General features: G+C 60.3%; 114 protein-coding genes, 1 tRNA gene and 1 pseudogene (1 of these 116 cut by a window edge). 55 read left to right on the top strand and 61 right to left on the bottom strand.

All coding sequences use genetic code 11. The annotated features are described in order from the left end of the window. Positions 1–140: 140 nt before the first annotated feature. On the bottom strand, positions 141–1,874 hold the full coding sequence (locus ATY75_RS09750; protein WP_088937385.1) for a P-loop NTPase fold protein: 1,734 nt from the start codon (positions 1,872–1,874) through the stop codon (positions 141–143). 399 nt (positions 1,875–2,273) lie between these two features. On the opposite strand from ATY75_RS09750, the gene ATY75_RS09755 reads away from it, so the two are divergent. Beyond that, positions 2,274–3,134 (top strand): Abi family protein, encoded by an 861-nt coding sequence (locus ATY75_RS09755; protein ID WP_088937386.1) that lies wholly within the window; start codon positions 2,274–2,276, stop codon positions 3,132–3,134. A gap of 378 nt (positions 3,135–3,512) precedes the next feature. After that, positions 3,513–4,574, top strand: a complete 1,062-nt coding sequence (locus tag ATY75_RS09760; protein WP_143535282.1) for a flagellin — start codon at positions 3,513–3,515, stop codon at positions 4,572–4,574. Here ATY75_RS09760 and ATY75_RS09765 read toward each other — a convergent pair whose 3' ends face one another. Next, a complete protein-coding gene (locus ATY75_RS09765) occupies positions 4,575–5,138 on the bottom strand; it encodes a recombinase family protein (RefSeq protein WP_088937388.1) in 564 nt (187 codons plus the stop codon). A 139-nt stretch (positions 5,139–5,277) separates the two neighbouring features. On the opposite strand from ATY75_RS09765, the gene ATY75_RS09770 reads away from it, so the two are divergent. Continuing rightward, positions 5,278–5,970, top strand: a complete 693-nt coding sequence (locus ATY75_RS09770; RefSeq protein WP_210199551.1) for a LuxR C-terminal-related transcriptional regulator — start codon at positions 5,278–5,280, stop codon at positions 5,968–5,970. A 195-nt stretch (positions 5,971–6,165) separates the two neighbouring features. Beyond that, entirely contained in the window at positions 6,166–6,528 is a 363-nt protein-coding gene (locus ATY75_RS09775) for a hypothetical protein (protein WP_088937390.1), read from the top strand. On the opposite strand, the pseudogene ATY75_RS09780 reads toward ATY75_RS09775, so the two are convergent. The 7 genes and pseudogenes from ATY75_RS09780 to ATY75_RS09810 all read right to left on the bottom strand — a co-directional run bounded on the left by ATY75_RS09780 (position 6,510) and on the right by ATY75_RS09810 (position 12,212). Continuing rightward, positions 6,510–7,786 (bottom strand): annotated as a pseudogene (locus ATY75_RS09780) (adenylate/guanylate cyclase domain-containing protein). The gene ATY75_RS09775 and the pseudogene ATY75_RS09780 overlap by 19 nt on opposite strands. A gap of 65 nt (positions 7,787–7,851) precedes the next feature. Beyond that, positions 7,852–8,136 carry a copper-binding protein gene (locus ATY75_RS09785; RefSeq protein ID WP_088937391.1) on the bottom strand — a complete coding sequence of 95 codons (285 nt, stop codon included), beginning with the start codon at positions 8,134–8,136 and terminating at the stop codon, positions 7,852–7,854. A 21-nt stretch (positions 8,137–8,157) separates the two neighbouring features. Further along, positions 8,158–8,637 (bottom strand): plastocyanin/azurin family copper-binding protein, encoded by a 480-nt coding sequence (locus ATY75_RS09790; RefSeq protein WP_088937469.1) that lies wholly within the window; start codon positions 8,635–8,637, stop codon positions 8,158–8,160. 32 nt (positions 8,638–8,669) lie between these two features. Further along, complete coding sequence (locus tag ATY75_RS09795) at positions 8,670–10,016, bottom strand: copper oxidase (RefSeq protein WP_088937392.1); 1,347 nt, start codon at positions 10,014–10,016, stop codon at positions 8,670–8,672. A gap of 14 nt (positions 10,017–10,030) precedes the next feature. After that, positions 10,031–11,497 carry a TolC family protein gene (locus ATY75_RS09800; RefSeq protein ID WP_245317552.1) on the bottom strand — a complete coding sequence of 489 codons (1,467 nt, stop codon included), beginning with the start codon at positions 11,495–11,497 and terminating at the stop codon, positions 10,031–10,033. Continuing rightward, positions 11,494–11,721 carry a hypothetical protein gene (locus ATY75_RS35020; RefSeq protein WP_088937393.1) on the bottom strand — a complete coding sequence of 76 codons (228 nt, stop codon included), beginning with the start codon at positions 11,719–11,721 and terminating at the stop codon, positions 11,494–11,496. The genes ATY75_RS09800 and ATY75_RS35020 overlap by 4 nt, the downstream gene beginning before the upstream one ends. 86 nt (positions 11,722–11,807) lie before the next feature. Further along, entirely contained in the window at positions 11,808–12,212 is a 405-nt protein-coding gene (locus ATY75_RS09810; RefSeq protein WP_088937394.1) for a hypothetical protein, read from the bottom strand. A 227-nt stretch (positions 12,213–12,439) separates the two neighbouring features. Between ATY75_RS09810 and ATY75_RS33845 the strand changes: the two genes are divergently transcribed. Together ATY75_RS33845 and ATY75_RS09815 are read left to right on the top strand one after the other, a co-directional pair. Next, a complete protein-coding gene (locus ATY75_RS33845; RefSeq protein WP_143535283.1) occupies positions 12,440–12,829 on the top strand; it encodes a hypothetical protein in 390 nt (129 codons plus the stop codon). A gap of 104 nt (positions 12,830–12,933) precedes the next feature. Next, positions 12,934–13,374: a YqaA family protein gene (locus ATY75_RS09815; protein WP_088937471.1), complete on the top strand. Its 441-nt coding sequence runs from the start codon at positions 12,934–12,936 to the stop codon at positions 13,372–13,374. Between the two features lie 2 nt (positions 13,375–13,376). Here the strand turns inward: ATY75_RS09815 and ATY75_RS09820 are convergent, their stop codons facing one another. Further along, the gene (locus tag ATY75_RS09820; protein ID WP_088937395.1) at positions 13,377–13,871 is read right to left on the bottom strand and encodes a cytochrome b/b6 domain-containing protein; all 495 of its coding nucleotides are present in this window, start codon (positions 13,869–13,871) and stop codon (positions 13,377–13,379) included. Between the two features lie 154 nt (positions 13,872–14,025). Here ATY75_RS09820 and ATY75_RS33850 point away from each other — a divergent pair, with 154 nt between their 5' ends. The 3 genes from ATY75_RS33850 to ATY75_RS09830 are packed head-to-tail and all read left to right on the top strand — an operon-like array spanning position 14,026 to position 15,189. Then, on the top strand, positions 14,026–14,352 hold the full coding sequence (locus ATY75_RS33850; RefSeq protein WP_143535284.1) for a hypothetical protein: 327 nt from the start codon (positions 14,026–14,028) through the stop codon (positions 14,350–14,352). 44 nt (positions 14,353–14,396) lie between these two features. Further along, positions 14,397–14,846 carry a DUF305 domain-containing protein gene (locus ATY75_RS09825; RefSeq protein ID WP_088937396.1) on the top strand — a complete coding sequence of 150 codons (450 nt, stop codon included), beginning with the start codon at positions 14,397–14,399 and terminating at the stop codon, positions 14,844–14,846. Positions 14,847–14,856: 10 nt separating this feature from the next. Then, positions 14,857–15,189, top strand: coding sequence for a four-helix bundle copper-binding protein (locus ATY75_RS09830; RefSeq protein ID WP_088937397.1), 333 nt, complete (start codon positions 14,857–14,859; stop codon positions 15,187–15,189). Positions 15,190–15,237: 48 nt separating this feature from the next. Here ATY75_RS09830 and ATY75_RS09835 read toward each other — a convergent pair whose 3' ends face one another. After that, positions 15,238–16,980: an AAA family ATPase gene (locus tag ATY75_RS09835; protein ID WP_088937398.1), complete on the bottom strand. Its 1,743-nt coding sequence runs from the start codon at positions 16,978–16,980 to the stop codon at positions 15,238–15,240. A gap of 465 nt (positions 16,981–17,445) precedes the next feature. Between ATY75_RS09835 and ATY75_RS09840 the strand changes: the two genes are divergently transcribed. Then, positions 17,446–18,024 (top strand): cytochrome c, encoded by a 579-nt coding sequence (locus ATY75_RS09840; RefSeq protein ID WP_245317553.1) that lies wholly within the window; start codon positions 17,446–17,448, stop codon positions 18,022–18,024. A gap of 53 nt (positions 18,025–18,077) precedes the next feature. Here the strand turns inward: ATY75_RS09840 and cueR are convergent, their stop codons facing one another. Continuing rightward, positions 18,078–18,518 carry a Cu(I)-responsive transcriptional regulator gene (gene cueR / locus ATY75_RS09845; protein ID WP_088937399.1) on the bottom strand — a complete coding sequence of 147 codons (441 nt, stop codon included), beginning with the start codon at positions 18,516–18,518 and terminating at the stop codon, positions 18,078–18,080. A 56-nt stretch (positions 18,519–18,574) separates the two neighbouring features. After that, positions 18,575–21,055, bottom strand: coding sequence for a heavy metal translocating P-type ATPase (locus tag ATY75_RS09850; protein ID WP_088937473.1), 2,481 nt, complete (start codon positions 21,053–21,055; stop codon positions 18,575–18,577). 190 nt (positions 21,056–21,245) lie between these two features. Here ATY75_RS09850 and ATY75_RS09855 point away from each other — a divergent pair, with 190 nt between their 5' ends. Beyond that, a complete protein-coding gene (locus tag ATY75_RS09855; protein WP_088937400.1) occupies positions 21,246–21,920 on the top strand; it encodes an adenylate/guanylate cyclase domain-containing protein in 675 nt (224 codons plus the stop codon). 98 nt (positions 21,921–22,018) lie between these two features. On the opposite strand, the gene ATY75_RS09860 is transcribed toward ATY75_RS09855, so the two are convergent. Beyond that, positions 22,019–22,219, bottom strand: a complete 201-nt coding sequence (locus ATY75_RS09860; RefSeq protein ID WP_088937474.1) for a heavy-metal-associated domain-containing protein — start codon at positions 22,217–22,219, stop codon at positions 22,019–22,021. Positions 22,220–22,276: 57 nt separating this feature from the next. Then, entirely contained in the window at positions 22,277–22,639 is a 363-nt protein-coding gene (locus tag ATY75_RS09865) for a hypothetical protein (protein ID WP_088937401.1), read from the bottom strand. A 250-nt stretch (positions 22,640–22,889) separates the two neighbouring features. Between ATY75_RS09865 and ATY75_RS09870 the strand changes: the two genes are divergently transcribed. The 4 genes from ATY75_RS09870 (at position 22,890) to ATY75_RS09890 (ending at position 28,593) form a co-directional block, all read left to right on the top strand. Then, positions 22,890–23,291: a FixH family protein gene (locus tag ATY75_RS09870; protein WP_088937402.1), complete on the top strand. Its 402-nt coding sequence runs from the start codon at positions 22,890–22,892 to the stop codon at positions 23,289–23,291. Beyond that, entirely contained in the window at positions 23,288–24,727 is a 1,440-nt protein-coding gene (locus ATY75_RS09875; RefSeq protein WP_245317554.1) for an efflux RND transporter periplasmic adaptor subunit, read from the top strand. Before ATY75_RS09870 ends, ATY75_RS09875 begins: the two co-directional genes overlap by 4 nt. Further along, entirely contained in the window at positions 24,724–27,900 is a 3,177-nt protein-coding gene (locus ATY75_RS09880; protein WP_088937403.1) for a CusA/CzcA family heavy metal efflux RND transporter, read from the top strand. The genes ATY75_RS09875 and ATY75_RS09880 overlap by 4 nt, the downstream gene beginning before the upstream one ends. A 237-nt stretch (positions 27,901–28,137) precedes the next feature. Continuing rightward, positions 28,138–28,593: a DUF411 domain-containing protein gene (locus ATY75_RS09890; protein WP_088937405.1), complete on the top strand. Its 456-nt coding sequence runs from the start codon at positions 28,138–28,140 to the stop codon at positions 28,591–28,593. A gap of 246 nt (positions 28,594–28,839) precedes the next feature. On the opposite strand, the gene ATY75_RS09895 is transcribed toward ATY75_RS09890, so the two are convergent. Together ATY75_RS09895 and ATY75_RS09900 are read right to left on the bottom strand one after the other, a co-directional pair. Next, a complete protein-coding gene (locus ATY75_RS09895) occupies positions 28,840–29,049 on the bottom strand; it encodes a cold-shock protein (RefSeq protein ID WP_088937476.1) in 210 nt (69 codons plus the stop codon). Positions 29,050–29,302: 253 nt separating this feature from the next. After that, positions 29,303–31,240 carry a multicopper oxidase domain-containing protein gene (locus ATY75_RS09900; RefSeq protein WP_088937406.1) on the bottom strand — a complete coding sequence of 646 codons (1,938 nt, stop codon included), beginning with the start codon at positions 31,238–31,240 and terminating at the stop codon, positions 29,303–29,305. 498 nt (positions 31,241–31,738) lie between these two features. Between ATY75_RS09900 and ATY75_RS09910 the strand changes: the two genes are divergently transcribed. After that, entirely contained in the window at positions 31,739–32,815 is a 1,077-nt protein-coding gene (locus ATY75_RS09910; RefSeq protein ID WP_088937408.1) for a murein L,D-transpeptidase family protein, read from the top strand. Positions 32,816–32,880: 65 nt separating this feature from the next. Further along, on the top strand, positions 32,881–33,213 hold the full coding sequence (locus tag ATY75_RS35025; RefSeq protein ID WP_088937477.1) for a hypothetical protein: 333 nt from the start codon (positions 32,881–32,883) through the stop codon (positions 33,211–33,213). Positions 33,214–33,384: 171 nt separating this feature from the next. Here ATY75_RS35025 and ATY75_RS09920 read toward each other — a convergent pair whose 3' ends face one another. The 3 genes from ATY75_RS09920 to ATY75_RS09930 form a co-directional block, all read right to left on the bottom strand. After that, positions 33,385–34,197: a metallophosphoesterase family protein gene (locus tag ATY75_RS09920; RefSeq protein WP_088937409.1), complete on the bottom strand. Its 813-nt coding sequence runs from the start codon at positions 34,195–34,197 to the stop codon at positions 33,385–33,387. Between the two features lie 277 nt (positions 34,198–34,474). Beyond that, the gene (locus ATY75_RS09925) at positions 34,475–36,463 is read right to left on the bottom strand and encodes an AAA family ATPase (RefSeq protein WP_088937410.1); all 1,989 of its coding nucleotides are present in this window, start codon (positions 36,461–36,463) and stop codon (positions 34,475–34,477) included. A 20-nt stretch (positions 36,464–36,483) separates the two neighbouring features. Further along, positions 36,484–36,783: a hypothetical protein gene (locus ATY75_RS09930; RefSeq protein WP_088937411.1), complete on the bottom strand. Its 300-nt coding sequence runs from the start codon at positions 36,781–36,783 to the stop codon at positions 36,484–36,486. A 228-nt stretch (positions 36,784–37,011) separates the two neighbouring features. On the opposite strand from ATY75_RS09930, the gene ATY75_RS09935 reads away from it, so the two are divergent. Continuing rightward, positions 37,012–37,458, top strand: a complete 447-nt coding sequence (locus tag ATY75_RS09935) for a helix-turn-helix transcriptional regulator (protein ID WP_088937412.1) — start codon at positions 37,012–37,014, stop codon at positions 37,456–37,458. Between the two features lie 462 nt (positions 37,459–37,920). Here the strand turns inward: ATY75_RS09935 and ATY75_RS09940 are convergent, their stop codons facing one another. Further along, positions 37,921–39,084 (bottom strand): M20 aminoacylase family protein, encoded by a 1,164-nt coding sequence (locus ATY75_RS09940; protein ID WP_088937413.1) that lies wholly within the window; start codon positions 39,082–39,084, stop codon positions 37,921–37,923. 187 nt (positions 39,085–39,271) lie between these two features. Here ATY75_RS09940 and ATY75_RS09945 point away from each other — a divergent pair, with 187 nt between their 5' ends. Beyond that, positions 39,272–40,405 carry a D-alanyl-D-alanine carboxypeptidase family protein gene (locus ATY75_RS09945; RefSeq protein ID WP_088937414.1) on the top strand — a complete coding sequence of 378 codons (1,134 nt, stop codon included), beginning with the start codon at positions 39,272–39,274 and terminating at the stop codon, positions 40,403–40,405. 24 nt (positions 40,406–40,429) lie between these two features. Continuing rightward, positions 40,430–41,644 (top strand): GTP-binding protein, encoded by a 1,215-nt coding sequence (locus tag ATY75_RS09950; protein WP_088937415.1) that lies wholly within the window; start codon positions 40,430–40,432, stop codon positions 41,642–41,644. Between the two features lie 34 nt (positions 41,645–41,678). On the opposite strand, the gene ATY75_RS09955 is transcribed toward ATY75_RS09950, so the two are convergent. The 5 genes from ATY75_RS09955 to ATY75_RS34565 all read right to left on the bottom strand — a co-directional run bounded on the left by ATY75_RS09955 (position 41,679) and on the right by ATY75_RS34565 (position 45,646). Beyond that, positions 41,679–41,903 (bottom strand): sulfurtransferase TusA family protein, encoded by a 225-nt coding sequence (locus ATY75_RS09955; protein WP_088937416.1) that lies wholly within the window; start codon positions 41,901–41,903, stop codon positions 41,679–41,681. 5 nt (positions 41,904–41,908) lie between these two features. Continuing rightward, positions 41,909–43,147 carry a murein L,D-transpeptidase family protein gene (locus tag ATY75_RS09960; RefSeq protein ID WP_088937417.1) on the bottom strand — a complete coding sequence of 413 codons (1,239 nt, stop codon included), beginning with the start codon at positions 43,145–43,147 and terminating at the stop codon, positions 41,909–41,911. A gap of 347 nt (positions 43,148–43,494) precedes the next feature. Then, positions 43,495–44,448, bottom strand: coding sequence for an acetyl-CoA carboxylase carboxyltransferase subunit alpha (locus tag ATY75_RS09965; RefSeq protein ID WP_064840918.1), 954 nt, complete (start codon positions 44,446–44,448; stop codon positions 43,495–43,497). 62 nt (positions 44,449–44,510) lie between these two features. Further along, entirely contained in the window at positions 44,511–45,464 is a 954-nt protein-coding gene (gene xerD, locus ATY75_RS09970; protein WP_088937418.1) for a site-specific tyrosine recombinase XerD, read from the bottom strand. 5 nt (positions 45,465–45,469) lie between these two features. Then, complete coding sequence (locus ATY75_RS34565) at positions 45,470–45,646, bottom strand: hypothetical protein (RefSeq protein WP_088937419.1); 177 nt, start codon at positions 45,644–45,646, stop codon at positions 45,470–45,472. A 148-nt stretch (positions 45,647–45,794) separates the two neighbouring features. On the opposite strand from ATY75_RS34565, the gene ATY75_RS09980 reads away from it, so the two are divergent. From ATY75_RS09980 to ATY75_RS09990, 3 genes are read left to right on the top strand one after another with little or no spacing between them, the layout of a single operon-like run. After that, a complete protein-coding gene (locus tag ATY75_RS09980) occupies positions 45,795–46,385 on the top strand; it encodes a shikimate kinase (protein ID WP_088937420.1) in 591 nt (196 codons plus the stop codon). Further along, a complete protein-coding gene (aroB, locus tag ATY75_RS09985; protein ID WP_088937421.1) occupies positions 46,382–47,512 on the top strand; it encodes a 3-dehydroquinate synthase in 1,131 nt (376 codons plus the stop codon). Before ATY75_RS09980 ends, aroB begins: the two co-directional genes overlap by 4 nt. Further along, positions 47,512–48,822 (top strand): HlyC/CorC family transporter, encoded by a 1,311-nt coding sequence (locus ATY75_RS09990; protein ID WP_190241339.1) that lies wholly within the window; start codon positions 47,512–47,514, stop codon positions 48,820–48,822. Before aroB ends, ATY75_RS09990 begins: the two co-directional genes overlap by 1 nt. Before the next feature lie 41 nt (positions 48,823–48,863). Here the strand turns inward: ATY75_RS09990 and ATY75_RS09995 are convergent, their stop codons facing one another. Further along, positions 48,864–49,148 carry a BolA family transcriptional regulator gene (locus tag ATY75_RS09995; RefSeq protein WP_172599233.1) on the bottom strand — a complete coding sequence of 95 codons (285 nt, stop codon included), beginning with the start codon at positions 49,146–49,148 and terminating at the stop codon, positions 48,864–48,866. Positions 49,149–49,250: 102 nt separating this feature from the next. Between ATY75_RS09995 and ATY75_RS10000 the strand changes: the two genes are divergently transcribed. From ATY75_RS10000 to ATY75_RS10020, 5 genes are all read left to right on the top strand, one after another. After that, the gene (locus ATY75_RS10000) at positions 49,251–49,868 is read left to right on the top strand and encodes a J domain-containing protein (RefSeq protein WP_064840913.1); all 618 of its coding nucleotides are present in this window, start codon (positions 49,251–49,253) and stop codon (positions 49,866–49,868) included. 309 nt (positions 49,869–50,177) lie between these two features. Continuing rightward, a complete protein-coding gene (gene cobS, locus ATY75_RS10005) occupies positions 50,178–51,170 on the top strand; it encodes a cobaltochelatase subunit CobS (protein ID WP_064840912.1) in 993 nt (330 codons plus the stop codon). A 12-nt stretch (positions 51,171–51,182) separates the two neighbouring features. Continuing rightward, on the top strand, positions 51,183–53,084 hold the full coding sequence (gene cobT / locus ATY75_RS10010) for a cobaltochelatase subunit CobT (protein WP_088937423.1): 1,902 nt from the start codon (positions 51,183–51,185) through the stop codon (positions 53,082–53,084). A gap of 16 nt (positions 53,085–53,100) precedes the next feature. Next, complete coding sequence (locus tag ATY75_RS10015) at positions 53,101–54,120, top strand: esterase-like activity of phytase family protein (protein ID WP_088937424.1); 1,020 nt, start codon at positions 53,101–53,103, stop codon at positions 54,118–54,120. Between the two features lie 54 nt (positions 54,121–54,174). Then, positions 54,175–54,741 (top strand): adenylate kinase, encoded by a 567-nt coding sequence (locus tag ATY75_RS10020; protein WP_088937425.1) that lies wholly within the window; start codon positions 54,175–54,177, stop codon positions 54,739–54,741. 5 nt (positions 54,742–54,746) lie between these two features. On the opposite strand, the gene ATY75_RS10025 is transcribed toward ATY75_RS10020, so the two are convergent. Both ATY75_RS10025 and rpmB read right to left on the bottom strand, forming a co-directional pair. After that, positions 54,747–55,382 (bottom strand): VUT family protein, encoded by a 636-nt coding sequence (locus tag ATY75_RS10025; protein WP_049732436.1) that lies wholly within the window; start codon positions 55,380–55,382, stop codon positions 54,747–54,749. 110 nt (positions 55,383–55,492) lie between these two features. Further along, the gene (gene rpmB / locus ATY75_RS10030; RefSeq protein WP_003589938.1) at positions 55,493–55,792 is read right to left on the bottom strand and encodes a 50S ribosomal protein L28; all 300 of its coding nucleotides are present in this window, start codon (positions 55,790–55,792) and stop codon (positions 55,493–55,495) included. 242 nt (positions 55,793–56,034) lie between these two features. On the opposite strand from rpmB, the gene ATY75_RS10035 reads away from it, so the two are divergent. Next, positions 56,035–56,814, top strand: a complete 780-nt coding sequence (locus ATY75_RS10035; RefSeq protein WP_088937426.1) for a DUF3108 domain-containing protein — start codon at positions 56,035–56,037, stop codon at positions 56,812–56,814. A gap of 30 nt (positions 56,815–56,844) precedes the next feature. Further along, positions 56,845–57,729, top strand: a complete 885-nt coding sequence (locus ATY75_RS10040; protein ID WP_088937427.1) for an EamA family transporter — start codon at positions 56,845–56,847, stop codon at positions 57,727–57,729. Here ATY75_RS10040 and ATY75_RS10045 read toward each other — a convergent pair whose 3' ends face one another. Together ATY75_RS10045 and gloB are read right to left on the bottom strand one after the other, a co-directional pair. Beyond that, positions 57,730–58,152 carry a cupin domain-containing protein gene (locus ATY75_RS10045; protein WP_088937428.1) on the bottom strand — a complete coding sequence of 141 codons (423 nt, stop codon included), beginning with the start codon at positions 58,150–58,152 and terminating at the stop codon, positions 57,730–57,732. After that, positions 58,152–58,922, bottom strand: a complete 771-nt coding sequence (gene gloB, locus ATY75_RS10050) for a hydroxyacylglutathione hydrolase (RefSeq protein ID WP_088937429.1) — start codon at positions 58,920–58,922, stop codon at positions 58,152–58,154. Before gloB ends, ATY75_RS10045 begins: the two co-directional genes overlap by 1 nt. A 53-nt stretch (positions 58,923–58,975) precedes the next feature. On the opposite strand from gloB, the gene ATY75_RS10055 reads away from it, so the two are divergent. The 4 genes from ATY75_RS10055 (at position 58,976) to ATY75_RS10070 (ending at position 62,292) form a co-directional block, all read left to right on the top strand. After that, positions 58,976–59,752, top strand: coding sequence for a class I SAM-dependent methyltransferase (locus ATY75_RS10055; RefSeq protein WP_028756431.1), 777 nt, complete (start codon positions 58,976–58,978; stop codon positions 59,750–59,752). A 90-nt stretch (positions 59,753–59,842) separates the two neighbouring features. Further along, positions 59,843–60,940 (top strand): histidinol-phosphate transaminase, encoded by a 1,098-nt coding sequence (gene hisC, locus ATY75_RS10060; RefSeq protein WP_190241340.1) that lies wholly within the window; start codon positions 59,843–59,845, stop codon positions 60,938–60,940. Continuing rightward, on the top strand, positions 60,937–61,863 hold the full coding sequence (locus ATY75_RS10065; RefSeq protein WP_088937431.1) for a prephenate/arogenate dehydrogenase family protein: 927 nt from the start codon (positions 60,937–60,939) through the stop codon (positions 61,861–61,863). The genes hisC and ATY75_RS10065 overlap by 4 nt, the downstream gene beginning before the upstream one ends. A gap of 9 nt (positions 61,864–61,872) precedes the next feature. Further along, a complete protein-coding gene (locus tag ATY75_RS10070) occupies positions 61,873–62,292 on the top strand; it encodes a GNAT family N-acetyltransferase (protein WP_088937432.1) in 420 nt (139 codons plus the stop codon). A gap of 12 nt (positions 62,293–62,304) precedes the next feature. Here ATY75_RS10070 and ATY75_RS10075 read toward each other — a convergent pair whose 3' ends face one another. Continuing rightward, complete coding sequence (locus ATY75_RS10075) at positions 62,305–63,321, bottom strand: DUF2125 domain-containing protein (RefSeq protein ID WP_088937433.1); 1,017 nt, start codon at positions 63,319–63,321, stop codon at positions 62,305–62,307. 50 nt (positions 63,322–63,371) lie between these two features. Here ATY75_RS10075 and ATY75_RS10080 point away from each other — a divergent pair, with 50 nt between their 5' ends. Further along, positions 63,372–63,902 carry a gamma-glutamylcyclotransferase gene (locus tag ATY75_RS10080; RefSeq protein ID WP_088937434.1) on the top strand — a complete coding sequence of 177 codons (531 nt, stop codon included), beginning with the start codon at positions 63,372–63,374 and terminating at the stop codon, positions 63,900–63,902. A 1-nt stretch (position 63,903) separates the two neighbouring features. On the opposite strand, the gene ATY75_RS10085 is transcribed toward ATY75_RS10080, so the two are convergent. From ATY75_RS10085 to ftsE, 4 genes are all read right to left on the bottom strand, one after another. Further along, on the bottom strand, positions 63,904–64,701 hold the full coding sequence (locus ATY75_RS10085) for a 1-acyl-sn-glycerol-3-phosphate acyltransferase (protein ID WP_049732446.1): 798 nt from the start codon (positions 64,699–64,701) through the stop codon (positions 63,904–63,906). A gap of 111 nt (positions 64,702–64,812) precedes the next feature. Further along, entirely contained in the window at positions 64,813–65,529 is a 717-nt protein-coding gene (locus ATY75_RS10090; protein ID WP_064840897.1) for a YdcF family protein, read from the bottom strand. A gap of 67 nt (positions 65,530–65,596) precedes the next feature. After that, positions 65,597–66,610, bottom strand: coding sequence for an ABC transporter permease (locus ATY75_RS10095; protein ID WP_064840896.1), 1,014 nt, complete (start codon positions 66,608–66,610; stop codon positions 65,597–65,599). After that, positions 66,603–67,262, bottom strand: coding sequence for a cell division ATP-binding protein FtsE (ftsE, locus tag ATY75_RS10100; RefSeq protein WP_003567051.1), 660 nt, complete (start codon positions 67,260–67,262; stop codon positions 66,603–66,605). Before ftsE ends, ATY75_RS10095 begins: the two co-directional genes overlap by 8 nt. A gap of 205 nt (positions 67,263–67,467) precedes the next feature. On the opposite strand from ftsE, the gene ATY75_RS10105 reads away from it, so the two are divergent. The 3 genes from ATY75_RS10105 (at position 67,468) to ATY75_RS10115 (ending at position 69,293) form a co-directional block, all read left to right on the top strand. Next, the gene (locus tag ATY75_RS10105; protein WP_088937479.1) at positions 67,468–68,115 is read left to right on the top strand and encodes a hypothetical protein; all 648 of its coding nucleotides are present in this window, start codon (positions 67,468–67,470) and stop codon (positions 68,113–68,115) included. Between the two features lie 135 nt (positions 68,116–68,250). After that, a complete protein-coding gene (hpt, locus tag ATY75_RS10110; protein ID WP_064840895.1) occupies positions 68,251–68,793 on the top strand; it encodes a hypoxanthine phosphoribosyltransferase in 543 nt (180 codons plus the stop codon). 140 nt (positions 68,794–68,933) lie between these two features. Continuing rightward, positions 68,934–69,293, top strand: a complete 360-nt coding sequence (locus ATY75_RS10115) for a response regulator (RefSeq protein ID WP_054182490.1) — start codon at positions 68,934–68,936, stop codon at positions 69,291–69,293. 104 nt (positions 69,294–69,397) lie between these two features. On the opposite strand, the gene ATY75_RS10120 is transcribed toward ATY75_RS10115, so the two are convergent. From ATY75_RS10120 to argH, 4 genes are all read right to left on the bottom strand, one after another. Beyond that, complete coding sequence (locus ATY75_RS10120; RefSeq protein WP_088937480.1) at positions 69,398–72,082, bottom strand: TIGR02302 family protein; 2,685 nt, start codon at positions 72,080–72,082, stop codon at positions 69,398–69,400. A 165-nt stretch (positions 72,083–72,247) separates the two neighbouring features. Next, positions 72,248–73,516 (bottom strand): diaminopimelate decarboxylase, encoded by a 1,269-nt coding sequence (gene lysA / locus ATY75_RS10125; protein WP_088937435.1) that lies wholly within the window; start codon positions 73,514–73,516, stop codon positions 72,248–72,250. 11 nt (positions 73,517–73,527) lie between these two features. Then, positions 73,528–73,722: a lipoprotein gene (locus ATY75_RS10130; RefSeq protein WP_004671378.1), complete on the bottom strand. Its 195-nt coding sequence runs from the start codon at positions 73,720–73,722 to the stop codon at positions 73,528–73,530. Positions 73,723–73,853: 131 nt separating this feature from the next. Next, the gene (argH, locus tag ATY75_RS10135; RefSeq protein WP_088937436.1) at positions 73,854–75,257 is read right to left on the bottom strand and encodes an argininosuccinate lyase; all 1,404 of its coding nucleotides are present in this window, start codon (positions 75,255–75,257) and stop codon (positions 73,854–73,856) included. 23 nt (positions 75,258–75,280) lie between these two features. On the opposite strand from argH, the gene ATY75_RS10140 reads away from it, so the two are divergent. Beyond that, positions 75,281–75,943 carry a TlpA disulfide reductase family protein gene (locus tag ATY75_RS10140; protein WP_088937481.1) on the top strand — a complete coding sequence of 221 codons (663 nt, stop codon included), beginning with the start codon at positions 75,281–75,283 and terminating at the stop codon, positions 75,941–75,943. Between the two features lie 182 nt (positions 75,944–76,125). On the opposite strand, the gene ATY75_RS10145 is transcribed toward ATY75_RS10140, so the two are convergent. From ATY75_RS10145 to ATY75_RS10180, 7 genes are all read right to left on the bottom strand, one after another. After that, the gene (locus ATY75_RS10145; protein ID WP_064840892.1) at positions 76,126–77,007 is read right to left on the bottom strand and encodes a 3-hydroxybutyryl-CoA dehydrogenase; all 882 of its coding nucleotides are present in this window, start codon (positions 77,005–77,007) and stop codon (positions 76,126–76,128) included. 208 nt (positions 77,008–77,215) lie between these two features. Beyond that, positions 77,216–78,145, bottom strand: coding sequence for an electron transfer flavoprotein subunit alpha/FixB family protein (locus ATY75_RS10150; RefSeq protein ID WP_088937437.1), 930 nt, complete (start codon positions 78,143–78,145; stop codon positions 77,216–77,218). A 23-nt stretch (positions 78,146–78,168) separates the two neighbouring features. After that, entirely contained in the window at positions 78,169–78,933 is a 765-nt protein-coding gene (locus ATY75_RS10155; protein WP_088937438.1) for an electron transfer flavoprotein subunit beta/FixA family protein, read from the bottom strand. 163 nt (positions 78,934–79,096) lie between these two features. Then, the gene (locus tag ATY75_RS10165) at positions 79,097–79,894 is read right to left on the bottom strand and encodes a rhomboid family intramembrane serine protease (RefSeq protein WP_088937439.1); all 798 of its coding nucleotides are present in this window, start codon (positions 79,892–79,894) and stop codon (positions 79,097–79,099) included. 32 nt (positions 79,895–79,926) lie between these two features. Beyond that, a complete protein-coding gene (locus ATY75_RS10170; RefSeq protein WP_088937440.1) occupies positions 79,927–80,505 on the bottom strand; it encodes a cob(I)yrinic acid a,c-diamide adenosyltransferase in 579 nt (192 codons plus the stop codon). Between the two features lie 592 nt (positions 80,506–81,097). Next, the gene (locus ATY75_RS10175; protein WP_064840887.1) at positions 81,098–81,301 is read right to left on the bottom strand and encodes a twin transmembrane helix small protein; all 204 of its coding nucleotides are present in this window, start codon (positions 81,299–81,301) and stop codon (positions 81,098–81,100) included. Positions 81,302–81,315: 14 nt separating this feature from the next. Beyond that, positions 81,316–82,149: an SDR family oxidoreductase gene (locus ATY75_RS10180; protein WP_088937441.1), complete on the bottom strand. Its 834-nt coding sequence runs from the start codon at positions 82,147–82,149 to the stop codon at positions 81,316–81,318. Between the two features lie 76 nt (positions 82,150–82,225). Between ATY75_RS10180 and ATY75_RS10185 the strand changes: the two genes are divergently transcribed. Continuing rightward, positions 82,226–83,149: a YihY/virulence factor BrkB family protein gene (locus tag ATY75_RS10185; RefSeq protein WP_064840885.1), complete on the top strand. Its 924-nt coding sequence runs from the start codon at positions 82,226–82,228 to the stop codon at positions 83,147–83,149. On the opposite strand, the gene gluQRS is transcribed toward ATY75_RS10185, so the two are convergent. Then, complete coding sequence (gluQRS, locus tag ATY75_RS10190) at positions 83,114–83,995, bottom strand: tRNA glutamyl-Q(34) synthetase GluQRS (protein WP_088937442.1); 882 nt, start codon at positions 83,993–83,995, stop codon at positions 83,114–83,116. The genes ATY75_RS10185 and gluQRS overlap by 36 nt on opposite strands. On the opposite strand from gluQRS, the gene ATY75_RS10195 reads away from it, so the two are divergent. Both ATY75_RS10195 and ATY75_RS10200 read left to right on the top strand, forming a co-directional pair. After that, a complete protein-coding gene (locus ATY75_RS10195) occupies positions 83,994–84,686 on the top strand; it encodes a DNA-3-methyladenine glycosylase (protein ID WP_088937443.1) in 693 nt (230 codons plus the stop codon). The two genes, gluQRS and ATY75_RS10195, sit on opposite strands and share 2 nt — an antisense overlap. 111 nt (positions 84,687–84,797) lie before the next feature. Then, positions 84,798–85,355, top strand: coding sequence for an HNH endonuclease (locus ATY75_RS10200; RefSeq protein ID WP_003567029.1), 558 nt, complete (start codon positions 84,798–84,800; stop codon positions 85,353–85,355). A gap of 5 nt (positions 85,356–85,360) precedes the next feature. Here ATY75_RS10200 and ATY75_RS10205 read toward each other — a convergent pair whose 3' ends face one another. Further along, entirely contained in the window at positions 85,361–85,876 is a 516-nt protein-coding gene (locus ATY75_RS10205; RefSeq protein ID WP_088937444.1) for a disulfide bond formation protein B, read from the bottom strand. Positions 85,877–85,966: 90 nt separating this feature from the next. Next, complete coding sequence (locus ATY75_RS10210; RefSeq protein ID WP_088937445.1) at positions 85,967–86,557, bottom strand: YqaA family protein; 591 nt, start codon at positions 86,555–86,557, stop codon at positions 85,967–85,969. 252 nt (positions 86,558–86,809) lie between these two features. Between ATY75_RS10210 and ATY75_RS10215 the strand changes: the two genes are divergently transcribed. After that, entirely contained in the window at positions 86,810–87,100 is a 291-nt protein-coding gene (locus ATY75_RS10215; RefSeq protein WP_190241342.1) for a hypothetical protein, read from the top strand. Positions 87,101–87,274: 174 nt separating this feature from the next. On the opposite strand, the gene ATY75_RS10220 is transcribed toward ATY75_RS10215, so the two are convergent. Then, the gene (locus ATY75_RS10220) at positions 87,275–89,023 is read right to left on the bottom strand and encodes a cation:proton antiporter (RefSeq protein WP_088937446.1); all 1,749 of its coding nucleotides are present in this window, start codon (positions 89,021–89,023) and stop codon (positions 87,275–87,277) included. Positions 89,024–89,236: 213 nt separating this feature from the next. On the opposite strand from ATY75_RS10220, the gene ATY75_RS10225 reads away from it, so the two are divergent. Next, on the top strand, positions 89,237–89,521 hold the full coding sequence (locus tag ATY75_RS10225) for a hypothetical protein (RefSeq protein WP_064840878.1): 285 nt from the start codon (positions 89,237–89,239) through the stop codon (positions 89,519–89,521). 167 nt (positions 89,522–89,688) lie between these two features. Continuing rightward, positions 89,689–89,976 carry a hypothetical protein gene (locus ATY75_RS10230; protein ID WP_049732769.1) on the top strand — a complete coding sequence of 96 codons (288 nt, stop codon included), beginning with the start codon at positions 89,689–89,691 and terminating at the stop codon, positions 89,974–89,976. 169 nt (positions 89,977–90,145) lie between these two features. Here the strand turns inward: ATY75_RS10230 and ATY75_RS10235 are convergent. Both ATY75_RS10235 and ATY75_RS10240 read right to left on the bottom strand, forming a co-directional pair. Then, a tRNA-Leu gene (locus tag ATY75_RS10235) sits at positions 90,146–90,230 on the bottom strand. A gap of 123 nt (positions 90,231–90,353) precedes the next feature. Next, positions 90,354–91,649 (bottom strand): MFS transporter, encoded by a 1,296-nt coding sequence (locus ATY75_RS10240; RefSeq protein ID WP_088937447.1) that lies wholly within the window; start codon positions 91,647–91,649, stop codon positions 90,354–90,356. A gap of 119 nt (positions 91,650–91,768) precedes the next feature. Between ATY75_RS10240 and ATY75_RS10245 the strand changes: the two genes are divergently transcribed. Continuing rightward, on the top strand, positions 91,769–92,347 hold the full coding sequence (locus ATY75_RS10245; protein WP_088937448.1) for a TetR/AcrR family transcriptional regulator: 579 nt from the start codon (positions 91,769–91,771) through the stop codon (positions 92,345–92,347). A gap of 59 nt (positions 92,348–92,406) precedes the next feature. On the opposite strand, the gene ATY75_RS10250 is transcribed toward ATY75_RS10245, so the two are convergent. Then, positions 92,407–93,387 (bottom strand): aldo/keto reductase, encoded by a 981-nt coding sequence (locus ATY75_RS10250; RefSeq protein WP_088937449.1) that lies wholly within the window; start codon positions 93,385–93,387, stop codon positions 92,407–92,409. A gap of 233 nt (positions 93,388–93,620) precedes the next feature. On the opposite strand from ATY75_RS10250, the gene ATY75_RS10255 reads away from it, so the two are divergent. After that, positions 93,621–95,252 carry an AMP-binding protein gene (locus tag ATY75_RS10255; RefSeq protein ID WP_088937450.1) on the top strand — a complete coding sequence of 544 codons (1,632 nt, stop codon included), beginning with the start codon at positions 93,621–93,623 and terminating at the stop codon, positions 95,250–95,252. Here the strand turns inward: ATY75_RS10255 and ATY75_RS10260 are convergent. From ATY75_RS10260 to secA, 3 genes are all read right to left on the bottom strand, one after another. Further along, positions 95,249–96,529 (bottom strand): GNAT family N-acetyltransferase, encoded by a 1,281-nt coding sequence (locus tag ATY75_RS10260; protein WP_088937451.1) that lies wholly within the window; start codon positions 96,527–96,529, stop codon positions 95,249–95,251. The genes ATY75_RS10255 and ATY75_RS10260 overlap by 4 nt on opposite strands. Continuing rightward, complete coding sequence (locus ATY75_RS10265; protein WP_088937483.1) at positions 96,530–97,945, bottom strand: lipopolysaccharide biosynthesis protein; 1,416 nt, start codon at positions 97,943–97,945, stop codon at positions 96,530–96,532. It abuts the gene before it with no gap. Between the two features lie 178 nt (positions 97,946–98,123). After that, the gene (gene secA, locus ATY75_RS10270) at positions 98,124–100,841 is read right to left on the bottom strand and encodes a preprotein translocase subunit SecA (protein WP_088937452.1); all 2,718 of its coding nucleotides are present in this window, start codon (positions 100,839–100,841) and stop codon (positions 98,124–98,126) included. Positions 100,842–101,086: 245 nt separating this feature from the next. Here secA and ATY75_RS10275 point away from each other — a divergent pair, with 245 nt between their 5' ends. The 4 genes from ATY75_RS10275 (at position 101,087) to mutT (ending at position 104,626) form a co-directional block, all read left to right on the top strand. Further along, positions 101,087–101,968: a peptidylprolyl isomerase gene (locus ATY75_RS10275; protein ID WP_088937453.1), complete on the top strand. Its 882-nt coding sequence runs from the start codon at positions 101,087–101,089 to the stop codon at positions 101,966–101,968. A gap of 219 nt (positions 101,969–102,187) precedes the next feature. Continuing rightward, on the top strand, positions 102,188–103,429 hold the full coding sequence (argJ, locus tag ATY75_RS10280; protein WP_088937484.1) for a bifunctional glutamate N-acetyltransferase/amino-acid acetyltransferase ArgJ: 1,242 nt from the start codon (positions 102,188–102,190) through the stop codon (positions 103,427–103,429). Next, the gene (locus tag ATY75_RS10285; protein WP_088937454.1) at positions 103,410–104,216 is read left to right on the top strand and encodes a GNAT family N-acetyltransferase; all 807 of its coding nucleotides are present in this window, start codon (positions 103,410–103,412) and stop codon (positions 104,214–104,216) included. Before argJ ends, ATY75_RS10285 begins: the two co-directional genes overlap by 20 nt. Beyond that, the gene (mutT, locus tag ATY75_RS10290; protein WP_088937455.1) at positions 104,213–104,626 is read left to right on the top strand and encodes an 8-oxo-dGTP diphosphatase MutT; all 414 of its coding nucleotides are present in this window, start codon (positions 104,213–104,215) and stop codon (positions 104,624–104,626) included. Before ATY75_RS10285 ends, mutT begins: the two co-directional genes overlap by 4 nt. Positions 104,627–104,753: 127 nt before the next feature. On the opposite strand, the gene ATY75_RS10295 is transcribed toward mutT, so the two are convergent. The 3 genes from ATY75_RS10295 to ATY75_RS10310 form a co-directional block, all read right to left on the bottom strand. Continuing rightward, positions 104,754–105,662, bottom strand: coding sequence for an MBL fold metallo-hydrolase (locus tag ATY75_RS10295; RefSeq protein WP_088937456.1), 909 nt, complete (start codon positions 105,660–105,662; stop codon positions 104,754–104,756). A 231-nt stretch (positions 105,663–105,893) separates the two neighbouring features. Beyond that, entirely contained in the window at positions 105,894–106,502 is a 609-nt protein-coding gene (locus tag ATY75_RS10305; RefSeq protein ID WP_088937457.1) for an NAD(P)-dependent oxidoreductase, read from the bottom strand. A 28-nt stretch (positions 106,503–106,530) separates the two neighbouring features. Continuing rightward, positions 106,531–107,199, bottom strand: a complete 669-nt coding sequence (locus ATY75_RS10310) for a DsbA family protein (protein ID WP_088937458.1) — start codon at positions 107,197–107,199, stop codon at positions 106,531–106,533. Between the two features lie 94 nt (positions 107,200–107,293). Between ATY75_RS10310 and ATY75_RS10315 the strand changes: the two genes are divergently transcribed. The 3 genes from ATY75_RS10315 to ATY75_RS10325 all read left to right on the top strand — a co-directional run bounded on the left by ATY75_RS10315 (position 107,294) and on the right by ATY75_RS10325 (position 108,928). Beyond that, positions 107,294–108,175, top strand: a complete 882-nt coding sequence (locus tag ATY75_RS10315) for a LysR family transcriptional regulator (RefSeq protein ID WP_088937459.1) — start codon at positions 107,294–107,296, stop codon at positions 108,173–108,175. Positions 108,176–108,375: 200 nt separating this feature from the next. Beyond that, positions 108,376–108,693 carry a hypothetical protein gene (locus tag ATY75_RS10320; RefSeq protein ID WP_064840860.1) on the top strand — a complete coding sequence of 106 codons (318 nt, stop codon included), beginning with the start codon at positions 108,376–108,378 and terminating at the stop codon, positions 108,691–108,693. 67 nt (positions 108,694–108,760) lie between these two features. Further along, positions 108,761–108,928, top strand: coding sequence for a Flp family type IVb pilin (locus ATY75_RS10325; RefSeq protein WP_088937460.1), 168 nt, complete (start codon positions 108,761–108,763; stop codon positions 108,926–108,928). Between the two features lie 201 nt (positions 108,929–109,129). On the opposite strand, the gene ATY75_RS10330 is transcribed toward ATY75_RS10325, so the two are convergent. Next, complete coding sequence (locus ATY75_RS10330) at positions 109,130–110,014, bottom strand: methyltransferase domain-containing protein (protein WP_088937485.1); 885 nt, start codon at positions 110,012–110,014, stop codon at positions 109,130–109,132. Between the two features lie 77 nt (positions 110,015–110,091). On the opposite strand from ATY75_RS10330, the gene ATY75_RS10335 reads away from it, so the two are divergent. Continuing rightward, positions 110,092–110,575: the 5' portion of a ComF family protein gene (locus ATY75_RS10335; RefSeq protein WP_088937461.1), read on the top strand. 293 nt of this gene lie beyond the right edge of the window; the window shows 484 of its 777 coding nt (coding positions 1–484); it begins with the start codon at positions 110,092–110,094; its stop codon lies beyond the right edge, outside the window.

Genomic DNA, 110,575 nt, shown 5'->3' on the forward strand with positions numbered 1-110,575 from the left:
CACCAGCCTCCTGCTCCTTCAGTACCGCAATAATCTGCTCTTCGGTAAATCTCTGCTTCTTCATTCGTCCGTCCTTTGATGGGCCGGACTCTAATCAATTCTGGAGGAAATTCGCAGTGGCAGGTCACCATCTCTCCCCCTCATTCGTTAAACCCCTTCAACATCTGTTGGAGCCACGGTGCTTTCCCCGGAATTTGATCCAAGAAAGCCGCTAGTACACCAGCACTTTCAGGCCTCTCCTGTGCCAGGATAATTGGTCCCGTGAGGTCAGTCCGCTTGCGGCTCCAATCACTGTTCTGGCGGAGAGCACCAACAAGCTCTTGCATGACATCCAGCGTCTCGTCGGCTGGAATCTTGGAAATCGTGACAAGCGCTGCTTGGGAACTGAGTGTTGGTATTTTCAGGAGTTCGCCCACGGCCTTTCTGGCGTCGGGCGACAGGCTCTTGGACTTGAGCTGCAACGGCAAAGTCTCGCGGGCCAGATAGACGGCCGGTCGCAGATCGACGTCTTTGAGAGACGGTTCAATATCGAGCCATTCATCAACAAAAGTTCGGTGTTTCTCGAATGCCTCAGGCACTTGGGCGGGTGTCTTTTGATTTGGCTCGAACAGCTGCGGCTTGCCATTTGGGGCCGCGTTGATGAGGTCAAGCAGCGCCTTGAACGCGGCCTCGTCGGTGCACCGCTCGAAGAGGGCAAGCTTGGTAATCACCGCCTCGTCTAATTGCATGGACCGCCGCTTTGCGGTTGCGTGTCGCATCCTGATGATGTTCATCATGCGTTTGATGATGCGTGGGTTTCCACCGACAGCCTTGGAATGAGCAAGGATCGGAGCGATGCGGAAGGCCATGTCTATTTGAGCCGCGAGGGCGGCGTTCGCCCCAAGGACATCGACGACATCGTCGCGCTTCAGTTCGACGTCATTCCTCCACGAAGTCTGGATACTTCCGATGAGGTAAGACCTGAGAGCTTCGATCTTCTCCTCGGGCACGCCGGAGCGGTTGGCGATCAACATGCAAAGGAATGATAAAACCTCTCGCATGCCGAGCTTAGGTACATTCACCGGGAATTGGATCAGCTTGTCGAGGTAGTCGACCACATGGCGTGGTGAAGCCCCCTGAAACTGCGCCGACACTGCGTGTCTGATCATGTCCACATCTGCGGCAATGATGAAGGCTGCATTGGGCATGGACAGGAAAAGGCGCATCGCCTCAAGGCTTTTAATCGCATTTTCTGGCAGGCAACGGTCCAGATTGTCGACGAATACGACTAGGCGCTTTGCCATCGCTTGCAGCACCGTGCTGAATTCGGCCTTGAATGCGGTGATTTCCTCTGGCGGCGTTTTGATATCTTTCGGCCGAAACAGTCCTTCAGTTTTTGCTTTGGCTGTTTTTGCGCCGTCTTGGATCGTTTCGAGGTCTTTTTCGTCAGCGGTTCCTTCATATGCGTCTTGTGCTGATCCCAGCATTTTCGAGACAAAGCCGAAGGTTGGCATGCCCATCGCCGCCATACCAAGTTCGGCTCCCAAGCCAAGGAATTTCAACTTATTCGCACGTCGCATCAGATCGAGAGCTTTGTCTTTCGCTGAGTCAGGTGCTTTGGCCAGGAGTTCGGACGCGATGACAGTCATGAGGGCGGTTTTGGCCTCATCAAACCCCTGGTAGAGCCACGCGTCAAACTCAATCACGATGACGTCTGATCTTTTGGACAGTGAGCTTTCAACCAGCTTCAGGACACTGGATTTTCCAGCACCCCAGCCGCCGTAGACCCCGACGGAGAGAGGCAATAGGCTCTCATCGGTGACCATGTCGCAGATCAGTTCCGCGACCTCGATGTAATTTAGGTAATCTATACTTGTTTCATTATCTGACCACATGCCATGACTGTGCCCGTACAAGCAGTTTCGTCAAGCGCCACATTAAGCCTTAAGTTGTCTTCCCCGACTTTTTTTGGTTGTGGATGGCGGGGTTGCACGAAGGCGATGTCAGCCGCGACTGGCGGATGACGGCCGGGCATTGGCTGCGAACGCGGAAGTCGCCGACAGGCAACCAGCGGCAAAGGTCACGATTATCAAAGGCCAGAACAGGGATGCCGACTATCGTTTACCGGAAGTTGATCTTTAGTGCCGTATAGCCACCCTAAATTAATGTGGTGATCCTACAGATTTCTCTTGATTTATAGGGAAGAGATGAGCATAGTCATCTGGCTACGGGTCACCACACGTCCGAAAGGAGTGCAACAGGGTGGCCCTTCTCGTTTTTAGAGTCTGTGATTAATGGCGCACAGACCTTACATCAAGCTTCATCAAACACCGTCTCAATTGGCTCAACATCTTATTGACTGTGGGCTTCCTCTGCCAGGTCGCACACGGGCCTATGCGGAAAAGAAGATAGCTGAAATCGGCTACGAACGGCTACGTATTTATTTCCGCAGCCGACGACAATTAAGCGTTCCCGGCAAGCCTTTCATCCCTGGAACTAAATTCAAAGACATTATCGCGCTCTACGAGTTTGACGAGCGCTTGAGGCTGTTCTGTTTTCTACACACAGGACGGTTCGAAGTAGCATTACGGAATCAGCTATCGGAGATACTGACGCATCGACACGGTGCGCACCCATACTTCGATAACGCCGCATATCTCTCATCTAAGACACGCGCGGCAACTTTAGGTCGCTTGTCGGACATTTTTTACAAAAAGAACGATGAACGGGCGCGTCACTACTTCAATGTGTATAACCCACCTTTGTTGCCGCCGATATGGGTTTTGAAGGAGTTCATGACCTTCGGCAATCTAAGCCATGTCTTAGAGCAAATCTCAACTCCCATCCAAAACGACCTGACGACTGCATTTGGAATGCCGAATTTCAAGATGCTGGAAAACTGGATCAAAGCGCTGATTGATCTACGAAATATCTGCGCCCACCATGACCGGCTTTTTAATCGTCATTTTCAGAAGCAGCCCCAAAAATTCATAAACGCGGGGGTTCCGACAGCCCCACAAAACAAACTGAAGGCGCTGCTACAATGCTTGGAGCACCTGCTGAAGTCTCAGGGCTATAACGATGCAATTGTTACATCGGTCGGAAAAATGATTCAGAAATGCCCCGCCGTCGTGCCCAGCGAGGTTGGCTACTAACTCGGTAGATTAGGAAAGCCCACCTTCTGCATAGGACCGAGCCTTAGGATTGGAACCTGACGGTTGCCGTTTACTAAAAGCACGGTGAGGCCGCCGCCCCAGAAATAGGAACATATTCCGTGGTCTCGATGCTGTTTATTCCTTTCAGTTGTGTGCTGGTTGCAACTGTCCGGCGTTGTTGCGGAATAAGCGCGGTCGCATCTGCATGAAATGGCCGCGTCCATTCGGGTGGTTCGATCCATGATAAGAAGCGAACCCTGCCAGGAGGGTAGTTTCCCCCTTCGATTTGGCCCACTCCGTTAACCAGGTATGGCTGAAAAATAACGCCAGAAGTTGTCGCTTCATGAGGAAGCCATCTCAGCGAAGTGGCGGAATTCCATGACATCCATAAACACGAACGATGGCGCGATGGCTGCTTTGCAGACGTTGCGGGCGGTCAGCGGGAACTTGACGAAGACGCAGCAGCAGGTTTCCTCAGGCCTACGTGTCGCACAGGCGTCGGACAATGCCGCTTACTGGTCCATCGCGACCACGATGCGATCCGACAAGAAGGCGATGTCGGCGGTTTCCGACAGCATCGGCTTTGCGAAGGCCGTGCTCGACACGACTTATGACGGCATGGACAAGGTCCGCGAAGAGTTGGTGACGATCCGCAACCTCGTCATCACCGCGCAGAGCCTTCCGCCGCCAGCCACCGATGGCTATTCCAACTGGACCGATTATCAGCCGGACGCGACCTACGATCAGTCGCAGGTCGCTAAAGTTGACGCCGAAATTTACCAACACTGGCAGCAGATCAGTTCCATCGTGGACTCCGCGAGTTTCGGTGGGGTGAACCTTCTGAGGAACGATGCAAGCGAGCCGGATTTGCCCGGAGCGAAAATCGAGTTTACGACTGGCTACGTAGACGGCCAGGTCCTGACGGTGTCCATCGACACCAAGGACACGACGATGATCAATTACGGTCGTACCGTCGACAACCTCTGGAACCAGCCAGGCTCCGAAAATATGGGCTACGTCGACGGGGTCATCTGGAATGCAAACATCATCTTCCCGATCACCTATGTCGACGGCGGCGGCGTCGTCCAGAAGAATGAAAACATCTACACGCTCCGCAACTCTGAAGTCCGAATTGCAGCCAACGGGCTCGACAGAAACGAATATTACAACGGGATGATCAACCAGTTGGATGAGCGCATCCAAGCTGTGGTCGGTGGGATGTCCGTTGTCGGATCGACCCAAAAGCGCGTCGAGATGCAGGACGAGTTCAATCAGTCGATGATGGATGACGTCGACAAGGGCGTCGGCCGTCTCGTTGATGCTGATATGGAAGAGGCGTCGGCCAGGCTGTCCGCCAACCAAACCCAGCAGCAGCTTGCCGTTCAGGCGCTCAGCATTGCAAACCAGGCCCCGCAGACGATCATGACGCTGTTTCAGTGATTAGGCACCAGCATCCCGCACAAGACATCGCCTGATCGTTCGAGGGTGCACATGGTATCGTTCCGCCAGTTTGCTTAGAGGCTCCGACCGAGAGACCAACAACTCCCTGATTTCGGCGCGTTGCTCAGCACTCAATGATGGGCGTCGACCCAGTTGCTGCCCCTTTGCTCGTGCAGCAGCCAGTCCGGCAGAGATACGGCTCTTGATGAGGCATCTTTCGAACCCGGCGACGGCTCCGAGAACCCACAGGATCATCTCGCCAATTTCAGAGGAAGTGTCGATTGCTTCCGTGATGGACGCGAATCCTATTCCACGCTCCTTCAATCCGGAAGTTATCTTCGCCAGGTGCGGCACCGATCTTGCCAATCTATCGAAGCGCCAAACAACCAATGTGTCGCCCGGCTGTAGGCAGCGCAGTGCCGATTTTAGACCAGGACGGTCTGCTCTTGCGCCCGAGATACCATGATCCTCGAAGATGCGGTCGCATCCGGCTGCATTCAAAGCACGCGTTTGAAGGTCAAGGTTTTGGGCATCAGTCGACACGCGGGCATAGCCAATTTTCATTATCAGATCATTTCCTTGAAGCCGTCTCCGGCTTGACAAAAACTACTGTTTTTGCCGAGCCGCATTGTCGCGCTGGCCATCATTGCAATGTGCAGAGTTTTCCAAGGAATTATGCATCCGACAAACGAGTGCCTTGCTGGTGACAAAAACAGTTATTTTCGCCCAGACACCGACTGGGCTGCCAAGCAACAGACCTGCGGACATTCTGCTGATGAAGCCCCGAAAGGGTTTCGCGCACGCGTCGAGAGAATTGTTGGACGCATGGATTTCCAGCGACGAGGATACCTCGCCGGATCAGATTTACTCGCCTGCGCTGAAGCTGTTCACCGCGAGCATGGTGCTTCTTGTGCAAGGACATGAAACGGTCCGGATCGTTCGCGGATACGAAGTTCAAGCAGGGCGGAATGCTATCGCCGACGAAGTCGCAAGCAAATGGGTGGCGTTCCGCTATCATGAAGCTCAACGACAGGCGCGACCAATTTCTGCAAGGGAACTGATCAAGTCCGTCGACGTGCAAGTCGCTTTCGAAGCGTTGCTGTTGCCACAGAAGAGCGGCCGATGGGTTATGGCCGCCATCGACATTCAGCTCCTGCTTTCGACGCCGGAATCGAGTGTGAACACAGATGACATTGATCAGGCGATCCTGCACCAGTTGTATCAGGGTTTTTCTGCAAAGGAGATCGGGCAGCAACTCCGTTTATCGCACCGAACTGTCGAGCACCGCGTGGAACGGTTGAAGCAAGGTTTCGGGGCACGCACGATGTCACAGCTCGTAGCGCTTTCCATTGCTGCTCGCATAGAGGGACGTCTTGTTATGTTGGAAGGGTTTTAGTCGCTCGTCGCGGCCACATTCGAAGAAACCGTCGGCCGTCTGTAATCGCCCCTATCCATTGGCGGTCGAACTGACGCGGCACAATGGATGCATCGGAGCGGACGTGGTTCCCCTCGATGCGTACATATCTCCATCGACGGCAACACTCGATAAGCGTATCATTGCTGACATCTCACGTAAGCTCGGGAGGGCCATATGCGGGGTCTGTTGCCTTTATCCGCTGTTCTTGTGGCATTGCCTTATTCCGTCCATGCGGCGGAGTCGCTTCCCTTCCACACGTCCGTTTTTCCTGGCGATGTCTCTGTCGCTCTGACGCTCCGATCTGTGATCGCCTCGCAGTCTGTAGACTATGACTACGAGGTGACGATTGGTCTCGCGGAACGGACCAGCGACGGCAGAACGCTATTCATCGACCAAGGAGGCCACGCAGCCAAGGTCAAATGTATGCCGGGCAAGGTTTTTGTCGGGGGCAGAGATTACACGCCGCTTCCGAGTGAGGCCACGCGTGACTGGAAAGAAGACCTGCTGGAATCTGTCTGTCAGTCGCCGGTCTCATAGCAAATTCTATTGGAGGGGTGGCGTCAGAAACGCGATATCGATTGGCTCGCGTCGCCCCTGTAGATTTACGTCCGCTTTGGTCATCCAACCGTGTTTGCCATATTCTTCTGGGACCTCATCAAGCAACGCTTGTGAAACGACCAGTGGCGTCCCCAGAGATTTCGCCAATGCTTCAAGGCGCTGGGCAACATTCACTGCATCTCCAATGACCGTAAACTGATCGTGGTAGCCGCTTTCGAGAACACCGCCTATCACCGTGCCGGAATGGAGGCCGATGCCGCAGTCTAGTGCCGGGCCGCCTTCTCTAACGTTCGCATCCCGCCATTTATCGAGTGCTGCGGCCATCTCAAGGGCACAAGAGATCGCCCGTTGAGCGTCATCAGGGGATGGCTTTGGCTGGCCAAACACCCGCCATGACTCCGTCACCAATGAACTTGTCGACAGTTCCGCCATAAGCGAACACCATGCCAGCGACGATACGCCGATACTCACCTAACACTCGTGCAAGCTCTCTGGCCGTGGCGATCTCTGCATAGCTGGTAAAATCACGGATATCCACGAACATGACGGCCGCCTTTCGGCGTTCGAGATCGAGTACGGCGCTTGCTTCTTGTAGGTCGGAAACAACCAGAGGCGAGAAGAAGCGCGAAAGGTTCATTCTGCGCTCTTCGATTTTCAACGCCTGACGACGGGTTCGGTCATGGTCTCTGGCCAACAGATAGACCGCAAGCGCGGTGAATCCGAAACCTATCGTAAGGGCAAGGTCCTGGTTAAAAAAGCTTTGAAGCAACGTACCGGGCATGCTTGCGTGATGCCTGACGGCCATAATAGCCAGCATTGTGACCCAAGATGCGATGACAATTCCGGCGAACAGGGCGATCAACCGGCGGTCAAGCGTCAACGCTACGTGGTTGAGCAGAATGAACGCGACCACAAGGCTCGACGTTGTCAGATTATGATTGTCGGTGATTGGGCTCGCGAGGATGTGCTCGTAAAGGACAATGGCGACTAACCCTGCATCCAGCACCACAAACACTGCCTTCACACGATGACGGTGCGGGAAGCGGGCTGCGGCGATAACGGATGCGATTGTCACCACGAGATAAATCAGGCTGACCACGAGATGCGTGGCTAGGCTCGATTGGTTGTCTCCGAAGACCAGATTTGCGACGAGGATAGACAGTGCGACAAAGCGGAGGGATGCAGATCGAACTTCCCGAGCAGAATCGCTGCCTCCAAAGGGTGACATATGTTGCATGCAAAGCCAGCGTTCGTGGGCGAAGGCCGATGCCCGGGCTTAAAGACTAAGCCCGGGCGATTTAATCACTTGATTTCCGTGACCGTCAGCTTGCCATCGACACGCTCGGCGACGAACTCGATGTTCTGCCCTTCCTTCAGCTTATCTAGCATGGCTGCATCCTTGACGCGGAAGACCATCGTCATAGCGGGCATGTCAAGGTTCTTCAGGTCCTCGTGCTTGATGGTGACCTTTTGCGCCTTGGCATCAACCTTGTTGACGACGCCCTTCGTAAATTCCTCCGCAAACGCTCCGAAAGCAGCGCTCAAGGACAACAGGGCAGCAAGTGTGATTTTGATTACGGATTTCATATCTGATTCCTCTGTTGAGATTTAGTTTCCGGCGACCGTCACATCGCCATGCATGCCAGCTTCGTAGTGACCGGGGATGAGGCAGGCGAACTTGAATGCGCCGTCGGTCGTGAACTTCCAGATGATCTCGCCGGATTCACCCGCTGCGAGACGGATGGAGTTCGGGTCCGCGTGCTCCATTTCCGGGAATTTCTCCATCACCTTCTTGTGCTCCATGATCTTTTCTTCCTGATCGAGCACGAACTCGTGGTCCGTTTGTCCGGCATTCTTGATGGCGATCTTCACTGTCTGGCCCTTGCGGACGTTGAAGACGGCGGGCGTAAAGATCATCTTTCCGTCCTCAGTCTCCTTCATGGTGACGCGGATTGTCTGGGTCGCCTTTCCTTTGTCACCTGGTTCACCGACAGCCATTTTCTCGCCGTGGCCGCCAGCGTGATTGCCGGAAGCCAAGGCGGGGCTGGCGAGAGCGGCGAGTGCGAGTGCGAACAGATATTGCTTCATGATCAAGTCCTTTTGCTGTGAAAGATCGAGCCTCAGCCGTTCGACGGCTTGGGCGTGATTTGCGTTTTCGCGTCTTTGGCCTTGGTCGCGTCTGGCAATTCGCCAGTCCACTCCCAGGCCTGAGTCCCGGGCGGGTTTTCGTACCAACCCGGATCGGAGTAATCGTCCGCCGAGATGCCCTCGCGGACCTTCACGACCGAGAACATGCCGCCCATCTCGATGGGGCCGTACTTGCCCCAGCCGGTCATCATCGGAACGGTGTTCTCGGGAATGGGCATTTCCATTTCGCCCATATCGGCCATGCCCTTGGTCCCCATGGGCATGTATTCTGGTTGAACTTTCCGGATTTTCTCAGCGACCTTCGACTTGTCGACCCCGATGAAGGTCGGGATGTCGTGCCCCATGGCATTCATCGTGTGATGCGACTTGTGGCAATGGATTGCCCAGTCGCCGAGATACTTGGCGTCGAACTCATAGGCTCGCATCGCTCCAACCGGGATGTCGATGCTGACCTCCGGCCATCGCGCCTCCGGTCGCACCCAGCCGCCATCCGTGCATGTCACCTCGAAGTCGTAGCCATGCATGTGGACAGGGTGGTTGGTCATTGTCAGGTTGCCAACGCGCACACGCACCCTGTCGTTCTTCGACACGACCAGCGGGCTGATGTCCGGAAAGACCCGGCTGTTCCAGCACCACATGTTGAAGTCGGTCATCTCCATGATCTTCGGCACGTACGAGCCGGGGTCGATGTCGTATGCGTTCAGAAGGAATACGAAATCGCGGTCGACGGGCATGAACTTCGGGTCCTTGGGGTGGATCACGAAGAAGCCCATCATGCCCATGGCCATCTGCACCATCTCGTCGGAATGCGGGTGGTACATAAAGGTGCCCGATTTCACGAGGTCGAACTCGTAGACGAAGGTCTTGCCCACCGGGATATGTGGCTGCGTGAGGCCGCCGACGCCGTCCATGCCGGATGGCAGGATCATGCCATGCCAATGGATCGTGGTGTGTTCCGGCAGTTTGTTGGTGACGAAGATACGAACGCGGTCGCCTTCGACCGCCTCGATGGTGGGACCCGGAGACTGACCGTTGTAGCCCCAGAGATAGGCGGTCATGCCTTCGGCCATCTCCCGTTCGACCGGCTCGGCGACGAGGTGGAACTCCTTGACGCCGTTGTTCATGCGGTGCGGCAGGGTCCAGCCGTTGAGTGTTACCACTGGCTGGTAGTCGGGCCCGGAGGTTGGATGGAGCGGCGGCTGCATATCGGCCGACTCCATCGTCGGCGCGTCCGGCAGGCCCATCGCAGATGTCTTCGTCCAGGCACCGGCGGCCATCAGTGCTGCGCCTGCCCCGAATAGTTGTCGTCTGTTGAACATGTGAATGTCCTTTCTCAATGACCGCCGCCACCGCCGCTTTCGGACGCTGCGGCAACCTCGGTTTCGGCTGATGCCGCAGAGGAACCGCCGCCGTACACAGCGGGTGCGAGGTTTGCTTCAGCGAGCCAGAAGTCACGCTTGGCGTTAATGGAAAGCAGGATGGAGTTGATCTTGTCGCGGGTGTCGGTCAGCAGTTCGAAGGTGTTGGTGATCATGCCGTTGTAGGTGAGGAGGGATTCCTCTTCGACCTTCGTGCGGAGCGGTACAACGTTGTTCCGGTAGTGTCGGGCAATGTCGTAGTTCGACCGGTAGGCTTCGTATGCGGAGCGAGCTTCCGACCGAATATTGACAGCTTTTTCGGCCAGTTGGTTAGCTGCACGCATGTAGCCCAGTTCGGCCTTGCGCATACGCGCTTTGCCGGTATCGAAAAGCGGGATGGCAAATTCCAGTTCGCCGGACGCGGTGGTTTCCCACTTCTTCTTGCCGTCTTCGACTTCACGTTCGGATTCGAAGCCTGTCAGAATTTCGAGATCGGTGACGTAACGCGTGGCTTCGGTCAGCCCATACGACCGGGCCGTCGCCTCAAGCTCCAGTCTTGCGACCTGGAGGTCGATGCGGTTTCGGAGTGCCTCCGCTTCGATGGCATCACGTTTGGTGACGGCCCGAGGCAAGGCAGGCAGGCTGTTCGGCACCTGATAGTCGAGGTCCGAACCCCATAGGCCCATGAGGCGAGTCAGTTCTTCCTTGGCGAGACGAGCGGCAAGCCTCGCCTTCGCCGTCTCACCCGCCAATTCAGCGACGAATACATGCTCACGAGCTTGTGGGCCTTTCGCCATTGCGCCCGTCTCGCCCAGCTTCTGCGCCAATTCAGATGCAGCGTCGGCGGCCACCTGGGCGCGTTGCAGCTGACCGACATTTTCCCAAGCGGCGACTGTAGTGATCCAAGCACGACGGGTTTCGGCGGCTGTCTGGAGCGTCCTCACGGCCGCGTTCAACTGGGCCTGCCGAAAGCGGGTGTCAGCGATCTCGATGTCCCGCTTTTTGGTCATCAAGGCGAGGATGTTGGTCGTGATCGCTCCCTCGATGGCTCTAAAGGCTTCAAGCTCCGGAGTGCCGATCCCGGAAGACCCCACTGAAACCGTTGGGTTCAGCAGCATCGTTGTCTGCCAGGCATTAGCGGTGCTGTCTCCAAGATCGGCATAGGCTGCCTGAAGACCTTTGTTATTAAGGAGGGCGATCTGGACGGCTGTGTCAGCATCAAGCGTCTTCTTGCGCGTGAGAAGGCTTTTCACCTGAGCTGATGTCGTTTGCGCCTGCTGCTGGTTTTGTATCCAAACGGTATCTTTGGCCGTAATGGCAGCCGTCTTGTTGGCGACGGTGCTGAAGCCACCATCTTTTCTGGAGTATTCTGGGTTGGTCACGCAGCTTGAGACTGCGATAGGGAGGACTGCGACAATCACGAGGGTTTTCAGGGAGGTCACGATGCGCCTCCTTCAGGTGTTGTCGCCGGGTTATTCTGTTGACGCCACGGCTTGGGATCGACGGGCTGTCGGGCCGTGTACCCGGAGATTGGCGATGCGTATCGCACGGGTCGCGCCGCGTACGTTTGGTCGACGTCGGTCGAAGCAATGACATCGGGAGGTAACGTGGATGAGCAGCCACCTACGATTAGGGGCAGCCCCACCAAGAATATGGAAGGTTTCATTTTAAAAATCCGAATAATAGAATTCGAGCGGCAGACTCGGTGATACCGAGAATGCCCTTAGACCCGGCAATGCGGGTTGGCTCTATTCAGATATTCGGGGGGCGGTGAAGAGGCGGCAGCTCGCCAACGGTTTGCTGATCGTCAACGAACTGCCGAATGGAGGTCACCACGGGTCCGCCAACGTCGTGACCGTCGCAAATGATACCCAGCCCGCCACAAAAGTCTTTGCAGCACTCTTGCTTCGCGAGCTTCGTGGTCGCGTTATCGTCATCTGCGGCATCGCTGTGCGAATGACTATGGCCAGACATTTGAGCCATGTCGTGATCACTACCCTGCGAAACTTGCTGCGCAGACTTCTCGAATTCCGGAAATGCCGTGCCGTGCATCGCTGCGTTGGCATTGGACAGACTGTATCCCGCCAGCGATACAATGATCGCCAGTCGCACAACGAGGAGCATCTTGCTCAGTGCGAATCGGTATAGTTTGCCCATGCTGCGATGACTACATTCAATGTGGCGCGGTTTCAATTGCAACGGATGACTCTCTGATATTCGCGTCGTTTGTGTGGCGAGATAGCGCACGGTGTCACCCTCTAGTCCTTCCCATGATGGGAAGGTCAAGCGTTGTCATGGGAAGAATCCGGGTCGAGACGTTCGTAGCAGCCTTAATTCAATCTCCATTTAATGAGCAGTTGAGCTTTCAAAGCCGGAACTTGTCGATGAAAATTTTTCTACATGTCTGCTTGATATCGTTGTCTTCAGCGATCCCAGCCTTTGCGGATCACGGATACGATACGGCGTATAAGGGATATGTAGGGGCGGCCTATCGCTACCTGGCGACGACCTACAACTGTCGAGCCGTGATCGGACGGTCTCATTACGAAAATGCTCGCGTTGCGGCGGAAAACAGTTTGAGACTAAGCGGCGTACCAACAGATATCGCGCTTCGTTCAGTGGAAAAAATGCTGGACAAGATTCGAACGGATGAGAAAACAAAGGCGCGTCTATCCTTCGCCCAATGCGCAGCAAAAGCCGCGAGTACACAGGCGGAACTGCAGGCATGGGAAAGGAAATTGCAATCCAGCCGTGATCATCCTGTACGTTTCTGAAGCTGCCTTGCTCCAGATGAGAGCCAGCCGACCGCAATGCCGTATCGGTCAAGCTGAAACCCACCTCGCGGCTTCTTACGTCGAAGGTTGAAGTGCCGACCGTTTTGATCGACATCTCGACGTACGTGGCCCTGTTTCTCACAGCTTTGGGAGCGGCGTCGTTGTTGCCGATGCAGTCGGAGCCGGTTCTTGTGGGCTTGATCTTAACAGGCAAGTTTTCTTTGCCGATACTTCTTGCCGTCGCGAGCGTCGGCAACACCCTTGGAAGCATTTTGAACTGGTTCATCGGGAGAGGGATCGAACGCTTTCGTGACCGACGCTGGTTTCCCGTCAGCGAGGAAACTCTCGGACGTTCGTCCCGGTGGTACCGCAGATACGGAAAATGGTCGTTGTTACTCTCGTGGATGCCTCTGTTTGGAGACGCCCTGACTGTCGTGGCGGGCGTGTTGCGCGAGCCGCTTTTGACATTCACGATCCTGGTGTTCATCGCCAAAACGGGCCGCTACGTCGTTCTGGCCTTCCTCACCGTTAAATTGATGTCGTAAGCTCAAGAAAGTGTGCGTTTGGGGAAGACCATCCGGTCGACGGTATCGTCCCGCCAAACAAATGTGTGCCACGCAGCCGCAGTGATATGCAGCGCCAACAGCGCAAGAATGACTTGTGAGCCCAGGACATGAACTGGCGCGATCCCGAACCATAAGTAGCTCGCGACCAAACCCATGGCGGCTTGAGCGATAACCGCAGCGTAAAACACAAAGTGCATTGCTCGTGCGAGCCGATCCACGGGGCTTTTCGCCGGATGCCTTACCGTGCCGCGATGGATGAGCTTGAGACCGAGCCGGGCAAGCATAAGCGCTCCGATGGTGACTCCAGCGTAATTGTGAACATGATGCTGGATCACGTCCCATGGGTCGGGAGATAAGCCCATGTGAACTGCGTGATGTGTCCGCTCGATGCTCCCGCCTGTCCAATATTGGATAGGTATCAGCATGGCCACGGCCCAATGAAGCACAATCTGCGAAAGCGAATAGCGCGGCGTCATCTCAATCTCCCCACGCCGTCAGTCGTAGCGTACGTCCATTGAACTTCGGTTAAGCCCTTCCGTGCTGTTGCCTTCTCGCTCGGCTGACCCAATTCCCGTGGGCAGGAACATTTTTCTACCGCTGCGGTTTCTTGGCGGAAGGGAATCTGGACGCATGGCCGACTGGAGCAAATTCTGCCGTCTTCTCGTTATTGTGCTGGTGGCGTCGACCTTGGTCAACCTGCCGGGCCGCCTCGCCAATGCAGGTGATGAAGGCTGCATTTCTCTTCGTGTGCCTTCAGGACACTCTCAAAGCCATCAGCTGGACCGCCTTTCGGGAGTTTGTTGCGTGAGCATGCATTGTTGTCCGATCATGCCCGCCCTTCCGGACGCCACGCAGCCTCTTTCGGAGCGGCTCGTGGTTCGCCCCTCGGTTTCCAGCTCCAGTCCGCTTCTCCTGATCAGGCCGATAGACCCGCCGCCGAAGACCGACGTCGTCTGACGGTTTTCAAGGTTTGAGCAGCAAATGATCTCAAGGAGAGTTCAATGAACGTTTTCGCAAAAACTTCGCTGGCCATGGTCGGCGCAATGGCTTTGCTGTCGCTAGCTCCGCTTGCGGCGTCGGCCCAGGAGATGGCCTATCCCGAAAAGTGCAAAGCCGAAGGGATGGACACGACGAAGATGGGCGCGTCCATGGGTGGGCATATGAAGATGGGCGACATGCCGACGGGAGAGATGACCGACTATCAGAAGGCGGCGATGGACGGAATGAAGTCCATGCACATGAATATGATGCAGGGAATGATGAAGAAGGATGCCGACGTCTCTTTCGTCTGCGGCATGATTGCTCATCACATAGGCGCGATCAGCATGTCCGAGGCCGAACTGAAATACGGAGAGAACAAGGAAGCCAAGGCTATGGCCCGAAAAGTCATCGAGGCGCAGAAAAAAGAGATCGCCCAGATGACCAAGTGGGTCAACAAGGAAGCCAAGTAGGAGATCGATCATGCATCACCAATCAGCTGAAATGAAACAATGCATCGACAACTGCCTGGCCTGCTATCAGGAATGTCTTTCGGCAGCGATGACCCACTGCCTGGAGATGGGTGGCGAGCACACGAAGCCAGACCACTTCCGGCTGATGATGGCCTGCGCTGAAATCTGCCGAACATCGGCGCACTTCATGCTCATTGGCACGGAGCATCACAAGCATACCTGCCGAGAATGCGCAGAAATCTGCCGCCAGTGTGCGGCCGACTGCGAACGAGTTGGTGAGATGGACAGCTGTGTGGAGGCATGCCGCCGCTGCGCCGAAAGCTGCGAGAAGATGGCAGCATGATTGGAAGGGGCGGCTTTTGGGCCGCCCAGTCTCTCGGCCAAGTTTTCGCTAGATCGCGAACGCTGCTTCAAGGTGGCCAATCTCCGACCATTCAATAGCGCCTGCTGGCAGATCAGCAGCATGGTCCACCAGGCCCCTGAGAAGCTCGGTCACGACCTTTCGCCTTTCATCATCGGATTGAAGTGTACGCACTGCCGTGTAAGGCTTTTCCCCGGTTAGAGCTGTATCGAAGAAGGCCGCTTCGAAGTGAACTTTCGAGGCGGCGAGCCGGACTGTTTTGGCTGCCAGCTGCTTCTCCACGGCCTCTAGGATATTCTTATTCGTCGTCCAGGCGGGATTGACGATCTCCTCCTTTACGCCGGTCTTCGCGTTTTTGCGGAACGTCTTTGGGGTATCCGTGTCGTGCAGGATCGAGTAGGTCGCGCCAAATTGATTGAGGATTTTCGCCAAAGAGGCAATTGTCGCTTTGCCGCGTGCGCGAATTACATGAACGTCGGAAAAGCTCTTGTCGCCCTCCATGATCGTGCGGAAAGCAGAATACTCGGTATCGCCCTCGACCAGGATTATTCGTCCGCCAAAGAAGAACTCTGCGACGTAAGGGTCGTAGATGTTCAAAAGTTTGAGGTTCTCCTTGTCGCGGTCGTCTAGCTTTGCGTTCTCCGGCCGGTAAAGCGTTGTGCCGACGATTTCCCCCTTATCCTTGCGTTCCACCCTGACGATGGAGGTGTTGTCGCGAGACAGATCGATGAAGACAGGCGAATGCGTGGTGATCATCACCTGCCAGCCGTCCTTGGAGGCGAGATCGTAAAGAACCTTGCAGGCGTCCCTGATCGCATTCGGATGCAGGCACAGTTCCGGCTCATCAATAAGCAGAACGTTGGAACGCTTCTGATCGGCAGCACTGTCCTTGAGGAGCTTGAGTGTCGCCCATAGCATCGTTCGACGTGCGCCACTGCCCTGCGACTCTAGATCGGACATGTGTCCGTCCTTGTGGCCCATGGTGAGCTTGCCGCCGTCAGGGAATAGCTTGAGCGAAGAATCCGATGCATCCGCCGACTGGACGTAGCTGACGGCGTGATCGAGGAAAATGGAGGAGACGATGTCGTTCAACATCTTCTCTGCCTCCTCGATCTTTCCCTTGTTGTGATCGAGTGCAAGCTTCTGGAAATCGGCCACGTCCGCGAGCAACTTCTCGTACAGGTTCACCCCGTCCTTCGAGAGTTGCTTGGCCGAGCCGATGATCGCCTTGCTGAGAAGATCATGTATTTGCTTCGCCTGTGTTTCCGGAGGGTCGAAGGCTCGCACCGGGTGGACAGCAGGACGGCGGGCGTTCGCGACGTTCGCCCAGCCCCATGGCTTCTTGTCGTCCCAAGCCTGCTTCTCGACATTCCATCCATACCGAGTGCCTTTGCCAACGCCGGTCCAAACCCACTTTTCCTTTACGTACTTTCTGCCGCCGTCGGCAGGTGCTTTTCCGTCTAGATCACCTATCCACTGCTTGCCAGGATCGCCGTGGACGACTTCCGTCACGAGTTCGATCTCTGTCGGCTCGTCCGGGTTGATCTCGCCGTTCGGAAAATCCTCCTGCCTCAGGTTGCCTGGTTTGGAGCCTTCGCTGACTGCAATTTCATAGGCACGTAGAATCGAGCTTTTCCCGGAGTTATTCGGGCCGACAAGGACAACGATATCATCCAGATCGACCTTGACCGGTTGACTGCCAATACATCTAAAATTTCTGACCGAGAGGGAGCGCAGCTTGCCCCTCTCGATCTCTGCCTGCACTTCTACCATTCGCCCACTCCCATTGATTCTCGACCCATTATATCAACTCATAAGGGAAAATTTGAACGGGGTGATCAACCTGTTCTGTGGGCGATCTTTGGTCTGGTCGCGAAGGCGGCGTTAAGCCTCCAGCCAGCGGGGTAGCTGCACTTCTCACACCGCCTGGTTCGACGGATCACCTACCGCAACTTCGTTCAGTATCGGCTACAAGGCGAAGGCTTACTGGACCGCGAGTTTTACCCCCACCGCTATGTTCAACAGCCACCGCTTTGGTGACGACCCTTGTCCGTCAATGACGGCATCCACATCAACTGGGGTCACAGGCAAGCCCTGCTGACTACCAAGCGCTATCTCCAGTTATTGCACCTGACTGATGCCCGTCGTCTTCGTGAAAGAGCCATATTCCGAGATGAGATAGAGAAAGCGCAGGGGCTTTTTTGAACGGCCTTGGCATTCGCATGGCCGGGAAACTTGATGACCACGAAAACCTACTCTGCATTCCTGACAGGCGCTCTGCGTAGCAGCGTCATAAGCCCGGCGATCCTTGTGCTGTCCATGTCCATGACAATCGCTGCCACTGCCGTTGATGACACCGTCAAGGAACGCCAACAGGATATGAAGGAAATCGCAGCTGCGGCGAAGGCCATTGCCGGATTTTTCAAAAATCCCGAGACCTATTCCTCCGACAGCTTCAGACAGGCTGCCACTGCCATCGGCGTTCGAGCCGACCAGCGACTTATCGACCACTTCGCGACGAGGACTGTCGCCGAGGGATCGAAAGCCACTGAGGCGATTGCCGCCGAACCCGACCGCTTTGCCGCCCTTGCGCGAGACCTGAAGAGTTATGCCGATGCGCTGGCGTCGGCTGCGGATAAAAATCCAGGGGCGATGTCGGACGACATGCGCATGAAACCGGGCGAGCCAATGGGGGGCGGCCCGCTCGGCACCAGGGTACGCAATGAGGCAACGTTGTCCTCGATCTCAGCCGAGCACGCCTTCCATTTGATGCTGCAGACTTGCTCTGCTTGCCACACGGGGTTCCGATCCGATTGATCTGCGATCCAGCTAGAAAGGCCAGGGTAGCAGCCGAACCGTTCTCCGATTGATCACAAGCTGTAGACGCCAAACCGGGCATCTACCGAAGGTAAATCGTCATCAGCGGCATTCGCAATATCATCTATGATCGGGCACTCAGGCCTGTCGTCTCCATGACAATGCTGGGCAAGATGCTTCAGCGTTCTCGACATCGCTTGGATGGCTGCTGCCTTTCTCTCCAGTTCGGCGACGTGTTCCAAAGCAATTGCCTTGACGTCCGCGCTGCTTCTCGACTTGTCGCGCCAGAGGGCGACCAGCGTCTTCATCTGCTCGACGGAGAAGCCAAGGTCCCGGGCTCTACGAATGAACTTCAGCGTGTTGATCTCGTTGTCAGTATATGTCCGGTAGCTGGATTGGGTTCTGTGGGCCGGACCGATAAGTTTAATTTGTTCGTAGTAGCGGATCATCTTCGCAGAGACGCCGCTGGCTTTTGCTGCTTGTCCAATGTTCATCGTTTTTTCCTTCATGCGAGGGAGCTGCACCGGGAATCCGCGATGCAGCTCTGCTATCAGTTTGCCCGGAAACGACGCAGGCGAAGCGCGTTCCCAAGCACGAAGACACTGGACATCGCCATTGCACCTGCCGCGAAGACCGGCGAGAGCAGAGTGCCGTCAATCGGATACAAGACACCGGCCGCGACCGGCACCAAGCTGACATTGTAGACGAACGCCCAGAACAGGTTCTGCTTGATGTTCTGCATGGTCGCTCTGCTCAACGCTATAGCTCGCGCGACGCCTGTGAGGTCGCCGGACATCAGCACAACATCCGCACTTTCGATGGCGATATCAGTCCCGGTACCGACCGCAATGCCGACATCGGCTTCAGATAGAGCCGGGGCGTCGTTGATGCCATCCCCGACAAACGCTACCTTCTGGCCGTTTTTGCGAAGCTGCCTCACAGCTTCGACCTTTCCTTCGGGAAGCACCTCGGCAACAACGTGGTCGATACCCAGTTGCGACGCGATTGCTTCAGCTGTTCGGCGATTGTCACCGGTAACCATTGCTACCCTAAGACCCTGGCCGTGCAGGACCCTAATTGCAGCAGACGTGGTCTCCTTGATTGGATCGGACACCGCGATGATCGCGGCAAGCTGCCCATCAACCGCCGCATATAAAGGCGATTTTCCCTTTCCAGCGAGATCACTGGAAAATGTCATAAACTCCGTCACGCTGATGCCTGCCTGAGTGAGCGCCCGGTCAGCCCCGACCAAAACCGTTCGCCCCCCCACCTGTCCGCTCACGCCAAATCCGGGCGCAGCTTCAAAACCCGTGACAGCCAATGTTGGCAACCCTTTCAACTTTGCTGCCGCTACGATTGCCTCCGCGATGGGATGCTCCGACAGCGCTTCCAGACTTGCCATCCAAGTCAGTACCTCGTCCTGAGAAAACCCGGGCGAAACCCGAATGTCGGTCAGTTCCGGACGGCCTTTCGTGAGGGTGCCTGTCTTATCCACCGCTATGATCTGGGTGTCCCGCAGGCTTTGCAGAGCTTCACCCTTGCGGAACAAGATGCCAAGCTCGGCTCCACGGCCGGTGCCAACCATGATCGACGTTGGCGTCGCAAGCCCCATGGCGCAGGGGCAGGCAATGATAAGGACCGCGACGGCATTGACGAGGGCGAAGCTTAATGCCGGTGAAGGGCCAAAGAGCATCCAAGCGCCGAACGTCAGGAGGGCTGCAGCGATCACAGCAGGTACGAACCAGCCAGTCACCTTGTCGACGAGCGCTTGGATCGGCAGTTTCGAGCCCTGCGCTGCCTCGACCATCTTGATGATCTGCGCGAGCAGGGTGTCGCTGCCGACCTTCGTTGCCCGGAATGTGAAGGAACCTGTCTTGTTGATGGTGCCGCCAACGACTTCGCTATCGATGGACTTCGAGACTGGTATCGGTTCCCCGGTGATCATTGCTTCGTCAACGTATGATTCACCTGAGACCACGGTGCCATCGACCGGCACTTTTTCGCCCGGACGAATTCGGATGACGTCGCCTATGACCACATCGCTGATCTGGATTTCGATGAACTCGCCGCCATGATCAACAAAGGCAGTCTTGGCCTGCAGCCCGAGCAACCGCTTAATCGCCTGGCTGGTTTTGCCTTTGGCCCGAGCCTCCAGGTATCGACCCAGGAGGATCAGTGTGATGATGACAGCCGCTGCTTCATAATAGACGTTATCGGTACCGGCAGGCAGAACGCTCGGAAAAAACGTGGCGACGACCGAATAGGCCCATGCCGCCGTTGTCCCGAGTACCACGAGCGAATTCATGTCTGGCGTCCAACGCAGTAGATTTGGCACGCCCTTGCGGAAGAAACGAAGCCCCGGGCCAAAGAGGACAATGGTTGCCAGCGCGAACTGAGCATACAGACTCTCACGCATTCCGATGGTATCCATGATGAATTCATGGACCCCGGGAATGAGGTGCGACCCCATTTCCACGATGAATAAAGGCAGCGTTAAAGCGGCGGCGATAAGGAGTTGTGCTCCAAGGGACCGAATTTCCAGGTCTCTTCGATCTGACTGAGCGTCGGCTGCAACGCTGACGGCAACCTTTGTATCGTAGCCCGCGTTTTGGATCGCTGCGGACAAGGCCTCTGGCGTGGTCGCGCCTGAGGCGTACCGGACAGTTGCCTTCTCCGTTGCAAGATTGACATTCGCTTCCGCAACGCCTGGAACCGCCCTAAGGGCTCGCTCGACGCGCGACACGCACGACGCGCAGGTCATGCCGCCGACAATAAATTCCTGTGTTTCGGATTTCGGCTCATATCCAGCAGCTTGGATGGCGTGCAGGACGGCGGCGGCATCGACCGCATCCTTGAAGGTTACAGTCGCCCGTTCTGTCGCGAGATTGACAGACGCGGTCTCAACGCCAGGGACAGACTTGATTGCTTTCTCGACCCGGCCGACGCAGGACGCACATGACATTCCTTCGATCCCGAACTCGGTCGGAATAGGCACCACGGTCGATTTCTCAATTTGTGTTACGGCAGTCATGGGATGATCCCTTATTGAACTGCCCACATAGGTAATCCTTCCCATAATGGGAAGGTCAAGGCTTTTCGTTTCCGCATCTCACTCATCTTGAGTTCAATCTTGATATCTTCGATAATCTCGCAGCTTTCCCAGGATGCGCTTGTTCCAACGTCCTTCAGACGCTCTAATACAAGCGGCGATAGGAGCGGTGATGGAAGGCCATGTAAGACGGCAAGAGAATTCGACCAAGATGCCGGTCACCGTAGCGTTCATCGATATCGCAGGATTCAGCGCAATCGCGGACGTTTATGGAGACGCGGTCGCGCTCGACGTGCTTGAGCTATTCGAGAGCATGGTTCGCGACGCCCTCAGAGGCTATGGACCCCCGATCAAATGGATCGGAGATGAGGCGATGCTCTCATTTCCTGATCCTGAGACGGCGATCCAGGCGCTCGGAACCCTGTTGCAGGCATGCCGCAAAGAATCGCGCATACCACTCACTCGGACGGCGCTGAACCATGGGCCGGTCATTCGCAGAGCAGGCGATCTTTTTGGATCGACCGTCAACATCGCAGCACGAGTCGCCGCGCTCGCCGCGCCGGGGCAATTGCTGGCAACTCAACCCATTGCCGAGGCGGCTGTTTCCAAAGGCATCCAGGTTCGAGACCTCGGTATGGTAGCCCTTAGATCGGTCGCCGAGGAGGTGTCTCTCTACGAGATCGAGCTTGCTCCGTTGGCAGACCCGACCTGGATCGATCCGGTGTGCAAGATGCATGCACCGTATTCACCCTACCGGCGGGCCGCTCCGGTAGGGCCATGGTTCTGTTCGCCGCGTTGTGAAGAGGCATATCGGCGGTCGCCGCAGACTTATGAGCTGCAACGGTGACTGTAAGCGTGCTGGGGTGCCGCCTCAACGAGACACTGTAAAGTTCCGCTAAGCACGAAGTACGACGGGCAGTGCGCCATACAGCCCGTCGATTCGAGTTATTTCATGAGAGAAGGTGAGTAACCGGCATCGGCAATGGATGCCTGGATGACTTCCGAGCCCATTTTTGTCTCTACCGACACGGTCTTTGTCCCGAGATCAATTTTCGCGGACGCATGTGGGTCCGCCGCTTTAATTGCCTTTTCAACGGTGCTGACGCAGTGGCCGCAGGTCATGTCGGGAACTTCGAATTTCACCATCTTGTAAGTCTCCATAGCGTTGATGGTGTCTATGTGGGGCTTCCCACCATTGGAAGGTCAATAGGCCTTTGGTGTGACCTTCACTTTTTGCTCCCACCAAAGGCCACGACGCACGCTGCCGCAAATTTTCGTGAGCCCGCTTCCGTCAGACGAAATCGCATGCCAGTATAGGAATATGAAACTCGTCGCCGCCTTCCAGCGTTTGCTTTGCGTCCTTGCAATGCTCGGGATCATCCTTGGCCCGATCAGCATTGGCACGGCCGAAAGCGCGATGGCGTCTTCGGGTGCAGCCTCGATGACCGGCATGGAGATGCAATCACTCTCCGACGAAACGGCAGCGATGAAGGGCGACATGCCCTGCTGCCCGAAGGTCAAGCAGGTGACGCCCGGGTGCACGAAAGACTGTCCGCTGGCGCTCATTTGCGGGTCGATGATACTCGTCCATTCTCCGCAGTCAGCGGAGACGCGGATTGCGTTTCCATGGACGCTGTCCTTCCTTGTTCTTCATGACGCGAGCTTGACCTCCAGCCTCGTCGAACCTCCAGCTCGACCTCCTAGAGCCTGACTACATCTAGCAATTTAAACGCCGAACCTCCGTCACCCAACGGTCGCTTGGCAGATTTGTTCACCGCAAGGCTTGTCACGCCTGTGCGAGAAAAGATGTAATCAGATGAAGAAATCCAGCGCTTTTACGCGAGTTCTGCTCGCTGCAACCACCCTTGTGTCCCTGTCTTTTGCCAATGCTTACGCCGGTCCCGAGGATTACGAGTTCCAACTCGTATCGGCTGAGGTGAAGCAAGGTCCAACCGAGGTCTCTGTCCGCCTCGTCAACAAGAAATCGGGCGAACCAGTTACCGACGCGGTCATTTTTACGACCCGGATGGATATGGCTCCCGAGGGCATGGAGACGATGACGACGCCTGTTGAAGAACTTCCGTCTGCTCAGCCGGGGACGTACAAGTTCAAGACCAACCTGAGCATGGAAGGCGGCTGGCGCTTCCAACTCGCGGCCAAGGTTCAGGGCGAAGGCGAAACCGTGAAAGGTGAAGTCGTCGTAAAGGCCACACCGTGAAGACCGCAAAATGGCTGGCCGCCGTTACCTCCCTCGCCGTCTTTGGCGGGGGAGCGTACCTAGCTGGGTCCCAGGGTGTAGGCCAGCGGCAACTCCACATGCTGTTCGATATGGGCGTCGCTGAAGCGCAGCCGAGCAAGGCTGAACCGACGGGGGCTGTCGTTTACTACCGCCATCCTGATGGGCTTCCCGAATATTCCGCAACGCCCAGGAAAACACAGGACGGCCGCGAGTTCCTGTCTGTCCGCGAAAGTGAAGACATCAGTTTTACAGCCTCAGGCATCAAAACGGCCGCGACTTCCGATCAGAAAGGGTCGGCGTCGGGATCGGCTGCAACCGAACGCAAGGTCCTGTATTACCGCAACCCGATGGGGCTACCGGACACTTCCAAGGTGCCGAAGAAGGATTCCATGGGAATGGATTACATCCCCGTCTTTGAGGGGGACCAGGCTGACACCTCGATGGTTAAGGTCTCGCTCGGCAAGCTACAGCGGACAGGCGTCAAAACCGCTGCAGCAGAATTGGCGAGCATCTCCCGCAAAATTCGCGTACCCGGCACGGTCGCCTTGGACGAGCGGCTCATCAGCGTCATCTCCATGCGCACCGATGCCTTCATCGACAACGTGGCGAATGTGACGACGGGGGACCGCATAGGAAAGGGTGACGGCCTCTTCAACTTCTATTCCCGGGAGATTGCCACCGCAGGCGCAGAATTCGCTGCCGGAAAGGGCGAGTTTCGCAACAATGATGCCGGTTCGGCGCTTCGGCTAAAGAATCTGGGCGTACCGGACGAGGTGATCCGGAGTATCGCCGAGAAGCATGAGGTGCCAACCAGCATCGAGTACATCTCCCCTCGCAACGGTGTCATCCTTGAACGCATGGCGACCACGGGCATGATGGCAAAACCAGGCGATCCGTTGTTTCGGATTGCCGATACCTCTCATGTCTGGGTCATCGCCGACGTGCCGGAATTCGATCTGGCTTCCATTCAAAAAGGAGTTCCCGTTGCCGTGACGGTTCGGAGCCTCCCAGGGAGGACCTTCGAAGGAACCCTCGATCTCATCTATCCGGAAGTCCAGGAGGAGACCCGAACAACGAAAGTCAGGATCGAGCTTCCGAACCCGGACGGTATTCTGATGGCCAACATGTACGCTGACGTGGAGATCGAGGCTGGGGTACAGAAGCCTGTCGTCGCCGTGCCGAACAGCGCGGTCATCGATACTGGGGATCGCCAGGTCGTCTTCATAGACAAGGGTGACGGAAAGTTTGAACCGAAGAACGTCAAGCTCGGCGTACGCGGTGACGAGCGAACCGAGATCACCAAAGGCATTACAGCAGGCGATCAGGTAGTCGTGGCGGCAAACTTCCTTCTTGACGCCGAAAGCAATCTCAACTCGGCCCTCAGCGGCATGGCTGCAGATGAGGTGAAGCCATGATCTCCCGCGTCATCTCCTGGTCCGCCCACAATCTCGTTCTGATCTTCGTCGGTGCGGCGCTTGCCGTCGCAGGCGGCATCTATGCCCTGCGGTCACTGCCGCTTGACGCCATTCCCGATCTCTCCGACATTCAGGTGATCGTTTACACAGAATATCCGGGCCAAGCCCCGCAGGTGGTTGAGGACCAGGTCACCTATCCTCTGACCACCTCGATGCTGACGGTTCCGAAGTCGAAGGTTGTTCGAGGCTTCTCCTTCTTCGGAGTTTCGTTCGTCTATGTGATCTTCGAAGACGGGACCGACCCTTACTGGGCGAGAAGCCGGGTGCTGGAGTATCTGAATGTTGCGTCGAGCCGTCTGCCGCAGGGTGTGACGCCGACGCTCGGACCAGACGCCACAGGTGTGGGTTGGGTCTACCAGTATGCTGTCGTCGCGAAGAACCTCACGCTTGCTGAACTCCGCTCGCTGCAGGACTGGGTCGTACGGTTCGGCGTTTCTAAGTCGGAGGGTGTCGCCGAAGTTGCCAGTGTTGGTGGCTTCGTGAAGCAATATTCCATCGTCGTTGATCCTTCTCGGCTGAAGGCTCAGGGAATATCGCTTAGCGACATTTCAAATGCAGTCCGGGCCAGCAACACCGACGTCGGTGGCCGAACCATCGAACTTTCCGAATTCGAGTTCATGGTGCGCGGACGAGGCTATCTCAAGGGCATCAGCGAAATTGAAAACATTGTGCTCAAGACAAAGGGCGGCACGCCACTCCGGCTGGGCGACGTCGCCAAGGTAGAACTCGTTCCGGATGAACGAAGAGGAATTACCGAACTCAATGGCGAAGGCGAGGTCGCAAGCGGCATTGTCCTGCAGCGGTTCGGAGCCAATGCGCTGACCGTCATCGGCAACGCCAAGACAAGTTTGGCTTCGGTCCAAAACAGCCTGCCTGCAGGCACGGAGATCGTGCCGGTCTATGATCGGTCGACCTTGATCGAATCTGCCATCGAAACGTTGAAGGGCACCTTGATCGAGGAATCCATTGTTGTCGCGCTGGTAACGGTAGCCTTCCTTCTCCATTTGCGTAGTGCTCTCGTGGCGATCATCATGCTGCCAGTGGGCATCCTGATCGCGTTCATCGCGATGAAGCTGCTCGGTATTGGGGCAAACATCATGAGCCTTGGCGGCATTGCTATCGCCATCGGGGCGATGATCGATGCGGCAATCGTCATGATCGAGAATGCCCACAAGCACCTCGAACGCGCACCGCCGGGTAAGCCCAGGATCAAGATACTGGTCGAGGCTGCCAGCGAAGTCGGTCCAGCGCTGTTCTTCAGCCTGCTGATCATCACGGTATCGTTCCTGCCGATCTTCACACTGGAATCGCAGGAGGGACGGCTATTCGGGCCGCTCGCCTTCACCAAGACGTTCGCGATGGCGGCGGCTGCCTTCCTCTCGGTCACCCTTGTTCCTGCTTTGATGATTCTCTTCGTGCGCGGCCGCATCGTGCCCGAGCATAAGAACCCGCTGAACCGTTTTTTGATCTGGATTTACCGACCAGTCATCCGGGGCGTCCTCAAGGTCAAAACGCTGACCATCATTGCCGCTGTCGCGATACTGGCGGCAACTGCCTGGCCGGTCCAGCACATCGGTAGCGAATTCATGCCCAGCCTCGATGAGGGCACGCTGATGTATATGCCGACCACGCTGCCAGGCATATCGGTCACCAAGGCAGCCGAACTGATGCAGACGCAGGATCGCATTATCAAGTCATTCCCCGAAGTTGAGAGTGTCTTCGGAAAGGCAGGCCGTGCACTGACCGCCACCGACCCAGCTCCGACGGAAATGTTCGAGACGATCATCACCCTCAAGCCGAAGTCTCAGTGGCGGCCGGGTGTGACGACCGACAGCCTGAAGCAGGAGATGGACGCCGTCCTGCAGTTTCCCGGTGTCTCGAACGCTTGGACCATGCCGATCCGGGCCCGCATCGACATGTTGTCGACCGGGATCAGGACGCCCGTCGGCGTCAAGGTTTACGGCACCGATCTCGGCGAAATGGAAAAGATCGCTCGCCAGATCGAAAGCGTGCTGAAAACTATCCCCGGCACCTCCAGCGCCTACGCGGAAAGGGTCATTGGTGGCTACTATCTCGACATTGTTCCGGACCGCGCAGCTCTTGGCCGTTACGGGTTGACCGTCAACGATGTCCAGGAGGTCATCAGCATGGCGCTCGGCTCTGAAATCGTCACTTCGACCGTCGAGGGACGGGAGCGTTACGGCGTGGCAGTTCGATATCCACGAGCCTTCCGAAGTGATCCTCAATCCATTGCCCGGGACGTGCAGGTATCACTGCCAGGCGGCGGGTCGGTGCCTCTGGGAGAGATAGCCGATGTTAAGCTCGCACGCGGAGCCACCACCATCCGCACAGAGAATGGCCAGCTTGCCGTCTACATCTTCGTTGATATCGCCAATCGTGACTTGGGTGGCTACGTGGCTGAAGCCCAGGAGGCGGTCGCCGCGAGTGTGAAAATGCCTCCTGGCTATTCCGTCGCCTGGAGCGGCCAGTTCGAATATCTCGAACGCGCAAAGGCGCGACTGGCCATTGTCGTTCCTCTAACGCTGGCGCTGATCATCCTGCTGCTCTATCTCAACTTCAAGAAATTGACAGAGACTCTGATTGTCATGTTGTCATTGCCGTTCGCGCTGATCGGCGGCATCTGGCTGATGTGGTGGCTCGGTTTCAATGCCTCAGTTGCCGTCGCGGTCGGGTTTATCGCGCTTGCCGGTGTGGCGGCTGAGACAGGCGTGATCATGCTCATTTATCTCGATCAGGCCCTAAGAGAACGGCAACGAGCTTGCGAGACGGAGAGGCGCGATTTCAGCAAAGCCGATCTTCATGCCGCGATCATGATCGGCGCGGTCGAGCGGGTTCGGCCAAAAATGATGACTGTTGTCGCCATCATGGCGGGACTGGTGCCAATACTCTGGAGCACAGGAACCGGATCGGAAATCATGCAGCGCATTGCCGTGCCGATGATCGGCGGCATGATCTCCTCGACGCTGCTCACCCTGGTGGTGATCCCGGCGATCTATGGGCTGGTCAAAGGCTGGGGATTACGAACAAGTTCTCGCAGCAGATCGACGACAATGACGAGCGAGGAGGCAGCTGTCACGCAAGCGGCAGAATGAACGGAGAGCCACCGTGATGAACGACATGATGGGCAGCGGGATGATGTGGGGCATGATGTTCGCGGGGATAGTCGGGATCATGGTCGTGCTTCTCCTGATCGCGGCGCTCATCAAATATCTGTTCTTCCGCTGACTTACGCCTTCTTCACCGCTGCTGACGCGGAGCGTAAAATCAAGGCGTCGTAACTATCGATGAAGAGCTAGATAAACGCCGAATCTGGAATATGGAGCGAGCCAATGAAACGAAGACAATTTATTTGCTCTACCGTCGCGGGGCTAGTCGTCGCAGCGACCAAACCAGTTCTCGCCTCACAAGCGGAAATGATCATTTACAAGGACCCCACCTGTGGCTGCTGCCACGCTTGGGCTGAGGCGATGATCGATGCCGATTTCGCGGTGACTGTGCGGGACACGAATGATCTGGCCTCGGTCAAGCAAAAATACGCGATCCCAGCTGAAATGCAGGGATGTCACACGGCTATAGTCGAACCCTACTACTTCGAAGGGCATGTCCCGGTAGCGGCGGTCGAGAATGTTTTATCCAAGCGACCCGATATCGCTGGCCTGGCGGTTCCCGGAATGCCCTCCGGATCGCTCGGAATGGGCAATGATCCGAACGCCTCCTACGACGTTTTCAGTGTGCCCAGGAATGGTGGAAAGCCAATCGTGATCCTGAGCATCCGGCCCGTTTAGGCTAGGTCAGCAGGGCATAGAGCGCGACGGCGGCAATGAAGCCGATAACGACCAGCGAGGCTATCAGCCCGACTTGTCGGTTTGCCGCTTGCAGCACGGGAGATCGAACCCTTCGCTTGGGGCGAAGACGATGCTGCCGAATGAGGGCGACGTTGGAGCGTATGCGCTTCTTCTTTCCGGACGTCTCGGCCTCCCTTGAAACGGTGGCGGCTGTTGAAATCCCAGTCGCCACCGCATTTTGATACCTTAAAGGACTTGGAGGTTCTCAGCGGACGATTTTCCTGTGCGCCGATCCTGGACAACGTCGTAGCTGACCTTCTGGCCCTCCTGCAGCCCGGAAAGACCCGAACGCTGAACGGCCGAAATGTGCACGAATGCGTCGGTCGATTTGTCATCAGGCTCGATGAAGCCAAACCCTTTGTCCGGATTGAACCACTTAACTGTACCTTTGGGCAACTTAGTCCTCCCGCTCTGACCCAGCGGACCCACCATGAGAAAAGGAAAGCCGATTGGCAAGCCAGCCCCTCCCAAATTCCGGATGCCTACGTCGCAAGAGTAGGTCCCGAAACTTCTGTTTTTGCGACTAGGCTTGTGCTCCGCCTTCAGACCGACCCTTGTCGCCGCTTCGGATTGCCCAGCGTCTGCTTTAAGCCGATGCTGGTTATTGCGTATCAGCGGTCGGATGAGAGAACGCGGTCACCAAATGCCCTCATGCCGCTACGTCAATCACCAGCATCAAGCCGCCGCCGCCTTGAATTTCGACGTTGTTGTTCGTGGTGTGATGCGAGATATGGCAATGGATCAGCCATTTGCCGGGTTTCCTCGCTTTCCAGAGGACGTCGTATCGCTGCCCAGGCGCAATATTGACTGTGTCGGCCAGATAGCGGGCGGAAGTCGCAAGCGTCTCTCCGTCAACAGCCGCTACCTCAAACGGGCCACCATGAATGTGCATGGGATGGATGGCCGTAGTGTTTGATCCTATGAACCGCACCTTCAGCGTCTGACCGACTTTCATATGAACAGTTTCGGTCGCGGGGTATGATTTGCCGTTTATCGTGAAGTAGTTTGGCAGCGCTCCTTCCATCGGCATCGCTGGGAAGGTCAGCCAATCTCGCTTTGTCCACTCCTGAAGCTGGACAAGATATTCGATATCGGCCGGAATGAGATCGGCTGGATTTTTGGGACCGATGATGAGGGCACCATACAGGCCGAGGGCCTGCTGTCGGTCGACATGGTCGTGGGTGTGATAAAAATAAGTGCCACGTTGGCCAACGGTGTACTCGTAGGAAAAACTTTGGCCGGGCTCTATCGGGTTCTGCGTGATCATCGCCGGACCGTCCATCTCGTTGGGCAGGATCAGGCCATGCCAATGAACGGTGGTGCTTTCTGGAAGGTCGTTTTTCACATTGATACGGACGCGGTCACCTTCAGTTACGCGGATCGTAGGGCCAGGAACTTGATTGTTATAGGCGTAAGCCTCAACTGTGACGCCCGGCAAGATCGTCCATTGGATGACGGACGCCGCGAGATCGAATACCTTCACCCCGTTTTCGATGCGAGGTTCGAGTACGGTTGCGCCACGAGCATCTGGGGCTGCTGTAAATTTCACTCCGCGTGGATCGACCGCCGCCATGTCCTTCATTGCGTCCCCCGGCGTATCGAAGGCCACGATCATACCTGGAGCCATGATCGACCGGCCGACATCGTGGGCGCTGAGATGCATGTTCACCAGCGTAAACGGATAAGCATAGCCGCCAGCCAACATAATGAGCGTAAACCCCGCCATTGTCGCGAGCTGAGTCCGCGTCGGGGCGACGGCTGGGGGCAGTTTCTCACCGTGCTGGTGGTCGTCCCCGTGGGACATCTGTTCTTGATGAGGTGTATGCTGTTCGTGGTGAGCCTTCGTTTGATGACCCATCCGCGTTTTGCGACTCCTCGGATGCTCCGCAGATTCAGAATCGGTCAAATCTTTCTGACCGCTGTTGCGGGCCGTCATCAGACCGTGCTTCAGCTGTTTTGCCACGAGCCAGACGTTGAACGGGTAGGCAGTCGCGAACCCGACACCGATGCCGAGCGCCATGACGCCCCAGAAGAGCATTTCGCCGGGCCACATGGCTCGCATATCGCGTCCCATCATCAGGATCGCCATAACGGGTGCCATTCCCGCCATCATCGCGTTCATGCTGATGAATTCGGGCATGAAGGAGTTGCGCACGTTCTGCCAATACGTCCCACCCATCATGTTTTTCATGAAAAGCGCTTGAAACACGAACAGCCCGACGGCAAACCCGGCAACGTATTCGATGATGATGTCCAGCCACATCGGAAGCCCAAGCATGGCGGTAATTGCCGCAGCAACGATGATGCCGGTCGCATCGCCCGCTACGCAGTGAATAGTGCTCCCAATTCCCTGCTTCCAGAGCGGTTTAACAAATTCCTCGTGAGTGTTCGGTCGAGGCTCCTTGTCAGCGAGCACGTACAGCAGCAGTCCGAGCGCACCGAGATAGAGGGTGACGAGGATGAAGCCCCACTTCATTACTGCTGGCTCAGGATTGTTGCGGAACTGATCCCACGAGACGTACGCAGTGCTGAGTGCCGCCAGGATGAACCAGGCAAACAGAAGATAATCGACGGGCTGAATGAACAAACGATCCTCCTCTTCTAGCTCGCGCAGGCTGAGGCTTTCCATCGTTGGAAGGTCAAGTACGAACCGGCGCGTTGACCGAAAAGACGAACTTCACCATTATGTCGACGATGAATTCACGGATGGTCCGTGTGCAAATGAGCCGATGCGCCTACTAATCAACGTCTTTATCGCGACGATAATGCTGCTGGGTTCGCTTGCCGCGCCCTGCGTCGCCGCGCAGGTTGATCATGATCATGCGGGTCGGGTTTCCGTTAGCACTGCTTCAACGTCGGGCGGGCACCATCGAGGTGACGGCCGACCTTTTTCGGCATCGCACTGCCAGCAGGATGGCCTTGTGGCGCAGGCCCCTGAAGCTCTTCGTACCCCACCCACCGTTGTCTGGTTCGGCGTGACGGCTTCCGTCGTGATCTCAGGCATTATAAAATCCGTTGAGCAACGTCCCCCCATCTCTTCCGTCTGATTTCCATCCGTTCGAAGTTTCAGACCAAAGGGAAGGGCATGACTTTGCGCATGTCTATGTTTGCAAGCCACATTAGTGGTTTATCGTCACGAGAGAATATATTGAGTCCAATGGCGGCGAGCTGGAAATCGCTTCGTTGGATGGCACTTGCGGTGATCGCGTTGATCTTGAGCGGCTGCGTCCAGTCGCTCGATGGTCTCGGCGTCGCATCTCATGAAATTCCGCCGAAGCTATTGGCCAGTATGCGTGCAAAAGGGATGAAGCCGGAGAGTCCTGTCCTCGTCCGAATCTTCAAAATGGAAAGCGAACTGGAGGTCTGGAAAGTCGACAGCAGCGGTAAATACGCATTGCTGAAGGTTTACCCGATGTGCCGATGGTCCGGAAAACTTGGACCCAAGACGAAAACTGGCGACCGGCAGGCACCAGAGGGCTTCTACCGAGTTTCCACAGGTGGCCTGAACCCGAAATCGCAGTTCTATCTCTCGTTCAATCTCGGCTACCCGAACCGTTTGGAGGCTGCTCTTGGCTATACCGGAGAGGCGCTAATGGTCCATGGGGCGTGCTCGTCGTCAGGGTGCTTTGCTTTGACCGATCAAGGAGTCGGGGAAATCTACGCTATTGTCGAGCAGGCCCTGAAAGGCGGGCAGAGCGCGTTCCAGGTCCAAGCGTATCCATTTCGCATGACACCGCAGAACCTGTCCGCACATCGCGATGACCCGAATTTCGCCTTCTGGAAGAACCTCAAGGAAGGTTACGACATATTTGATATTCGGCGGCGCGAGCCCAAGGTTGCCGCTTGCAGCGGGAAATACGTCTTCGACGCCGAGTTCAAGGAAGGCGATCCTGGCAATCCGCTTGCCTCATGCCCGGAGCGAGTCGACCAACCTGATCCTGCGGTCGTAGCCAAATCATCCGCTGACGAAAAGAAATACCAGGAGTTGGCCGCCAAGCCTTTTACGGCGCTTGCCTATCAGGACGGCGGGATGCACCTAACTTTCCGAGCGCTGCTTAAGGAAAACGGCGACGTCAAGCTCGCGGAGAAGGTCTCCGTCATCAAGTATCCGATCAGTCGTCCGGCTTCGGCGTTGGCTGATCCATTCGATGGAAGGAAATAATGAACGTTGCCGGGGCGTGGGTCGAACCACGTTCCGCTTGCGTTACATTTGAAAGCGAGGCTGCCATGCGAATTTTACTAGCAGGGGCCATGATGATGTTGGCTACAGCTACCCATGCCCATCAAGCGCCGTCGGGCTTCACCTATGATCCTTTCTGCTGCAATGGTGACGGCGAAAACGGCGATTGCCAAAGGATTTCCTCAAAAACCGTCCGCCCTAACAATGAAGGCTACGAGGTGACGCTTCTTCCGGGGGACCATCGATTGGCGACACGCAGGCACGTCTTTTCGATTCCCCAAGGGGAAGTGAAAGAATCCCCGGACGGGGCGTATCATCTTTGCTTATTCCCTAACGAGGACACGGTCCGTTGCTTTTACGCTCCACCGATAGGTTTTTGAAGCAGAAGGCGAGCATCCGTGAAGTGTCACGAGCGGCCGTCCTCGCGATAGGGGCAGCAATGGGCGCAGTGCTTTCGAAGCTACAGCGGAATGACCCAGCGGGTATCAGTAGGGTGCGTGGGTACCTCCCAAGGACACTTGTCGCACTGCCTGACCCGTTCAGTTTGCAGTTCAAAAGTCGATGAGGAAGCCCGGGCGAAATCCCGACGTGCCGCGTTCGCCCCCATAGCCCCTTGGATTGCAAACTACGCGGGTTTTGTCAGCCATATAGTCGCGGAATTTATGGATATGGCCATGAATCCAAACCGACGGTCGCCGCCGCCCGATCAAATCGGACAGATCGCTTCCAAATGCCGCATTGGTTATGTCGCCATAGAAACGTGGATCGAAACTTTGAATGAGCGGCGCGTGATGGGTCACGACGAATGTGCGGCCATCGAACGGCTTTTCCAGTTCCCGGTCAATGAATGACCGGCTATCGATGTGGCGCTCAAGGATTTCGCGAACGGTGACTAGCCCGATTTCACCTTCGCGTCTTTCGTCGGATCGAAAAATACATTCGAAGTCTGCCATTAGGTACGGCACTAGGCCGAACGCTTTCTCCCGACGTTCTTCAGGCGGAACATGCTCGTCGTCACCGACGGAAACAGCGAAGTCCGTCCACAACGTCGCGCCGATAAATCGGCAATCGGCCATCTCGATGCTCTGGTTTTCGAGGAGATAGATGCGGGTGCCCTCGATCTCGCGGCGTGCTCGTTCCAGCGCAAACTCGATGCTGCTGTTGTAATAGTCGTGATTGCCAAGGACGAGGACCACGGGCATATGCGGCTCGATATTGCGCCGCAGGTAAGCGATGCTCATCGAAATATCTTCTGAGATGTCGCCCGCGCAGATGCAGATGTCTGCATCGGGAACCCGAAATGGCATGCCCATCAGGGCATCAGTCGGGGAGTGGTGGAGATCGCTGATGATCCATGCTCGCATGCGGCCGACCTTCCGTGAAGGCAAAGGGGTGGGGATGACGCGCCGGGTAATCCGTCGCTTTCTATTTCATTGAGTTTTCGGAGCGCTGGGGCCTTGGTCGGGTTTTCATGGGTGCGCGAACCGGGCGCGAGGTTTAGTCCAGCTGGCCGGAGCAAGCCAACTCGCGTGTCGCATCAAGGTGACAGGTCCCGCTAATTCATGTCGACCGCCACAGGCCACCGCGCCGCCGAGCATGAGGAAGTGTTCGGTCTCCAAGGAAACGCGGCCTTAAAAGCGATCAGCATTTCAGTGCGTCCGTATCGCCCGACGCAGATGGCTCCGGCCAAAGCCTTTCTAGTTGATCACCTTGCAAGCGTTTGTGCCTGGCAAGTTCGGTCGCAAACGCAACCAGCGTCTGCTTCAGACCGCTGAGCATGTCCCGAGCCCGAGCATATTCCGTCTGAAGGATTTCGCTGACTTCGGCCCTCAATCGATGATCGCGCCAAAGCTCTCCCGGATTGCTCGTGCTTACGGAGCCCGGGAGATAGTAGGGCGATTTCCCAAACCCCCATCGGGTGACCATTTCGACAGCGATTTCAGTAGCTTTTGCGAAATCACTGTTATTGGTACCTGATGCTGTGGTCGACCTGTCGCCATAAAAAAGGTCTTCAGCAGCCGCACCGGCAAGGAGCATTGCAATCCGATTCATAACTTGGCTTTTGGTTTTAAAGGGTACCTTCGGCTGATCGGTTACCGTTATCCCGTGAGCGTCGACATCAGTCGCGAAGTTCTCGACGTTATCGAAGATTTCGACCCGCTCGACCCGTCCGACCTTCAGCGTGTGAGCGATCAGCGCGTGACCGGACTCGTGGATGGCGATCTGCAACTGATAGTCATCGTTCAAAACGGGCAGCGGCGCGATCTTTCCTCGAACGTCATCTATCGTTACGGACCGGCGCTCCAGCCGTGCAACTCTACGGGCATCCCGCGAGAGGCGTTCCAGATCAGCTCCGCTTGTGCCAGGCAATTTAGCGGCAATTTCCTTGAGGAGAGGCTCATCAGCGAGCGACGGAAGGTGGAATGCGAGGATTTGGGCGCGACCCTGTGCATCTGGCAATGGGAAGTGGATATGTTTCTCCAGCCGCCCACTCCTGATAAGGGCAGGGTCGATCCGTTCGGGATGGTTGCAAGCGCCGACGACAACCACGCCCTCTCGTCCCTCGATGCCGTCGAGGCATTCCAGGAGGCCGTTCACTATCTGGATGCTGTAGTCCGCGTAACTGGAAACGAACTTCGAACGGTCACCAATCGAGTCGAATTCATCGAGAAATAGCAGGCATGGCGCTTTCTCCTTGGCGTTTGCGAAGGTTCGGTACATCGCCTTGAGCAAGTCGCCCAGATGACCGTCTTTGCTGCTCTGCCACCTCGAAATGCTCGTCGCTTCCAGATGCATGTCGCATTCCGCCGCGAGGGCCGCCGCAAACCTGGTTTTTCCAGTTCCAGGCGGCCCATAGAGGAGGCACCCCTTGTCGACTTCGGACCAGGGCAGCTTCCCATCCCGCCATTCTCGCAGGTCCTTTTTCAGCTCCCGTGCCCAATCGCCCGCCTCACCGAAGCCGTTGGAGAGGTCCAGGTGCTTAACTTCCTCGGCTACCGGCCGTTGTGGGCCAAGCTCAGCCAGCCTAAGTGCTGACCTGCGAGCCGGTTGTCCGATCCGGAAAATGGCCTCCATTCTCTCGGACGGTTGCTCGGCAATTAATGCAGCCTGGTTGTCGGAAATGTCGCCGCAGCCTCTAAGCTTGGCTAGCGCTCGGAGGTGGCGCACATCGCACGTTCGGAGGCGGTCGCGCATCGTTGCAGCAAGCTCGAAATCTTCGTGAACCGGCGATCCTTCGGTCGCAAAGATGATCAGCTTACCGAATATTAGCTCTTCAGCAGGGTCGATATCCCAGCCGCGTCTGCTCTTAGCTTCAGGATGAATATAAAAGCGGACTTTCTCATCTTTGAAGATGATTTTCGCCGCCTCCTTGACGTCAGTCAGTTGCCATCCAACCGGTACGATGACCAGCGCGACGCAAAATGGCTCCGAGACCAGCTCGATGTTTCGCCGAAACAGGTTCACCAGCGCACAATATGATAAAAAAAGGCGGGTAGACCGCATTGCGATTGCTGCACCTTCGCGCCCTATTCTCAGCGGATGAGCGCCTCGCACCCCGTTCAGCCGGATCGCGATCCGCTGAAGTTTACTGATGTATTGGTCGAGGTTGTCCTTGAAGGCCGTATCCATGGATTTTCTCCGCTTCCGCGTCAGATGAGGCCTTCGTCGAACCTGTACCAACGGCTCAGTGTCCTTCCGAGCCGCCGCTTCCGGTCGAGATAAAACAGTTCGCTCGTAATGCCGGGGCCATCTTTGATGGTCGGATGCCCGCTCATTAGGCCCATCAGGCACGGAACCGCACGGCTTGCGAGAACACAGTTTCGAATAGTCAGTGCGTCATCAAGAGCCGGATGATCGCCGGGCAAGGAGAGTTGTTCGAGATCAGCAAGGAGTGATCTCAATCGCGGAAGGATTACGGAGGGCGGAGTTCCGAGCCATTTGTCGTTCATCGATAGACCTTCTGTTTCGAGTGCCGGTTGTTGGCGACAGGAAGATGGGTTGATTCGCGCTCGATTTCCTTACCGGGTGATTTTGATTCGCGCAATAAAACTGCGAAATACGCTCCTAAAATAGCTATGCCGCAACAAAACTAGATATGTTGACATTTTTGGGGTTTCATTTCTTTTCCCAGCATGGCGGGATACCCAACACACGGTCAGCTGCGAGCCGCGCGGTCGATGCTCGGCAAAACTCAGGAGTGGCTCGCTAACCAAGCCAAGATCACGCCTGCTGTTGTAATTGGCCTAGAATCCGCCAAGCGAAAGCTTCCTGACAACCATGCCCTTTCGCAGGTCAAAGGTGTTTTGGAGGCCAACGGTTTGGAACTGCTCGAAGCCGCAGAGGCTCGGGGCGAAGGCGTTCGATGGACAGAGCCGACCAACAAGACTTGGGTCGAGTGTCTACGCCACGGACGAGCCATGCTTGGTATTTCCCTGGACGAAATGGCCGCTCGGTCGGGTGTCGGAAAGTATGCGATTGCGCGGTTGGAACGCGGAAATCAGAAACGTCTCCCGGAACAATCTGCAGAGAGATTACGCGACGTTCTGTTCGAGAACGGCGTCATTATCCTGCCGGAAGATCGTTCACACGGTGCAGGCGTTTGTATGCGGTCCAAACACCGGTAATTACCTCTACAATTATCAAAGGTGCTGAATTCGGTTAGGCATGGCCAACCTCGAAATGCCGAGGTCTATATGACGCGCTGTCTTAGAAGCCCGTTGGCCAACGCCAGATCATCTCAACGAAGGTGAGGAGATCGTCCGCATAGTCGTTCTGCGCGTCGCCGACATCCTCCTCAAGGGGATGATGATGCCACCGCCGCCCCTTTTCAGAGGGATAACGTGCGGCCCCACATCTCTCGTGGCTGTCGGCTCGACCAATCTCCGAACTGCATGGTTGTTATTTGGCGGCTGGTTTCCGTCTAAATTCGGTAGGTTTACCGCCCCTCACAAACCCTAACGAATAGCGGTTTGGAAGAAATCGGTAATGGTTTCCGCTCTTAAAATTGCTCTATCCTGCTGAGCTACGGGACCACTTGCATGCCATGCATACAAAAGGCTTGGCGCGAAGCCAAGCCTTAATTGTTGTCAGGCGCCGAGGCGTTGTTCGGCCAGGCGGACCCAGTAGGAGATGCCGTGGGCGATGGCTTCGTCGTTGAAGTCGTAGGCCGGATTGTGCAGGCCGGCGCTGTCGCCGTTGCCGATGAAGATGAAGGCGCCGGGGCGGGCGTTCAGCATGTAGGAAAAATCCTCGCCGCCCATCATCGGGTCGATCTCGGCATTGACATTGCCCTCGCCGGCAATGGCGCTGGCGGTGGCGACCGCATGCTCGGTTTCATCCGGGTGGTTGATGGTGACCGGGTAATTGCGGTTGAAGCCGATCTCGGCCTCGGCGCCGTGGGCGGCGGAGATGCCCTCGACGATCTGGCGGAACCGCGTCTCGGCAAGCGTGCGCACCTCCGGGTCGAGGGTGCGCACCGTGCCGGCGAAGGTCGCGTCGTTCGGGATGACGTTATGGGCGAAACCGGCATTGAACTTGGTCACCGAGACGACGACCGAGCTGATCGGATCGGCGGTGCGCGAGGCGATCATCTGCAGGTTGGCGACGATCTGGGCGCCGATGGCGATCGGGTCGATCGTCCGGTGCGGCTGGGCGGCGTGGCCGCCGCGGCCCTTGATGGTGACGGTGAATTCGTCGGTCGCCGCCATGATCGCGCCCTTGCGGGTGGCGAACTGACCCACGGGCAGGCCCGGCAGATTGTGCATGCCGTAGACCTCTTCGATGCCGAAGCGCTCCATCATGCCGTCCTTGACCATCAAATTGCCGCCGCCGCCGCCTTCTTCGGCGGGCTGGAAGATGACGGCGATATTGCCGTTGAAGTTGCGCGTCTCGGCCAGGTATTTCGCCGCGCCGAGCAGCATGGCGGTGTGGCCGTCATGGCCGCAGGCATGCATCTTGCCCGGCGTCTTCGAGGCCCAGGGCTTGCCTGATATTTCAGTCAGCGGCAGGGCGTCCATGTCGGCGCGCAGGCCGACAGTGCGGCGGCCTTCGCCCTTACCCTTGATCAGGCCGACGACACCGGTACGGCCGATGCCGGTGACGATTTCGTCGACGCCGAACTCCTTGAGCTTTTCAGCGACGAAGGCGGCCGTGTTCTCAACCGCGAAGAGAAGCTCGGGCCGGGCGTGAATATGGCGGCGCCACTCGGCGACTTCGTCCTGCAATTCGGCGGCTCTGTTCAAAATCGGCATGTTGGCGTTCCTGTTATGAAATCCCGGCAATCTTTGATCGCATCACAAGGGCGTGAGGCAGGGGGTATGAGGAGGCTGGGGCGTGAGCCTGTGGAAATTACTTAGTCAATGACCTTTGCCATGTCATAGCCATATAGGCTAAATAGGGGAAGGTTTCGAGATTTTCCTGATATCCGAAGGACGAACTGTGTCGACGAGCCACTTCCGTTTGTTTGCCGTTTTGCGGCCGCTGAGTTTCGTGGTCGCTGCGACTGCCGGTTTTCTTGCCGCGATTCCCCTTGCCCAGGCCAATCCGCATATTCTCGTCGATGTGCAGACCGGCCGCGTGCTCGAGCATGAAGAAGCCTTCCGCAAGTGGTATCCGGCCTCGCTCACCAAGCTGATGACCGTCTACACCGTGTTCGACGCCATCCGCGCCGGCCAGATCAGCCTCGATACGCCTGTCGTCATGAGCAAGCGCGCCGCCGCGCAGCCGGCCGCCAAGATGTATTTCAAGCCGGGCCAGAAGCTGACGCTCGACAGCGCGCTGAAGATCCTGATGGTGAAATCGGCCAACGACATTGCCGTCGCGGTCGCCGAAGCCATCGGGGGCACGCAGGAAGGCTTCGTGACGCGGATGAACGGCGAGGCGCTGAAGCTCGGCATGACGGATTCGCATTTCGTCAATCCGAACGGCCTGCCGGGCAAGGGGCAATATACGACGGCGCGCGATCTTGCCGTGCTGACGGTGGCGCTGCGCCGCGATTTTCCGCAATATGCCAGCTATTTCGCGCTTGAGGGTTTCACCAACGGCCAGCAGAACGTGCCGAGCCTCAACATGCTGATCGGCCGCTTCGCCGGCGCCGACGGCATGAAGACCGGTTTCATCTGCGCCTCGGGCTTCAACCAGATCGGTTCGGCGACCCGCAACGGCCGCACCATCGTCTCGGTCGTGCTCGGCACCGACAGCCTTGCGGCGCGCGCCGATGCAACGGCGAACCTTCTGCAGAAGGGTTTCACCGCGCAGTTTCCCGGCAATGAGACGCTCGGTTCGCTGCGACCCTACGGGCAGGGACAGGACCAGGTGACCGACATATCCGCCGACATCTGCAGCGCCAAGGGCGCCAAGATACGCAGCGAAACGCGCGACGAAGTCGGCCGCATGAAGGTGCAGTCGCCCTATATCCTGGAAATGGACCACGATCCGCGGTTCGTCTTTGCCGGCCTCATTCCCGGTCAGGACCCGCAGCCGGCGCAGCAGCCGGAAAAAGTGGCGACGGGCGATACGGCAGGCGGCATCGCCAACGTGCCGGTGCCGATGCCGCGCCCGACATCTTTCTAAGATCAGATTTCAAGGTCAAACGACATGAGCGCGCTCAACGACAGGATTCCGGTCACCATCCTGACCGGCTTTCTCGGTGCCGGCAAATCGACGCTGCTCAACCGCATTCTCAAAGATCCCGAAATGAAGGATGCGGCCGTCATTATCAATGAATTCGGCGATGTCGGCATCGATCATCTCCTGGTCGAAAGCTCCGGCGATTCGATCATCGAGCTGTCAGACGGCTGCCTCTGCTGCACCGTGCGCGGCGAGCTGGTGGATACGCTGGCAAATCTGATGGATGCCGTGCAGACGGGCCGGGTCAAGCCCGTGAAGCGTGTCGTCATCGAAACGACCGGCCTTGCCGACCCCGCCCCGGTCATGCAGGCGATCATGGGCAATCCGGTCATCGCCCAAAATTTCGAACTCGATGGCGTCGTGACCGTCGTCGATGCGGTAAATGGGCTGCAAACGCTCGACAATCACGAGGAAGCACGCAAGCAGGCGGCGGTGGCCGACCGGCTGATCGTCTCGAAGAAGGCGATGGCCGAGGCAACCGACGGGCTGGAAAAACGCCTGCGGGCGCTCAATCCGCGTGCCGCGATGATGGATGCCGACAGCACTGAGGCCGGCAGCGCCGCGGTTCTCGTCAACGGGCTCTACGATCCGGCGACCAAGATTGCCGATGTCGGCCGCTGGCTGCAGGACGAGGATGCGCACGAGGCGCATCACGATCACGACCACGGTCGCGATGGAGATCACGACCACGGCCACGCCCATAGCCATGGTGGGGATCACCACGGCCGCCACCATCATGATGATCACCACCATGATCATGATGGCGATCATGCGCATCAGCATCCGCACGACGTCAACCGTCACGATGCCTCGATCCGCTCCTTCTCGATTATCGAGGAGAAGCCGATCGATCCGATGGCGCTCGACATGTTCATCGATCTCTTGCGCTCGGCCCATGGCGAGAAGCTGCTCAGGATGAAGGCGATAGTTTCCGTTTCCGATCGGCCGGACCGGCCGTTGGTGCTGCATGGCGTCCAGAGCATTTTCCATCCGCCGGTGCGGCTTGCCGCCTGGCCGGATCCCGGCGACCGGCGCACGCGCATGGTGCTGATCACCAAGGATTTGCCGGAAGCCTTCGTCAAGGATCTGTTCGACGCCTTCCTGGGCAAGCCGCGCATCGACATGCCGGACCGCGCGGCGCTGTCCGACAATCCGCTCGCCATTCCAGGCTTGCGGATTTAGAGCAAGAACTGCTTCGCACTTTCTGCGGAATTGCTCAGCGCTTGCGGATCAGGAAGCGGTGGCCGGTTTCGGTCTTTTCGGTCTCGACCAGCTCGTGGCCGTCCTCATTGCAGAAATGCGGCATGTCGATCACCGCCAGCGGATCGGTGGTGTCGACGCGAATGAGCGTGCCGCTTGCCATGGCGGCAAGCTTTTTGCGCGTCTTGATCACGGGGAAGGGGCATTTCAGGCCGCGAAGATCGTAGAGAACGGGGTTCAAGCCGTTCAGTTCCGCGCCCAGAATTTCCAGAACGGCTTCTTTGCCGCGGCCTCAGCGGTTTCCTGCGGTTCGGGCGCCGTATAGGCCAGCGGGTTCGGCATCGGCACCGGCACGGCCACGGGCGTCGCGGCAGCGACTGCCATTGGCTGGGCCTGCGCCTGCGGCTGGGCAGCGGCTGCAGGCGTGGCGCCCGGTGCTGATTTGGCGGCAAGGCCCTGGGCGGTGCGCTTGGCCATCAGGTCTTCGAGTTCGGCGACCTTGACCATGCGGCCGGCTTCGAGCGAAGTGCCGGTCGGGGCATAAGCGAGTTCGCGGCCTTTGCGCGTCTTGGCGACGACGGCCTTGCGCTCGGCCTCGGAGGGGTCGTACCAGGCCATGCCGTCGAATTTGCTCATCGCCTTGGCGTAGTCGGCATCATAGGTCTTGCCGTAGGAGGCAAGGGCGGCCGTCAGCGCCGGCGGCGTCGACATGGCAGGGCACTTGCCGGCGGCGTTGAAGGCGCCGCCATCGGTTACCTGCTGGTTGAAGACGTATTTCTTCTCGCAGACGGCCACCTCGGGCGGGCGTTTCGTCACTTCGAAATTGTCGTAGCCGACTTTCAGCATCTTCCAGAAGTCGTAGCTCGAGTCGAGGCGATGCTTGACCATGTTTTCCGCCGTCATGCGGAAAGGGAACGCCTGTAGCTGCACGGTCGCCTGGCCGCCCTTGAAGGCGTCGCGGGCAAAGGCGTAAATTTCAAGCACCTGCTGGTCGGTCATCGAATAGCAGCCGGAGGACGAGCAGGCGCCATGGATCATCAGATCGGAGCCGGTGCGGCCGTTCGCCGCGTCGTAGCGGTTCGGGAAGCCGGTGTTGATCGCCAGATAATATTTGGAATTGGGATTCAGGTTGGCGCGCGTCAGGTCGTAGAAACCTTCCGGCGCCTGCCGGTCGCCGGTCTTGACCTTCGGGCCGAGACGGCCGGACCAGGCGCAGATCTTGTAGTCGGCGATCTTGTCGAAACGGTTGTCGGTCTTCGCCTTCCAGATCTCCATGGCACCTTCCTCCTTGAAGATGCGGATCATGATCGGCGAATTGCGGTCCATGCCCTTGGCGGACATGGCGGCAAGGATATGCGGGGGGAGCGGCTGCTCGACCTTGTTCTTGACCTTGGAGAGATCGACCTGCGCGGTTTCCAACGCGTCATTGCAGCCGGTCAGAGCCAGCGCCATGAGGGAAACATAGGCAAAATAACGTATGCGCATCCAAATAGCCCATAAAGATAATGCGACCCGGTCCGCCTATGGAGTTCGGGCATCAGACGGAATCATAGGCGGCTTATACTTTATAAATCCTTACCAGCCTATGACGTGCCCTGAACATCCCCGCAAGCGCGAATGCTACAGATAATATCAATGTGGCCAAGATTTGGCCCCAATCGGTGAAAGCCGAACTTGTCTCGGAGGTGATGCGGAAAAGTATCAGCGCTTTCCGCGGCTTTTAGAGCATGATGCCGAAAAGTGTGCGCGGTTTTCGGACGACATCATGCTCCAACTCTTTAATTAGAACAGGATTCAGATTTTAGGCCAACCGGACCTAAAATCATCCTGTTCTAAAGATTGCGGCCCATATTGAGGAACTTCTGGCGGCGCTCGTTGCGTAGCTGTTCGCCCGAACGCGAGGCCATTTCGCCGAGCGCATTGGCGATCATGTCGCCGGTCGCGGCGATGACGCTGTCGGGATCGCGATGCGCGCCGCCGAGCGGCTCGGAAATGATGCCGTCGATGACGCCGAGCGCTTTCAGGTCTTCGGCGGTGATCTTCATATTGGTCGCCGCTTCCCGGGCGCGGGTGGAATCGCGCCAGAGGATGGAGGCGGCGCCTTCCGGCGAGATGACGCTGTAGATCGAATGCTCGAGCATATAGACCTTGTTGCCGGTGGCAATCGCGATCGCGCCACCAGAGCCGCCCTCGCCGATGACGACGGAAACCAGCGGAACCTTGACGCCGAGGCACATTTCCGTCGAGCGGGCGATCGCCTCGGCCTGGCCGCGCTCTTCGGCGCCGACGCCGGGATAGGCCCCCGCCGTATCCACCAGCGAAATCACCGGCAGGCCGAAACGATCGGCCATTTCGAGAATGCGGATCGCCTTGCGGTAGCCTTCCGGCCGGGGGCTGCCGAAATTATGCTTGAGGCGGGTCTTGGTGTCATTGCCCTTTTCCTGGCCGACGACGGCCACGGGCTGGCCGCGGAAGCGGGCAAGGCCGGCCTGGATCGCCGCATCCTCGGAAAATTTGCGGTCGCCGGCGAGCGGCGTGAATTCCTGGAACAGCGTCTTGGCGTAGTCGACGAAATGCGGGCGCTGCGGATGGCGGGCGACCTGGGTCTTCTGCCAGGGATTGAGCTTGGAATAGATTTCGAGGATCGCCTCACGGACGCGAACCTCAAGCCTGCCGATTTCATCGGTGGTGTCGATACTCTCGTCTTCCGATGCGAGCTTCTTCAGCTCGATGATCTTGCCTTCGAGGTCGGAGATCGGCTTTTCGAAGTCGAGATAATTGTGCATGAGGTGCGTTTCCGTTCCTTGTGCCCGGGGCGTTTTCCTGGCTCCGCCCTTTGTCGCCGGTCCTATTCGTGCTTTTTCGCCTGTTTGGCAAGGGGGTGATGCGTCTGGACGAGCTGCTGCAGCCTCTCTTCGAGCACATGCGTGTAGATCTGTGTGGTCGAAATGTCCGAATGGCCGAGGAGTTCCTGCACGACGCGCAGGTCGGCGCCATTGGCCAGCAGGTGACTGGCAAAGGCGTGGCGCATCACGTGCGGCGAGATCATCGACGGCGTCAGGCCGGCGCGGATCGCAAGGTTCTTGAGGTCGCGGGCGAAAACCTGGCGCGGCAGGTAGCCCTCTTTCGAGGCGGCCGGAAACAGCCATGGGCTATCCTGCGGCGCCTTGGCAGCGGCATTTTCCGCCGCCAGCAGGCGCCCATAGGCTTTCAGCGCCGCTATCGCCGATTGCGACAGCGGCACCAGCCGCTCCTTGTTGCCCTTGCCGCGGATCATCAGGAAACGGCCTTCCTGATCGAGCACGCGGGCGGGAAGCGAAACCAGTTCGCTGACGCGCATGCCGGTGGCATAGAGCAGTTCCAGCAGCGCCAGCATGCGCAGGCGCTGCAGCTGGCCTGGCGCTGCATCTCCCGCCTCGGCTTCGGCTTGTGAAAGCAGCTTGCCGACCTCCTCGACGCCCATCGTCTTCGGCAGCGGGCGGCCTTTTTTCGGGGCGTCGAGAATGCCGGTGGGATCGTCGGTCCTCAGGCCCTCGGCATAGAGGAACTTGTAGAATTGCCGCATGGCGGCAAGCCGGCGCGCCTGGGAAGAGGGTTTGAAACCTTTTTGGGCGAGCGAGGCGAGATAGGCGGAAAGATCGGCGGAGGCGGCTTCGGTCAGCCGCACGCTGCGCCCGGTCAGGAACGAATGGACATCGTCGAGATCGCGTTCGTAGGATTGCAGCGTGTTGGCGGCCGCACCGCGCTCGGCGCTCATCATCTCCAGGAAGGATTCCACATGGACGCGGCTCAGATCCACCATGCCGGTCACTTCCTGGTCGTGCTGATCGCGCCCGTCGCCGGCGGATTGACCCGCTCGGACGGAATGCGGATCGTCACGTCGCGCGGCTCGGGCTCGACGAAGGTCACAAGCGCCCACATCGCTCCGTAGACCGTCCCGGCGAGGATCGCGCAGACGAACAGAAAACGGAACAGGCTCGGCATCCGGCAACTCCTTCATGCTCTGCTTCTGTTATAAGAAGCGTATCTGCAAGTGCAAGAAGCGCTATTCAAGCCATGATTCCCTTGTCCGCGACTTGACGCTCCACCTGCATTTGTCGATACGGTTTGCAAACAAAGTGTGAATGGACCGATGAGTGAACCACTGCTGACCGTTGCTGACAGCCTGAGAGACAGAGCTCGCGCCGCGCTCGGTTCACGCAATCTGATCCTCGTCGGCCTGATGGGTGCGGGAAAATCTGCCGTCGGCCGCATCGTCGCCAGCCAGCTCGGCATTCCCTTCATCGACAGCGACCACGAAATAGAGCGGGTGTCGCGCATGACGATCCCCGAACTTTTCGCCGCCTATGGCGAGGAAGAGTTCCGGGCGCTGGAAACGCGGGTGATGAAGCGGCTCGTGAGGAGCGGGCCACGGGTCGTGTCCACAGGCGGCGGCGCCTTCATCAACGAGCGGACACGCAGGCATATCAAGAAGGGTGGTCTTTCCGTCTGGCTGAAGGCGGATCTCGACGTGCTCTGGGAGCGGGTCAACAAGCGCGACAACCGCCCCTTGCTCAAGACCGAAAATCCGAAGCAGACGCTCGAGGGCCTGATGAATGCGCGCTACCCGATCTATGCGCAGGCCGACCTCACCGTGCTCTCGCGCGACGTGCGCAAGGAAATTATGGCCGACGAAGTGCTGCAGGCGCTGATCGAAGCCCAGAAGGAAAATGCAGCCTCATGAATGCGATAGCCTCCGCCGCCGCCGTCCAGACCGTGCATGTGCCGCTCGGCGAGCGTGCCTACGATATCCTGATCGGCCCGGGGCTGATCGCGCGGGCCGGCGCCGAAATTGCCTCCCGCCTCAAGGGCCGCAAGGCGGCTGTCGTCACCGATGAAAATGTCGCGCCGCTCTACCTCAAGGCGCTCGTCGCAAGTCTTGATGAAGCGGGCATCGCCTCGGCCGCGGTCGTCCTGCCGGCCGGCGAGAAGACCAAGAGCTTCGAGCATCTGATGACCGCCTGCGACAAGGTGCTCGAAGCCCGCGTCGAGCGCAATGATTGCGTCATCGCCCTCGGCGGCGGCGTCATCGGCGACCTCTCGGGATTTGCGGCCGGCATCGTTCGGCGCGGCGTGCGCTTCGTGCAGGTTCCGACCTCATTGCTGGCGCAGGTCGATTCCTCCGTCGGCGGCAAGACCGGCATCAATTCCCGCCACGGCAAGAACCTGATCGGCGTCTTCCACCAGCCGGATCTGGTCCTGGCCGATACCGACGTGCTGAATACACTGAGCGAGCGCGAATTCCGCGCCGGCTACGCCGAGGTCGCCAAATACGGGCTGATCGACAAACCGGATTTCTTCGCCTGGTTGGAAGCCAACTGGCAGGCGGTTTTTGCAGGCGGCTCCGCCCGTATCGAGGCGATTGCCGCCAGCTGCCAGGCGAAGGCCGATGTCGTCGTTGCCGACGAGCGCGAGAACGGTCTGCGGGCGCTGCTCAATCTCGGCCATACGTTCGGCCACGCGCTGGAGGCGGCCACCGCCTACGACAGCGCCCGCCTCGTGCATGGCGAGGGCGTCTCGATCGGCATGGTGCTGGCGCACGAATTTTCCGCACGGATGAACCTTGCAAGCCCCGATGACGCGCGGCGCGTCGAGCGGCACCTCAAGGAGGTCGGCCTGCCGACCCGCATGTCCGATATTCCGGGCGAGCTGCCGCCGGCCGAAATGCTGATGGATGCGATCGCCCAGGACAAGAAGGTCAAGAGCGGCAAGCTTACCTTCATCCTGACGCGGGGCATCGGCCAGTCCTTCGTCGCCGACGACGTTCCTGCCTCCGAAGTCACCAGCTTTCTCAGGGAAAAACACCCCTGATGACCGTCGAAGGCGCTCTGGCATTTCTTGCGACATATTGGCCGGCGATCCTTTCGATCACGGCGCTCGTGCTGATGTCCGCCTTCTTTTCCGGCTCGGAAACCGCGCTGACTGCGGTTTCGCGCAGCCGTATCCATACGCTTGAAGTCAACGGCGACGAACGCGCCGGCCTCGTCCGCCAGCTGATAGAGCGGCGCGACCGGCTGATCGGCGCGCTGCTGATCGGCAACAATCTCGCCAATATCCTGTCGTCGTCGATCGCCACCAGCCTGTTCCTCGGGCTGTTCGGCAGTTCCGGCGTGGCGCTGGCAACGCTCGCCATGACCGTCATTCTGGTCATCTTCGCCGAAGTGCTGCCGAAGAGCTGGGCGATTTCGACACCCGACCGCTTCGCGCTTGCCATCGCCATGCCGGCCAGGCTCTTCGTTCTCGTCGTCGGCCCGATTTCTTCCTTCGTCAATGCGATCGTCCGGCGGATCCTTTCGCTGTTCGGCATCAATCTCTCACGGGAGGTATCGATGCTGACGGCGCACGAGGAGCTGCGCGGCGCCGTCGATCTTCTGCACCGCGAGGGATCGGTGGTGAAGGCCGACCGCGACCGGCTCGGCGGCGTGCTCGATCTCGGCGAGCTCGAACTCTCCGACATCATGGTCCACCGCACGGCGATGCGGGCGATCAACGCCGACGATCCGCCTGAGGCGGTGGTGCGCGCCATTCTCGAAAGTCCCTATACGCGCATGCCCTTGTGGCGTGGCACGATCGACAACATCATCGGCGTGGTGCATGCCAAGGATCTGCTGCGGGCGCTTGCCGAGCCGAACATGGAGCCGCAGAACCTCGACATCGTCAAAATCGCGCAGAAGCCGTGGTTCGTGCCCGACAGCACCAATCTGGAAGATCAGCTCAACGCCTTCCTGCGCCGCAAGCAGCATTTCGCCGTCGTCGTCGACGAATATGGCGAGGTGCAGGGCATCGTCACGCTGGAGGATATTCTCGAGGAAATCGTCGGCGATATTTCCGACGAGCACGATATCGAGATCCAGGGTGTGCGCCAGGAGGCCGACGGTTCGGTCGTCGTCGACGGCGGCGTGCCGATCCGCGACTTGAACCGCGCGCTCGACTGGCACCTGCCCGACGAGGAGGCGACGACGATTGCCGGCCTGGTCATCCATGAATCGATGACCATCCCGGAAGAGCGCCAGGCCTTCACCTTTTACGGCAAGCGCTTCATCGTCATGAAGCGGGAGAAGAACCGCATCACCAAGCTGCGCATCCGCCCCGCCGGAGAAGACGGCGCAAAACCGGCCTGACCCGGCTTGGATTGCCGGCGATCAATCTTATATAGGCTGTGCTACCAGCGGGTCGGTTCGTCAGGTGCTGCCGGTTCGACGGCCAGCGCATGCAGGCCGGCATCGAGTTCCGGTTTCAACAGCTCGGTGATCGCCCGGTGGCGCGCCAGCCGCGACAGGCCGGCGAACTTGGCCGAGACGATTCTCACCCGCATATGGGTTTCGCCGGTTCCGGTGATATCGGGCTGATGGCCGGCATGCAGATGGCTTTCGTCGATGACGCTCAGGCGCTCCGGCGCGAAGGCTTCGACGAGTTTTTCTTCGATGCGGGTTCGCAGGGTCATCATCCGGTCTTGCTGCTTCGCGAAAAGGGTTCCCACCAAGCCAGCAACAAACCCATTTGTCAATTCTTGTTGTCGCGTCGCGACAGCCTCATAATTAGCGCCGTCATGACACTTGATTCAAAATACTTCGATAGCATCCGAACACGCCGCAAACGCCAGCCGGAGGCAGAACAGGCGCCGCCTACCTGTCAGTGGGACGGCTGCGACAAGAAAGGCTTGCATCGCGCTCCTGTCGGACGCAATGCGGAAGGCCAGTTCTTTTTATTCTGCTTCGAGCACGTCAAGGACTACAACAAGGGCTATAATTATTTCTCCGGTCTGTCGGACGGCGAGATCGCCCGTTACCAGAAAGAGGCGATCACCGGCCACCGGCCGACATGGACCGTCGGCGTCAACAAGTCGGCGAAGGACAGCCCGCTGCATTCGGAGGTGCGCTCGGGCGCCTATAGCCGCGTTCGCGATCCCTTCGGCTTCGTCAAGGAAGGCGGCAAGGGCAGCGGGCCGCGTTTTCCCCAGGCGCGCAAGCTGAAGTCGCTGGAAAGCAAGGCCTTCGATACGATGGGTCTCGACGCCAATGCGACGTCGGCCGAGATCAAGAGCCGCTACAAGGAACTGGTCAAGAAGCACCATCCGGATGCCAATGGCGGCGACCGCGGCTCGGAAGAGCGTTTCCGCGCCGTCATCCAGGCCTATCAATTGTTGAAGCAGAACGGTTTTTGTTAATTCCCGTCCTTGCTCTTGGGCTTCAATCGGGTATGGTCCAAATCGGCTGAGGCCGCAGGCAAACGCGGCTCATATTTGTGCGTTTTCCCGACATCGCCTCCGCCGACCTTCCGGACGCGGCGTTTCTTGTCCGGGACTCTTTCAAGAATGCTCGCACGCGGACATCATCCCGCCGAGGTTTCGTTTCAGTCCCGGAGAAGTATCGCCGACGTTCCGACCTGGACGGGCGCGGAATTAGATCGCGGCGTCACGGTTGCGACATGGCCTGAGACAGTATGGCCGGGTGGCATCACCCGCCTTGGAGACATGATGAGCAAGATCGATCTTGATATAGCAGAACTGCCCGATACCACCGTTTCGGTCCGCGAGACCTTCGGTATCGATTCCGACATCCGCGTTCCCGCCTACAGCAAGGGCGACGCCTATGTGCCGGACCTCGACCCCGATTACCTATTCGACCGCGAGACGACGCTCGCCATTCTGGCCGGCTTCGCCCATAACCGCCGCGTGATGATCTCCGGCTATCACGGCACGGGCAAGTCCTCGCATATCGAGCAGGTGGCGGCGCGCCTCAACTGGCCCTGCGTGCGCATCAACCTCGACAGCCATGTCAGCCGTATCGATCTGGTCGGCAAGGACGCGATCGTCATCAAGGACGGGCTGCAGATCACCGAATTCAAGGACGGCATCCTGCCCTGGGCCTATCAGCACAATGTCGCGCTGGTCTTCGACGAATATGACGCCGGCCGTCCCGATGTGATGTTCGTCATCCAGCGCGTGCTGGAATCCTCCGGCCGCCTGACGCTGCTCGACCAGAGCCGCGTTATCCGGCCGCACCCGGCCTTCCGCCTGTTTGCGACCGCCAATACGATCGGCCTCGGCGACACCACCGGCCTTTATCATGGCACGCAGCAGATCAATCAGGCACAGATGGACCGGTGGTCGATCGTCACGACGCTGAATTATCTGCCGCATGATCACGAAGTGGGCATCGTCGCCGCCAAGGTGAAGAGCTTCGGCAAGGACAGGGAGGGCCGCGAGACCGTGTCGAAGATGGTCCGTGTCGCCGACCTGACGCGCGCCGCCTTCATGAACGGCGATCTCTCCACCGTCATGAGCCCGCGTACCGTCATCACCTGGGCCGAGAATGCCGAGATCTTCGGTGATCTCGCCTTCGCCTTCCGCGTCACCTTCCTCAACAAGTGCGACGAACTGGAGCGCCCGCTGGTCGCCGAGCACTATCAGCGCGCCTTCGGGGTCGAGCTGAAGGAAAGTGCCGCCAATATCGTTCTCGGAGCTTGAGACCGACCGATCATGGCAGCTCGCGGTGACAATTCGAAAGCTAAGCCCGGCGCGCCCGTCGACGTCGAGCCACTACGCCGGGCGATAACCGGCTGCGTGCGCTCGGTCGCCGGCGACGGCGATGTCGAGGTGACCTTCGCCAACGAACGGCCGGGGATGACCGGCGAGCGCATCCGCCTGCCGGAGCTTTCCAAGCGGCCGACGGCGCATGAGCTGGCGGTCACCCGCGGGCTCGGTGATTCCATGGCGCTGCGCCTTGCCTGCCATGACGAGAAGATGCACGCGACGATGGCGCCGCAGGGCTCGGACGCCCGGGCGATCTTCGATGTCGTCGAGCAGGCGCGCGTCGAATCGATCGGCGCGCTGCGCATGGAGGGCATGGCGTCGAACCTGCGCTCCATGACCGAAGAGAAATATTCCAAGGCGAATTTCACCGGCATCGAGCGCCAGGAAGACGCACCGGTCGGCGAAGCCGTCGCGATGATGGTGCGCGAGAAGTTGACCGGCCAGCGCCCGCCGGCCTCCGCCGGCAAGGTGCTCGATCTCTGGCGCAACTTTATTGAGGACAAGGCGGGAGCCGAACTCGACAATCTGTCGGGCGCGATCAACGATCAGCAGGCCTTCGCCAAGGTGATCCGCAACATGCTGTCGGCCATGGAAATGGCCGAGGAATATGGCGACGACGACAGCGACGCCGACAATGACGACCAGTCGGATCAGGAAGATCAGCCGAGCGGCGACGAGCAGGATCAGGACGAGGTCGACGAGGATGCCGGCACCGATGCCGCCCCCGTCGAGGATAGTGAAGTCGCCGACGAGCAGATGGAGGATGGCGAGACCGAAGGCGCCGAAATTTCCGACGACGACATGATGGAAGAGGGCGAGGACGATTCGGAGACGCCGGGCGAGACCCGCCGTCCGAACACGCCTTTCTCGGATTTCAACGAGAAGGTCGATTATCACGTCTTTACCGAAGAATTCGACGAGATCATCACTGCCGAGGAACTCTGCGACGCCGCCGAGCTGGAGCGCCTGCGCGCCTTCCTCGACAAGCAGCTGGCGCATCTGCAGGGCGCGGTCGGCCGCCTCGCCAACCGGCTGCAGCGCCGCCTGATGGCACAGCAGAACCGCTCCTGGGATTTCGACCTGGAAGAGGGCTATCTCGATCCGGCCCGGCTGCAGCGCATCATCATCGATCCGATGCAGGCGCTTTCCTTCAAGATGGAGCGCGATACGCAGTTCCGCGACACCGTCGTCACCCTGCTCATCGACAATTCCGGCTCGATGCGCGGCCGGCCGATCACGGTTGCCGCCACCTGCGCCGATATTCTCGCCCGCACGCTGGAGCGCTGCGGCGTCAAGGTCGAGATTCTCGGCTTCACCACGAAGGCCTGGAAGGGCGGGCAGGCGCGGGAAAGCTGGCTTGCCGGCGGCAAGCCGCAGACGCCGGGACGCCTCAATGATCTCCGCCACATCATTTACAAATCGGCCGATGCGCCGTGGCGGCGGGCACGCGCCAATCTCGGGCTGATGATGCGCGAGGGGCTGCTCAAGGAAAATATCGACGGCGAGGCGCTGATCTGGGCGCATAATCGCCTGCTCGCCCGTCGCGAGCAGCGCCGCATCCTGATGATGATCTCGGACGGGGCGCCGGTCGACGATTCGACGCTGTCGGTCAATCCGGGCAATTATCTCGAACGGCACCTGCGCGCCGTCATCGAGCAGATCGAGACCCGGTCGCCGGTGGAGCTGCTGGCGATCGGCATCGGTCACGACGTGACGCGCTACTATCGCCGCGCCGTGACGATCGTCGACGCCGACGAGCTTGCCGGCGCGATGACCGAACAGCTTGCCTCGCTGTTCGAAGATCAATCCACCCAGCCGCGCGGCGGCCGGCTCCGCCGTGCCGGCTGACGCCGCTGAAGGAAAGATGACTGGCAAGCGTCTCAGCTGGGCGGCGTTGATCGCTTCCTGCATCGCCGCCGGCGCTTGCCCTGCAAGGGCGGGAGATGTGCCGGTCATTAGCCGGCAAATCTCCGATTTCAGGATCGGCTCTTCGCAGACGACATTCGGATCGCTGGAATTTCTCGGCGGCCTGGAGATGGTTTCCAGCAAAGCGCTGTTCGGCTCGCTCTCCTCCATCCGCTTCCGGCAGGATCAAAAACATTTCGTCGTGGTGCTCGATACCGGCCAATGGCTGACCGGCAGTATCGAGCGCGACGTCAAGGGCAGGCTTTCCGGCCTTGCCGATGTCGAGATCACCCCGATGAAGAACAGCGCCGGGCGCAGCTTCGAGGGCAAGGGGCATATGGATGCCGAGGGCTTGGCGTTCGACGGCGACCGGATCTTGGTCTCGTTCGAGCAGGAACATCGCGTCGATGTCTATCCCGATCCGGGTTTTGCCGAGTCGAGCGCGATCGGCACTTTGCCGATCCTCATCCCGCGCAAGATGCTGAGCGACAATCGCGGTATCGAGACCATCACTGTCGCGCCCGCATCGAGCCCGCTCAAGGGCGGCGTGGTCATCGTCTCCGAACGCGGTCTCGACAGCGACGGCAACCGGCTGGCGGCCATTTTGAGCGGGCCGCTGAAAGGGCGCTTTTCGGTCGCGCGCGACGGCAGCTTCGACGTCACCGACGGCGCCTTCCTGCCGAACGGCGACCTGCTGCTCCTGGAGCGCCGCTTCAATATGGCCGAAGGCATCGGTATGCGCCTTCGGCGCGTCAGGGGCGCCGACATCAAGCCCGGAGCCGTCGTCGACGGCGACTTGCTGCTCGAAGGCAATTTCAACTCGCAGATCGACAATATGGAAGGGCTGGACGCTTTCCAGGGCGCCGACGGCACCACCCATATCATCCTGGTGTCGGACGACAATCATTCGCTCCTGCAGCGCAATCTGATGCTGGAGTTCCGGCTGTCGGAACAGACCGCAGGCAAAGCGTCAGACTGACTTCATATGCGCCGGCTATCCCGCCGCATCTGTCTGTAGCTTTCGGAGAATATCATGGTGCGTATTCATGTCATGGGCGCGTCCGGTTCCGGCACGACATCGCTCGGTCTCGCATTGGCCGAAAGGCTCGATATCGCCCATCTCGACACCGACGATTTCTTCTGGCTGCCGACCGATCCCCCGTTCACGACGCCGCGGGATGCCGATCAGCGCATCCGGCTGCTGCTTGCGCAGACGGGCCGGCCCGGCGGCTGGGTTCTGTCCGGATCGGCGCTGAAATGGGGCGGGCCGCTCGAGCCGCTCTACGATCTGATCGTCTTCCTCAGGATCGAGCCGGAGCTTCGGATGGCGCGGATCCGGGCGCGGGAGACCGCCCGATACGGCGACAGGATCGGGCCGGGCGGGGACATGGAAGTCAAAAGCGGGCAATTCCTGGAATGGGCGGCAAGTTACGATACGGCCGGTCCCGAACGCCGCAGCCTGGCGGCACATGATCAATGGCTGAAAACCCAGACGGCGCCGGTGCTGCGGCTCGATTCATCGCTTGCGATCGACGAGCTGGCCGCGCAGGTTCTTCTGCATCCCGCCATCGCCGCCGGAGCGGTCCGGCGGCGTCGGTAGTTAGCTCAGCTGGCGCGGGCGGCCTGCATCGGCCGCAGCACGTTCATCAGCGCGCCGTAGGGCAACAGCATGACGAGGCCGACGATCATCTTGACGGCGAAATCGCCGAGCGCCCAGGAGATCCAGCGCGGCGCCTCAGCGGCGAAGACGCCGAGGACGGGGGCTGCCTCCAGCGCGAAGGGTTCGTTCGGGCCGAGGAAGACGAAAAATGCGGCGAAGGACAGCGAGAAGAACATCACCGTATCGAGCGCCGAGCCGATCAGCGAGCCGACGAGCGGGGCGCGCCACCAGGCCTGGCGGCGAAGGCGGTTGAAGACGGCGATATCGAGCAGCTGGCCGGCGAGATAGGCCGAGCCGGAGGCAATGGCGATGCGCGGCACCGAGGTGAAGAAGGACAGCGTCACGCCGACGACGAAGCCGGCAAGGACGACCTTGCGGGCGGCCTGCGGGCCGAACTGGCGGTTGGTCAGATCGGTGATCAGGAAGGCGACCGGATAGGAAAAGGCGCCCCAGGTCAGGATGTCGGCCAGGTTGATGCCGGCGACTTCGGCGTTCAGCGGAAACTGGACGAGGAAGTTGGAGGCGACGACGACGAGCGTCATCAGCGCGACATAGGCGATGGTATAGCGGGTCTTCAGCATTTTTTTATCCTGGGTGATGCCACCAGTTGGAGTGCTCAGGCAAAACAAAAGGCTTGACCGGAGGTCATCCGTGCAAGCCTTTCGAAGCCGTATGAAAGAAGAGCAGAAGCTTAGGCAGCAACAGCCGCTTCGGCGGTCTTCTTGACGATCTGGCGGCGCAGCAGGCGTGCGCGCATCGACAGCTCGGTTTCGCTGGCCTTGAGCAGGAAGGCATCGAGGCCGCCACGATGCTCGACCGAACGAAGGGCAGCAGCCGAAACGCGAAGACGATAACGCTGGTTGAGAGCGTCGGAAATCAGCGTGACCTGGCACAGGTTCGGCAGGAACCGGCGCTTGGTCTTGTTGTTGGCATGGCTGACATTGTTACCAGTCAGGACGGCCTTGCCGGTCAATTCGCACACGCGGGACATGGAACACCTATTCTTGTTTTTGTCGGCCATCGAATTGCCATCCCCGGTCAAAACCAGGCGCGCAATCCAACGGGCATGATTGGAAAGTTGCGGTTCTATAGTCAGGCAGGCCGCGCGCGTCAAGCCAAACCTTGGACTTTCCCGCAATTCCGTCAAAAAGCTGCTGTTTTCTTCGCTTCACGGCAGGAGTATAGAGCGCCCTAGCAAAGGCTGCCGGCGCGCGGCAAGACAAGGCTTCACTCATGGCTCATTCGGGCAGACGGATTTTCATTTCGGCGATCGCAGCGTTTTTTGCCATACCGGCATCGGCGGCCGAAATCCAGCATCGGACGGAATACCGGGTGACGCTGGCCGGCCTGCCGATCGCGCGCGCCGCGTTCCTGACCAAGATCGAGGACGATCACAGCTACAAGATCGCCGGCAGCATCAACTCGGCCGGGCTTGCCGATCTGGTCACGACGATTTCGGCCAAAACCAGCGTCACCGGTGTCGTGCGCAATGACAGGCTGCAGGCGCAGAATTATTCGCTCTACTACAAGACCGGCAAGAAGGCCCGCGTCTACGAGGTCAGCTATCGCAACGGCAACATCATCTCGGCGACGACGACACCGCCGCCGAAGCGTCCGAAGAACTGGATCGACGTGACGCCGCGCGACATGCGCTCGGTGCTCGATCCGATCTCCGGCCTGGTTTTTACCGGTGACACCAAGGTCTGCTCGCAGACGCTGCCGATCTTCGACGGCGAGACGCGTATGGATCTGGTGCTGTCGCCGAAGGGCGACGAGGATTTTTCGACCAACGGCTTCAAGGGCAAGGCGACGGTCTGCGGCGTGCGCTTCGTGCCGCGCTCGGGCTACAAGAAGGGCCGCAAGGATATCGACTATCTGAGCAAGAGCGACCGGATGGAAATCTGGTTTGCCAAGTCGGACGCGGCAAATGTATACGCTCCGGTCTATGTGCGCATTCCCACCGAATATGGAATGGTGACGATCACTGCCGTCAAATACGGCAGCAACAGCTGACGGAGTTCGTCCTCCGTCGAAGGGGGACGGGTGAAGCTTCGCGCGACGTTGATCGGTTTTACCGCCATTTTGATGTGGTCGTTCCTGGCGCTGTTCACCGCCGCCTCCGGCAAAATGCCGCCATTCCAGCTGTCGGCCGTCTGCTTTGCGATCGGCAGCCTTCCCGGCCTCGCCGTGCTGATCCTCAACCCCTCGCGGCTGGCGCTGCTGAAGCAGCCGGCCAGGGTCTGGATCACCGGCATCTCAGGGTTGTTCGGCTATCATTTCCTCTATTTCACCGCGCTCCGGAACGCACCGGCGGTGGAGGCGGGGCTGATCGCCTATCTCTGGCCGCTCTTGATCGTCGTCGGCTCGGCGCTACTGCCGGGCGAAAGGCTGCGCTGGTATCATGTTACCGGCGCCCTTGCCGGGCTTTGCGGCACCTTCCTGATCGTCGGCCGCAACGGCATCGATTTCAACGGCGCCTATGCCGTCGGTTACGGCGCCGCTTTCCTCTGCGCCTTCACCTGGTCCGGTTACTCGCTGCTGACCCGGCGTTTCGACGCCGTCTCCACCGATGTCGTCACCGGCTTCTGCCTGGCGACCTCGATCCTGTCGCTCTTCTGCCATCTCGGCCTGGAGACGACCGTCTGGCCGGCCACGGCTTTCGAATGGCTTGCCGTCGCCGGGCTCGGGCTCCTGCCGGTCGGTGCGGCCTTCTATGCCTGGGATCACGGCGTCAAGAACGGCGATATCCAGATCCTCGGCGCGGCCAGTTATGCCGCACCGCTGCTGTCGACGCTGATCCTGACGCTGTTCGGCTTTGCCGAGCCGAGCTGGCGCATCGCGCTTGCCTGCCTGCTCGTCACCGGCGGCGCGGTGCTGGCCGCCCGGGACATGTTCCGCCGCAAGACCCAGCCCGTCGCGGCGGAATGATCAGCTGCCTGGGCTCCAGCCGGATGGCGCCATCTCGAAGCTCGAAAATTCGAAGCCGGGCGAGACGGTGCATCCCACAAGGGTGAAATCGCCGCGGCTTTCGGCCGCCTGCCACCAATTGGCGGGAACGATCGCCTGCGGCCGCTCGCCGGCCGCCAGGTCGGTTCCGAGTGTCAAGGTCTCGCTTGCCGTTCCGTCTTCAGAGCGATGCAGCGAAAGCGGCGCGCCGGCGTAATAATGCCAGACCTCCGCCGCGTCATGGACGCGATGCCAGTGCGAGCGCTGCCCTCTGGTGAGGAGGTAATAGATCGCCGTCGAATGGCCGCGCGCTCCGCCTGCCGTGTCGCGGAAGGTCTCAGCGTACCAGCCGCCTTCCGGATGCGGCTGCATGGCAAGTTCGCGGATGATGTCCTCAGGCGACATCAGAAATTGTCCTTGCGCTTGCGGATCTCGGCAAAGACTTCCTCATTGGTCTTGCCTTCCATCAGCAGATTGCGGCGGATCGCCGGATCGGCGGCGCGCAGGAACGGGTTGGTTTCCTTTTCCAGGCCGAGTGTCGTCGGGATGGTGAATTTGCCGTCGGCGCGCAAGGCCTCGATCTCGGCGGCGCGGCCCTTCAGCCGTTCGTTGCCGGGGTCGACCGTCAGTGCGAAGCGGGCGTTGGACAAAGTATATTCGTGACCGAAATAGACGGCGGTCTCATCGGGCAGCACGGCAAGCTTCTGCAGCGAATGCCACATATCGGCGGCCGGGCGTTCGAACAGCCGGCCGCAGCCGAGCGCAAACAGCGTGTCGGCGGCAAAGAGCAGCTTGTCGTCGACGAAGTGATAGCAGATATGGCCGGCGGTGTGGCCGGGTGTCTCGATGACGTTGATCGTGTGATCGCCGAAAAGGAAGCTGTCGCCATCGGCCATCGTCCGGTCGAGGCCGGGAATGGCAACCGCCTCGTTGATCGGGCCGATGATCTCGCAGCCGAACTGCTCCTTCAGCGCCAGGTTGGCGGCGACATGATCGGTGTGGTGATGGGTGGTGAAGATATGGGTGATCTTCCAGCCGCGGCGTGCCGCCGCCTGCAGGATCGGCGCCTCCTCCGGCGCGTCGATCGCCGCGGTAAATCCTGTTTCCGGGTCGTGGACGAGCACGCCGAAATTGTCGGTGCGGCAGAGAAAAACGTCCAATTCCAAAGGTTTCATCGTGCAATTATCCCTTGTCATGCGAGTCTCGCGGAAATGTAGAGAGTCCGGCCTTGAAGTCCAACCGCCCGCTGATAACATTTGTCGCAATGCACGCCGATATCGTCGACCTACGCCAGTTCTACCACTCCGAGCTCGGGCGTCTTGCCGAGCAGTCGATCGCCATGGCGCTGTCGTCGCTCTGGGTGCGGCTGCCGCAGGAGCGGCTGGTCGGCCTTGGTTATGCCGTGCCCTTCCTCGACCGCTTCCAGGCCGATACCGAACGCACCTTCGCCTTCATGCCGGCCGGGCAGGGCGCGGTGAACTGGCCGATGGGCTCGCTGTCTTCGACGACACTGGTCTTCGACGAGGAATTGCCGCTGCCGGATTCCTCGATCGACCGGGTGCTGATGGTGCATTCGCTGGAATTCGCCGAAAGCCCGCGCGAGACGCTGAAAGAGCTCTGGCGGGTGCTGGCGCCTGGCGGACGGCTTGTCATCGTCGTGCCGAACCGGCGCGGCGTCTGGGCGCGGATGGAGCATACGCCGTTCGGCTCGGGCCGGCCCTATTCCCGCGGTCAGCTGACGCATCTGCTGCGCGAGACGAATTTCACGCCCGGCGCGACGGCCGAAGCGCTGTTCTTCCCGCCCTCGAAGCTCAGAACCATCCTGCGGCTTCGCCGCGCCTTCGAGCGGATCGGCCGGACGCTGTGGCCGGCTTTTTCAGGCGTCATCATCGTCGAGGCGCAGAAGCGGCTCTATCAGGGGCTGCCGGTCGCCGCACGCGCCTCGCGCCGCGTTTTCGTGCCGGTTCTGGCACCCCATGGCGTGCCGACCACACGCAACCGCTGACACCGTCCCGGCTCTCGACAAAAACCCCATTCCGCTTTAATGCCACGTGGTCATTTCCGGCAATTCCAAGGTCGACCCATGAGCGTTGAGATGAGCAAGCCCGATCCGCGTCCCGGTATTCTCGATATCGCATCCTATGTGCCGGGCAAGGAACATGCGCCGGGGGTTGCCCGCGTCTACAAGCTTTCGTCCAACGAAACGCCGCTCGGCGCCAGCCCGAAGGCGGTCGAAGCCTTCAAGGCGGCTGCCGACAATCTCGCCCGTTATCCGGACGGGCAGGCGATCGACCTGCGCGAGGCGATCGCTGCCGTGCACGGCCTCAACCCGGCCAACATCCTCTGCGGCAACGGTTCCGACGAACTGCTCGGCCTGCTCTGCCATGTCTATCTCGGCGCCGGCGATGAGGGCATCATCACCGAGCACGGGTTCCTGGTCTACAAGATCCAGATCCAGGGCGCCGGCGCCACGCCCGTCGTCGTCAGGGAAAAGGATCACACCGTCGATGTCGATGCGATCCTTGCCGCGGTGACGGAGAAAACCAAGATCGTCTTCATCGCCAGTCCCGGCAATCCGACGGGCACCTATGTCCCGGTCAGCGAGATCCGCCGCCTGCAGGCAGGGCTGCCGAAACATGTCGTCCTGGTGCTCGATGCTGCCTACGCCGAATATGTGCGCCGCAACGATTATGAAGCTGGCATCGAGGTCGTGTCTTCAAACGCCAATGTGGTGATGACCCGCACTTTCTCGAAGGCCTACGGACTGGCGGCGCTGCGCGTCGGCTGGATGTATGCGCCGGCCGAGATCGTCGACGCGGTGAACCGCGTGCGCGGGCCGTTCAATTTGAATGCGCCGGCAATCGCCGCCGGTGCGGCGGCCATCCGCGACCAGGTCTTTGTTCAGCAGGCCATCTCCTTCAACCAGCTGTGGGTGGAGACGCTGACCCAGGCGCTGGAGGCGATCGGCCTGAAAGTGACGCCATCCGTCGCCAATTTCGTTCTCATCCATTTCCCCGATATCGACGGCAAGCGCGCCGCCGATGCCGACGATCTGCTGACGAGCCGCGGCTACATCCTGCGCGCGGTGCGCAGCTACGGTTTTTCCAATGCGCTGCGCATGAGCATCGGCCCTGAAGAGGCCAATCGCGGCGTTATCGCCGCCCTCAGCGAATTTATGGGACACAAGGCATGAACGTGCAGTTCGATCGTATCGCGCTGATCGGCATCGGTCTGATCGGCTCTTCGCTGGCTCACGACATCCGCCGGCTCGGCCTCGCAAGAGAGATCGTCGTCGCCACGCGCAGCCCCGATACGCTGAAGCGTGCCGAAGAGCTCGGTCTCGGCGACCGCTACACGACCTCTTCGGCCGATGCCGTCAAGGATGCCGATCTGGTGATCGTCTCGGTGCCGGTTGGCGCTTCGGAAAGTGTGGCGAAAGAGATCGCGGCAAGCCTGAAGCCCGGGGCAATCGTTACCGATGTCGGCTCCACCAAGGCCTCCGTTATCGCGCAGATGCAGCCGCATATCCCGGCCGGCGTGCATTTTATCCCCGGCCATCCGCTGGCCGGCACGGAAAAATCCGGCCCGGATGCCGGCTTTCCCGGTCTCTTCGAAAGCCGCTGGTGCATCTTCACGCCGGTCGCCGGCACCGACGAGACGGCGCTGAAACGGCTGCGCAGCTTCTGGGAAGCGCTCGGCTCGAAGGTTGATGAGATGGATGCGGAGCATCACGACAAGGTGCTGGCGATCGTCTCGCACCTGCCGCATATCATCGCCTATAATATCGTCGGCACCGCCGACGATCTGGAGACGGTGACCGAGTCTGAGGTTATCAAATATTCAGCCTCCGGCTTTCGCGATTTCACCCGCCTCGCCGCCTCCGACCCGACCATGTGGCGCGACGTCTGCCTGCACAATCGCGATGCGATCCTCGAAATGCTGGCGCGGTTCTCGGAAGATCTCGCCTATCTGCAGCGGGCGATCCGCTGGGGCGAGGGCGACAAGATCTTCGAACTCTTCACCCGCACGCGCGCCATTCGCCGCTCGATCGTCCAGGCCGGCCAGGATGTCGACGCGCCGGATTTCGGCCGCCCCCACGCGCTGGACAAGAAGTAGCCGCGCCCGATGGCGGAGGTGGCGAGCGCAAGTCAGGCCGATATCGACTGGCTGGTTCGCGAAGACGCCAGTGCCGGAAAGGCATGGGTATCGCGATGCGTGGGGCTCGGCGAATATCTCGTCGCCCGGGAGGCCGGCGAGATCGTTGGCTTCCTGCGCTTCTCCCGCTTCTGGGGAAGGGTTCCCTATATGGAAATGATTCGCGTCCTGCCCGGCCACCGCCGGTCGGGCGTCGGCACAGCGCTGTTTCTCGCCTGGGAAGAGGCGATGCGCGCCGACGGCGCCCGCCTGCTGATGACCTCGAGCGAATGCGACGAGAGCCGGCCGCAAGACTGGCATCGCCGCAACGGATTTGTCGAAACCGGCGCAATCGAGCTGCCCGGTCTGCAATCGGTGCCTGAGGTTTTCTTCATCAAGCACATAGACTGAGAAACGCGCCGGTCAGATCGGCGGAATCCGGCCGAGCGGGATGAAACCGCTGACGGTGGCGTTGCCACGATCGACGACGAGATCGACCGAGACCTTGTCCTTGCCGCCGGCCAGCGATTTCAAGAGCTTCGTCGCCGTGTTGACGGTCGAGGCGATATCCGGGAACGCCTGTTTCAGGCTGTCGCCCCAAGGGCCGAGCTGTTCGATCTCCAGCTTGAATTTTCCCGAGAGCAGACCGTGCTCGTCGAAGGAGAAGGGGCCGGTCAGCGTCATCACCTTGCCGTCGCCGATGTCGGCGACGATGCGGCGCAGTTCGCCGGTAGAACCGTTGAGGCCGTTCGGGTCACTGCCGTCGATCAGGCCGGCTTTGCCGGCAACGGTCAGATCGATGCTGGCAGACAATTTCGGGAAGATCTGCGGCCAATCCTTGATCGCCGCATTCGCATCCTGGACGGAGATCGCGCCGTCCAGATCGGCTCCGTTCTGGCGCAGATGGATTTCGGTGTGGGCGGCATCGAAGCTGATGGTCTGGCCGGTGTAGGAGGAGACCGCCGTCGCCTTCAGGCCCTTGATGACGGTCGAGCTGCGGTCGATGCCCCTGAGCCTCGTCGCCAGGCTCGATTGCAGGTCCGCCCATTGGGCCGAGATCGAAAGGCCGTTGCTGGTGCGGATCTCGGCCGGCGAATCAAGCTCCCAGACGATATTGCCGGGCGCATAGACCTGGGCTGCAGAATGCAACGCACCGAAGGTGGCCGAGACGCCGTTGACAGTGTCGTCGACATCGATCTTGGAGCAGAACAGGCCGATCCGGAAAGGATAGCCGCGGAATTCGATATCCGAGCATTCGCCGCTGACGCCCGCTTGGTCGCGCGGCGCGATCGCCTTCAGCACCGTGGTCTTCAGCGTCGATGCCGCGTAGAACCAGCCGCCGGTATAAAGCGCGATCACCAGGAGGATGCCGCCGCCCAGCAGCCAGAATTTCTTACCGCTGCCGGATTGGCTGCTGCCGGATTGGCTTGACGCTGCCATGATGTTCTCCAATGGTGAATCGCAAATGTGATTCCGGTCTGGCGTGCGATATGGACGAATTTTGGGTATTTGGCTACGGTTCGCTGATGTGGAATCCGGGCTTCGAATTCATGGAGCGGGCAGAGGCTCTGATCTACGGCTACAGGCGCTCGCTCTGCGTCCGCTCCTTCGTCCATCGCGGTACGCGCGACAATCCCGGTCTGGTTCTCGGCCTCGACAGGGGCGGCGCCTGCCGCGGCATGGCGTTTCGCATTTCTCCGGAAAAGTGGGACGAGGTGATCGATTATCTCCGCGCCCGTGAGCTGGTGACCAATGTCTATCTGGAGCGCCGGGTGCAACTGCAGCTTGCCGGCCGGCGCCGGACGGAGGCGGTGACCTACATCGCCGATCGCGACCACGAGCAATATGCCGGCACTCTCGACGCGCTGGCGGCAGCGCGGGTGGTCCACGAGGCCAGGGGCCAGTCGGGCCCCAACGATGCCTATGTCTTCAACACGCTGGCGCATCTGCAGCAGATGGGCATTCGCGACCATTGGCTGGAGCAGGTGGTCGGTGAAGTGGAGCGGCTGCGCGCCGCGTGATTTAAGCAGTCGCTGCTTTCAGCTTACGAAGCTCTGCCAGTCTTTCGACCGCCGTCGGCGGCAGCGGCACATGCGGATTGCGTTCCACGGTTTCGAGCAGAAGCTCGTCGCTTGCCCGCTCCGATACCTCGATCAGATGGGCGAAGAACGCGTCCGGATCCATTCCCGGCATGATCGGCGGCAGGATCTTCACCTTGAAATGGCCGGGATAACGGCGAATGCTCCGCCGCGGCCAGAACAGACCGGGATGCATGACGATCGGCACCACGGGGATGGCGAGATCGCGGTACATGCGGGCGATGCCGTATTTATAAACCGGCTCGGCGCCCGGCGGACGGCGGGTGCCCTCGGGATAGATGATCAGCTGCCGGCCGGTCGAAAGCTCTTCCTTCGTGCGCTTCAGCACCTCCACCATCACCTTGCCGCGGGCGCCGCGATCGACCGGGATCACCCGCTGCTTCTTGGCATACCAGCCGAACAGCGGAATCCACATCAGTTCGCGCTTCAGAATGTAGACCGGGTCCTTCAGCCAGGGCAGCAGCGCATAGGTATCCCAGAAGGACTGGTGCTTCGGCGCCAGAATGTAGCTGCCATCCGGCAGGTTCTCCAAGCCTTCGATCTCGAAGGTAGTGCCGACGATCACCCGCATCAGCCAATGGTTGGAGCGCGCCCAGTTTTTCGGGATCGCATAGGCGGTCAGGCGCGGCGCCAGGAAATAATAGGGCGAGAGCACGATCATCCGGATGATGAGGTTGGCGTAGAAGATCGTGTTGAAGAGGACGGAACGCAGGGCGATCATGAAACTTTCCCGAGGCATGCTCACGCGACCGGCCTACACGATATTTCCCGTCATACAAAGCGATTGATTCCGCCTCGATGCAAAAGCCCGAAGCGCATCGGACGCGGCGCTCTATTGCTGGGCGGTGGCGCTGGCCGAGCGCAGCCCGGTGTGGCGGCCGAAGCCGGTGATGTTGCGGGCGCCGGTCAGCAGCACTTTGGCATATTCGGCCAGCATGACGCGCATCGCATTCGGGTCGGTGAACCAGTTGCGGCTCTTCAAATCCGAATTGACCACGGGGTAAGCGATGAACTCGATGTCGGGATCGACATAGGAGAGTTCGGCGAGGCTTCGCGGCATGTGGTAGTTGTTGGTGACGATCAGAACGCTGCGATAGCCCTTGGCGTGGATCCAGTTTGACGCTTCCTCGGCATTGCCGATCGTGTCGATCGCATCGTAGCCGATGTCGACACAGCAGGAGAAGAGATCGGCCGAGCCCTGCGTCATCCTGCGGATCTGCGCCGGCGTCGTCGTCGGATGGACGCCTGAGATGAGCAAGCGCTTGCCGGCGCCTTTCTGCAGCAGTTCCACGGCCTGGTCGATGCGCTGATAGCCCCCCGTCAACACCACGATCGCATCGGCCTTCGGCTCGGCCGGCGGCTTCAGCGTCGTAACCGAATCGGCGAACCGCAGGAAACCGCCGAACACCAGTGCGATCGCCAGTACGCAGGCAAAACCGCCCCAGCGCAACAGGCGGCGCAGTGGCCCACGCCGCGGTGGCAGAGCCGCCGGGCGGTCAAGCCCCGGATCCTGATGAATCGGGTTGGGTGTCGTGTCTCCCATCGTCATGAATCGTGACTATACGCTGATTGCGGCGCGGAACAGACGCTTTCATGACAAAACGGCATGGTCACGATCAACTCGCAATGCCGTCGGTGCGTGTCGGGTCCGAGCGCAATGTATCGATTTCATAGATCGTCCGCATGACGGTCAGGCGCGCCGTAAACGTCGTCAGAAGGGCAATGACGATCATCGTCGCGAAGATGCCGGCATAACCGAGCACGCCGACGGAGAAGGTGCCGAAGAGCGCGGTCGCCTGGTCCGTTTCCGGAGTGGCCAGCGTGCGGCTCTGCCAGAAGCCGGCGGTGGCGAAGAAGAGAGCCGCAAGGGCGCTGCCGATCGCCGAGCCCTTGAGGCTGATCTTCAGGAAATGCTTCTGGAATTCGGTAGCGACGAAGGAGCTTTCGGCGCCGACGAAATGCAGCACCTCGACGATGTGGCGGTTGCCCGACAGCGCGCCGCGTGTTGCGAAGACGACGGTTAGCACCATCGCCGAGAAGACCAAGAGCAGGATGCCGGTGCCGATCATGACGGTGGTGTGCGCCATGGACACCAGCCGGTCGACCCAGGTGCGGTGATCGTCGAGGGTGGCCTGCGGGATGCTGTCTTTCAGCAGGGCCCGCATGGAATCGAAATCCGGTGGATTGCTCTCGTCGATGGTGATGATGACGAGGCGGGGAACGGGCAGGTCCTTGAGATCGAGACCGGGACCGAGCCAGGGTTCGAGCAGACGGGCGGTGGCGGCCTCATCGACGATCTGGCCGCTCTTGGTGCCGACGAAGGTCAGCGCCAGGTCGCGCGCCTGGGTCAGCGCCTTTTCCATGTCGAGATTGTCGTCCGGCTTGATCTGGATGGTGATCTCGCGGGAGATCTGGCTCTCCCAGCTTGCCGCCGTCGAGCGCACCATGCTGACGCCGCCGAGCGTCAGGCAGGCGAGAAAGGCCATGATCGATATCACTACCATCAAGGCGTTGCCCTGGATGTTGGACGGCGGCAGAATCGGCGCGGTCGGGCGCACGCGCATTTCCGGCCGCTTCTGCTCCGCCTTGCCAGGCGCCTTGTCCGGATTTCTGGATGAGGGCTCAGTCATAGATATCGAGATGCCCTCCCGAGAGGATCATGCGGCGGGCTTCGACCTGTTCCATCAGCGCCAGGTCATGCGTGGCGATCACAACGGCGGTGCCGAGGCGGTTCAGCTCAAGGAAAAGATTGAGCAGGCGCTTGGCCATCGGCGGGTCGACATTGCCTGTCGGTTCGTCGGCAAGCAGCACCTCCGGCCGGTCCATCAGCGCCCGGGCGATCGCGGCGCGCTGTTTCTCGCCGCCGGAGAGCACCGGCGGCAGCACGTTGATACGTTCGCCGAGGCCGACCCATTTCAACAGTTCCAGGACGTCGGTCTTGTAGGAGCTCTCGTCCTTGCCGCGTACGCGTAGGGGCAAAGCGACATTCTCATAGGTCGTCAGATGATCGAGAAGGCGGAAATCCTGGAAGACGATGCCGACGCGGCGGCGCAGCAGCGGCAGTTCGGGGCGCGGGATTTCGGAAATATCGCGCCCGAACATGCGGATCAGGCCGCGCGTCGGCTGCAGCGACATGAACAGCAGCCGCAGAAGCGAGGTCTTGCCGGCCCCCGATGGGCCCGTCAGGAACTGAAAGGATTTCTTCGGAATGTCGAAGGTCAGGTCCCGGAGGATTTCCGGGCCCATGCCATAACGCAAACCGACATTCTCGAAGTGGATCAACGGGCAGCTCAGTCTGTTGTGGGTTTCACCGCGTGACTTGTTAACCAACACCGTTAACAGCCGGTAAATTTTGCCGGAAAGACGCCCGATTGATGGCGGTCTTTGCGAAGCATTAACCATTAAAATTTACGACTGAGCAGGATTCGTTTCAATGCCAGATTTCCTCTGGCAGCGAAACCATGTGGACATCTGCGAGGCAGCCACCATGGAAGCATCCTCCTTCAGCCGGACGCCGGGCCAGGCCTATGATTTCCTGCCGCCGGAACCTGCCGCCCGCCAGTACCGCGCGGCGCGTCCCGCCGATATTTCCGACGCCGAATTCGTGACGCTCGGCAAAGCCCGACCGAAGGAATTTACGGCAAGGACCTATAACGACAACCGCAGGCGCGCGGCTGGCGCTCACGCGGCACAGGCCCTGCCGACACCCACGATGGCAACCGTTCTGCGCGAGCTGGAATCCTTCCTGCAGCGCGCTTCGATGCGGAGCTTCGCAGGCTTGGTGCTGGCGCTCGCCGTGCTCGTCTTCGGGCTTGCGGGCGGCTTTTCCGGCCTTTCCGCCGCGCCGGCCTATTCCGGAGCGCCGCTGCATTTTACCCATGTGACGGTGGCACCGCGCGACGCGAACGGCATGCGCGTGCTTGATATCAACGGCATCATCGAAAACGACAGCGGCACGACGCAGACGGTGCAACCGATCCGCGCCGATCTCGTCACCGACGAGCGGCTGACCGCCAGCATCGTCATCAATCCGCCCTCCGATGTCATCTATGGCGGCCAGAGCCGGGGCTTCTCGGCGCGTGTGCAACATGCCGGCGGAAAACTGCCGGAGGTGCGGCTCTCGTTCCTGCCGTAGAGAGTGATTTGAAACGGAATGGCTGACTTTCCTGCCGCAGGTCGCGCCAATCCGGTTAATTTCATGGCTGGCGAGGCTGTTTCAGGCTCGCATATGTGCTAACGGCTTACCCTTCTTTTCATGGAGCAAGCCCTTATGCCTGTCGTGCGCGGAAAAAATATCGAGCCGCTCTTCACTGCCGAGCAGATCGCCGAGCGCAATCATGCGATGGCGCGGGAGATCGCCAACGGCCCGACCAAGGACCTGCTCGTCATTGCCGTGCTCAAGGGGTCGTTCATCTTCGCCGCCGACCTGATCCGCGCCCTGCACGATAGCGGCCTTGCGCCGGAGGTCGAGTTCATCACGCTGTCGAGCTATGGCATCGGCACGGTTTCGCAGGGCGTGCGCATCGTCAAGGATATCGATAGCGACGTGCACGGCCGCGACGTCCTGTTGATCGACGATATCCTCGAATCCGGCCGGACGCTGCTCTTTGCCAAGGAATTGCTGTTCGAGCGCGGCGCGCGCAACGTCACCATCGCCGTGCTGCTCGACAAGCGCGTCAAGCGCAAGGAAAAGCTGGAGGCCGATTATGTCGGCTTCGAATGCCCCGACTATTTCGTCGTCGGCTATGGCATGGACGTCGCCTACGCCTTCCGCGAACTGCCCTTCGTCGGCGTGGTGACCGGCGACGCCTGAGCTGCTGCATCATGGCAGAGGCCGCCTCGCCATTCGAGACGGCTTGTTAACCATCCCATCCATCGCTTCTCCATCTTTACCGATCGAAAAGGAAAGTCTGGTGATTTCCGTCGCGGGGCTGAAGACGGAGCAATGCACATATGGCAAGAATTCTGATTACGGAAGACGAGGACTCCCTGCGGTCTTTCGTAGCCCGGGCGCTCAGGCTCGACGGTCACGAGACCGATGAAGCGGCCGATGGCGCCGAGGGACTGGAGAAGCTCAAGGACGGGGCCTACGACCTGCTGCTTTCGGATATCCGTATGCCCGTGATGGATGGGATCGAACTCGCCCATCAGGCAAAAGACGCCTTTCCCGGCCTGAAGATCCTGCTGATGACCGGCTATGCCGAACAGCGCGAACGGGCCGACGATCTTGCCGAAAAGATCATCGACGTCGTCGCCAAACCTTTTGCACTTCCCGATATCCGCAAGGCGGTCGCCAGAGCGCTCGTCGCTTGAAGCATGACGAGGAAACGCCTGAGCCTGTCTCGGGCGACGTCATGCACAGTTTTGCGTGACACTGGCTTAGCGCGCCGCCGCTCCACTCTACGGCGGCGTAAGGCCTACTGAATATCCAGCAACCGTTCGAGATACCGCCGCTCCATTTCCTGCGGCGGATTGTTGCCGAGCTTTTCGCGGATCGCGTCGAGGATTTCCCGGGCGCGCTGAACGTCGATCTCGTCGGGAACCTTCACGCTGTTGTCGCCGAAATCCGGCCCCCGGGTCCGGCGTAGCCGGCCGAGCGGGTCGCGGCCGGTCTGATCGCCCTGGCCCACCTGGCCGTTCGGACCTTGACCCTGCTGGCCTTGTTGGGCCTGCATCATCTGGTTCATCATGTCGCGGGCGCCCTGACGAAGCGCTTCGAGCGCCCGGCCCTGGCCCTCGACGGCCTGCTGGCCGCGGCCCTGGCCGAGTTCGCGGCCGGCACCTTCCATCTCGCGTTGCGCCTGGCCGAAGCCGGGACCAGGCTTCATGCCCAACTCGCCGAGGCTCTTCTGCAATTCGCCGAGCTGTTTGCCGAGCGCATCCTGCTGGGCGCGCAGCTGTTTCAATGCCTCGCGCAACTGCTCGGCGGTCATCTGGTCGGAGGGCTGCTGGCCGTCCTTGCCTTGCTGGCCCTGCTGCTGATCCTGCGGCTCGCCGTTTTCTCCGGGATTCATCTCGTCGAGCAGCGGATCGTTCTCGCCCATGTCGGGTTCGCCGCGCTGCATGCGGTCCCTGAGCTGCTGGTCGAGACGGAAGGTCTGTTCCATCAGCTTCTGCTGGTCGCGCAGGATCTCGCCGAGTTTGTCGATCTGCTTGCGGGCCTCGCTGTTTTCCTGGTTCTGCTGGCCGCGCTGCGGCCTGCCGGCCTGCAGGTTGTTCATCATGCGCTGCAATTCCGACAGCATCTGCTGGGCTGCGTCGCGATTGCCGGAGCGGGCGAGATTCTCGATCTGGTCCATCATCCGTTCCAGATCCTGCTGGCGCAGAATGTTCTGGGCGTTCTGGTTCGGCTGCATCGGCGCGTTCTGCATGCGTTGGGCAAGCTCGGTCATATAGTCCTGCATCGCCTTGCGCAGCTCATCCATCAGCTTCTTGATTTCCTCGTCCGGCGCGTTGCGGTCCAAGGCGTCGGCAAGTTTCTGCTGGGCCTCGCGCAGCTTGCGCTCGGCAAGCGAAAGATCGCCGTCCTCCATGCCGAGAGCGATCTCCCACAGATATTGAGCCGTATCCTTCAGCGCTTCGTCGCCTTTTGCGAGCTTCATACGCGTCAAGGCGGATTCCAGCAGCAGATAGTTGGTGAGCTTGGGGATGGTCTCCTCGGGACGGATGGTCAGCGCCTCGTTCAGCCCGATCGCCTGCGGCATTTTGCGGGTGTCGAGCGCGAAAACCTGCCGTTCCTCGGCGACGGCCGCGGCGAGCGGCTCGTTGAAGGGCCGCGATGGCAGGATCATGTCGTGCGGCGGGCTGCGGCCGGTCTGGCCGGCGGCATCCTTGGCGACCAGCGTCACGCGCACGCGCTTGCCGGCAAGCGGATGTTCGGTCAGGTTGCGGCTGGTGACGCCCTTGGCGTCGCGGGCGTTGCGGCGGGGAATATCCAGCCGGTATTCCGGCAAGGGATAGAGCGGCGTCGCCGCCGGATCGTTTTCCAGGGGAACGATCTCCGCATGCGCCTCCTGGACGCCGTAATCGTCCTTGACGGTGAAGCCGATTTCAAGCGCGCCGTTGACGCTGGGCTTCGGCAATCCGTCGAAGGCGATCTCCGGCGCCTTGTCCGGGAGGATGTTAAAGCTCCAGCGGCGGCCGTTGACTTCGAGGGCGCCACTCTCTTCGAGCTTCATCACATGCGTCTGCGCGACAAGTGCCTGGCTGGCGGGCGCCTGGCCGGTGGGCGCCTCGCCGGCCGGGGCCGTCTTCGGCTGCTCGCCGCCTGCTGCTGCCGCCTGCTGCGGCTTGGAGTCCGCCTGCACGGCAATATCCTGCGCCTGGCCGTTCGCCTTGCGGAACACGACCTTTTCGGCGGTCTTGCCGCCGCTGACACGAACGGTGAGGCCCGAAAACTGCGGAATGCCGATCGGCGCCTGCTCGCTGCCGTCGGCGGTCAGGTAGACCGGGGCGCGGCCGGTATAGGCGGGCGGCGTCACCCAGGCGTCGATGCGCACCGCGGGATCGACCGTCACCTGCTCGGGTGCCGCCTGAAACGCGTCACCGAGCGAGCCGCCGTTGATGGACAACGAATAGGCAAAGGCGGTGACCAGCAGCAGCGCCGGCACGGCGCGCAGCGCAAAACGGTCATGCGCGGCGATATCCGGCCGCGGCAGCCCGGCATCGAGGGCTGCGATCTTTTCGGCCATGCGGGTCTGGTGTTCGCGCCAGAGCGCCTGGGCGAAAGGCGTATCGAAGGCCGGCTCGTCTTCCTGGACGGTGACCGGCTGGTGCGACAGGCCGTTGCGCTCTTCCAGCATGCGGTCGGCTTCGGCGACGCCGGGCCAGCGCAGGCCGCGCAAGGGCAGGAGCGAGACGAGAACAGCGGCGGCAAAGGCGATCAAAAGCAGGATGCGCAGCCAGTCCGGTACGCTGCGGAAGACCCCGAACCAGGAGGCTGAGAGATAAAGGGCGATGACGGCCAGGACCGGCATCAAGGGCGGAAGCAACTGCTCGAAAAACAGCACCACACGCGCCAGCAGACGTTTTGTCGTCACCAGCCGGGCAAGCGAGGGGCGGAGCGCAAACGCACCTTTCCTCTGCCTTGAGGGGCTTGTCATCGATCCGGTCTCCGCGATCTGGCGTTTTGGAACAGAGGGCGCTTCCGGCGATTGCAGGGCAATACGCTCATCATTGACAAGGATAACACTCTTTGTGGCGAAGGCGAGGGCGAGCGGCCGGCAATACCGGCTTTTCACATTAATTCGCCAAAAAGTGATGGCTGCTTAGTCGAGCCAGGCGGGAACCGAGTCGAGGCCGATCAGCTCCGCATAGGTTCTGCGCGGGCGAATCGTATGGAAATCGCTGCCTTTGACCAGGACCTCGGGCACCAGCAGCCGGCTGTTATAGGTGCCGGCCTGCACCGCGCCATAGGCGCCGGCCGTGCTGACGGCCAGCAGGTCGCCGGGCTTCGGCATCGCCATCTCGCGGTCGAGTGCCAGGTAATCGCCGGTCTCGCACACGGGGCCGACCACGTCGGCGCGGATGCGCGGGGCGTTCGCCGCCGAAATCGTCACCGGCCGGATCTCGTGATAGGCCTCATAAAGGGTCGGGCGGATCAGATCGTTCATCGCGCCGTCGACGATGACGAAGGTCTTCTCGCCGCCATCCTTCACATAGAGGACTTCGGTCACCAGGATACCGGCATTGCCGACGATCAGGCGGCCGGGCTCGGTGATGATCTTGCAGTTGAGGCCGCGCAACTGGTTCTTGACGATCGCCGCATAGGCGTCGGGCAGCGGCGGCGGATTGTTGTCGTCCTTATAGGGGATGCCGAGGCCGCCGCCGATATCGACGTGATCGATGGTGTGGCCGTCGGCACGCAGCGTCGCGACAAGATCATGCAGCAGCCTGAAGGCGTCGTCGAAGGGCTGCAATTCGGTGATCTGGCTGCCGATATGCATGTCGATGCCGGTGACCTCGATGCCCGGCAGCCTGGCGGCATGGGCATAGATGGCGCGGGCACGCTCCCAGGAGATGCCGAATTTGTTTTCCTTCTTGCCGGTCGAGATCTTCGAATGGGTCTTTGCATCGACATCGGGGTTGATGCGGAAGGAGACCGGCGCTTTCTTGCCCGCGCTGACGGCTCGCTGGTTGAGGATTTCAAGCTCGGGCTCGGATTCGACATTGAAGCAGTAGATGCCGGCCTCGAGAGCGAAATCCATCTCCTGAGGCGTCTTGCCGACACCTGAAAACATGATGCGGCTGGCCGGAATGCCGGCGGCGAGCGCGCGCCGCAGTTCGCCTTCTGAGACGACGTCGATGCCGGCGCCGAGGCGGCCGAGCGTCTTCAGCACCGCCTGGTTCGAATTCGCCTTCATCGCGTAGCAGACCATGGAGTCCATATCGGCGAAGGCTTCGGAGAAGACCCGGTAATGGCGCTCCAGCGTTGCAGTGGAATAGACATAGAAGGGTGTTCCGACCGCCTTGGCGATCTCGGGAACGGGGACGTTTTCGGCATGCAGGACGCCGTCGCGGTACTCGAAATGGTTCACGGGCTTATGCCTTAAAGAAGGGGGTCGAGAAGGAAGGGCTTGTCGACGGTTCCCGGCTGTTTCGTCGGTTTGGAAACGTCACCTTCCTTGGTTGCCGCAGCACTCGGCGGATCGAGATCGCCCTTGCGCCCGCACCCGGCAACGGCAAGGCCGATGACGGCGATGACCGCCGTCAGGCGGATGAGGTGCGGCAAGCTCTTCTGCATGGATATCCTCTTCGGCGGCATTGCGATGGACATTGTCATAGCGAAGTTTATCCGCCTTGTGCACCCTGATTGTTGGACGGTCTTGCCGCCTATGCGGCAAGGCCGCGGCGGCTTATGCCGCCTGATATCTCTCAGTTTCGGGCGCGCCAGAAGGCGATCTGCCGGCGTACTTCGGAGGGTGCGGTGCCGCCGAAGCTCTTGCGGCTGGCGACCGAGGCTTCGACCGTCAGCACGTCATAGACCTTGTCGGTGATATCAGGATGGATCGCCTGCAGGTCGGCGAGCGGCAGTTCCGCAAGATCGCAGCCCTTGCTTTCGGCAAGCGCCACGGCCCGGCCGGTGACGTGATGGGCATCGCGGAAGGGCAGGCCGGCTTCGCGCACCAGCCAGTCGGCAAGGTCGGTCGCCGTCGAGAAGCCGGAGCCGGCCGCCGCCTTCATGCGTGCGGTGTTGACGGTCAGGTCGCGCACCATGCCGGTCATGGCGGCGATCGCCAGTTCCAGGCTCTCGGCCGCGTCGAAGACCTGTTCCTTGTCTTCCTGCATGTCCTTGGAATAGGCGAGCGGCAGACCCTTCATGATCGTCAAAAGGGCTACCAGCGAACCGTTGATGCGACCGGTCTTGGCGCGCACCAGCTCGGCGGCATCCGGGTTCTTCTTCTGCGGCATGATCGACGAGCCGGTCGAGAAGGCGTCGGAGAGGCGCACGAAGCCGAATTGCGGGGTCGACCAGATGACGATCTCTTCGGCCAGGCGCGACAGGTGCATGCCGGTGATTGCGGCGATCGACAGAAATTCGATAGCGAAGTCGCGGTCTGAGACGGTGTCGATGGAGTTGCGGGTCGGTTCGCGGAAACCGAGCGCCTTGGCGGTCATATGGCGGTCGATCGGATAACCGGTGCCGGCAAGGGCAGCCGCGCCGATCGGGCTTTCGTCCAGATGTTCGATGGCGTGGCGCACGCGCGAGCGGTCGCGGCCGAACATTTCGACATAGGCCATGCAGTGATGGCCGAAGGTGACGGGTTGGGCGGTCTGCAGATGGGTGAAGCCCGGCATGACGCTTTCGGCATGTTCTTCGGCGCGGTCGAGGAAGGCGGCGATCAGGCCGGTCAGCATCTTCTCGGTCTTCTCAAGCTCTTCCTTCACCCAGAGGCGGAAGTCGAGCGCCACCTGGTCGTTGCGCGAGCGAGCGGTGTGCAGCCGGCCGGCCGCCGGTCCGATCAGCGTCGCCAGCCGTGCCTCGATGTTCATATGGATGTCTTCGAGCCGACGCGAGAATTCGAAATTGCCGCTTTCGATTTCTGACAGGATCGTGTTTAGCCCGTGAACGATCTTGTCCTTATCGTCGGGTGAAATGATCCCCTGATGGGCGAGCATCGTCGCATGGGCGACCGAACCGCGGATATCCTGCGCGAATAGCTTCTTGTCGAAACCGATCGAGGCATTTATCTCCTCCATGATCGCGTCCGGGCCGGAGGCGAAACGCCCGCCCCACATCTGATTGGAGGATTTGGTGTCCGTGTTGCTCTCGGCCATGGATGCCCGTCCTGGAGAATGAAATGACGACGAAAAAACCCTTCGGTCTGCCGTCCGTAAAACTGATCGCAATTGCCGCCGTTACAGGCGTTGTTGCCGGTGCGGCAGCGGTATACGTGAAGGAGACGGGGATTGGCAATGGCATCGGCGATACGGCGTCAGTCGAATGCCCGCTGGCCAGGGAACGCTCCGCCAATCTGACGCCGCTGATGAAGGGGCAGGTTGCCGCGATGGTCGCCGCCAATGAGCCGCGCAAGCTGACCGGGGTGTCCTTCAACGGCCCTGACGGCAAACCGCTGACGCTCGACCATTTCGCCGGCAAGACCGTGCTGCTCAATCTCTGGGCGACGTGGTGCGTGCCCTGCCGCGAGGAGATGCCGGCGCTGAACGCACTGGAAAAGCAGATGGGCAGCGACAAGTTCCAGGTCGTGCCGGTCAATATCGATACGGGGGACGACGAGAAGCCGAAGACTTTCCTCGCCGAGACCGGCGTCGATGCGCTGCAGCTTTATCGCGACAATACGATCGGCGTCTTCAATAGCCTGAAGAAGCAAGGTCTTGCCTTCGGTCTGCCGGTGACGCTGCTGCTCGACGACAAGGGCTGCCTGATCTCCGCCATGAACGGACCCGCTGCCTGGGACAGCGAAGACGCCAAGAGTTTGATCAAGGGTGCGATCGGATCGTAAGGATATCAGTCAGGAGTCGCCATCTCCTCTCATCAGGAAAACGCCGGCAATTCCGATAAGGACGCAGCATTGCAGCAGGAACATCGGAGTTTCAGTCGACATGGCGTTTCCTCCCATTCACGGCAAGGAAAGCATTTCACCGGCGTCCGGTCTATTCGCCCGTTCTGATGAGGCCTGCTTACTTACCGGGTCGGGACCGGCACTTCGCCGCGATAGTCGTAGAAGCCGCGGCCGGATTTGCGTCCGAGCCAGCCGGCTTCGACATATTTCACCAGCAGCGGGCAGGGTCGATATTTCGAGTCCGCCAGGCCGTCATGCAGCACCTGCATGATCGACAGGCAGGTGTCGAGGCCGATGAAATCGGCAAGTTGCAGCGGTCCCATCGGATGGTTGGCGCCGAGCTTCATCGCCGTATCGATGGCGTCGACCGTGCCGACGCCTTCATAGAGCGTGTAGATCGCCTCGTTGATCATCGGCAGCAGGATGCGATTGACGATGAAGGCCGGGAAGTCCTCGGCGACGGTAATGGTTTTTTCCAGCGTGCCGACGAATTCCTTGGCGGCGGAGAAGGTCTTCTCGTCGGTGGCGATGCCGCGCACCAGTTCGACCAGCTTCATCACCGGCACCGGGTTCATGAAATGAATGCCCATGAAGCGTTCGGGGCGGTCGGTGGCGGCAGCAAGCCGGGTGATGGAAAGGGAAGAGGTGTTGGTGGCAAGCAGCGCTTCCGGCTTCAGGACCGGACAGACCTGCGCATAGATCTTGCGCTTGACGCTCTCATCCTCGGTGGCCGCTTCGATGACGAGATCGGACGGGGCGAGATCATTGACGTCGGACGAGCCTGTGATGAGCGACAAGGTCGACTTGCGTTCCTCTTCGGTCATCTTGCCGTTCGTCACCAGACGGGCCAGGTTGCCGTTGATGGTGGCAAGGCCGGACTCGATGCGATCCTGCGAGAGATCGTAGATGTGAACCCTGTAACCTGCGGCGGCCGAAACATGCGCGATGCCGCAGCCCATCTGGCCGGCACCGATAATACCAATATTCTTCAACACCGCATTCATCTCCAAACCCCCGCACGGCATTCGCCCCCGCGCTGCCGCATTTTTTAGCAATACTGCCGGACGAATGATCGCCCGGCAGCAGTAGTAGACCGATAAAAGATAATTTTCCAGTCATTCGCAAGTGCGAAAGAAGAGCATTTGACGCGTTTGAAGCGCGCTGCGCGCTTTCAGATTCGCATCTCGCGCTTTCGGTCTTTGCGCGACGTGCTTAGAGCGCCTTTTCCAGTTCCGGCAGAGCCTCGAACAGATCGGCGACCAGGCCGTAGTCGGCAACCTGGAAGATCGGCGCCTCCTCGTCCTTGTTGATGGCGACGATCACCTTCGAATCCTTCATGCCGGCCAGATGCTGGATCGCTCCGGAGATGCCGGCGGCGATATAAAGCTGCGGCGCGACGACCTTGCCGGTCTGACCGACCTGCCAGTCGTTCGGCGCATAACCGGCGTCGACGGCGGCACGGCTGGCGCCGACGGCAGCCCCGAGCTTGTCGGCAAGCGGCAGGATGACCTCCCGGAACTTCTCCGCCGAGCCGAGTGCCCGGCCGCCGGAAAGGATGATCTTCGCCGACGTCAGTTCCGGACGATCGGAAGCCGACAGCGCATCGCCGACGAAACGCGACAGGCCCGGATTGGAGATTGCCGCGATCGCTTCAACGGCAGCAGAGCCGCCTTCGGTGGCTGAGGCAAACGAGGCGGTGCGCACGGTGATCACCTTCTTGGCATCACTTGCCTGCACCGTCTGGATGGCATTGCCGGCATAGATCGGCCGCTTGAAGGTATCGGCGGAGATCGCCTCGATGATCTCCGAGATCTGGGCGACATCGAGCAGGGCGGCGACCCGCGGCAGCACGTTCTTGCCGACCGAGGTGGCGGCCGAGAGGATGGTGTCGTAGGCACCGGCGAGCGAGACGATCAGGTCGGCGAGCGGCTCGGCCAGATTGTTGGCCAGTTCGTCGCTTTCGGCGAGCAGCACCTTGGAGACACCGGCGAGTTTGGCCGCGGCATCGGCCGCAGCCCTGGCGCCCTTGCCGGCGACGAGAATATGAATATCGGAGCCGATCTGGCTTGCGGCCGTCAGCGCCTTGGCGGTCTGGTCGGAAAGGCTGACATTGTCGTGGTCGGCCAGAAGAAGAATGGTCATGATGGTGTTCTCTCTTTCCTGCCTTAAAGCACGCCGGCTTCGTTCTTCAATTTGTCGACCAGCTCAGCGACCGACTTGACCTTGACGCCGGCCTTGCGGCCCGAGGGCTCCTCGGTCTTCAGCACCTTCAGCCGCGGCGTGGTGGAGACGCCGAAATCAGCCGGGCTCTTCTTGTCGAGCGGCTTCTTCTTCGCCTTCATGATGTTCGGCAGCGAGGCATAACGCGGTTCGTTGAGACGCAGATCCGAGGTGATCACCGCCGGCAGCTTGACCTCGATCGTCTGCAGGCCGCCATCGACCTCGCGGGTGACCCTTGCTGTGCCCTCTGGCGCCTTGCCGTCGCCGATCTCGATCTTCGAGGCGAAGGTCGCCTGCGCCGAACCGAGCAGGGCGGCCAGCATCTGGCCGGTCTGGTTGCTGTCGTCGTCGATCGCCTGTTTGCCGACGATGACCAATCCCGGCTGCTCGGCATCGGCCACGCCCTTGAGGATCTTGGCGACCGCCAGCGGCTCGACTTGATCGTCGGTCTCGACCAGGATCGCCCGGTCGGCGCCCATGGCCAGCGCCGTGCGCAGCGTCTCCTCGGCCTTGGCCGGGCCGATCGACACCACCACCACTTCCTCAGCCTTGCCGGCCTCCTTCAGCCGCAGCGCCTCTTCCACCGAGATCTCGTCGAACGGGTTCATCGACATCTTCACATTGGCAAGCTCGACACCGGAACCATCCGGCTTCACCCGGATCTTCACGTTGTAGTCGACGACGCGCTTGACGGGCACGAGAATCTTCATGGTGGTCCTTCCTTCAGGAGAAACTAGCTGGAGCGAAAATGCGCGTTCGCGCGCCATTTCGATTGTCGAATGGCGACATGGATACGCGCTTTTCCTCCAAATTCAACGCTTCCATGTCGCTGGCGGCAATTTGCCGGGCAATATATGGACGTTGACGTTCACGTCAATATTCTTGTCGGCGCCGGCCCCAGGGAAGGCGTTGGATCTTTCGCCCGGCGGCATCGACAGTGATGGCCGGACCGGCGCCGGGATCGTCTTTCACAGCCCGGGGCGTGACGATCTCCCGGTCGAAAAGCGGCACGCCTTCCCGGCGCAGCACCAGGATCAGAAGCGCCCCGGCAAGGATGCCGCCGACATGGGCGCCCCAGGATACGTCGCCGTCGGGTGCCATCGCCAGCATGAAGAATTGCTGGCCGATCCATAAAAGCAGCGGCACGAAGGCCGGCAGCGGCAGCGGCAGACGGAAGAAGACCAGAACCCAGACCCTGACGCGCGGATGCAGCATGACATAGGCGGCAACCACGCCGGAGATCGCCCCCGAGGCGCCGACCAGCGGCGCTTGCGACGTCATGGTCAGCAGGCCGTGGCAGAGTGCGCCGGCGGCCGCGCAGAGCAGATAGAAAATCAGGAAGCGCAGATGTCCCATCGCGTCCTCGACGTTGTCGCCGAAGACCCAGAGGAAGATCATGTTGGAGGCCAGATGCCAGAAGCCGGAATGGACGAAGGCATAGGTGAGGTAAGTCAGCGGCTCCGGCACGATTTCCAGCCCCTGGGCCAGCACTGCGTCGCCAAAGGCGATCGCCGGGATATAGCCGAGCCCGACCATCGTTGCCTGCGCTGCCTGCTCGCTCTCCAGGCTGGTGAAAAGCCAGACGGCGACATTCAATGCGATCAGTGAGAGCGTCACCCACTGGACCTTGATATGTTTCAGCGTATTGGCGTCGTGAAATGGTATGAACATCAAGCCCCCCGGCGATCGTAATCGCGGCAAGCCTATCTGTTTTTTCCCGGAACCCAAAGCACATCCGCATGGCCTCGGTCATTTGCATGACGTGCGGCGACGAAGAGGAAATCGGAGAGCCGGTTGACGTATTTCCTGGCCGGCTCGCTGACGATCTCGCCGTCGGTGCGGGCAAGCGCCACCATCAAACGTTCGGCGCGCCGCGCGATCGTGCGGGCCAGATGCAGCTGGGCGGCGGCCGGACTGCCGCCCGGCAGAATGAAGGATTTCAGCGGTTCGAGGCCGGCGTTCAACTGGTCGATGTCGCGCTCCACGCGGGCGACCTGCGCCTCGACGATCCGCAGCGGCTCATAGGCCGGCGGCTCGCCGCTATCGGGCGTGGCAAGATCGGCGCCGAGATCGAAGAGATCGTTCTGGATCGACATCAGCATGGCGTCGAGTTCGGGCAGGCCTGCTGTATGCAGCCGCGCCAGGCCGATCGCGGAATTGGCCTCGTCGATCGTGCCATAGGCATCGACGCGCAGATCGTCCTTTGTCCGGCGCGGGCCGGCAACCAGCCCGGTCGTGCCGTCGTCGCCGGTTTTGGTGTAGATTTTGTTGAGCTTCACCATGCTGTACCGCCTGACAGGGGCAGGGTTGAACCACCCCATCCTCCATCATGCTCGGGCTTGACCCGAACATCGACACCGCATCCATCGACGGCCGCGGCGTGGATCCTCGGCTCAAGGCCGAGGATGACGGAAGGTGGGGTTGGCATTGTCGCCAAATTTGCCCGTGCGTAGGGAGCAACCGCGTCGGGCGGCGTCTCACCACGCCCCTCATCCGGCTGCCGCCACCTTCTCCCCGTTTTGACGGGGAGAAGGGAATATGCCGCACCCTCTCCGCTCCTCACCCACGTCTCGCAGGGCACGTCCCCTCTCCCCGTCAGAACGGGGAGAGGGTTAGGGTGAGGGGCAGCCATTGGTACGAACCGGACAGCCGTGGGCCTGACCCGAGCATCCACACCGCATTCATCAGCGGCTACGGGGATGGATCCTCGGGTCAAGCCCGAGGACGACGGAGGTTGGGGTTGGCCTTTTCGCCAAACTCGCCCCGGCATACTGACGCACACCGTTTCGAGGTGCTTCCTTAAGCGGGCGCTCGCCTCTCCTTCGTCATTTCTTTCCGTGTTCGTCATTAAAAAATACCCCTCCCATGGCCTTCTCACGTCGGCCGGCCGCCGCCGGTGATCCAGAGTGTCAGCATGATCAGGATGACGGCGATGGCCTGCAAGAGGACGCGCAACTGCATCAGCTTGTTGGAACGGTTGGCGTCGCCGCCCTTCATCATGTTGAAGAGGCCGCGGATCAGGACGAGGGCGACGAGGCCCATGACGATGATCGCAAGGATATAGGTGACCGTGGACATGGCATTCAGCTTTCTCAGTCCGTCCAGCGCATCAGGCGGTAGAAGAAGTCTGCCGGAAGCAGCCGCTTCAGGAACATGCCCTGTTTAGCCGGTGTGGTTACAGGATAATGTGGCCTTGGATTTTTCGAGTTCAATGCGTGTTTCAATACGGAATAGACCGCTTCCGGGCCAAGCTTGTGGCGGCTGGCCGGGCCGGATCCATCGAGTCTTGCCAGTTGCCTGACATAGTCGGCCGCGTGCGGCGAATTCTCAAGGTCGATATGCTCCTTGATCTTTGCGAGCGCGTTGGCGGTGAAACGTGTGGCGATCGGTCCCGGCTCGATCAGGCTCACATGGATGCCGCTGCCCTGCAGCTCCATGCGCAGCGTGATGCTGAGGCCTTCGAGCGCGAATTTGGAAGCGGTGTAGGCGCCGCGATAGCGATAAGGCACGACGCCGAGAATGGACGAGCATTGCACGATCCGTCCCCGGCCGTGCCTGCGCATTGCCGGGATCACCTGCCGCGTCAGCTCATGCCAGCCAAAAAAATTCGCCTCGAACTGGGCGCGCAGCGCTGCCGTCGAAAGATCCTCGACGGCGCCCGGCTGGCCGTAGGCGCCATTGTTGAAGAGCGCATCGATGCGGCCGCCGCTGCGTTCCAGAACCGCGCCGACCAGATCCGAGATCGTTTCGCTCCTGGCATAGTCCATCAGGAAGGCTTCGATGCCATCGGCCTCCAGGCCCGACAGGTCTTCCGGTTTGCGCACCGTCGCGAAGACGCGCCAGCCATCGGCTTTCAGCGCCCGGGCGCAATGAGCGCCGATACCGGACGAGCATCCGGTCACGACGATGCTGCGCTCTCCCGCCATGGAATGATTCCTGTACAAAATGGGACTCGTTTCCCATATTCGGCCAGAGGATACAATCTGGAAAGCCGGAGACGGAATGCCGAAGCCACTGCGCACGATCTACGACGTGGTCTATGACGCGATCTGTCACATGGTCGAGGATGACGGCTTCGCCATGGCGAGCCATGTGGCGCTGTCGAGCCTGCTTGCGGTTTTCCCCTTCCTGATCTTCGGCACGGCGCTGGCAAGCTTCCTCGGCGCCGATCAGTTTTCCTCGACCGCCATTCATCTGATCTTCGACACCTGGCCCGAGGCGATCGCCAAGCCGCTCGCCGACCAAGTGCTGCAAGTGCTGACCATTCCGCGCGGCGGGCTGCTGACGATCTCGGTGCTGGCGGCCGCCTATTTCGCCTCGAACGGCGTCGAGGCGCTGCGCATTTCGCTCAACCGCGCCTACCGGGTGCAGGAAACGCGGCCGTGGTATTTCACCCGCCTCGCCAGCCTCGGCTATGTGCTGATCGCAGTGATCATCTTTGCGGCGATCAGCATCCTGCTGGTCGCCGTGCCGCTGGCGCTCGACTATGCCAGGAACTGGTTTCCGCTGTTTGCCGATACCCTCGAGATCGTCTTCAGCTGGCGTATCTATGGCACGCTTGTGGTGCTGACCGTCGGGCTGCTGGTCATGCATCTCTGGCTGCCGGCCGGCAAACGGCGGGTCTTCGACGTCATTCCGGGCGTGCTGCTCACCCTGCTGCTCTGGCTCGCCGGGGCGCTGATCTTTGCCTATTATCTCGCGACCTTCGCCAATTATACCGCAACCTATGCCGGTCTCGCCTCGGTCATGATCGTGCTGATCTTCCTCTACATGGTCGGCGTCATCTTCATCATCGGCGCTGAGATCAACGCGGCGCTGATCAAATTCCGGGTCTTCCGGATGTTTTCCCACACGCTCTCGATCGTCGGCAGGCAGCGGGTCGAAAGGCCGTCAGAGCCCGACAAGGCGGCGAATATCGGCCCCTGACAGGCCGCGGGCGCGCAATTCGCCGATGCCGCTGTCGCCCTGGCTTTTCGAAAGCTTGCGGCCGGCAGCGTCGAGAATGAGGCGATGATGATGATAGACCGGTTGCGGCAGGCCGAGCAGCACCTGCAGCAGTCGGTGCACCGATGTCGCATGGAACAGGTCGAGCCCGCGCACCACATGGGTGACGCCCTGCAGGGCATCATCGACGACCACTGAAAGATGGTAGCTCGACGGGGCGTCGGAGCGCGACAGGATGACGTCGCCCCAGACGTCCGGCTCGGCGGCGATCTCGCCCGATCTGCCGTCGCCGGTTTCCGTCCAAAACAGCAGCTCGCCGATCAGGTCGAGCGCCTTGCGCATATCGAGCCGCCAGGCGTGTTTTTTTCCCGAGGTCAGCATCTCCCGCCATTCGTCTTCCGGGCGCTCGCGATCGGTTGCGGGATAATGCGGGGTGCCGTCGGGATCGCGCGGCCAGGTTTTACCGGCCGCCTCATAGGCTGTGACGCGCGTCTTTACCTCGCCGCGCGTCAGGAAGGCCGGATAGACCAGCCCACGCTCGATCAGCGCGTGCAGTGCCGCCTGATATTCGGGGAAATGTTCCGACTGGCGCCGCACCGGGCTTTCCCAGCCAATCCCCAGCCAGTCGAGATCGCTGAGGATGCCGGCCGCGAATTCCGGCGTGCAGCGGGTCTGGTCGATATCCTCGATGCGCAGCAGCAGGCGGCCATGCTCGGCTTCGGCCATGTCGTGATTCAAGAAGGCCGAGAGCGCATGGCCGAGATGCAGCTCACCGTTGGGGCTCGGCGCAAAACGAAAGACAGGTTTTTGACGCTCGCTCGTGGTCATGCTTTCTTCTGCCATGGATTTGGGTTTCGAACCACTGCGAGGCGATGTGCAGATCATCCGCAACGAAGACGACGTCAGGTTGGGGCTCGAAGCACTGCTCCGTCTCGATCCGCGCCTTGTGCCGATTGCGGCAGAGGCCGGCCCTGTTCCGCTGCGGCTGCGCGAACCGGGCTTTGCCGGCCTTGCCCACATCATTGTCTCGCAGATGGTGTCGCGCGCCAGCGCCGAGGCGATCTGGCGGCGCATGCTGCCGGCCGACGGCCTCCTGACCGCCGAAGGCTACGTGCTGCTTCACGCCGAAGCCTGGCGCGACTTCGGCCTGTCGCGCGCCAAGGCCGAGACGCTGTCGCGGATCGCCGAAACCGTTGCCTCCGGCCAACTCGATCTTGCCGGGCTCTGCCTGAAGCCGCCTGAAGAAGCGCTTGGCGAACTCACCGCGCTGAAGGGCGTCGGTCCGTGGACGGCAGAGGTCTATCTGATGTTCTGCGGCGGCCATGCCGATGTCTTCCCGGCCGGCGACGTCGCGCTGCAGAGTGCCGTCGGTGCGGCATTCGGTCTCGCGGCCCGGCCGCAGATAAAGGCGCTGACTGCCCTGGCGCAAACCTGGTCGCCATGGCGCTCGGTGGCGGCCCGGCTTTTCTGGGCCTATTACGCCACGAAAACGCGCCGCGACATGGTGCCGACCGGCTGATCGGCAATACTCTTCAAATTGCCTTTATCCTCTGAATTTATTGGACTTCACAATCCTGTAACAACCGGCCTAATATACAGGTGCAGATGCCGAATCGATCAGGAGAGTCCCTTGACGATTGCAGTCTCCCCCCAGGCCCTGCCAGCGCTCGTTCTGAACGCTGACTACCGGCCGCTGAGTTATTACCCCTTGTCGCTGTGGTCCTGGCAGGACGCGATCAAGGCGGTATTTCTCGACCGTGTGAACATCATCGCCGAGTATGAACATTCGGTTTCCTCGCCGAGTTTTTCGATGCGGCTTCCGAGCGTCGTGTGCCTCAAGACCTACGTTCAGCCGTCCCGCAATCCGGCCTTCACCCGGTTCAACGTCTTCCTGCGCGACCGGTTCGAGTGCCAGTATTGCGGCGCCCATGACGATCTGACCTTCGATCACGTCATCCCGCGCGCCCATGGCGGCGAAACCACCTGGGAGAATGTCGTGGCCGCCTGTTCGCCCTGCAATCTGCGCAAGGGCAGCAAGCTTCCCAAGCAGGCCAGCATGTTCCCGGCGCAGAAGCCCTATCAGCCGACGGTGCAGGATCTGCACAATAACGGCCGGCTGTTCCCGCCGAACTACCTGCACGACAGCTGGCTCGACTATCTCTACTGGGATACCGAACTGCAGCCCTGATCAGTTCAGGCCGATTTGCGGACGCCGACGAAGGCGAAGGCTGCGAGCAGGATTCCGGCTATCACGTTCCAGCCGGCAAAGGACAGGCCGAGCACCCGGAGCGCCGCATCGGTGCAGGACGGGCCCTTGATCGTGTTGAGTTCGCCGAGCAGATCGCCGGCATTGGTCGTCATGCTGCTTGCCGTCGTCGAGCAGGTGGCCGGGCCGGGCCAGAAATGCCATTCGACGCCGGCGTGATAGACGCCCATGCCGGCCGTCACCAGCATCAGCATGCCGGCGGCGAGAATGAGAGCACGGGTGATCCAGTTCGGCAGGCCGACAAGTTCCGAAATTGCCGCGAGGATGGCGATCGGGATGGCGTAGTAATAGGGCTGGCGCTGCAGCAGGCAGAGCGCACAGGGTATATAGCCGCCGATATATTGGAAACCAAGTGCCGTGCCGACCGCCGCCGCCATGCCGATGGCGAGCAATAGGGAATAGACGAAGCCGGGGCGGGCGAGCGGCGAGGCGGTGGCAGTCATGGCGGAGCTCCGCGAGAGTTTGGATTGGTGCAATTCCAGCAAAAATGTGAAGCGGTTTTGCGTCCGGAATTGCGGAACAGTAAAGATGCTTTAGTGGGCGAAAGAGCGGTAGCCGACATATAGCACGATCACCGCACCGGCACCGATGCCGACGATCTGGCCGAGGCGCTTCTCGATGAAGTCACGGATCGGCTCGCCGTAGCGGCGCAGCAGCCAGGCGAGGAAGAGGAAACGCGCGCCGCGGGCAATAATCGCCGAAACAATGAAAAGGCCCAGATTGACGTGAATGACGCCGGAGAGAATCGTGACGATCTTGATCGGCGGCAGATGCGCAAGACCTGATGTGACAAGCAGCAGCAGGATCCACTCGTAGGTGACATAGGCCTTCATCTGCTCGAAGGCGTCGAGCTTGCCGTAGAATTCGAGAACCGGCCGCGCCACCGTCTCAAAGGCGTAAAAGCCGAGCGCCCAGCCGGCTATGCCGCCGAGCACGGAAGCGACTGTGGCAATCACGGCGTAGCGATAGGAGCGTTCCGGCTTGGCAAGCGCCATCGGCAGGAACAGCACATCGGCGGGGACGAGAAAGACGGAGCTTTCGACGAAGGCGATGACGGCGAGCCAGACTTCGGCCGATTTGCGCGCGGCCAGAGACATGGTCCAGTCGTAAAGTCTGCGAAGCATTCCATTCCCTTCCTGTTGCGGTGCAAAAAGCTTTAGGGGCCGTGGGCGGCGCTGTAAATGCTCGCCCGTGTCCTTCGTGCCACCCGCCGCCTAAAAATTTCGTGATGCGGGCTCCTGCCGCCCTTCCCAAGATTTCACGGGATGGCGAATCGGCCATTCTGCAGCAAGCTGTCTCAAAGCATGATGCCGAAAGTGTGGGCGGTTTCTCATAACATCATGCTCGAGCTGATGTGGGGCGACGTGCAGGGTGGCATGGGAATGTTCAAAGTGATCGAAGGCGGCCGCAGGCAGGCCGTGCACATGGCCGAGCGGTCCGAAGAGGGCGGCAGGCCGAGCCGGGACGATGTGCGCCGGGAGGCGGCGCGGCGGCTGGACGAAAGCGGCTATCATCCGTCGCGCGTCCGGGAATTTGCGACCGGCGTGCCGATGCTGGCCTCGCTTAAATATCTGTCGCTGCAGATCGATTTCGCCGCCGAGAGCTTATCGCGGCTCGACCCGATCCCTGAGGATTTCCGCTCCGACGGCTATTGGCCGGCCGGCTGAGGCGATCGCGCTAAAGCGCGTCGCGTCAAACTTGATTCATGCGACGCGCTTTAGGTCTTTGTTTTTAAGCATGTCGTTGCCGCAAAAGCGCTTCCCGCTTTGCCTGGGAAAAACCGTGGCACACTTTTGCGCGACATGCTTTATCGCAATTCCGAGCCATGTATCGGTGTTGCCTCAGGAGAGATCCATCGACTTTTCCCACTGCTGACGCAGGTCGTTCATCTCGGTGCGCTTCTGGGCCATTTCGCTGACGGCGGCGCGCAAATTGGGATGACGTGACATGAACATGTTGAAGTCGCGCCGTTCGAGCACCTCGAACTGGCAAAAGTCGACGGCGATGACGTCGGCAGTGCGCCGTCCGCCGCTCAAGAGCGCCATTTCGCCGAAGAAGGCGCCGGGCTCCAGGCGGATCGCGCCGCTAGCAAGCCGGACTTCCACCGCCCCAGAAGAAATAAAATACATGCCGTCGCCGCGGTCGCCGCGGCGGATGACGCGTTCGCCGGGGGGCGCGGATTTCGCCTTGAAGAGCAGCAGCAGCTCCTCCTGCGCGTCCTCGTCGACCTCGGAGAACAACGGGAAGGTCTCGATCAGCTGCTGCATTTTCAGCTGATGCTCGCGTTCGCGCTCCTCGCCGAGCGCCCTGATTTTTTCCAGCTCCCTGCCCAGCGCCTTCTGACGCTTTCTGCCGTAGCTCTCCCAGAGGGTGGGCCATGTCGCATGGGCATATGTCTTCAACCCGTCGGTCGCCAGGATCACGATCGGGTTGAGCGTGATCGACAGGATCGCGGCGGCGAGGATCAGATCCTGACCCTCATGCGGCAGCAGCCCGAGCGTGACGCCGAGGCCGGCGAGAATGAAGGAAAATTCGCCGATCTGGGCAAGGCCGCCGGCCAAGGTCAACCCGAGACCGATCGGATAGCGCAGCAATATGACGATCGCAAAGGTGATGATGCCCTTGCCGAGGATGACGAGCGCCAACGCGCCGATCACCGCCAGCGGCTGGCGCACCAGGATCGAAGGGTCGAAGAGCATGCCGACGGAGACGAAGAACAGCACCGAGAAGGCGTTCTGCAGCGGCAGCGAATCGGCCGCCGCCCGGTGGCTGAGCTGGGATTCGCTCATGACGACGCCGGCGAAGAAGGCGCCGAGCGCAAAGGAGACGCCGAAGATCGCCGCCGAGCCGAAGGCGATGCCGAGTGCGATCGCCAAGACCGTCAGCGTGAACAGTTCACGTGAGCCGGTGCGGGCGATCATCGTCAGCAGCCAGGGCACGATGCGCGGCCCGAGGAAGATCGCCATGGCGGCGAAGCCGGCCACCTTCAAGAGCGTCAGGCCGAGCGTCAGCACCAGCGGCAGCTCGCCGAGACCGTGATTGGTAGTCGTGGCGGCATTGCCGCCGAGAAGCTCCGCCAGCGCCGGCAGCAGCACCAGCGCCAGCACCATCACCAGATCCTCGACGATCAGCCAGCCGACGGCGACGCGCCCGCTCGGCGCGTTGACGAGATTGCGCTCTTCCAGCGCCTTCAGCAGAACGACGGTGCTGGCGACCGACAGGCTGAGGCCGAGGACGATGCCGGCGCCGAGGCTCCAGCCCCAGAGTTTGCAAAGGCCGATGCCGAGAAGGGTGGCGAGGATGATCCGCCCGATGGCGCCCGGCACGGCGATCCCCCGCACGGCGAGCAGATCGGAGGCGGAAAAATGCAGGCCGACCCCGAACATCAACAGGATGACGCCCATTTCGGCGAGCTGGCCGGCAAGGGCGGTATCGGCGACGAAGCCCGGCGTGAACGGCCCCATCAGAATGCCGGCCATCAGGTATCCGACGAGCGGCGGCAGCCGCAGCCGGTCGGCGCCATAACCCAGGATCGCCGCGAAAACGAAACTGACGGCAACCGTCGCGATGAGCCCTACTTCCTGATGCACGTCCGAACCTTCCTGTAATAGCGGCGGCCACTCTGTACGAAGTGCAGGCAAAATTAAACAGTCGATTTGGCGGATGGCGCTGCCTTGTTCTCAATCCGTGCGATGAAGCGCGGAACTTATATGCTGTCGTCTGCGGCACGGCCGGGCGGCCGGCAATGTTGGAACCAGTTGCGTCTTGTCTCGTTGCCCTTTCATCAAGAAAGGAGAAACGACATGCGGAAGATCATCCTGAATTGTACTGTGGCGGCCCTTGCCGCCTGCTCGTTTGCAGCGCCTGTTCTCGCCGACAGCGTTTATGTCAGGGAACGTTCCTATGACGACGGTTATCGTCATGAGCGCGTCAGACCCGGCATCACCATCAGCGAGCGTGGCGTCACTTTCGGTGCGGTGCGCGAACGTGAACACCGCCGCTATCGCGACAATGGCTGCGAAACCAGGAGCGTTACCCGCCAGACCGACGACGGCGAAGTGACCAAGACGGTCCGGCGCTGCAACTAATGAAACATTCTCGACAAGGACGAAGCCCGGTTCACAGAGCCGGGTTTTCGCCTTTCATGGCGCTGATATCGCAATGCAGTGGTGAAACTCGTCCGTCGGTGTTATGAGCACGCCTTTGGTAGAAGCGCATTCCCAGCGCAAACACCGCCTGCACAGGATTTTTGAGTATGATTGAACTTACGCCGTCCCAGATCGCCGCATTGAAACTCGCCCGGGATGGAGACCTTTACCCTCAGCCGGCCAATAAATGGACGCATCAGAACGCGACGGTGACCTACGCGAAAAACGACCGTTGGAAAGAGCGGCCGCAGAAAATCAAATCGGTCACCGCCAAGACGCTGGGCGAGCTGAAGGAACCGGGTTTCCTCGAGCGGCGGCACCTCGATGACGATGTCACGAAAGACGTCTACGGCATCACCATGGCCGGCAAGATGTGGCTGCTGAAGAACAAGTAGGTTCAGATGTGAATTCGGTCCGCGCTTCCGCGTCAGCTTGTCGATGCGGAGGCGCGACACGATGATATTCGGGATGATGGTGATGCTGGCCGGCGCCGTTATCGAACCCACCCGCCTTCGTTCCTGACGGAACTGCGGCTCGCCGAGCCGAAGCTCACAGAGCGGAGGCTGGTGCCCCATGCCGGAGTCGAACCAGCACTTCTTTCGAAACTCGATTTTGAGTCGAGCGCGTCTACCAATTCCGCCAATGGGGCAACGGAGTGAACGGGCGGCTGTCTAACATGCGAGCGCCCGCACGCGCAAGACGGGCAAGCGAAGTTATCAAACTGATCCGGTAGAGAGATCCGGCCTCGTTTCGAGGCCGGAGGCTTGCGATATCAATGAGCAGCCGCAGGTGCGGGATTGCTCAGGCCGGACTTCTTCAGGGTGATCGCCAGGATCGAGGCCAGCAGGCAGAAGGCGCCGGCGATGAAGAAGGCGGGCAAGTAGCTCGAAAGTTCGGTGCGCGACAGGCCGGCGCCATAGGCGGCGGTTGCGGCACCCAGCTGATGGCCGGCAAAAACCCAGCCGAAGACGAGGCCGACCTTTTCGCGGCCGAAGCGGTCGGCGGCGATCTTGACGGTCGGCGGCACGGTGGCGATCCAGTCGAGGCCATAGAAGACGGCGAAGATCGAGAGGCCGTAAAAGCTGAAATCGCTGAAGGGCAGGTAGAGCAGCGACAGGCCGCGCAGGCCGTAATACCAGAACAGCAGCCAGCGATTGTCGAAGCGGTCGGACAGCCAGCCGGAGCCGATGGTGCCGAAGAAATCGAAGATGCCCATGACGGCGAGCACGCTGGCCGCGGCCACCGGCACGATGCCGAAATCGCCGCAGAGGGTGACGAAGTGGGTCTGGATCAGGCCATTGGTGCTGAGGCCGCAGATGAAAAAGGTGGCAAACAGGATCCAGAAGGTGGAGGTCCTGGAGATTTCCTTGAGCACGGTGATCGGCGTCATCAGCGCGACGCCGAGCGAGGTGCTGGCCGGCGGCGGCGTGACCTGTGTTTCGCCGAGGGCGGGCAGGTTGAGGTCGGCCGGCCGGTCGCGCATGAAGGCGAGCACGGCGAGAGCTGCGACCATGATCATGGCGCAGACGAAAAATACCGTGGAGCGCCAGCCGTAGCGCTCCGTCAGCTCGGCCATCAGCGGCAGAAAGACGAGCTGGCCGGTGGCCGAACTCGCCGAGAGCATGCCGACGACGAGGCCGCGATGTTTGGTGAACCAGCGGGTGGAGATCGTTGCGGCGAGCACCATCGCCGTCAGACCGGTGCCGAAGCCGACGACGATGCCCCAGAGCAGCAGCAACTGCCACAGCGTGGTCATGAACAGCGAACCGACAAAGCCGGCGCCGATCAGCGCCAGGGCGAAGACGATGACCTTGCGCACACCGAAATAATTCATGAAGGCGGCGGCGAACGGGCCCATGAAACCGAAAAGGATCAGGCGGATCGCAAGGGCCGAGGAAATCTGCGAGGTCTCCCAGCCGAACTCGTCCTGCAGCGGCTTGATCAGCACGCCTGGTGCGCCCATGGCGCCGGCTGTGACCAGCATGGTGAGGAAGGTTGCGGCAACGACGACCCAGCCGTAGTGGATGTTGCGCCGGGCAAGAGTGGTGGCGAGCGCTGTGGATACCATGAGCGAGATTCCGTTCGGATTCAGGTTCGGGAATGATTTACATGATGGTCATCATATTTCTTGCGTATTCATGATGGACGTCATATATTTTGTCAAGCGACTATTTCTGGAGATGAGAAATGCGGGTCAGCCGCGAGAAATTTGCCGAAAACCGTGAAAAGATCCTGAGCGTTGCCGGTGTGCTCTTTCGCGAGAACGGTTTCGACGGGGTTGGCGTCGCCGACATCATGAAGGCGGCGGGGCTGACGCATGGCGGTTTCTACGGGCATTTCGCTTCGAAGGACGAGTTGGCGCTCGAGGTCAGCCGTAAGCTGATCGACAAGGTCGAAACGCGCTGGAAGGAGCACATCGCCAATTCTCCCGACCGGCCGCTGGAATCGCTTCTCGACCATTATATCCATTGGCGCACGGTCGACGATCCCGGCGGCAGCTGCGTGTTCGCGACGCTGATCCAGGAGGTCAGCCGCAGCCGCGGTGCGGTGCGCGCCGTCTTCAGCGATGGGCTCTCCGTGCTGGTCGAGACGCTTGCCGATATCGTTCCCGGCAAGAGCGAAAAGGAGCGCCGCGCCAATGCCGCCACCACGCTCTCCTCGATGATGGGCGCCGTCATCCTGGCCCGTGCCGTCGAGGACCGGGCGCTTGCCGAGCAATTTCTGGTGACGATGCGCCGCAAGCTCGATCCCGGTGGCCGGGCATAATTCGGGACGATGCGGTTTCGATATTCTTCGCGTAGACGGAGAGATAAAGCCGCCGGCGGTTATTTGAAGCCGGCCACGGCGTGCGGGATGTAGGGTGCCTCCAGGGCGGCTACTTCTTCCGCGGTGAGCTTGACCGAGAGCGAGGCAACCGCATCGCTGAGGTGGTTCGGTTTGGAAGCGCCGATGATCGGGGCGGTCACGGCACTCTTCTGCAGGATCCAGGCGGTTGCGACCTCAGCGCGGGAGATGCCGCGGGCCTTGGCGATCTCGGCCACGGCCTCGACGATCCTGCGGTCGGCGTCGACGGACTGCGTGTACAGCATCTTGCCGAATTCGTCGGTTTCGCTGCGCGCCGTCGCCTCGTCCCAATCGCGGGTCAGGCGGCCGCGGGCAAGCGGGCTCCAGGGGATGACGGCGATCTTCTGATCCTCGCAGAGCGGCAGCATTTCACGTTCTTCCTCGCGGTAGAGCAGGTTCAGGTGGTCCTGCATGCTGACGAATTCGGTCCAGCCGTTCAGCCGGGAGACGTAGAGCGCCTTGGCAAATTGCCAGGCATACATGGAGGAGGCGCCGATATAACGCGCCTTGCCCGATTTGACGACATCGTGCAGCGCCTCCAGCGTTTCCTCGATCGGCGTCGTGTAATCGAAGCGGTGGATCTGGTAGAGGTCGACATAGTCGGTGCCGAGGCGGCGCAGGCTGTTGTCGATCTCGTCGAAGATCGCCTTGCGCGACAGGCCGGCGCCATTCGGGCCCGGCCGCATGCGGTTGAACACCTTTGTCGCCAGCACGATGTCCTCGCGCTTGGCGAAATCTTTGATGGCGCGGCCGACGATCTCCTCGGAGGAGCCGTTGGAATAGGTGTTGGCGGTGTCGAGGAAATTGATGCCGAGGTCGATCGCCTGGCGGATCATCGCCCGGCTTTCTTCTTCGCGCAGGCTCCAGGCGTGATTGCCGCGGCCGGGATCGCCGAAGGTCATGCAGCCCAGGCAGATTTTCGAGACTTCGAGGCCGGTCTTCCCAAATTTTGCATATTCCATGAAACGACTCCGTGATGAATCCGATGACCCCATTCAATGCCCCGGGCGATTTCCATGATCTAGCGCGGAAACCGGCAAAGTCGCAGGGCGTCCGGCGAAGCATTGGTTCTGCCATGCGCACAACAATGCGTGATGGGTTTTGAAACCGGGTCTGTCATCGCCTTCCGGACCGGTCGCTTGCGCAATTGCAGCACAAGGTGTTAGCTGGTGCAGCATTTCATTGGACTTCGACTATGCTACTGCCGTCCCACAATCGTTACGACGATCTCTATCGCGATTTCTCGTGGCGGATTCCCGAGGATTTCAATATCGGCCGCGCCGTCAGCGACGACTGGGCGGCGAGGGCGCCGGGACAGGTCTGCCTCGAACATTTCAGCCCGGACGGCGATCACCGCAGCCTGACCTATCGCGCGCTCGCCGACCGCTCCTCGGCCTTTGCAAATGCGCTGGTGTCGCTCGGTATAAGACGCGGCGATCGGGTTGCACTGCTCTTGCCGCAATCCTTCGAGACGGTGATCGCGCATGTGGCGATCTACAAGACCGGCGCGATCGCGCTGCCGCTGGCGCTGCTCTTCGGCGTCGAGGCGTTGGAATACCGGCTGAAGGCGGCAGGTGTGGTTGCCGTCGTCACCAACGGCTTCGGTCTCGAACGCATCCGCCGGATCCGCGAGCGCCTGCCGATGCTGAAACATATCGTCAGCATCGACGGGCCGAGTGCAGATGCGGCTGGCTTCGGCGAACTGGTGGACGGCCATGCCCCGGTCTTCGAGGTCGCCGAGACCGGTCCGGACGATCCGGCGTTGATGATCTTCACCTCGGGAACGACGGGGCCGCCGAAGGGTGCGCTGCATGGCCACCGTGTCCTGCCTGGCCATGTTCCCGGCATGCAGTTTGCCCATGAGGGTTTTCCGAAAGCGGGCGACAAGGTCTGGACGCCGTCCGACTGGGCCTGGGCGGGCGGTCTGCTCAACGCGCTGCTGCCGGCTCTTCTGCTCGGCGTTCCCGTCGTTTCGTCGCCGGCGCAGAAATTCGATGCCGACATGGCCTACCGCATCATGGCGGAGATGAAGGTGCGCAACGCTTTCATTCCGCCGACGGCATTGAGGCTGATGCGATCGGTTGGCGATCCGCGCTCGAAATACGATCTGGTGCTGCGCACCATCGGCTCGGCCGGCGAGGCGCTCGGCCGCGAGACTTATGAATGGGCACAGCGCGCGCTCGGCATCACCGTCAACGAATTTTACGGCCAGACGGAGTGCAATTTCGTGCTTTCGTCGAGTGCTGCCCATGGCGTGACCAAGGCAGGCGCTATCGGTCGGGCGGTGCCGGGGCATCGCGTTGCGATCGTCAGTGAAGCCGGTGACGAATTACCAGTCGGCGAACCGGGGCAGATCGCCATCGCCAGTCCCGATCCCGTCATGTTCCTCGGCTACTGGGACGATGCGGCGGCGACGGCGCGAAAATTCGCCAAGGGCTGGCTGCTCACCGGCGATATCGGCCGCCAGGATGCCGATGGCTACGTCACTTTCGAAGGCCGCGACGACGACGTCATCACCTCGTCGGGATACCGCATCGGCCCGGCCGAAATCGAGGATTGCCTGATCGGTCACCCCGCCGTGCAGCTTGCCGCCGCCGTCGGCAAACCCGATGCAGTGCGCACCGAGATCGTCAAGGCCTATATCGTGCTGTCGCCAGGCCATCAGCCAAGCGAGGCGCTGGCCGCCGACATCCGGGAATGGGTGAAGACGCGGCTTTCGATGCACGAATATCCGCGCGAGGTGGAATTCATCGAGTCACTGCCGCTGACAACCACCGGCAAGGTGATCCGCCGACTGCTGCGGGAGAAGGCGGCGGCAGAAAGTTAGCCGCTCCGGCCGGCGAGCGACATGATCTTCTCGCGCAGCATCTTCGCCATATTGCGGGTGCTGCGGTACATATGGAGCTGGGCTGAGACTTGGCGCATATCGCGGTCGCTGTTCTGCGTCAGGCCGATCACCAGCGTTCCCATCTCCTCGCGCTCCTGCCAAAAGCGGCTCATGATCGGATGGTCCGAGACGGCGCAGGAATCGGAGCGGACGATATTGGCGTCATCGAGATGCCATTCGGTGAGTTCGCTCATCAGCAGCTTGCCCGGCGAAAAGCGCGCATAGTTCTCGTCATAGGCGGTCTTCCAGGTATAGGCCTCGCCACCCATCATCAGCACGACGATGGCGGCGATCGCCTTGCCGTTGAGGTCGATCGTGTGGATCCGCACGGCATCGACGGCGGCAAGGTTGGACACCGCCTCGCGGGCGAAGGCGGTATGATAGCGATCGGTGACGAGGGCGCTGCGCCGCTTGCCCTTCCAGCCGCCGGCTTCCATCGCCAGGAATTCCTCGAAGCGGATGTGGATTTCGCGGGGCTGGCGGGCGACGGCATAAACCGTCGTTCCCTTTTCCTCCAGCAGACGCCACTGGCGGCGCATTTCGCGCATGTGCGAGGAAGAGATGGTGCGGCCGAGATAGGCCGGCGCCTCTTCGTCGCTCTGCAGCATTGGGCGCAAATAGGGATTGGTGACGGTGACGGGGAGGTTGCGGCTGAGCGCCACCGCCTTGACCATGCGCACGAAGATACCGTTCAGCCTCAGATCCGGCAGGACCACGATGCCGGGCAGATTGAGGTCGCGCGCGGTCAGGCCCTCGAAGAGATTGTCGAGGGTCTCGGCGGCATCCTCGCTGTCGACGAGCGGCGTGCCGAGCGGGCCGAAGCTGTTCGACCAGCCGCGGATGATCGACGGGCCTACGGCAAAACCCGGCTTGTCGACCGAAAACGGCATCAGAAAGCGCATGCGGCTGCGGCCGGCATTGTGGTCGCGGATCAGGGCGAAGTTCACCTGCCGGTCTTCGAGCCGCGGCATGGCCGGCGCGAGGAAGCGGCCGGAGAAGAAGACGTTCGGCTCCATCGCCCGGTTGGAGAGGAAGTCGAGTTCTTCCTGAAGGTCATAGCCGAGCTTGCCGGGATAGACGCAGAGTTCACGCCCCGGCCGGCCGATCTCGGCGCGCGCCTCGGCCCGGGGCGCTTCGAAATGCAGCGCGGCGAGATCATGCACCATGCGGTTGGCTATGCTGTCGGTGCTTTCGGTCACGGGAGGAATACGCACCATTTATCGAACTCTCATTTCTGGCGTTGCCGCGGAGGGGCTGGCGAAGGCAAAAAGGACGATGCCGAGCGTGTGGCGCACGGCAAGATGCAGCAGGATCGCCTCGACCGCCATGGCTGAAGCCGTGGCGATCGCGGTGCCCTCGATGCCGTAATGCGGGATCAAAGCAAGGTTGAGGCCGACATTGGCCGCCAGCGCACCGGCGTAGAGCCCGACGCAGAGGTTCTGCTTGCCGGCCATCATCAGCAGCGTTTCGGCCGGGCCGACCAGCGATTTGGCGAGGATGCCGGCGAGCAGGATCGCCATGATCGCATAACCCGATGTAAAAGCGCCGCCGAAAAGCGACAGCAGAAGATGGCCGGCGGCAAGCACGACAAGGCCGACGCCGAGTGCGGGCCAGAAGGTCCAGCGGGCGGCGTCGATGGCGGCCGCCGCCAGCTGCGCATGGTCGCCTTCGGCGATGATCGAGGAAAAGCGCGGGCCGGAGGCGGCCTTGACAGAGAAATTGATGAAATGCACCAGCGCCATCGTCTTGGCAGCGGCGAAGTAGATGGCGACGTCGTGCGGCTCGAGGAAGATGCCGACGACGACGACATCGGAATTGGTGAGCAGGAAGCTGACGCCCTCTATCAGGAAAATCGGAAAGGCGACGCTGATCCAGGCGAGGAAATCGACCTTGTGCGGCCCTTTGTCATAATGCCGGCGAAGGCGATAGAGCGTTGCGGCATACTGGCCGAGCGCGGTGACGAAGGTCGCGGCGAGCGCTGCCTGCATCGCGGTGACGGCCGTATGCTCGGCGCCGATGGCGATGGCGATCAGCATGAAGAGGATGATCAGGATCGGCCGGACGATATAGACCGGGCCAAGCGCCATGACCGGCCAGTGGTTTGCCCGCGACGTGCCTTCCAGAATGTCGCCGAGCGCGATCATCGGCATGGCGAGCAGGCCGAGGAAGAGCGGGACGAGATAATAGACCTGGATCATGTGGCCGAAGAAATGCAGCCCGAGCATGCCGGCGGCGAGCACCGCCGTGCCGGAAAGCAGCGCGAAGATGCGCGCCGTGCCGGTGAGGCCGCGGATTTCCTCGAAGGCGCCGGCTGCCCGGTATTGCGGCAGAAAGCGGATGATCGCCGTGTGGAACCCAAGGCATGAAAGATCGCCGAAGACGACGACCAGCACCCAGACGAAAACGAAGATGCCGTATTCATATTCGCCCATCAGCCGGGCAAGCGCGATCTGGGAGATGAAGGCGAGGGCTGCACTGAGGATGCGGATCGAAAAGGCCGTCAGTGCCATGCGCTGAGCGGCCGCCTTCTCACCACGTTCGGTGAGCACGGCCGCAAGCATGCGCAGCGCACGGCCGCCGATCGGGCGCAGACCCGCGGGCAGCATCTTTTCCGCTGTTTCTATGACCGCCATGATGAACACGCAAAACTCTGAAGGTCAGGCAAATCGTCCCGAAGTCTTGACAGAACAGGGTTAAGAAACGGTTCCGCATCGGGCTTGTCACCGACGTTGAAATTGCGGTTTTCCAGCGCGGTCGCGGAAAAGAAAATGCCGCCCGAAGGCGGCATTTTCACGATCTTTGCGGCTTGCCTCAGACCTGCTCGAAGGCGCCGTGGCAATGCTTGTATTTCTTGCCGGAACCGCAGGGGCAGATCTCGTTGCGACCGATTTTGCCCCAGGTGGCCGGGTCATCCGGATTGCGATTTTCCGGCGAAACGATGACTTCCGATGCCTGGTAGATCGCCGGGGCGAAATCGTCCTCGCCGGTGGTCGGATCGAGGTGATGGGCCTGCATCAGCGGCGGCTCCGGTTCGGCCGGCGCCTGCTGCACGAGTTCGACGCGCATCAGCTGGGCGGTGACGGCCTCACGCAGATTGTTGAGGAGGCCGGTGAACAGCTCGAAGGCTTCCGACTTGTATTCCTGCAGCGGATCGCGCTGAGCATAGCCGCGGAAGCCGATGACGGAGCGCAGATGGTCGAGATTGACGATGTGCTCGCGCCAGAGATGGTCGAGGGTCTGCATGACGATCGAGCGTTCGACATAATGCATGATGTCGTCGCCGAAACGCTCGGCCTTTTCGGTGAAGGCGGCGTTGGTGGCTTGCGTCAGGCGCTCGCGGATATCGTCTTCGCCGATGCCTTCTTCCTTCACCCAGTCCTCGATCGGCAGGTCGAGATTGAGGATGTTCAAGGCACCGGTCTTCAGGCCGACGGCATCCCATTGTTCGGCATAGGCGCGCTCGGGGATATGCTTGTCGACCATGTCCTCGATCACCTCACGGCGCATATCGGACACGGTTTCGGAAATATTGGTCGATTCCATCAGTTCGAGGCGCTGCTCGAAGATCACCTTGCGCTGATCGTTGAGAACGTCGTCATACTTCAGGAGGTTCTTGCGGATATCGAAGTTGCGGGCTTCGACCTTCTTCTGGGCGCGCTCCAGAGCCTTGTTGATCCAGGGATGGACGATCGCCTCGCCCTCCTTGAGGCCGAGCTTGGTCAGCATGCTGTCCATGCGGTCGGAGCCGAAGATGCGCATCAGGTCGTCCTGAAGCGAGAGATAGAATTTCGAGCGGCCGGGGTCGCCCTGACGGCCGGAGCGACCGCGCAGCTGGTTGTCGATGCGGCGGCTTTCATGGCGTTCGGTGGCGATGACGTAGAGGCCACCGGCGGCAAGCGCCTTCTGCTTGAGCTCCTTGATCTCCTCGACGATCGCCTGGATCCGGGCTTCCCGCTCCGGACCGGCTTCGACGTCGCCGAGTTCGCGCTCGATGCGCATGTCGAGGTTGCCGCCGAGCTGGATGTCGGTACCGCGGCCGGCCATATTGGTGGCGATGGTGATGGCACCCGGCACACCGGCCTGGGCGACGATATAGGCTTCCTGCTCGTGATAGCGGGCGTTCAGCACCTGGAAGTCGTCGAAGCCCTGCTTGCGCAGGCGCTCGGCGAGCAGCTCCGATTTCTCGATCGAGGTGGTGCCGACCAGCACCGGCTGGCCGCGTTTATGGGCGTCGAGGATTTCCTCGATGATCGCCTTGAACTTCTCGTCGAAGGTCCGGTAAACCTCGTCGTCCTCGTCGAGGCGCTTGATCGGCAGGTTGGTCGGGACCTCGATGACATCGAGATTGTAGATGTTGGCAAATTCTTCCGCTTCCGTCTGTGCCGTGCCGGTCATGCCGGCGAGCTTGGCGTACATGCGGAAATAATTCTGGAAGGTGATCGATGCCAGCGTCTGGTTTTCCGGCTGGATCTGCACCTTTTCCTTGGCTTCGAGCGCCTGGTGCTGGCCTTCCGAATAACGCCGGCCCGGCATCATGCGGCCGGTGAACTCGTCGATGATGACGACTTCGTCGTTGCGGACGATATAGTCCTTGTCGCGCTGGAAGAGCTTGTGGGCCTTCAGCGCGTTGTTGACGTGGTGGACGATCGCGACGTTCTCGATGTCGTAGAGCGCGTTGCCCTTCAAGAGGCCGGCCTGGCGGAGCAGATTTTCCAGCTTCTCGGTGCCCTCTTCGGAGAAGTTGGCCGAGCGCTGCTTCTCGTCGATCTCGTAATCGCTGGGGACGAGTAGCGGAATGAAGGCGTCGATCGTATTGTAGAGTTCGGAGCGGTCGTCGAGCGGACCGGAGATGATCAGCGGCGTGCGCGCCTCGTCGACGAGGATCGAGTCCACTTCGTCGACGATCGCGAAGTTGTGGCCGCGCTGGACCATCTGGTTCTTCTCGTATTTCATGTTATCGCGCAGATAATCGAAGCCGAGTTCGTTGTTGGTGGCGTAGGTGATGTCGCAGGCATAGGCCGCGTGGCGTTCCTCGTCCGACAGGCCGTGGACGATGACGCCGGTGGTCATGCCGAGGAAGCCGTAGACGCGACCCATGGTCGCGGCATCGCGCTGGGCGAGGTAATCGTTGACGGTGACGACGTGCACGCCCTTGCCGGAAAGCGCGTTCAGGTAGACCGGCAGGGTCGCGACGAGGGTCTTGCCTTCGCCGGTCTTCATCTCGGCAATCGCATTCGAATGCAGGATCATGCCGCCGACCAGCTGTACGTCAAAAGGCCGCAGGCCGAGAACGCGGCGCGAGGCTTCGCGCACGACCGCGAAGGCCGGGATCAGGATGTCGTCGAGCGTCTTGCCCTCGGCGAGCAGAGCGCGAAACTCGACGGTCTTTGCCGCCAGCTGCTCGTCCGTCAGGGCCTTGGTCTTCTCTTCGATAGAGTTGATGGCAGCGACGTTCGGCTGGAAAGACCGCACGCGGCGGTCATTGGAGGACCCAAATAACTTGCGGGCTAGACCGCCAAAGCTGACCATATGACTGGTCCTTTCTCAAATATTCATCCCCGGCGTTTGTTGTTCGCGGCCCAGCCGAAAATCAGGCGCGCGGCTAAAACGCCCGGAAACTGTTCTGGACGCGAGGTTGCGTGACAGATAAGAGGGGGGTCGAATGATGTCAACGGATTTGGCGGATACAGAAAGGCCACAATCCGGTGTTGATGGCTATTTTGAGCCGATTCAGGCGATGCTGAAAGCGGCGATGTAACTGTGAAGGGTATTTCATGTTGAGCACCAACAAACTTGCCGTTCTGGCGTTTGCAACTTTTGTTGCGCTCCAGGCCCCGGCCTATGCCGATGACGCCGTCATCGCCAAGGTCGGCAATCTGGAGATTCACCAGTCGGAACTCGACCTTGCCGTCGCCAATCTCGACCCGCAGCTGGCGCAGCTTCCCGACGATCAGAAGAAGGTCGCAGCCCTTTCCGCCGCCATCGACGTGAAGCTCCTTGCCGCCGACGCTGCGGCCGAGAAGCTCGATCAGACCGACGAATTCAAGAAGCGCATGCAGTATCTCACCGACCGCGAGCTGCACAACGCCTACTTCAAGAAGCATGTCGTCGACATCGTGACGCCTGAAGAAGTCAAGGCTCGCTACGACAAGGAAGTCGCCGCGCTGCCGAAGCAGGAGGAAGTCCACGCCCGCCATATCCTCGTCAAGACCGAGGACGAAGCCAAGGACATCATCAAGCAGCTCGACGCCGGCAAGGATTTCGCCGAACTCGCCAAGGAAAAGTCCACCGACCCGAACAAGTCCGAAGGCGGCGACCTCGGCTATTTCTCGCGCGGCCGCATGGTCAAGGAATTCGAGGACGCGGCCTTCGCGCTTGAAAAGGGCACCTATTCCAAGACTCCTGTTAAAACCGATTTCGGCTTTCACGTCATCAAGGTCGAGGATAAGCGCGACGCCCCGCCGCCGCCCTTCGAGCAGGTGCAGGATCAGGTTCGTCAGCTCGTCATGCGCGACAAGTATCTTGAGCTTCTGAACAAGGCAAAGGCCTCTGCCAAGATCGAAATCAGCGACGAGACGCTGCGCAAGGGTTACGAACAGGCCAACAAGCAGCCGGAACCGGGCAGTGAGCCCGTCGCGCCGGCGCCGAAGCAGTAATAGTCGCATTAGGGCCCGGTTTTTCCGGGCCCTTTACTGCATAATTCCTTAAATCGGAATCGATTTAAGGGCAAAATTATGCAGCAATTTTAAAGTGTTACAGCGTCCTTTGCGCGTCTGAAAAGACGCGCGGCGCTGTAATATCGTTGTTGTTGTCGCATTTCCGGACGGCGAACCGCTGCCGATTTCGCCTGGAAATGCCCATTGGCAGGTTTCATCATGTCCGGTTCCATCTCTCCGCTCGCCCCGAAATCCTTCGTCTCGATGCCGCCGCTGCGCGGCGTGCGCATGGCAACGGCTTCCGCCGGCATCAAGTACAAGAACCGAACCGATGTGCTGCTGATGGTCTTCGACAAGCCGGCGGCCGTCGCGGGCGTCTTCACCCGCTCGAAGTGCCCGTCGGCGCCGGTCGATTTCTGCCGGGCCAATCTGCCGCATGGCACTGCGCGGGCGGTTGTCGTCAACTCAGGCAATGCCAATGCCTTCACCGGCCTGAAGGGCCGCCAGGCGACCGAGCTGACGGCGAAGTCGGCAGCATCAGCTGTCGGCTGCGGCGAAAACGAGGTCTACCTGGCCTCGACCGGCGTCATCGGCGAGCCGCTCGACGCCACCAAATTCGCCGGCGTGCTCGACCGGATGCAGACCGAAGCCACCGGCGACTTCTGGTTCGAGGCCGCCAAGGCGATCATGACGACCGACACCTATCCCAAGGTTTCGACCCGCAGCGCCGAGATCGGCGGCGTTGCCGTGACGATCAACGGCATTGCCAAGGGTGCCGGCATGATCGCGCCCGATATGGCGACGATGCTGTCCTTCGTCGTCACCGATGCCGATATTGCGCCCGCCGCGCTGCAGGCGCTGCTGTCGGATGGCGTCGGGCCGACCTTCAATTCCATGACCGTCGACAGCGACACCTCCACATCCGATACGCTGATGCTGTTCGCGACGGGAGCTGCGGCCGAGGACGGCCAGGCCCGGATCGAACGCGCCGACGACCCGCGCCTTACCGCGTTCCGCGCCGCGCTCAACGCGGTGCTGAAGGATCTGTCGCTGCAGGTGGTGCGCGACGGCGAGGGCGCCACCAAGATGCTCGAAATCACCGTGACGGGCGCCGAGAGCGATGCCGCCGCCAAGCGCATCGGGCTATCGATCGCCAATTCGCCACTGGTCAAGACGGCGGCCGCCGGCGAAGACGCCAATTGGGGCCGCATCGTCATGGCCGTCGGCAAATCCGGCGAGATGGCCGACCGCGACCGGCTCGCCATCTGGTTCGGCGATGTCAGGGTCGCCGTCAATGGCGAGCGTGACCCGGATTATTCCGAGGCCGCGGCCACGAACGTCATGAAAGCGCAGGATATCCCCGTCAAAGTCGAGATCGGTCTCGGCACCGGCACGGCAACCGTCTGGACCTGCGACCTCACCAAGGAATATGTTGCGATCAATGGCGACTATCGGAGCTGATCGTTCATTGGTGCAGACATCCATCTCTTCACAGAATCTGCCGCTGGTGCGCAGGCTGGAGGCCGTCGGCTTTCGTGCCTGGCCGGCGGCATCCGTCCAATATGACGGCAGCTGGCAGGTGCGGCTGACGGCCGGCCACCCGTCCAACCGCCTGAATTCGATCGTGCCGCTCGATCCCTCGGATTATCGCGACGTCGAAATACGCCTGGAAAAGGCAAGCCGGAAATTCGAAGCCTATGGCCGCACCGCCGTGGTCCGCCAGACGCCGCTTGCCTCGCCGGTACTGATCGATCTTCTCCGTGCGCAGAACTGGAAGCAATTCGACGAGACGGTGGTGATGACCTGCGACCTGGCCGAGGCCGAGCTGCCGGATACGCTCGATCACCTGCCGACCCACGATGTCGGCCGTTTCGTCGACGCCAATCTCGCCGTCGAGCGGGCGCCACTCAGCTTGAAGCCGGCGCTTGCCGAAATCATTTCGGCGATCAAACCGCCGTCCGGCCTGTTCATGATCGAGAATGCGGCGGACGGGCCGCTGGCGACCGTGCTCTGCGTCCAGGACAACGATCTTGCCGGCATCATGTCGCTTTCAGTCTCCGAGACGCGGCGGCGCGAGGGGCTCGGCACCGAGATTCTGACTTCAGCGCTGCGCTGGGCGCGCATGCGCAGCGCCCGTTCGGCCTGGCTGCAGGTGAAGCTGTCCAACCGTCCGGCCATCGCACTCTATGAACGACTCGGTTTTCGCGGCGCCTATCATTATTGCTATTGGCAGCAGGAGCCGCGATGAGCGAGGCAGGCCGGAAGATATTGCTGGTCGCCGCCTGCGCGCTGATCGATGCCGATGGGCGTATCCTCCTGGCACAGCGCCCCGAGGGAAAGTCGCTTGCCGGATTGTGGGAGTTTCCCGGCGGCAAGGTCGAACCCGGCGAGACGCCGGAGGAAACGCTGGTGCGCGAGCTTGAGGAAGAGCTCGGCATCAAGACCAAGATCGCCTGCCTGGCACCGCTGACCTTCGCCAGCCATTCCTACGAAACCTTCCACCTTTTGATGCCGCTCTATATCTGCCGGCGTTATGAAGGCATTCCGCAGGGCCAAGAGGGCCAGGCATTGAAATGGGTGCGCTCGCAGGCGCTGCGCGACTACCCGATGCCGCCGGCTGACGAGCCGTTGATCCCGATGCTACAAGATCTACTTTGACAGGCTGAATCGTGGCGAAGCGTGTCTCGAGAGAAGCAAAGCGTTGCTGACCAAAGAAATTTCCGCGACGTGCGCGCCGAGGCGACAAAACTCGCGGCCTGGATAGCCGCGAGTATCGTCGTTCTTCTTACTGACCCCAGGTCATTTCGCCCTTGGCGACTTTCGCACCCAATTCCAGGGAAATCGGCATAGCAGCGTCGGGGTAGAGTTTCTTCATGGCTGCGATCAATGCCTTGGAGTCCGCGGCCCTGGCTGCCTCGGCGTCAAATGCGATCAGGTAATCGCGGGTGAAGCTGACGCTGGAAACATCCGTCGGCCACGTGGCGGTGCCGTGACCCGGTACGACGATCTTGGGTTTGCGGGCGAGAATGCCGTCAAGTGCCGCGCGCCAAGCCTTTCGTTCCTCGACGGTGGGAAGATCGGCTACCCAGGGATACATGCCGCCGAAGACCGCCACGCCGCCGAACACGGCATTGAGCGACGGAACCCAGATGTAGCGGCCGCGATCCTTGACACCCGGCGCGGTGACGATTTCCAGCTTCTCGCCATCGACGGAAAGCGTGTCGATGTCGCTCGCTTCCGGGAAAATGATATCGGAGACCAACTTCGGACCGTTGTCGCCCAGAACAGGCGACCAAGCCTTGATCTTGCCTTCGGCATTGTTCCGCATCAGCGCAACTGTGTCGGGAGCAGCGAGGATTCGAGCATCCGGAAAGGCCTGATGGACGGGTGCGAGGCCGAAGTAGTAGTCGGGATCGTTGGTGGTGATATATATGGTCGTCAGGTGCTTGCCGGTGGCCTTGATGGCATCGGCGACGGCCTTGCCGTCCGAAAAACTGAAGCTCGAGTCAATGAGCACGGCTTCCGTCTTGCCGGTTACAAGGACCGGAGCGCGCAGGAAACCCGCTTCGCCGGCTTTGAACGCCGTCCATGACAGGGCAGACTTCTCCTGCTGCGCGGCGCCTGATGTGGCAAGGGGAAGCAGGACAGCAGCTGTTACGGCGATCGCCTTGAGGGTGGTGCGTCTGTTGATCATTTTTTATTCACTTGGTTGTGGGGTGAGCCGATCCTGCCCTGAAGGCGAAGGGGCCGGCGGCAGCCGACACCGTGGGGATGCCGGCCACGCTGCGTGGGATCAGATTTGGAGGATCGGATTAGAGCATGACGCCGAAAAGTGTAAGCGGTTTTCGGACGACATCATGCTCTAACTCTTTAATGTAGAACAGGATTCAGATTTTAGGCCGACCCGGCCTAAAATCATCCTGTTCTAGTAGCCGACGGTGAAACGCTGCCTGACATGGGCCGGGGCTTCGATCTCGTCAGCGAGGGCAACGGCGAAGTCTTCGAAGGAAATGCTGCTGCCGTTTTCGTTCGTCAGGAGTTCGTCCTTGCCGAGACGGAAGGTGCCGGTCCGTTCGCCGGGGACGAATGCGGCCGAAGGCGACAAGAAGGTCCAGTCGAGGTCGTTTTCAGCCTTGAGCTTGTTCAGATAGTCGACGCCGCCCTGCGCTTCAGATTTGTAGATTGCCGGGAACTCGGGCGCGTTGACGAGGAGGACGCCCGGAGCGACTTCGAGGCTGCCCGCCCCGCCCACCACGTAGTAGCGACGAACGCCGGAGGCCTTGACTGCCCCAAGCAGTTTGTCCGGATCGCTGGCGGAGAAATGCACCGAGCTGATGACTGCATCATGCCCTTCCAGAATCCCTGCCAGAGCTTCAGGTGCCTCGATGTCGCCTGAGGCGGCGGTGACGTTCGGGAAAGAGGCGACCTTGGAGGAATCTCGGGCAATCGCGGTGACGCTATGGCCGCGCGCTGACAATTCGGCCAGGATGCGGGAACCGGCTTGGCCGGAAGCTCCGATAAGAGCGATTTTCATGCTATTACTCCTCGTTGGGATCGATGTTTCATGCGTCTGCACAGAGCTCGTCGAGCGCTGCGGCGAGATGGGCCGGACCGTGATACAAGGCCTCGCTGCTAAGGACGTGGGCTTCGCCGTTGATGCGGGCGACGAGCTGCGGAACTCCGCGAATGCCAAGGGTGTTCATCTGACGCTGCGTATCTTCTATCCGCTCCAGCGTGCGCTCCCCAAGAGCGGAGTCGTTCCGCAGCCGCTCGGCGAAGGTCTCGGCAGTCAATTCGATGTCATGCTCGGCAGCGACCTGAACGGCGACCGTCGCCACCTCCTGAAGGTTGGAAGTGTCGCGCCCCTTGAGATAGCGGGCGATTTGGATGGCGTGCAGGAAACGAGGCTCGAGCAGCGCATCATGTTCCCCAAGTGCGGTGAGCGCACGCGTCGCAGGTCCCGAGTCGAAAACGCCGTTCGGTGCCAGTAGGACGTTCTGCAGGTATTCTTCGGAGAAACGCTGCCCCGTGAGAGCCTGAATTCTCTGATCGTTGCGCCAGGCATGGTCGGCGATTGAGGAGATCGGCCTGCCGCCGACGAACAGGCCGGAGGGAAGCATCCTAAGTTGACCCAAGAAATTCTCGGCAAGACCGGCCAGCGCGGGGGCGCTTGCATAGCACCAGCCGCAGAAGGGGTCGAAATAGTACTGAAGCTCAATGTCGGTTTTCATGTCACGTCCTTTTGTTGAGACGAATGTAATGTTGCGAAAATCGAAGATAAAGAGCAATGTGCGCCACAGAATGTTGCATGGATCGAGCGAATAAATGGATCGGGTGGTCGCGGCACAAGTTCTCCTCAAGACAGTCGAGCGAGGTAGCGCCTCCGCCGCGGCTGAAGAACTGGGCATGTCCAGGGCGATGGCATCGCGCTATATCGCCTCTATGGAGGACTGGTCCGGGACGCGACTGCTTCACCGAACGACGCGACAGCTCAGCTTGACGTCTGCCGGAGAACGCGTTCTCGAATTATGCAGGGAAATAGTGCGTGTCGCCGACGCAGTGACGGAGGTCGCAAGCCGTGCCGATACCCCTCACGGTCTGCTCCGGGTGACGGCGCCAAGCATCCTGGCGGAGGTACAGCTTATCCCGCTACTTTCAAATTTTGCGGACCTCTATCCGCGCATCAGGATCGATCTGCAGATTACAGATCGTACCGTCGACCTCGTGCAAGACCGCATCGATGTGGCGATTCGGATCGCCAACCACATGGACCCGTCGCTGATCGCAAAACGGCTGGGACAGTGCCCATCGCGGCTCTACGCTTCGCCGCGTTATCTGACGGCGTACGGAATACCAACCAGGCCAGAGGATCTGAATGCCCATAGGTGTCTCACCTACACACACCTTGGAGGGACAGAATGGACTCTGAAAAATCACGATGCACAGGTTGTCATTCCGGTGCTGGGAGGCTTCCAAACCAATGACGCTCTCGCCCTGAAGTGCGCGGCGCTGTCCGATCTCGGCATCGCAATGCTGCCGCGGTTTGCTGCCGATCCTATAGTTGAGGCGAACAAGCTCGTGGTGGTCTTGCCCGATTGGGAGCCGACCACGCTCGGCATCCATGCGCTTTATGTGTCCCGAAAGCACCTTCCAATGGCCGCTCGGGCACTCATCGATTTCCTGGCCACGCGGCTGCGGGACAAGTAACCCGAACCTCATGCCCTCAATTTTGAACATAGGTCGTTTCAACGGGAACCATTGCATCCGATGATATGTATTAGCGTTACCTGATTATTATCAAGCCGCGGTGTTTTCGGCTGTGGATATTAATGGATCGTTTAACACCTTCTGCCAAAGATCGGCCTCAATCAAGCATCTGGCGTGCGTGTATTAAAAGGCTTGACGTCATGGACGATGATTTCTGGAAAGCTGTCCGGGAAAAGGAACGGGTTTCGTCTGCCTCGCGCAGGACGGGTGCGCTCAATATCGCCCTTCTGTTCGGCACGGCGGTGGTCGCCCTGACGCTTATCCTGACGCCGATGCTTGCGGATTCCTCGAAGAAGAGCGTCTTTGCCAGCGCGCCGGCGGAATTCGATACGATGACGACGGGATCGATCCCGAAGAACGAAAGCGGCAAGCGTTATACGATCCGCCGCAGCGTCCTCCAGGATACACCCGGCTCGGTCTGCGTCGTCCAGGGTTACGGCGTCGGCGCCGGTTGCTGAATGCCGGCCATCGCCTGATGGCCGTGGAATGCTCGTTTGCTGTCGGTTTGCGCTAGGGGTTGGGGTAATGCGTCTTTTGAAAGCATTTCTTGCAGATAATAAAGGTGCGACGGCGGTCGAATACGGCTTGATCGCCGCCATCATTTGCACCGCGCTCGTCTCCGGTCTCGGCTTCTTCACCGGCGCCCTGCAGAATGTCTTCAACGTGATCGACAACAATATAACCGTTAACTGAAGCGGCAGGCGGTTCAACCAAAGCGGGTCGCGATCCTTCAGATTTGCTCCTCGCGCTCTAGCTCTTTGTTTTTGCGCATGTTGCGGCAAAAGCGCTTCGCGCTTTGCCTGGGAAAACCGCTGCACAGTTTTGTGCGACATGCTTTAAAGAATTGCATCGTGATGTTGTCCGAAAACCGCTCACAGTTTTCGGCATCGTGTTCTATTGCCTGAGCTTGTGCTCGTCCACCTTCAGCGCATCGGCGAGGCGTGCCTTGGCCGAACCCGGTCTGAGCGGCTTCTGCTGGCTCTCGTGTGGAGCCCACCCGGAGACATAGATGATCGAAAAGGTCGCGCGAATGCGTCCGTCGGGATCGGAATAGCGCTCGGCGTAGATCTCTGCCGCGCGCAGGAAGAAGGCGCGCGTCAGCGGCACCCGCCCGCGGGCGGCAAGCGGATTGCTCATGCCCATGGCTCGGAGATCCCGCATCAACGGAAAAAGCGAATCATAGCGTACCGTGTAGTTTTCCGCGTCGATCACCGGCAGCGTGAAGCCGGCGCGCTGCATCAGGTTGCCGATATCGCGCACATCGGCGAAGGGAATGACGCGCGGGCTGGCGCCGCCGGTCATCTCGACCTCGGCGGCCAGCAGCACCTCGCGCAATTCCTGCAGCGTGCCGGCGCCGGGGATCGCAGCCAGGAACAGGCCGTCCGGCTTCAGAGCGCGGCGGATCTGAATGAAAACACCCGGTGTATCGTTGGTCAGATGCAGGCTGAGTGGCGCAAGGATGAGATTGGTCGATTGCGGTTCGAGCGGTACGTCCTCGAGCGGCGCCTCGATCAAGGTTTCGCCCTGGCCCGCATAGGCCGTTTCGCTCTCGACGCGGATCATCGTGCCGACCTTGCCCGTCGCCAATGCGGCGCGGGCGGCCACCCCAGTCGCGCCATGCAGTTCGACGGCTGTTTCGAAGTGCCGCTCGACGACGGCAAGCCTCTCGGCCATTTCCTCGGCGGCGATGTCGAGCAGAAAGGCGGCTTTCGGGTCGTTGTTGGCAAGCGCGCGATGGCGATGCGCGGCGATCAGGGTCTTGTCGAAGATCGTTTCCATGACGATGTCCTTAGTCCCGCGCCGTAGCGGCAGCAAGGCGATTTTCCTTTGGAGGAGAACAGGCTAATCTCCTTTGCATGGGACCGATCCATTTCGAAAGACCGGCAGAATTCTTGCGGGCGCAGCTCCTGCGGCCGTTTTCGGCGCTTGCCGATTTTCTCTATCCGCCCACCTGTTCCGTCTGCGGCATTTCCACCGGCGGTCATCGCGGGCTCTGCGCAAAGTGCTGGTCAGGCATCCGTTTCATCGAACGGCCCTATTGCGAAGTGCTCGGCATTCCCTTCTCGCACGATCTCGGCGCCGGCATACTCAGCGCCGAGGCGATCGCCGACCCGCCGCCCTTCGATCGACTGCGCTCGGCTGCGACCCATGATCACGCGGTTCGCGATCTCGTTCACGGGCTGAAATATCGCGATCGCACCGATCTGGCGCCGATGATGGCTGCCTGGATGCTGCGCGCTTCCGACGGGACGGTCGAAAGCTGCGATGCGCTGATCCCGGTGCCGCTGCACCGTACTCGCATGCTGGCGCGCAAATTCAACCAGGCAGCCGAGCTCGCCC

This window comes from Rhizobium sp. N122, assembly GCF_002211295.1.
GTDB lineage: Bacteria > Pseudomonadota > Alphaproteobacteria > Rhizobiales > Rhizobiaceae > Rhizobium.

Bases quoted from the DNA above. Each gene is read 5' to 3' on its own strand.
- ATY75_RS10155 (WP_088937438.1), bottom strand. From the start codon at position 78,933: ATGAAGATTCTCGTGCCCGTCAAGCGCGTCGTCGACTACAACGTGAAG.
- ATY75_RS10115 (WP_054182490.1), top strand. From the start codon at position 68,934: ATGGCAAGAATTCTGATTACGGAAGACGAGGACTCCCTGCGGTCTTTC.
- ATY75_RS09940 (WP_088937413.1), bottom strand. From the start codon at position 39,084: ATGCCGATTTTGAACAGAGCCGCCGAATTGCAGGACGAAGTCGCCGAG.
- ATY75_RS09995 (WP_172599233.1), bottom strand. From the start codon at position 49,148: ATGATGACCCTGCGAACCCGCATCGAAGAAAAACTCGTCGAAGCCTTC.
- ATY75_RS10130 (WP_004671378.1), bottom strand. From the start codon at position 73,722: ATGCAGAAGAGCTTGCCGCACCTCATCCGCCTGACGGCGGTCATCGCC.
- ATY75_RS10105 (WP_088937479.1), top strand. From the start codon at position 67,468: ATGGAAGCATCCTCCTTCAGCCGGACGCCGGGCCAGGCCTATGATTTC.
- ATY75_RS10085 (WP_049732446.1), bottom strand. From the start codon at position 64,701: ATGATCGCCCTGCGTTCCGTCCTCTTCAACACGATCTTCTACGCCAAC.
- ATY75_RS09980 (WP_088937420.1), top strand. From the start codon at position 45,795: ATGAGTGAACCACTGCTGACCGTTGCTGACAGCCTGAGAGACAGAGCT.
- ATY75_RS10240 (WP_088937447.1), bottom strand. From the start codon at position 91,649: ATGGTATCCACAGCGCTCGCCACCACTCTTGCCCGGCGCAACATCCAC.
- ATY75_RS33845 (WP_143535283.1), top strand. From the start codon at position 12,440: ATGAAAATTTTTCTACATGTCTGCTTGATATCGTTGTCTTCAGCGATC.
- ATY75_RS09810 (WP_088937394.1), bottom strand. From the start codon at position 12,212: ATGGGCAAACTATACCGATTCGCACTGAGCAAGATGCTCCTCGTTGTG.
- ATY75_RS10150 (WP_088937437.1), bottom strand. From the start codon at position 78,145: ATGACCATTCTTCTTCTGGCCGACCACGACAATGTCAGCCTTTCCGAC.
- ATY75_RS09920 (WP_088937409.1), bottom strand. From the start codon at position 34,197: ATGCGAGCATGGATCATCAGCGATCTCCACCACTCCCCGACTGATGCC.
- cobS (WP_064840912.1), top strand. From the start codon at position 50,178: ATGAGCAAGATCGATCTTGATATAGCAGAACTGCCCGATACCACCGTT.
- hisC (WP_190241340.1), top strand. From the start codon at position 59,843: ATGAGCAAGCCCGATCCGCGTCCCGGTATTCTCGATATCGCATCCTAT.
- ATY75_RS09795 (WP_088937392.1), bottom strand. From the start codon at position 10,016: ATGTTCAACAGACGACAACTATTCGGGGCAGGCGCAGCACTGATGGCC.
- ATY75_RS10120 (WP_088937480.1), bottom strand. From the start codon at position 72,082: ATGACAAGCCCCTCAAGGCAGAGGAAAGGTGCGTTTGCGCTCCGCCCC.
- ATY75_RS10285 (WP_088937454.1), top strand. From the start codon at position 103,410: ATGGCGACTATCGGAGCTGATCGTTCATTGGTGCAGACATCCATCTCT.
- ATY75_RS10205 (WP_088937444.1), bottom strand. From the start codon at position 85,876: ATGACTGCCACCGCCTCGCCGCTCGCCCGCCCCGGCTTCGTCTATTCC.
- ATY75_RS09825 (WP_088937396.1), top strand. From the start codon at position 14,397: ATGAACGTTTTCGCAAAAACTTCGCTGGCCATGGTCGGCGCAATGGCT.
- ATY75_RS35025 (WP_088937477.1), top strand. From the start codon at position 32,881: ATGCGAATTTTACTAGCAGGGGCCATGATGATGTTGGCTACAGCTACC.
- ATY75_RS09840 (WP_245317553.1), top strand. From the start codon at position 17,446: ATGACCACGAAAACCTACTCTGCATTCCTGACAGGCGCTCTGCGTAGC.
- ATY75_RS10325 (WP_088937460.1), top strand. From the start codon at position 108,761: ATGCGTCTTTTGAAAGCATTTCTTGCAGATAATAAAGGTGCGACGGCG.
- ATY75_RS10210 (WP_088937445.1), bottom strand. From the start codon at position 86,557: ATGCTTCGCAGACTTTACGACTGGACCATGTCTCTGGCCGCGCGCAAA.
- ATY75_RS09750 (WP_088937385.1), bottom strand. From the start codon at position 1,874: ATGTGGTCAGATAATGAAACAAGTATAGATTACCTAAATTACATCGAG.
- ATY75_RS09765 (WP_088937388.1), bottom strand. From the start codon at position 5,138: ATGAAAATTGGCTATGCCCGCGTGTCGACTGATGCCCAAAACCTTGAC.
- cobT (WP_088937423.1), top strand. From the start codon at position 51,183: ATGGCAGCTCGCGGTGACAATTCGAAAGCTAAGCCCGGCGCGCCCGTC.
- ATY75_RS10070 (WP_088937432.1), top strand. From the start codon at position 61,873: ATGGCGGAGGTGGCGAGCGCAAGTCAGGCCGATATCGACTGGCTGGTT.
- ATY75_RS10075 (WP_088937433.1), bottom strand. From the start codon at position 63,321: ATGGCAGCGTCAAGCCAATCCGGCAGCAGCCAATCCGGCAGCGGTAAG.
- aroB (WP_088937421.1), top strand. From the start codon at position 46,382: ATGAATGCGATAGCCTCCGCCGCCGCCGTCCAGACCGTGCATGTGCCG.
- ATY75_RS10065 (WP_088937431.1), top strand. From the start codon at position 60,937: ATGAACGTGCAGTTCGATCGTATCGCGCTGATCGGCATCGGTCTGATC.
- ATY75_RS10275 (WP_088937453.1), top strand. From the start codon at position 101,087: ATGTTGAGCACCAACAAACTTGCCGTTCTGGCGTTTGCAACTTTTGTT.
- ATY75_RS10180 (WP_088937441.1), bottom strand. From the start codon at position 82,149: ATGGCGGGAGAGCGCAGCATCGTCGTGACCGGATGCTCGTCCGGTATC.
- ATY75_RS09835 (WP_088937398.1), bottom strand. From the start codon at position 16,980: ATGGTAGAAGTGCAGGCAGAGATCGAGAGGGGCAAGCTGCGCTCCCTC.
- secA (WP_088937452.1), bottom strand. From the start codon at position 100,841: ATGGTCAGCTTTGGCGGTCTAGCCCGCAAGTTATTTGGGTCCTCCAAT.
- ATY75_RS10095 (WP_064840896.1), bottom strand. From the start codon at position 66,610: ATGACTGAGCCCTCATCCAGAAATCCGGACAAGGCGCCTGGCAAGGCG.
- ATY75_RS10195 (WP_088937443.1), top strand. From the start codon at position 83,994: ATGCTTTCTTCTGCCATGGATTTGGGTTTCGAACCACTGCGAGGCGAT.
- ATY75_RS10175 (WP_064840887.1), bottom strand. From the start codon at position 81,301: ATGTCCACGGTCACCTATATCCTTGCGATCATCGTCATGGGCCTCGTC.
- ATY75_RS10315 (WP_088937459.1), top strand. From the start codon at position 107,294: ATGGATCGGGTGGTCGCGGCACAAGTTCTCCTCAAGACAGTCGAGCGA.
- ATY75_RS09830 (WP_088937397.1), top strand. From the start codon at position 14,857: ATGCATCACCAATCAGCTGAAATGAAACAATGCATCGACAACTGCCTG.
- cueR (WP_088937399.1), bottom strand. From the start codon at position 18,518: ATGAACATTGGACAAGCAGCAAAAGCCAGCGGCGTCTCTGCGAAGATG.
- mutT (WP_088937455.1), top strand. From the start codon at position 104,213: ATGAGCGAGGCAGGCCGGAAGATATTGCTGGTCGCCGCCTGCGCGCTG.
- ATY75_RS09790 (WP_088937469.1), bottom strand. From the start codon at position 8,637: ATGAAGCAATATCTGTTCGCACTCGCACTCGCCGCTCTCGCCAGCCCC.
- ATY75_RS10185 (WP_064840885.1), top strand. From the start codon at position 82,226: ATGCCGAAGCCACTGCGCACGATCTACGACGTGGTCTATGACGCGATC.
- ATY75_RS09935 (WP_088937412.1), top strand. From the start codon at position 37,012: ATGCTCGGCAAAACTCAGGAGTGGCTCGCTAACCAAGCCAAGATCACG.
- ATY75_RS10025 (WP_049732436.1), bottom strand. From the start codon at position 55,382: ATGCTGAAGACCCGCTATACCATCGCCTATGTCGCGCTGATGACGCTC.
- ATY75_RS10080 (WP_088937434.1), top strand. From the start codon at position 63,372: ATGGACGAATTTTGGGTATTTGGCTACGGTTCGCTGATGTGGAATCCG.
- ATY75_RS10215 (WP_190241342.1), top strand. From the start codon at position 86,810: ATGGGAATGTTCAAAGTGATCGAAGGCGGCCGCAGGCAGGCCGTGCAC.
- ATY75_RS09880 (WP_088937403.1), top strand. From the start codon at position 24,724: ATGATCTCCCGCGTCATCTCCTGGTCCGCCCACAATCTCGTTCTGATC.
- ATY75_RS10250 (WP_088937449.1), bottom strand. From the start codon at position 93,387: ATGGAATATGCAAAATTTGGGAAGACCGGCCTCGAAGTCTCGAAAATC.
- ATY75_RS10170 (WP_088937440.1), bottom strand. From the start codon at position 80,505: ATGGTGAAGCTCAACAAAATCTACACCAAAACCGGCGACGACGGCACG.
- ATY75_RS10145 (WP_064840892.1), bottom strand. From the start codon at position 77,007: ATGAATGCGGTGTTGAAGAATATTGGTATTATCGGTGCCGGCCAGATG.
- ATY75_RS10090 (WP_064840897.1), bottom strand. From the start codon at position 65,529: ATGACGATGGGAGACACGACACCCAACCCGATTCATCAGGATCCGGGG.
- ATY75_RS10035 (WP_088937426.1), top strand. From the start codon at position 56,035: ATGGCTCATTCGGGCAGACGGATTTTCATTTCGGCGATCGCAGCGTTT.
- ATY75_RS10045 (WP_088937428.1), bottom strand. From the start codon at position 58,152: ATGTCGCCTGAGGACATCATCCGCGAACTTGCCATGCAGCCGCATCCG.
- ATY75_RS09925 (WP_088937410.1), bottom strand. From the start codon at position 36,463: ATGGATACGGCCTTCAAGGACAACCTCGACCAATACATCAGTAAACTT.
- ATY75_RS09785 (WP_088937391.1), bottom strand. From the start codon at position 8,136: ATGAAATCCGTAATCAAAATCACACTTGCTGCCCTGTTGTCCTTGAGC.
- ATY75_RS10255 (WP_088937450.1), top strand. From the start codon at position 93,621: ATGCTACTGCCGTCCCACAATCGTTACGACGATCTCTATCGCGATTTC.
- ATY75_RS10310 (WP_088937458.1), bottom strand. From the start codon at position 107,199: ATGAAAACCGACATTGAGCTTCAGTACTATTTCGACCCCTTCTGCGGC.
- ATY75_RS09870 (WP_088937402.1), top strand. From the start codon at position 22,890: ATGAAGAAATCCAGCGCTTTTACGCGAGTTCTGCTCGCTGCAACCACC.
- ATY75_RS09860 (WP_088937474.1), bottom strand. From the start codon at position 22,219: ATGGTGAAATTCGAAGTTCCCGACATGACCTGCGGCCACTGCGTCAGC.
- ATY75_RS09855 (WP_088937400.1), top strand. From the start codon at position 21,246: ATGGAAGGCCATGTAAGACGGCAAGAGAATTCGACCAAGATGCCGGTC.
- ATY75_RS09755 (WP_088937386.1), top strand. From the start codon at position 2,274: ATGGCGCACAGACCTTACATCAAGCTTCATCAAACACCGTCTCAATTG.
- ATY75_RS09965 (WP_064840918.1), bottom strand. From the start codon at position 44,448: ATGCACAATTATCTCGACTTCGAAAAGCCGATCTCCGACCTCGAAGGC.
- ATY75_RS35020 (WP_088937393.1), bottom strand. From the start codon at position 11,721: ATGAAACCTTCCATATTCTTGGTGGGGCTGCCCCTAATCGTAGGTGGC.
- ATY75_RS09820 (WP_088937395.1), bottom strand. From the start codon at position 13,871: ATGACGCCGCGCTATTCGCTTTCGCAGATTGTGCTTCATTGGGCCGTG.
- hpt (WP_064840895.1), top strand. From the start codon at position 68,251: ATGCCTGTCGTGCGCGGAAAAAATATCGAGCCGCTCTTCACTGCCGAG.
- ATY75_RS10265 (WP_088937483.1), bottom strand. From the start codon at position 97,945: ATGGCGGTCATAGAAACAGCGGAAAAGATGCTGCCCGCGGGTCTGCGC.
- ATY75_RS10000 (WP_064840913.1), top strand. From the start codon at position 49,251: ATGACACTTGATTCAAAATACTTCGATAGCATCCGAACACGCCGCAAA.
- gloB (WP_088937429.1), bottom strand. From the start codon at position 58,922: ATGAAACCTTTGGAATTGGACGTTTTTCTCTGCCGCACCGACAATTTC.
- ATY75_RS10230 (WP_049732769.1), top strand. From the start codon at position 89,689: ATGATTGAACTTACGCCGTCCCAGATCGCCGCATTGAAACTCGCCCGG.
- ATY75_RS09910 (WP_088937408.1), top strand. From the start codon at position 31,739: ATGACTTTGCGCATGTCTATGTTTGCAAGCCACATTAGTGGTTTATCG.
- ATY75_RS10140 (WP_088937481.1), top strand. From the start codon at position 75,281: ATGACGACGAAAAAACCCTTCGGTCTGCCGTCCGTAAAACTGATCGCA.
- ATY75_RS34565 (WP_088937419.1), bottom strand. From the start codon at position 45,646: ATGCCGAGCCTGTTCCGTTTTCTGTTCGTCTGCGCGATCCTCGCCGGG.
- xerD (WP_088937418.1), bottom strand. From the start codon at position 45,464: ATGGTGGATCTGAGCCGCGTCCATGTGGAATCCTTCCTGGAGATGATG.
- ATY75_RS09760 (WP_143535282.1), top strand. From the start codon at position 3,513: ATGACATCCATAAACACGAACGATGGCGCGATGGCTGCTTTGCAGACG.
- ATY75_RS10225 (WP_064840878.1), top strand. From the start codon at position 89,237: ATGCGGAAGATCATCCTGAATTGTACTGTGGCGGCCCTTGCCGCCTGC.
- argH (WP_088937436.1), bottom strand. From the start codon at position 75,257: ATGGCCGAGAGCAACACGGACACCAAATCCTCCAATCAGATGTGGGGC.
- ATY75_RS09850 (WP_088937473.1), bottom strand. From the start codon at position 21,055: ATGACTGCCGTAACACAAATTGAGAAATCGACCGTGGTGCCTATTCCG.
- ATY75_RS10020 (WP_088937425.1), top strand. From the start codon at position 54,175: ATGGTGCGTATTCATGTCATGGGCGCGTCCGGTTCCGGCACGACATCG.
- ATY75_RS09775 (WP_088937390.1), top strand. From the start codon at position 6,166: ATGCGGGGTCTGTTGCCTTTATCCGCTGTTCTTGTGGCATTGCCTTAT.
- ATY75_RS10245 (WP_088937448.1), top strand. From the start codon at position 91,769: ATGCGGGTCAGCCGCGAGAAATTTGCCGAAAACCGTGAAAAGATCCTG.
- ATY75_RS10330 (WP_088937485.1), bottom strand. From the start codon at position 110,014: ATGGAAACGATCTTCGACAAGACCCTGATCGCCGCGCATCGCCATCGC.
- ATY75_RS10320 (WP_064840860.1), top strand. From the start codon at position 108,376: ATGGACGATGATTTCTGGAAAGCTGTCCGGGAAAAGGAACGGGTTTCG.
- ATY75_RS09865 (WP_088937401.1), bottom strand. From the start codon at position 22,639: ATGAGCGCCAGCGGACAGTCTTTCGTGCACCCGGGCGTCACCTGCTTG.
- ATY75_RS10260 (WP_088937451.1), bottom strand. From the start codon at position 96,529: ATGGTGCGTATTCCTCCCGTGACCGAAAGCACCGACAGCATAGCCAAC.
- gluQRS (WP_088937442.1), bottom strand. From the start codon at position 83,995: ATGACCACGAGCGAGCGTCAAAAACCTGTCTTTCGTTTTGCGCCGAGC.
- ATY75_RS09990 (WP_190241339.1), top strand. From the start codon at position 47,512: ATGACCGTCGAAGGCGCTCTGGCATTTCTTGCGACATATTGGCCGGCG.
- ATY75_RS09950 (WP_088937415.1), top strand. From the start codon at position 40,430: ATGAGCGCGCTCAACGACAGGATTCCGGTCACCATCCTGACCGGCTTT.
- ATY75_RS10165 (WP_088937439.1), bottom strand. From the start codon at position 79,894: ATGTTCATACCATTTCACGACGCCAATACGCTGAAACATATCAAGGTC.
- ATY75_RS10015 (WP_088937424.1), top strand. From the start codon at position 53,101: ATGACTGGCAAGCGTCTCAGCTGGGCGGCGTTGATCGCTTCCTGCATC.
- ATY75_RS33850 (WP_143535284.1), top strand. From the start codon at position 14,026: ATGGCCGACTGGAGCAAATTCTGCCGTCTTCTCGTTATTGTGCTGGTG.
- argJ (WP_088937484.1), top strand. From the start codon at position 102,188: ATGTCCGGTTCCATCTCTCCGCTCGCCCCGAAATCCTTCGTCTCGATG.
- ATY75_RS10295 (WP_088937456.1), bottom strand. From the start codon at position 105,662: ATGATCAACAGACGCACCACCCTCAAGGCGATCGCCGTAACAGCTGCT.
- ATY75_RS09930 (WP_088937411.1), bottom strand. From the start codon at position 36,783: ATGAACGACAAATGGCTCGGAACTCCGCCCTCCGTAATCCTTCCGCGA.
- ATY75_RS09890 (WP_088937405.1), top strand. From the start codon at position 28,138: ATGAAACGAAGACAATTTATTTGCTCTACCGTCGCGGGGCTAGTCGTC.
- ATY75_RS10305 (WP_088937457.1), bottom strand. From the start codon at position 106,502: ATGAAAATCGCTCTTATCGGAGCTTCCGGCCAAGCCGGTTCCCGCATC.
- ATY75_RS09960 (WP_088937417.1), bottom strand. From the start codon at position 43,147: ATGCGCATACGTTATTTTGCCTATGTTTCCCTCATGGCGCTGGCTCTG.
- rpmB (WP_003589938.1), bottom strand. From the start codon at position 55,792: ATGTCCCGCGTGTGCGAATTGACCGGCAAGGCCGTCCTGACTGGTAAC.